Origin of the sequence: Hydrogenophaga sp. UC242_50, from assembly GCF_042697355.1 — a bacterium.
In the GTDB taxonomy this organism is placed as follows: Bacteria; Pseudomonadota; Gammaproteobacteria; order Burkholderiales; family Burkholderiaceae_C; genus Hydrogenophaga.
In genome coordinates this window covers 2875692-2989125 of the sequence record NZ_CP170553.1, presented here as the reverse complement: position 1 = coordinate 2989125, position 113434 = coordinate 2875692, and the positions used below count along the sequence as shown (strand labels likewise).

Sequence of the window (113434 nt, the reverse complement as noted above, 5' to 3'; positions counted from 1 at the left end):
CGGCCTGCACCGGCGGCAGTTCGAAGCGCGGCGCGCGCGCGCCGGCATCGGCCGTGGTGCTGCCCTGCCCGGCCGGTGCGGCCGCCGGCAACGGCGCCGAGGCATCGGACACGGCGGGGTCGGCGGGCACGGGCACCGCCGCAAGGGACGTCGGGGGTGCCGGGCTGGTATGGAACAGGGCCACGGGCGCGGCGCCCGGCGGCGGCGCGGCGGGCGCGGCCTGCGAGGAGCGCAGCGCCAGCTGCAGCGCGCGCTCCACACCCACCGTCCACTGCACCGTCGCCAGGGCGGCGGACAGCATCGCCTCCGTGGGTTCGGCCGGGCCGTCGTCGCGCGCCTGTTCACCGTCGTCATCGGCCGCCGGCTCTTCATCGAGCAGGCCGATCTCGGTGGGGAGCGTGGGGTCGGCGGCGTCGATGGGTTCCGCGCCTTCGCCCACGGCCAACAGGTCGGCGAAATCGCCCGGCGGCGCGGCCTGTCCATCGGCCGGCGGCGCGATCGGCGCGGCACCGATCGGTGCGGACGCGGCGGGGGCGAGGTCGAGGACGGGGGATGCGGCGTTCATGGCAAGACCTCCTGCAGGTCGGTGCTCAGGGCGTAGGCGGTCCAGCCGGTGCGCTGGTCGCACAGCGCCTGAAGGCGCTCGTGGGCCTGGGCATGGGCCTGCGCGCAGGCGGTGCGCGCGGCCTCGTGCGCCTGGCGCAGCGCGTGGTGCGCGGCCTGCTCCGGCGCGCTCAGGGCCGCCACGGCGGGCAGGCGGGCGAGCAGCGCGGCGAGCTGTTGATCGGTGCGGGCCAGCGCGGCCCAGTCGGCGGCCTGCGTCTCGTGGCGCAGGCGCGCCGCCAGGTCCAGGAACGCTTGGCGCTTATCCATGGTGGGCCTGCATGCCTTCCCAGCCTTCCTGCAGCGTGCGCAGCAGCCGGCCCACTTCGTCGACCATGCCCACGTCGAGCCGCACCCCGGCCTCGTGCAGGCGGCGGGCGCAGTAGTCGTAGACCTCCGCGACCTGCGCGACCACCTCGCCACCGGCGTCCGTGTCCAGCGAGCTGGACAGGCCATTGAGCATGCCGACGCATTTGTCGAGGCTGCGCGCCTTGGCCTCGAAGCGGCTGCCTTCGATGTGCGCGCGCGCGCGCGCCAGCTCGTCCTGCAGGCCGTTCATCAGGATGAGCACCAGCTGCACGGACGAGGCCTGTGCGGTCTGGGCGCCCAGGTCGACCTGGGCGTAGCTCTCGTATGCGTCGTATGTCAAGGAAGTCCTCGTCGGGGGTGATGACGGGCGGTGCGGTCGGTCCTCAGGCGGTGGCCGAGGTGGACGATCCGAACATGCCCGAGGTCTGGTTGAGCTGGCCCATCAGGGATTGAAGTTGGGTGAACTGCAGCAGGTAGCGCTCGTAGGACATCGCGAACTGCTCGTCCAGGCGCGCCTGGCGGTTGGTGATGTCGCGCTGCAGGGTCTGCACCGAGTCCTGGCGGCGCTTGATCTGGCCGTTGCCCGAGTCGAGCCAGGTCTTGAGGTAGGTGTTCATCGAGCCCAGCAAGCCCGAGGGCGCGGACAGGCTGGACGAGCCGAAGGCCTTGTCCAGCGCGTCGGGCTTGACGTCCAGCGTCTTCTTCAGCTTGGCCGCGTCGAAGGTCAGCGCGCCCTGGCGGTCGGTGGAGACGCCCAGCTCGGACAGGCGCACACCGCCGAAGTCCTGGCGCACGATGTCGTTGAGGCGGGTGCGCAGCGCGCGAACGCTGCTGTCGCTGGCGAAGACGCCGCGCGAGGCCGCGTTGATGTCGGTCTTGGTGAGGTCGTTGATGATGCCTTGCAAGGTGTTGAAGGCGGTCACGAAGCTGCGCACGTTGTCGGCGGTGCCGGCCTCGTCGGCGGCCACGGTCAGCGTGGCGGGGGCGTCGCCCGTGGACATGGCGCGGGTGAGGCTGAGGGTCACACCGTCGATGGCGGTCACGGTGTTGCTGGCCTGCTGGATGCGCACGCCCGTGCCCTGGTCGCCCAGCCACACCACCGCGTCGCGCGCCTGCGCCAGCTCGTTGGGCGTGGCGCTCAGGGCGTCCTTGAGGGCCCCGGCGGGCAGGCCGCTGGCGTCGACGGTGATCGCACCGTCCTCGCCGCTGGCGCCGGACGAGAGGATCAGCTGGGACCCGTTGCCGGTGTTGACCACCTGGGCCGTCACCTTGCCCGCGTTGCCCGAGGCCTGGTTGATGGCGCGCGCGATCTCGGTCTGCGAGATGGTGCCGTTGCCATCGGCGTCGGCCATCAGCAGGTTGACGTTGAAGCTGCTGCCGTCGGCCTGCTGGATCACCAGCGGTCCGCCGGTGCGCACCGGCACGGCGGGCAGGTCGGCGAAGGCGATCTGGTGGTTGGAGGCCACGGCCTCCACGAAGAAGCTGTAGGTGCCGGGCTGGGCCGTGGCGGAGGCGGTGCCCGTGGCGCCGGAACTGCCGGCGACGGTCGCGCTGTTCTTGACCAGGCCCTTCTTGCCCGAGAGCGCGTCCATCGCGGTGTTGAACGCCGCGAGGGCCGAGCGCAGGCGGGTGTAGCCCGCGTTGGTGGCATCGGCGCTCTTGCTGTCGCGCGTGATGATGTCCTGCGTGCCCTGCGTGTAGATGGTGGCGAGCTGGGTCGCCATCTGGGTCGGGTTGATGTCCATGGTTGCTCCTGATCAGGCAGGAAAAGCCCCGCCCATGCCCGGTAAGGCGACCGGGAGCAGCGGTTTTTGAAGGAGGGGCTGGATTTTTTTCATCGCTCAGTGCGGCGCCAGACGGTCAGGGCCACGTCGTCCAGCTGTTTTCGCGCCCGCACTTCACCGGCCAGGCGCCATTCGCGCTCGCGCTTGTGCAGCACCTGGGCCACACCTTCGCGCTGGCGAAAGGCGGCGTGCAGGGCCACGCGGGTGGCCTCCACCTCGGCGCTGTGGCGCTCCAGGCTGCGCTGCTGCTCCTGCGCCAGACCCATCACCGACTGCTTGTAGGCCGCGCAGTTGGCGGCCAGCAGGAAGGGCTGGGCGCCCGAAGGCCCGGCGGCGTCGCAGATGGCGTGCAGCCGATCCACGCTGCGCTGCATGCGCTCGCGCACCGACTGCTGGCGGCTCAGCTCGGCGCCGATGCGCTCCTGCTCGCGCTCGCGCGCGGTGACCAGGTGGCCGAGGGTAACGAGGTGGGTGGGCGGGTTCATGCCATCAGCTCGCTCAGGTCGCGCAGGCAGTCCGTCAGGGGGGCGCTCTCCTTCACCCCCTGGTGCAGGTAGGCCTCGATGCGCGGGTACAGGCTCACGGCGCGGTCCGCCTGCGGGTCGGCGCCGGGCACGTAGGCGCCCATGGGCAGCAGGTCGCGCACCTGCTGGTAGCTGGAGAGCAGCGCCTTCATGGTGCGCGCGGCGGCGCTGTGCGCCGGCTCGGCCACCAGCGACATGCAGCGGCTGATGGACTGGCCGATGTCGATCGCCGGGTAGTGGCCGCGCTCGGCCAGGGCGCGCGAGAGCACGATGTGGCCGTCCAGGATGGCGCGCGCGGTGTCCACCACCGGGTCCTGCTGGTCGTCGCCCTCGGCGAGCACGGTGTAGATGGCGGACATGCTGCCCTCGCCTTCGCCGTTGCCCGCGCTCTCCACCAGCTGCGGCAGCGCGCTGAACACGGAAGGCGGGTAACCGCGCGTGGCCGGCGGCTCACCGAGCGAGAGCGCCACCTCGCGCTGCGCCATGGCGTAGCGGGTGAGCGAGTCCAGCAGCAGCAGCACATTCTGGCCCCGGTCGCGGTAGTGCGCGGCGATGGAGTGGCACAGCTCGGTGGCGCGCAGGCGCATCAGCGGCGACTCGTCGGCCGGCGCCACCACGACCACCGCGCGGCGCAGGCCGGCGGGGCCGAGGGAGAGGTCGATGAACTCGCGCACCTCGCGGCCGCGTTCACCGATGAGGCCGACCACCACCACGTCGGCCACGGTCTGGCGCGTGATGAGGCCCAGCAGCACGCTCTTGCCCACGCCGCTGCCGGCCATCAAGCCCACGCGCTGGCCCCGGCCGAGCGTGAGCAGGCCGTTGATGGCGCGCACGCCCACGTCCAGCGGCTCGTGCACGGGCCGCTTGCGCAGCGGGTCCACGCGCGGCGGCTGGCTGCCCAGCCGGTGCTCGCCACCGAGGCGGCCCAGGCCGTCCATGGGTTCGCCCAGGCCGTTGACGATGCGGCCCAGCCAGGACGGGCCGATCAGCAGTTCGCTGTCCGACGCCATCGGCAGCACGCGCGCGCCGGCGCTCAGGCCATCGGTTTTCTTGAAGGGCATGACCGAGGTCATCTCGTCGCGAAAGCCCACCACCTGCGCCTCGACCCAGTCGCCCGGCCCCACCTCGATGCGGCAGCGCTGGCCGATGCGCAGCTGGCAGCCCTTGACGTGCAGCAGCATGCCCGCCGCGCCCACCAGCCGCCCCGTGGGCACGGAGACCGGCACCTCGGTGAGTTCGACGGACTTCAGGCGCTCGGCGATCATGCGGCGAGCTCCGTGGCGGGCGCCGGCTCGGCGGCGAGGGGTTCGGTGTCGAGCAGCTGCGCGCCGATCTGCTCCATGCAGGCCTGCAGCCGGTGGCGGCAGCCCGCGTCGGCCTCCTGGCCGCCGCAGTGCACGCGGCACTCGCCGGCGTCGAGGCGGCTGTCGGCCATGAGCTTCCAGGCGCGGGCGCGCACGGGGTCGAGATCGCGGATGCGCTCCAGGTCTTCCGGGTTGAGGAACACCTCGATCTCGCCGGTGGCCGGCGGCATGGTCTTGAGCGACTCTTCCACCAGCGCCAGCAACTGCGTGGGCTGCAGCGTGAGCTCGGCGCGGATCACCTGGCGGGCCACCTTGCCCACGAGATCGACGACCTCGCTGCGCAAGGCCTTCTGGTAGTCGTCCTGGGCCTGGTGCAGGGCCGCGAGCGCGGCGTCCACCGGCGCGGCATAGGCCTGCCAGCGGGCCAGCACGGCCGCGCGGGCCTCGGCCTGTCCTTCGTCGCGGCCCTCGCGCAGGCCCTGCAGGCGGCCTTCGGCCACGCCGCGCTCCACCCCGCTGTCATGGCCCTCGCGGTAGCCCCGGTCCATGCCCTGCTGGAAGCCTTCGGCCAATGCCGCCTGCGCGCTCTCGGCGTCGCCGGGCGACACCGCCTGGGCCGGTGTGAAGCGGCTCAGCGGCGGGAACCGGTGCGGCCGGTAGGTCTTCATGCGACCACCGCCTCCGCGAACAGCTGGATCTGGATCTCGTCGCTGTCCACCAGCGCCTTGACCTCGCGCATGATCTCGGCGCGCGCCTGCTCGACGCGGCTGAGCGGCACCGGCCCGGTGCGGCGCAGCGTGTCTTCGAAGGCCTGCGCCTGGCGCCGCGGCATGGCCTGCAGCACCTTGCGGCGCACCTCGGGGTCCGCGCCCTTGAGCGCCACGGCCCACAGGTCCAGCGGCGAGGCTTCGATGATGCGGGTGATGACGTCCTCGGTCTGGCGCGAGAGGATGAAGAAGTCGTACATGCTGACCTCGATCTGCGCCACCACGGCCGGGTCGCGCGCCCGCATCTGCTCGACCACCTTCTGGCGGTTGCCGGGCATGCGGTTGATGATCTCGGCGGCCTGGCGCACGCCCTCCACCGTGGCGCTCTGGGTTTCCAGGCTCGCCAGGTAGGCGTCGACCAGCACCTCGAGCTCGCGCAGGATGTCGTGCTCCACGTGGCCGAGCTGGGCGATCTGCATCAGCACCAGGTCGCGGTTGTCCTCGGGCAGGCGCTCGATGACCTCGCTGCGCCAGGGCCGAGGGCAGGAAGGCGAGGAAGACCGCCTGCATGTGTTCGTGCTCGGCCGCGATGCGGTCGGCGATCCAGCGCGACGAGGCCCACTGCAGCCGCGCCATCTTCGGCCGGATGGCGTCGCCATAGATGCGGGTGAGCACGCTGCTGGCGATGTTCGCGCCCAGCGCCATGTCGAGCGAACTCTTGAGGTAGGCGCGCGAGGCGCCGTGCACGCCGCTTTGTTCGCGGTAGTCGTCGAAGAAGTGCTGCAGCGCGGTGCGCGCCATGTCCACCTTGATCCCGCTCATGCGCGACATGACCTGGGTGACATCCAGCAGCTCCTCGCGCGAGAGGTGCTGCAACACGGCCGCGGCCGGTTGCTCGCCCATGCTCAGGAGCACGATGGCGGCCTGTTCGGTGGACGAGAGCGAGCCGGCATCGGCCCCTTCGAGATCAGGTGATGGCGGCATTTTTCTGAACCCACTGTTTGACAACTTCGGCGACGCGCTCCGGCTCCTTCTGGGCCAGCACCTTCAAGTGATTGACCAGCACCTCCACCGGCGAGCCGGGCGGTGGCAGGTCGTAGTCGGCGAGCAGCGGCACCATCGCGCCCGAGTTCGCCGCCTGGGCCTTGTGGGACAGCGCCGCGACGGCCGGCGCCGGGTTCGCGAGCGCGGGCGACTCGGCGGCGGCGGCACCGGCCCCGCCCTCCAGCGCGATCAGGTCGGTCATGCCGACTTCGGCCGGCGGCTTGTGGCGCTCGCGCAGGATGCGCAGCAGCGGGCGCGCCAGCAGGAAGTAGCACAGCAGCGCGCCCAGCACGTACAGGCCCCAGGTCACGAACTCGAACACGGTCTCGCGTTCCTCGTACCAGGGCACGGCGGGCGCGGCGCCTGGGAACGCGAGCGAGGAGACCACGAGCTGGTCGCCCCGCTCGGCGTTGATGCCCAGGCCGCCGCGCAGCAGGCCCTCCATGCGCGCGATGTCCTGCGGGGTCCAGCCGGTGGCCGCCGCGCCGGGCGCGGCGCCGTCGTTGAGCACGACGGCCACGCTGAGTTTCTTGAGCTGCGCAGCGCGCGCGCTGGATGGTGGTGACGCTGCGGTCGTAGGCGAACTGCCGGGTGACAGCGCTGCGCTCGGCGGTGTTGGGCGCCGCGTTCGCGTCGGGCGCCGGCGTAGCCGGGCGGTTGCTGAGCGAGCCCGGCACACCGAGGGCCACGCGGTCGCGGTTGCTCTCCTCGCGCGAGGCCTCGTTGGTGACCTTGGGCGCGTCGCCGTAGCGCTCCTGGGTTTCCTGCACGCGATCCTGACCGAGTTCGACCGCCACGCTCACGTTGTAGTTGCCCGCGCCCAGCAGCGGCTGCAGCAGCTGGTGCGCGTTCTGCAGGATGTCGTTCTGTGCCTTGCGCACCGCCTCGTCGGCGAAGCTGCCCTGGTCGATGCCGTCCTTCACATCGACGCGCGCGGAGAGCAGGCGGCCGGCCTGATCGACCACGCTCACGCGGGACGGGTCCAGGTTGGACACGCTGCCGGCCACCAGCTGGATGATGGAGGCGATCTGTTCGTTGCCCAGCGTGCGCCCCGGGTGCAGGCTCAACACCACCGAGGCGGTGCTCTTGTCCTGGGCGTTGAGCACGAAGGTCGAGGAGCGCGCCACGGACAGGTGGACGCGGGCCGAGCGCACGGCGTCCATCGAGGTGATGCTCTGCACCAGCTCGCCTTCCAGGCCGCGGCGAAAGCGGATGTCCTGCACGAACTGCGTGACGCCCAGCGGGTCGTTCTTGTCCATCAGTTCCAGCCCTTCGGGCAGGCGCGCGGTGACGCCCTTGGCCGCCAGCAGCATGCGGGCGCGGCCGAGGTCGGAGGACGAGACCAGCACCTGGCCCGACTCGGGGTGCAGCCGGTAGGCGATGCCCTCGGCATCCAGCGCGGCCATCATGTCCGACACCGGCACCTGCTCGCGCGCACCGAACACCGGCTTGTAGCTGGCCTGGTCGTTCCACAGGAACATCATCACCAGGGCCGTGATGCCGATCGCCAGCAGCACGACCGGCAGCAGGCGGGACACCAGTTCAGGACGCAAGGCGCCGCCCAAGGCTTTCCCCGAGGGCAGCTTGTCGCGCATGAGCCTGAGTGCATTCATTCGATGGGTCCTGTTGGGGTACCGGTGGATTCTTGGCTCTCGCCCCCCCTCGACCACTTCGCTCTTTGAGTCCAAATCCCCCCGTAGGTCCGGCCTCGCGCGGCGCGACATCGGCAAACGACTGCTTTCGAACTAAAGCGCGGCGCCATGCCACACATGCCCGGCCCTGTGTGGATGGCGCCCTCCATTGGGGGCCGCCCAAGCGTGTCAATTTGCTCGGAATGGGCGGAAAAATTTGAGGACGTTTGACGCGGGACGCAACGCCGAGTCGCACAGCCGCCACAGGCTGCTGGTATGGTTGACGCCGCACGCGCCGCCCCATCTCCGGGCGTTGGCTGGTGTGCAAGGCTGCGCACGGCAGCGCCACCGACAGAAAGCACCTCTCCCCATGCCCACCCTTGAACCGTCCGCGCCCCCCTCGACCCAGGCCGCAGAAAAGGCCTCCCGCGCCCTGACGATCGAGCGGTTGCAGGAACAGGCGGCGCTGGCGCGTTCGATTGCCGACCGCTTGCCATGGCAACTCGCGCACTTCGATCTCGATCTGCGCTGCCGCTTTGGCAACCAGGCCTTCTGCGACGGCCTGCGCATCGACCCTTCGGCGCTGGAAGGCCGGCCGTTCCAGGACTGTTTTCCCCAGGATGCCCTGCCCGCCCTGCTGCCGCGCTTCATGCAGGCCCTGGGTGGCGAGAAACAGCTGCGGCTCACGGAGCAGTCCACACCGGGAGGTGCCCACACCTTCACCGAGACCTCGTTCACGCCCGACGTGCACGACGGCGTGGTCCGGGGGGTCTTCGTCGAAACGAAGGAGGTCGCCGGGCGAGCGCGCGTGGACGACCTCGCGCAGAACAAGCGCCGCTTCGACCTCATGGCCGATGCGCTGCAGGACTCCTGCATCTACTTCCTCGACCCGGTGGGGCGCATCACCGAATGGAGCGAGAGCGCGCACCGCCTGCACGGCTTTTCCCGGGAACAGGTGGGGAACATGCACCTGGCCGACATGGCCGCGCCGCGCGTCGGTGAAGAGGCGGAGATCGGCATCGACGACACCATCCGGCTGCGCCATCGATCGCGGCCAATGGGAAACCCGTGGCTGGCTCAAGCGCGCCGGTGCGGAGGCGTTCTGGGGCCAGACCCTGATCACAGCCCTGCGCGGCGACAACGGCGAGCTGGAAGGGTTGTCCTGCATCACGCGCGACATGACCGCGATGAAAGACCTGGACCGGGTCATGAACGACCTCAACGCCGAACTGGACCGGCGCGTGACCCAGCGGGTGCGCCAGCACACCGTGCCGAACAAGGACCTGGACATCTTCACCCACTCCATCACGCACGATCTGCGTGGGCCGGTGCGGCACATCAACACCTTCGCCGGCCTCATCGCCGAGGAACTGGGCGAGAACGCCAGCGAAGAGATCCGGCATTTCCGCGATGCCATGAAGCGGGCCTCGCAGCGCCTGAACGCGATGATCGAGAACCTGCTGACCTACTCGCGCATCGGCCGCATCGACCTGCACCCCGAGCGGCTGGCGATGACGAACGTGCTCGAAGGTGTGGTCTCGCGCCTGCGGCAGGCCGCCCCCGATCGCCAGATCCAGTGGGAGATCCAGCCCGATCTGCCGATGGTGGTGGCCGACGCGGCGATGGTGAACGACCTGTTCACGCGGCTGCTGGACAACGCCATGAAGTTCACGCGCAAGGTCGAGCCGGCCGAGATCCAGATCGGCTGCCGCACGGAGAGCGACGGCACCTGCCTGTTCTTCATCGTGGACAACGGAGCCGGCTTCGACGTCGCCAAGGCCAGCAACCTGTTCCTCATGTTCCAGCGCCAGCACCACTCGCTGGACTTCGAGGGCTACGGCGCGGGCCTGGCCCTGTGCCAGCGCATCGTGCAGCGCCACAACGGCCGCATCTGGCTCGACAGCACGCCGGGCCACGGCTGCGCGGTCTACTTCACGCTGCCCGTGGAAACGGCGATGGCGGCGTCCGGCCTGGCCGCGCTCGGGTGCTGATCGCGCGGGCGGCGCTCAGCCGCCCGACAGGCGCGCCAGCCAGCGGCGCAGCAGGTGCGCCCTGCGCTGGCGCCGGCGGCCGATGTCGAGCAGGCGGATGGCGGCGGCCCGGCATTCGGCCAGGTAGCGCTCGCGCTGCGGAATCTCCCAGTCCGGCTCGTTGAGGGCCTTGTTGCGCACGGCCGCGAGATAACGCAGCCGCCGGTCCAGCCGGGCCGGCACCGGGTGGCGCACGCTGTCGAGCTTGGAGTGGATGCCCCGGCCCTTGCCACCGAAGTCGCGCGCCAGCACCGAGTCGATCACCGCGGTGATGTCCAGCACGTCCTGCATGGCTTTCATGTGCGGGGTCTTGACCGTGTGCTGGTACATGGGGATGACGTCGCCAGCGCGGTCATCCGGATGAATGTCGCCCCGCGGGCGAAAACCGGGTGTGGCGGAAGACACGAGGGATGGGTTCATGGTGCACAGACTCCAGCAAACGGTTCCACGGTTCGGGCATCGGGGGCGGCAGGCTCGCGGCCCATGGCGTTCTCCTCCGCCAGAACCGCCAGGCACTTCACACAGGACACCGGCTCGCCCGAGCGGGCTTGCCATCGATGGAAGATGCCGCTGGGCCGCGCACCACACAGCGCCTTGCCATCGGGCGGGGAGTGCTCGGACCACAGATGAACGACCACCCCCAGATCGACACCGGGACCGGCCCCGACGGCGCTGAGCCTGGCGGGCACGGCGGTGGCCGCGGGCGCCGATGCCCGATCGGCGGCACTGCGCGGGCAAGGGATGTTCAGGGGGTACAACAAGGTTCGCTCCCGGGTGTTCGGCTCACAACCACACGCTCCTGCGCCCGCTCTCCATCGCCTCCTGGTTCTGCAGCTCTCTCACGGCGGCCCGCACGAGGATGTGATCGAAGGCCTTGAGAATCTCGCTGGTGCTGGTGAAGGCCTCGCTGGAGGGCATGGCGGTGGGCACATCGCGGGCTTGCCGCGGGTTGCCAGACTGGGAGGGGCCCTTGCCCGTGATGTGCGCATGCCGCAATGCGGCCCGCACGACCTCTTCGCCGGAGACACGTTGCCAGCGGTCCGACCGGCGCAGGTGGGTCACGCCCTGCCCCGCCGCGTTGCAACTGTGAACGACCAGGGGATCGTCCGGCAGGCGCGGTGCGAACGCGAGGTGCACGATGCTGTTGTGCGCGACCTCCTCGTCGGTGAGGCTGGCGGTCTGGGCCCATGGAACGGGCGCCAGCCGAAAGAGCATGTCGGCCAGTGAGCCGCCCAGACCCGCGGTGCTCAGGGTGTCGAACACCGACAGGGCGAACGGCCGAGGCTCGTGGGGGTCTCCGGAGCGCAGTTCGCCCCAGGCGCTGGTTTCGGTGAAATCGAGCGAGCCAGGGCCCGAGTCGGCATCGAGCTGCGAATGCGCGTGGACCACGCGAAGCATCACGGCAGGCCCCTGCCGTGGCGCATGCTCGCGCTCCTGCAGCACCTGGATGATGCTGGAGAGCAGGTACTTGTGGCACGCGAAACAGGACGCCGGGTTGTGCCGCGGCGCGCGCCGTGCGCTCAGTCCGTACAGGTGGGCGTGGTCATCGCTGTGCATGGGCAACCGGTGCTCGCCATCACCCCTGGGCCGCGTGTTTCATGAGGTAGCCGGTGTCGATGGGGTCCGACACCCGAACGACCATGTGCGTGCGGATGCCCACGATGGTGACCTCGGCGGGCAAGGGATCGGACACCTCGGCGACCAGTGTGTCGATGCCATGGCGCACCGCCCAGGCCTGCAGCGGCTCCGAAAAATGCCGCCAGCGCTGGACCATGCCGAACCGGTCCACACCGGAGATGGAGACGCGCGCCACATCCTTCGCGTGCATGGTCAGGCCGTAGAGGTAGACCCCCACGAAGCGGCCGGTGAAGGTCTCGCCGTTGCCGACGGCCACCTCGGAGCGTTTGACCGCTTCCCCGATGGCACGCACCAGAAGGGAGGAGCCGTCCTCGGACGGCCAACAGGGTGTGATGAAGGACGCCAGCCTGAGCGTGGCCTCCTTGAGGTTGGGTTGCTGCGCCCAGCAGGAAAGGCCGAACCCCTCGTAAGGCTGGCCGGCCAGCGCATCGTGGATCCACTGCTCGGGCCCACCCGACTCCAGGACCTGCAAGGGCCAGTAGGCGGTGCCTCCACCGCCCTGGACCGCCTTGCCCTGGCGGGTGCGCGCCGCGTTGAGCGAAAAGATCTGCGTCATGTCGAGCCGCGCGCGCGGGAAGGCGCGGACGCGTCATGCGCTGAGCGGATCGGCCAGGACCGCGACGGGAGGGATGAGAGCCACGTTTCAAGCATCCGGGTATTTTTCTACCCAATGCCTCGGCGACCGCCCGGTCTACGGTGCCGTTTTGCCCCGTAGAGGGAAGGTGTCAGCCAAACTTCGGCATCTGGTTGCGCGATTGGCGGTACGCGGCGATGCGGGCCTGCACCTCGGCGCGCGCTTCGTCCATGCGAAGGTCCTGCGTGGCGCAGGCGGGGCAATGCGCGGGGCCCTGGTGCTGCTTGACCACCGGGTGCTTGGTGTTGCAGGCGCCGCACTGCCGGACTTCGATCTCGCGGCTTTGCAGTCCCTCGACCAGCAACGCATAGGTCTCGAACGTGATGCGCTGGCTGTCGCCCACGGGCGGCACCGTCCGGCGGTACTTGTTGTAGACCTCGATCATCTTGTCCAGCGCCTTGCCGAAATTCGTCTCGACCACGGCGTACTCGCCAATGCCGCGCGATCCGAAATGCAGGGCCATCAGGTACGAGGCCTCGAAGCGCTCCGCCGCGCTGTCGAGGAAGGTCTTGGCCGTAGTGGTTTGTCCCAGGCCTCTGGGCCGCTTGACCTTGATACCGTACTGCCCAAGGCGGCGGTCCATCTCCTCTTTGATCCGCTGCTCGCTCACGTCGGTGCCCAGCAGCTTGACGATCAGCTTGGTGCGCGAGGTCAACTCGATCAGGGCCTCGAATCGCTCGTCCGATACCTGGTCCTCGAAGAGGACGCGTTTGTGTCCAGAAGAAGCAAGGGCTCGGCCTGCGGTGTTGATCATGGTGATGTCCCTGGTTTCAGTGAATGCGGTTCTTCGAACGCCGGCTCATGACCATGAACTGCGTTTTCTGCGAAGAGGTCAGGTCGCGCGTGGCGGCGGCCTCGAAGTAGTGGTCACTGGCCACCGGAAACATCACCAGGCCCGGGTTGGCCGAGATGTCCCAGAGTTCGTGCGGTCCGAAGCGGCGGACGTGCACGGCTTCGCTCATCGAAAGATCGAACAGCACGCAGGCCTCGTCGAACGAAGTCTTGATGCTGTCGACGCGCACCGCCAGCGCCATGAAGGCCTCCTGGCGATTGGCGGCCTCGAATTCACCCGGCTGCACCAGCGACGCCGATGTCGTGGGCAGCAGCCCCGTGTGGATCATCATGGAAAACAGCGGATGCGAGCAGTCCGCCAGCTTGATGACTTCATCCTCGCTCAGCAGGGCCAGCAGCTCCAGCAGGTTGCGCTGCCCCGGGAACCAGCGTGCGATGACACGTGGGTCGACCAGCTCGGAACTGCGCGCGATGTGCCAACGCCGGGCCAGCGCCTTGAGGTTTTCGGCGCGAATGGCCCTTTCATAGGTGGGCAGGTGCAGATTGCCTTGAATCCGCGAGTCCATCAGCGCTGTCATCATCTGTGTACATTCCCCTGTCTGTTCTCGAGCTGCGTCGCCAACGCGCCCGAAAGGCGCATTGTGTTACTCCCAGCCAGCCGGTTGGCGTCTACCATGGCACCAGGCCATTTGCGACGCCCACACCCCAACGCCCAGCCCTCATGCCAAGTCTTGAACCTCTGTCTATCGGCGATCTTTCCGCGCGCTTTAGGGCTCGATTGAGAATGAGCCTGGATCGCCTGGGCTTTCCGGGCGCCATGCGTGAAAAAAGTCGCGAACTGGCCTTCAGGCTCGGGGTGGACGAAAGCCTGGCCTCGGCCTTCCTCACAGGCGATGTGCTCCCGGACTACGAGGCCCTGCTCACCCTTTGCGCGCTGACCCAGCAGCCACCCGGCTACTTCCTCGACCCCAGCGCCGACGCGCTGCCCCAGGGCACCCGGGTCGTCCCGGCCATCGGCCCGGGCGAGGACCTGGCCATCTGCCTGCCCGAAGACATGGCCGGTGGGCGCGCCACCCAGGATGCCGAGCTTTGCTATTACCGCGCCCGCAGGGACATGGGCTTCGGCGTGAGGGCCGGCGACTGCATCCTGGCGGTGTTCGTGCCGATGGAGCCGGCCTCGATGCAGAAGGACCGCATCTACCTCATCGGCTGCGAGACCGGCTTCGATCTGCGCCGCTGCGTCGTGCAAACGCCCGTGCGGGCGGCCTTCACCAGCTTTGACGGCAAGTCCGCCCAGACCATCAAGCCGCACGTCGCGGCGGTGGGGCAGGAACGGCCGAGCTTCCGCGCCGAAGGCCTGGGTGACGAGGTGCATGCCTTCGCGGAAGTGATCGGCCTGCTGCGAGGTGCGCAGAACCTGCCGCTCGAACCCAACGCCCTGGACTTCCAGGGCTGAGCCGCGGCGAGCAGACGAAAAAAAGCTCGCCATGGGCGAGCTGGATGTTTCGATCAGGTATTTTTGGAGGCGCGATCCGGAGTCGAACCGGACTAACCGGATTTGCAATCCGGGGCATAACCGCTTTGCTATCGCGCCGTCAGGACCGGCATCAAAGACACCGATCTCAAACTCCGACAAAAAAGGGAAGCAGAGCTTCCCTTTTGAATTTGGAGCGGGAAACGAGATTCGAACTCGCGACCTCAACCTTGGCAAGGTTGCGCTCTACCAACTGAGCTATTCCCGCATTTCTTACCACCTGCTGCTGCATCTGCTATTGCGTTTGCCGCTGCATTTCGGTAAGCCATGATTCTAACCCGAAAAAAGGGGCTCTTTCAAGTCCCCCGAAATTTTTTGATCAATGTTTCACCGCGTCGGGAGACGCCGTCGGCTTGCTCACGCTGGCCGCCGCGATCTGGGCCGCGACCTCTTCTTCGGTGAGTGGCACGGGCTGGCGTTCGAGCGCGATGGCGAGGACCTTGTCGATCCATTTCACCGGCACGATCTCCAGGCCCTGCTTCACGTTGTCGGGAATCTCGGCGAGGTCCTTCACGTTCTCTTCCGGGATGATCACGGTCTTGATGCCGCCACGCAAAGCGGCCAGCAGCTTTTCCTTCAGGCCACCGATCGCCGTGACTTCACCGCGCAGCGTGATCTCACCCGTCATCGCCACATCGGCGCGCACGGGAATGCCCGTGAGCGACGAGACCAGCGCGGTCGTCATGGCCGCACCGGCGCTCGGGCCGTCCTTGGGCGTGGCGCCATCGGGCACGTGGATGTGGATGTCGCGCTTGTCGAACTGCTCGTCCTTGATGCCCAGCATGCGGGCGCGGCTGCGCACCACGGTGCGGGCCGCTTCCACCGATTCCTTCATCACATCGCCGAGCGAACCCGTGCGCGTGATCACGCCCTTGCCCGGCATGATCGCCACTTCGATGGTCAGCAGATCGCCGCCCACTTCCGTCCACGCCAGACCGACCACCTGGCCCACTTGGTTCTGCGCCTCGGCACGGCCGTAGCTGTACTTGCGCACGCCCAGGAATTCGCTGAGGTTGTCGGCGCTCACCACCACGGTGGGCGTGTACTTCTTGAGCAGCAGGCCCTTGACCACCTTGCGGCAGATCTTGGAGAGCTCGCGTTCGAGCGAACGCACACCGGCTTCGCGGGTGTAGTAGCGCACGATGTCGCGCACGGCGTCGTCGCGCACGTCCAGCTCGCCTTCGCGGATGCCGTTGTTCTTGAGTTGCTTGGGCAACAGGTAGCGGATCGCGATGTTGGTCTTCTCGTCTTCCGTGTAGCCCGAGAGGCGGATCACCTCCATGCGGTCCAGCAGGGCCGGGGGAATGTTCATCGAGTTCGATGTGGCGACGAACATTACGTCGGACAGGTCGAAGTCGACTTCGATGTAGTGGTCACCGAAGGTGTGGTTCTGCTCGGGGTCCAGCACCTCCAGCAGCGCGCTCGAAGGATCGCCGCGGAAGTCCGTGCCCAGCTTGTCGATCTCGTCGAGCAGGAACAGCGGGTTGCGCGTGCCGACCTTGTTCAGGCTCTGCAGCACCTTGCCCGGCATGGCACCGATGTAGGTGCGACGGTGGCCGCGGATCTCGGCTTCGTCGCGCATGCCGCCCAGCGCCATGCGCACGTACTTGCGGCCCGTGGCCTTGGCCGACCGACTGCCCCAGCGAGGTCTTGCCGACACCGGGTGGGCCGACCAGGCACAGGATGGGCGCCTTGACCTTGTCCACGCGCTGTTGCACCGCGAGGTACTCGAGGATGCGGTCCTTGACCTTCTCCAGGCCGTAGTGGTCTTCGTTCAGCACCGCCTCGGCATGCGCGAGGTCGTGCTTGATCTTGGTCTTCTTGCTCCAGGGCAGGCCGACCAGCGCATCGATGTAGTTGCGCACCACGGTGGCCTCGGCCGACATGGGCGACATCAGCTTGAGCTTCTTGAACTCGGCATCGGCCTTCTTGCGCGCTTCCGCGGGCATCTTGGCGGCCTTGATCTTCTTCTCGATCTCTTCGATGTCGGCGCCCTCTTCGCCTTCGCCGAGTTCCTTCTGGATCGCCTTGACCTGCTCGTTCAGGTAAAAGTCGCGCTGGTTCTTTTCCATCTGGCGCTTCACGCGCCCGCGGATCTTCTTGTCGACGTTGAGGATGTCGACCTCGCGCTCGAGCTGTTCGAACAGGTTCTCCAGCCGCTTGTTGACCGGATCGAGGTCCAGCACCACCTGCTTGGACTCGAGCTTGAGCGGCAGGTGCGCGGCGATCGTGTCGGCCAGGCGGCCCGGGTCGTCGATGCTGGAGATCGAGGTGAGGATCTCCGAAGGGATCTTCTTGTTGAGCTTGACGTACTGGTCGAACTGCTGCATCACGGCGCGGCGCAGTGCTTCGAGTTCGTTGGACTGGGTGTCGGCCCGCTCCACGGCCGGGTCGACCGGGCTCACGCTGGCGATGAAATGGCTTTCTCCATCGCGGATGGTCAGCACCTTGGCGCGCTGCACACCTTCGACCAGCACCTTGACGGTGCCGTCAGGCAGCTTGAGCATCTGCAGGATGGTGGCGACGCAGCCCATTTCGAACATGTCGTCGGTCGACGGCTCGTCCTTGGCGGCGGCCTTCTGGGCCACGAGCATGATGCGGCGCTCGGCCTCCATCGCGGACTCCAGCGCCTTGATGCTCTTGGGCCGGCCCACGAACAGCGGGATGACCATGTGCGGGAACACCACCACATCGCGCAAAGGCAGGAGTGGCAGTTCGACCGGCGTGCTGGGAAGGGGGGTCTGTCCGGACATTTCAACCTCGACTAAAACGGGTAAATGGGGTCGGTGCGAGCGATCTCAACCGGACGCATCCGTGACGGGGTTGGTCGAAGCCGGCGCGTCAAGCCTGCTTGGCCGCCTCGCGGTACACCAGCAAGGGCGGCTTGTTTTCCTCGATGGTCGACTCGTCGACCACCACCTTCTCCACATTGCTCATGCCAGGCAGATCGAACATGGTGTCGATCAGCGCGTTTTCCAGGATCGAGCGCAGGCCGCGCGCGCCCGTCTTGCGGGCCAGGGCCTTGCGGGCGATCGCCTTGAGCGCGGCGGGCCGCACTTCGAGCTCGGCACCTTCCATCGCCAGCAGGCGGGAGAACTGCTTGACGACCGCGTTCTTGGGCTCGGTGAGAATTTCGACCAGCGCGTCTTCACTGAGTTCCGACAGCGCGGCGATCACCGGCACACGGCCCACCAGCTCGGGGATGAGGCCGAACTTGATCAGGTCTTCCGGCTCGATTTCCTTGAAGGATTCCGTGATGCTGCGCTGCTTCTTGCTCTTGACCACGGCGCCGAAGCCGATGCCGGAGGCCTCGGTGCGGTTCTCGATGATCTTCTCCAGGCCGGCAAACGCGCCGCCGCAGATGAACAGGATGTTGGTGGTGTCGACCTGCAGGAAGTCCTGGTTGGGGTGCTTGCGCCCGCCCTGCGGCGGCACCGAGGCCATCGTGCCTTCGATCAGCTTGAGCAAGGCCTGCTGCACACCCTCACCCGATACGTCGCGGGTGATGGAGGGGTTGTCGGACTTGCGCGTGATCTTGTCGATCTCGTCGATGTAGACGATGCCCTGCTGGGCGCGCTCGACGTCGTAGTTGCAGCTCTGCAGCAGCTTGGCGACGATGTTTTCCACGTCTTCGCCCACGTAACCGGCTTCGGTCAGCGTGGTGGCGTCGGCCATCACGAACGGCACGTTGAGCATGCGCGCCATGGTCTGGGCCAGCAGCGTCTTGCCCGAGCCGGTGGGTCCGATCAGGAGAATGTTGCTCTTGGCCAGCTCGACGTCGTCCTTGCGGGCGGCGACCTTGTGGCGCAGGCGCTTGTAGTGGTTGTAGACGGCCACGGCCAGCGCGCGCTTGGCGTTCTGCTGCCCGATGACGTAGTTGTCCAGGTTGGCCTTGAGCTGGGCCGGCGTGGGCACGTCGTCGCCCGAGGCCTTGACGGATTCGAGGCCGGGCAACTCGTCACGGATGATGTCGTTGCACAGGTCGATGCATTCGTCGCAGATGAACACCGAGGGGCCGGCGATCAGCTTCTTGACCTCGTGCTGGCTCTTGCCGCAGAACGAGCAGTAGAGCGCTTTTTCACTGGAGGCGGCTTTTTTGTCGGCCATAGGTCTGGGGGCTCGGATGAAGCGGTAACAACAATGATAGTTCAAGCCCCATAGGGGCCAAACGGGGGAAAAGCGCCGGTTTTGGCACCGTCTCCCGGGTTTGGCGGCCCATGGGTGGCGATGGCCTGGACGGGGTCAGACCGCGCCGGGGCGCTTGTCGATGACCTTGTCGATCAGGCCGTACTCGGCCGATTCGGCGGCCGAGAGGTAGTAATCGCGCTCGGTGTCGCGTTCGATCTTCTCCAGCGGCTGGCCGGTGCGCTCCGCGAGGATCTTGTTGAGCTGCTCGCGCGTCTTGAGGATTTCGCGGGCGTGGATCTCGATTTCCGTGGCCTGGCCCTGGGTGCCGCCCAGCGGCTGGTGGATCATGACCTTGGAGTTCGGCAGCGCGAAGCGTTTGCCCTTGGCGCCGGCGGCCAGCAGGAACGCGCCCATGCTCGCGGCCATGCCGATGCACAGCGTGGACACGTCGGACTTGATGAAATTCATGGTGTCGAAGATCGCCATGCCCGCGCTCACCGAGCCGCCCGGGGAGTTGATGTAGAACGAGATGTCCTTGTCGGGGTTTTCGCTTTCCAGGAACAGCAGCTGCGCCACCACCAGGTTGGCCGACTGGTCATTGACCGGGCCCACCAGGAAGATCACGCGCTCCTTGAGCAGGCGCGAATAGATGTCGTACGCACGCTCGCCGCGGCCCGACTGCTCGATGACCATGGGCACCATGCCCAAACCTTGAATGTCCATTGCGCTCATGCGTTACTCCGTGTGTTGATGCTTGCCATATCACTACTGTAACCAACCCCATGTGGCCCCACGGCGACCGGTGGCTTGACCGGGACGACCGCAGGACAGGCGGAGGGAGGTACCTCCAGATGGGGGGCAAACCCGAAAAAGAAAGGGCGGATCGCTCCGCCCTGTTCCAGCATCCCGCCGCGAAGGAAATCAGGCCTGGGCCATCAGTTCGTCGAAGCTGACCGACTTTTCGGTGATCTGTGCCTTGGACAGCACGAACTCCGTGACGTTGTTCTCGATCACGATGGCTTCCACCTCGGCCATGCGCTGGTTGTCGCCCTGGTACCAGCGCACCACGTCGGCCGGCTTCTCGTAGGAGGCCGCCAGCTCTTCGATGTGGGCCTTGATCTGCTCGGGCTTGGCGTGCAGCTCGTTGGCGCGCACCAGCTCGGCCACCACCAGACCCAGGCGCACGCGGCGCTCGGCCTGCGGGCGGAACAGCTCTTCGGGGATCGGTGCCTTGTCGGCATCTTTCACGCCGCGCTGCTTCAGGTCGGCGCGGGCGCCTTCCACCAGGCGCTCCAGCTCGGACTGCACGACCGCGTTGGGCAGGTCCAGCTCGGCCTTGGCCACCAGGGCGTCCATCACGGCCTGCTTGTTGCGGGCCTGCAGGCGGAACTTGACTTCGCGCTCCAGGTTCTTGCGGATGTCGGCGCGCAGGCCTTCCACCGTGCCGTCGGCGATGCCCAGGGACTTGGCGAAGGCTTCATCCACGGCCGGCAGGTTGGCGGCTTCGATCTTGTTGACCGTGACCAGGAAGTCGGCGGTCTTGCCGGCCACGTCCTTGCCGTGGTAGTCGGCGGGGAAGGCCAGCGGGAAGGTCTTGGACTCGCCCGTCTTCATGCCACGCACGGCGTCTTCGAATTCCTTGAGCATCTGGCCGTCGCCGACGATGAACTGGAAGGCCTCGGCCTTGCCGCCCTCGAAGGGCTCACCGTCGATCTTGCCGGCGAAGTCGATGGTGACGCGGTCGCCGTCCTGGGCGGCCTGGTCCTGCGCGCGCTGCGCGAAGGTGCGGCGCTGCTTGCGCAGGATCTCGAGCGTGCGGTCGATGGCGGCGTCGTCCACTTCGGCAGCCACTTTTTCCACGGCGGCGGTGGTCAGGTCGTCGATCTTGACTTGCGGATACACCTCGAAGACGGCGTCGAAGGTCAGCTGGCCCTCGGGGGCGCCTTCCTTCTCGGTGATCTTGGGCTGGCCGGCCACGCGCAGCTGGGCTTCGTTGGCGGCGGTGGCGAAGGCTTCACCGACCTTGTCGTTCATGACCTCGTAGTGCACCGAATAGCCATAGCGCTGGGCCACGACGTTCATCGGCACCTTGCCGGGACGGAAACCGTCCATCTTCACGTCGCGCGCGATGCGCTTGAGGCGGTTGGACACTTCTTTCTGGATCACATCGGCCGGCAGCGTCAGCGTGATCTTGCGCTCGAGCTTTTCCAGGGTTTCAACGTTCACGGTCATGGCTTTCTCCAAAAGGGTGTCGGTCAACCAGCCTGTCTGGCCGACCCGGGGGGTCTGTCTGTTCGTCTGTGGTGTGGTGCGCGGGGGGGACTCGAACCCCCACACCATTGCTGGCGTCAGGACCTAAACCTGGTGCGTCTACCAATTTCGCCACCCGCGCGCCTCGTAGGGGGTTTTCCGGTGCAGCGCAAAAGCAGCGCTGGACGGCCGGTTGTCCACTTCACGGCAACCTTAGATTGTAGCTGCAGCGCCCACCCTGGCCGGACGGCCTCAGGCCCCCAGGCGGTGCCGCAGGGCCCGGACCGCGCTGCCGGGCGTGGTGAGCACCGGCATGCCCACCGCCTTGTGCACGGCCAGCTGCGCGCGCGCCATGCTGAATTGGGACAGCGCGATCACGTCGCAGCCCTGCCCCACCAGCCAGCGCGCGGCCTCGACGACGCGCGCGTCGTGGCCGGCGTCGTCGCCCCGGTTGAGGGCGTCCATGGCGCCTTCGGCCAGGCAGGTGACCAGTTCGGTGCCGGCCGGGAACTCCGGCGGCATGGAAGTCAGGGTGGGCGCGAAGGACGCCACCAGCCCGATGCGGCCGCCGCGCGCCACGGCCACGGCTTCGGCCACCATGGCTTCGTTGGGCTTGAGCACCGGCATGTGCGGGCGCCGCGCCGCCACCGCCTCGATGCACGAACCGAATGCCGAGCAGGTGAACAGGATGGCATTGGCCCCCGTGCCTTCGGCGTAGGCCGCCAGCGACTCGAAGCGCTGGTGCATGGCCGCGTCCAGTCCCTTGCCATCGCGCGCCAGGTCGGCCGACAGGCTGTCGTCGAGCAGGTTCATGCGCTCGGCCTCGGGCCAGGCGCGGGCGAGCTCCTCGTTGATGGGCGCGACCGAGTGGGCCAGCGCATGGATCAGGGCGATGCGCATGTCAGGCCACCTTCAAGGTGCGTGGCACGGCCATGCGCCGGCCCTGGCTCCACCAGACCAGCGCCACCAGCAGCAGCGCGGGCAGGTAGAACCAGTGCGGCGTGGCCCGGCCCGAGGGCATCTTCACCGCCACCACGTCCCAGCCCTGCTCGAAGCCCGACTTGGCCGCGCGCGAACCGAACTTGACCTGCGCCACCTGCAACTGGTCGCCCAGCCCGACCAGGCGCAGTCCGGCTTCGTCCAGGCGCTTGCGCCCGTCCTCGCCCTTGGCGCCCAGCTGCACGGCCACGGTCTTGGTCAGGTCGCGCCCTTCCAGCGTGGTGCCCTGCAGCACGAAGACCATGCGGCCATCCTCGGGTTTGTCGCGCGCGATGTCGAACACTTCGGCCGGCGGCGCGTCGCGGTACGGGGGTGCGAGGCGGTCCATGAACACGTCCGGGCGGAACAGCAGCACCACGGCGATGCCGAGCAGCACGTTCTCCCACCAGCGGCTCTTGATGCGGAACCAGTTCATGGTGATCGCCGCGAACAGCAGCATCGCGACGATGCTGGCGGCGATCACGCGCAGCGTCTCCGCCAGGTCCTCCACGTTGATCAGCAGCAGCTGCGGGTTGAAGATCCAGATGAAGGGCAGGATCAGCGTGCGGGCGGCGTAGATGAACCCCTGGATGCCGGTCTGCAGCGAATCCTCGCCCGAGATCGCCGAGGCCGCGAAGGTCGCCAGCCCCACCGGCGGCGTGATGTCCGCCATGATCCCGTAATAGAAGACGAACATGTGCACCGCGATCAGCGGAATGATCAGGCCCGACTGCGCGCCCAGTTCCACCACCACCGGCGCCATCAGCGTGGCCACCAGCACGTAGTTGGCCGTGGTCGGCACGCCCAGGCCGATGACGAGGCAGGAGATCGCGACGAACAGCAGCATCAGGATCACGCTGCCCTGCGAGACCAGCTCAACGAACTCGGTCATGCGCAGGCCCAGGCCGGTGAGCGTGATGCCGCCGACCACGATGCCCGCCGTGGCGGTGGCGACGCCGATGCCGATCATGTTGCGCGCGCCGTTGTGGAAACCGTCGAGCACCGAGCGCCAGCTCTCCTGCCAGGCGTTGCCCATGGGCAGGCGGCGGAACAGCGCGATCAGCGGGTGCTGCGTGGCCATGAGCACCGCCAGCGAGGTGACGGCCCAGAAGGCCGCGAGCGCGGGCGACATCTCCTCCACCATCAGGCACCAGATCAGGATGCCGATGGGCATGATGAAGTGCAGGCCGGCGCGCACCGTGGGCCAGGTCTGCAGCGGTTTGGGGTTGTCGATGTCGATGTCGGTCGCCAGGTCCGGGCAGCTGGCCGCCTGCCACACGGCCACGAGGTAGAGCGCCAGCACCAGCGCACCCACGGCATACGGGGCCGCCGGGCCCAGCACGGCCTTGAAGCCGAGGATCAGGTAGTACAGCGCGCAGACCAGCACCACGGTACCGGTCACACCGAGTGCGTTGCGCATGACGCGGTCGCGCAACGGCGTGGGCGTGCGCTTGACGATGGGCTGCATGCCCAGCTTGAGCGCCTCCAGGTGCACGATGTAGAACAGGCCGATGTACGAGAGGATGGCCGGCAGGAAGGCGTGCTTGACGATGTCCGAGTACGGGATGCCCACGTACTCCACCATCAGGAAGGCCGCGGCGCCCATCACGGGCGGCATGATCTGGCCGTCCACCGAGGACATGGTTTCGATCGCGCCGGCCTTGACGCCGCCATAACCCGCCTTCTTCATGAGCGGGATGGTGAAGATGCCGCCGGAGACCACGTTCGCCACCGACGAACCCGAGATGGTGCCGTTGAGCGCCGACGACACCACCGCCACCTTGGCCGGGCCGCCGCGCAGGTGCCCCAGCGCCGCGAAGCTCACCTGCATCATGTAGTTGCCGCCGCCGCCCCGGTCGAGCAGCGCGCCGAACAGCACGTAGACGAAGATGGTGCCGGCCGACACCCCCAGCGCGATGCCGTACACGCCTTCGGTGGTGAGCCACATGTGCGAGATCAGGCGGTTGAGCGAGGCGCCCCGGTGGGCGATCACCTCGGGCAGCCAAGGGCCGAGCATGCAGTAGGCCAGGAAGATCACGGCCAGCACGGCCATGGGCCAGCCCACCGCGCGACGCGTGGCCTCCAGCAACAGCAGCAGGCCCACCACCGACACCGCCACATCCACCGTGGTGGGCGTGCCGGGCCGGGTGGCGAGCTCGGCATAGAAGAGCATCACGTAGGCACCGGCAAAGGCCGCCACGCCGGCCAGCAGCCAGTCCACCCACGGGACCCGGTTGCGCGGCGAGCGCTTGAACGCCGGCCAGGCGAGGAACGCCAGGAACAGCGCGAACGCGAGGTGGATGGCGCGCGCCTCGGTGTCGTTGAGGATGCCGATGCCGAATTCGAACGGCAGGGGCGAGGCGTACCAGTACTGGAACAGCGCCCAGAGCAGGCACACGGTGAACACCACACCGGCCGTCCACCCGGTGGGCTTGCGTCCGCCGGTGTCGCTGTCCGCCACAAGTTGCTGCAGGGCTTCGGGGGCTTTTTCGATGTCGGTGCTCATGGGCGCTCCGGGCCTGGACGGCGGTGGGGAGGGTCAAAAGAAACGGCGAAGCACCTTCGCCCTTCATGGCAAGGCGGGCCGCTCACGCGGCCCGGCGCGTCACCTCACTTGACCCAGCCCTTTTCCTTGTAGAACTTCAGCGCGCCTTCGTGCAGCGGCGCGCTCAGGCCGTCCTTGACCATGCCCTCGGGCGTCAGGTTCGGCCAGCGCGGGGTGCAGCTTCTTGAACTCGTCGAAGTTGTCGAACACCGCCTTGACCACCTGGTACACGGTCTCGGGCGAGGTCTTGCTCGAGGCCACCACGGTGGCGGACACGCCATAGGTCTGGGTAGGCTGCGGGTTGTTCGGGTAGAGGCCACCGGGCAGCGTGACCTTGGCGTAATACGGCTTCTCGGCCACCAGCTTGTCCACGGCCGGGCCGGTGATGGACACCAGCTTGGCACCGCACGAGGTGGTGGGATCCTGGATGTTGGCGCTCGGGTGGCCCACGGCGTAATAGAAGCCGTCGATCTTGCCGTCGCACAGCGCCGGGCCGTGTTCGTCGGCCTTGAGTTCGGAGGCCAGCGAGAAGTCGCTCAGCTTCCAGCCCATGCCGGCCAGCAGCTCTTCCATGGAGGAGCGCGTGCCCGAGCCCGGGTTGCCGACGTTGAAGCGCTTGCCCTTGAAGTCCTCGAACTTGGTGATGTTGGCTTCCTTGCGGGCCACCACCGTGAAGGGCTCGGGGTGCACGGCGAACACCGCTCGCAGGTCGCCGTAGGCGCCCGCGTCCTTGAACTGGCCCACGCCCTTGAGCGCATTGAACTGCACGTCGGACTGGGTGAAGCCCAGGTCCAACTCACCGGCCTTGATGGTGTTGACGTTGAACACCGAGCCGCCGGTGGACTCCACCGAGCAGCGGATGCCATGCTTGGCGCGGTCCTTGTTCACCAGCCGGCAGATCGCGCCGCCCGCCGCGTAATACACCCCCGTCACGCCGCCGGTGCCGATGGTCATGAACTTCTGCTGCGCCTGGGCCGGTGCCATGGGCGTCATCAGGGCGGCTGCGGCGGCCAGGGTGCTCAGGCTGAGGGGGATCTTTTTCATGCGGATGGCTCCTGAAGGTTTCGACGGGGTGGAACAAACTGGGTGCGGGCACGAAGGCTTTTCACGAGCAAGCAAGCTTCGTGCAGACCCGCTGCGACGGCGACGGGGTTTTCCCCCATCAGGCGGCCACCGCGCGGTCGATGGCGCCGGCGAGCCGCGCCACGATCTGCTCGAGCTCGGCGGGCGTGCTGATGAAGGGCGGCGCGAGCAACACGTGGTCGCCGCAGCGCCCATCCACCGTGCCCCCCATCGGGTAGACCATCAGGCCGCCGGCCATGGCCTCGCTCTTGATGCGGGCGTGCAGCTTGCGCGCGGGATCGAACCACTGCCGGCTGCCGCGGTCGGCCACCAGCTCGAGCCCCCAGAACAGCCCGCGCCCCCGGATGTCGCCCACGCGCGGGTGCTCACCGAAGGCCTGTTGCAACAGCGCGTGCAGCAATTGCCCGCGCTCGCGCACCTGCGCCAGCAGGCCATCGCGCTGGATCACGCGCTGCACCGCGAGCGCGGCCGCGCAGGCGATCGCATGGCCCAGGTAGGTGTGGCCGTGCTGGAACAGGCCGCTGCCCTGCCGGAAGGCGTCCACCACCCTGCCCTGCGCCAGCACCGCGCCGATGGGCTGGTAGCCACCGCCCAGGCCCTTCGCCACCGTCATCAGATCCGGCACTACACCCTCCTGCTCGCAGGCATGCAGGGTGCCGGTGCGCCCCATGCCGCACATCACCTCGTCCAGGATCAGCAGGATGCCGTGGCGGTCGCACAGCTCGCGCACGCCCTTGAAGTAGCCGGGCACGGCGGTGAGCACACCCGCCGTGGCGCCGCCCACCGTCTCGGCCACGAAGGCCATCACGTTCTCGCCACCCAGGCGGTCGATGGCCTCGGACAGCTCGGCCACCAGCCGCTGGCCGTACTGCTCGGCGGTTTCGTCGGCCCGGCGGTCGCGGTACTCGTAGCACGGCGAGACGTGCGTCACGTCGATCAGCAGCGGCTTGAACTGCTCGCGCCGCCAGGCGTTGCCGCCCACGGCCAGCGCTCCCAGCGTGTTGCCGTGGTAACTCTGGTGGCGGGCGATGAAGTGCCGCCGCTGCGGCTGGCCGATCTCCACGAAATACTGGCGCGCCATCTTCAGCGCGGCCTCCACCGCCTCGGAACCGCCGCTCACGAAATACACGTGGCTCATGCCCGCCGGCGCCGAATCGATCAGCACGTTCGCCAGTTCCTCGGCCACCTCGGTGGTGAAGAAACTGGTGTGCGCGTAGGCCAGCTGGTCGATCTGCGCGTGCATCGCGGCCAGCACATCCGGGTGCCCATGGCCCAGGCAGGACACGGCCGCGCCGCCCGAGGCGTCGAGGTAGGTCTTGCCGGCCTGGTCGGTCAGGGTGATGCCCTGGCCGCTCACGGCAAAGGGCATGGGGCGGTGCAACTGGCGGTGGAAGACGCGGGTGGAACTCATGCAGGAAGGACGGGGTGGGGACAGCAATTCAGGCGCAGTGTAGGCAGCGTCGGCGCCCTGGGAAAAATGCCTTTTTCACCCCGTTCCATGCCTTTCGGTTATGGCCTGTCCATGAGTTCGCGGCATGGGCCTTGTCGCGATTGGCATTTTTCGCTCTGGCGCGGCTTGCCTACAGTTCGCCCCATGAACGCTTCCTCCCAACGGCGCCCCCACGTGTGCGTGCTCGGTGCCGGCATCGTCGGGCTGGCGGCGGCCTGGCAGTTGCGGCGCGAGGGCTTCGAGGTCACCGTGGTCGACCGGGCGCAGGCCGGCACCGGCGCGAGCGCGGCCAACGGCGCGCAGCTGAGCTACGCCTACGTGCAACCGCTGGCCGACCCGGGCATCTGGCGCCAGTTGCCCAAGCTGCTGTTCGCGGCCGATTCACCGCTGAAGCTGCGCCTGCAGCCCGACCCGCACCAATGGGCCTGGGGCCTGCAGTTCCTGGCCGCCTGCCGCGCTGGCGTGTCTCGGCGCACCACGGCCAGCCTGCTGGCCCTGGCGGCCGAGAGCCGCGCCGGCTTCGAACGCCTGATGGCCGAGGAACGCATCGCCTGCGACTTCTCCGCCACCGGCAAGCTGGTGCTGTGCGCCGACGAGGCCAGCTTCGCCGCCGCGCGCCGCCAGATGGCCTTGCAGCGCGAACTCGGCAGCCCAACGCAGCACGCGCTCTCGCCCGCCGAATGCGTGGCGATCGAACCCGCGCTGGCGGGCTACGCGCCGCGCTTCGCGGGCGCCATCCACACACCCAGCGAGTGCGCGGCCGACTGCCACCAGGTCTGCCTGGAGCTGCTGCGCCTGTTGCTCGCGCAGGGCGTGCGCTTCGCGTTCGACACGCCGGTCACCCGGCTCACCCGCTCGGCCGATCGCATCGTGGCGGCCGACACCCCGCGCGGCCCGATCGAGGCCGACGCCTTCGTGGTCGCGCTCGGCACCGCCTCGCACCCGCTGGCGCGCACGCTGGGCCTGCGCGTGCCGGTATACCCGCTCAAGGGCTACAGCCTCACGCTGGACGTGAGCGAGGCACCTGGCGCGGCGCCGCGTGTGAACGTGACCGATGCCGCGCGCAAGGTGGTGTTCGCGCGCCTGGGTTCGCGCCTGCGCGTGGCCGGCATGGCCGAACTGGTGGGTGAGAACACGCACATCCCCGTCGACCGCATCGACTCGCTGGTGGCCAGCGCCCAGGCCCTGTTCCCCGACGCGCGCTGCAGCGACGATCTGCGGCCCTGGGCCGGCCTGCGACCGGCCACGCCCACCGGCCTGCCGGTGCTGGGGCGGCTGCGCGGCGGGCCCGACAACCTGTGGTTCAACACCGGACACGGTGCCCTGGGCTTCACCCTGGCCTTCGGCAGCGCGCAGCGGCTCGCGGCGCAACTGCGCCAGAGCGGCCTCTGAAACTCAGCCCGCCGTCTCCAGCAGCGCCTGTTGCATGCAGCGCGTGAAGGCGCGCGTGGTCAGCGAATTCGGCCGCGCGGTGGGCCGCAGCATGCGCACCGTGGTGGGCACGGTGGGTTCGAGCTTGAGCACGTCGACCTTGGTGAGATCGGCCGAGGCGGCGGTGCAGCTCTCCACCATCGCCACGCCCACGCCGTGGTGCGCGAGCGCCAGCGCCACGTGGTAGGTCTGCACGGTCATCACTTCCTTGAGCCCGGCGCCGCTGTCGCGCACGGTGTGGGCCAGCAGCAGGCCCAGCGGGTCCTGGCCGTCGAGGGCGATCACGGGCAGCCTGGAGAGTTGCGTCAGCGTGATGGTGCCGGCCTTGACCTGGCGCGCGGTCAGCAGGCCCTTGGGCACCACGCACACGACGTGGCGGTCGGCCAGTTGTTCCTGCACGAGCGCGGGGTGCGACACGGCGCTGAAGACGTAGCCCACGTCGGCTTCCTGCAGCACGAGGGAGGAGATGATCTGGGGCGAATGCAGCGCTTCGTGGTGCACGCGCACGGAGGGGTGTTTTTCGCGGAACAGGCGCATGGCGCGCGGGAAGACTTCGTAGCTCAGGGCGAGCACGGTGAGCACGCGCAGCTCGCCTTTGCCGCGGCCGGCCTTGAGGCTGGCGGAGAGGCGTTGCACTTCGTCGAGCTGGGCGAACAGGCGTTCGATGTGGGGGTACAGGGTTTGCGCTTCGGCGGTGGGCCGCAGGCGCCCGCCGACGCGCTGGAACAGCTGGAAACCGAGCTGGATCTCGGCGTGCTGCAGCGTGCGGCTCACGGCGGGTTGCGTGACGTTGATCATGCGGGCGGCGGCGCTCACGCTGCCGGTGAGCATCACCGCGTTGAAAACTTCGATGTGTCTTAGGCGCATGCGGCCTATTGTTGTCGATGTTTTTCTCCGGCTGGAGCGGTCATCGGCGAGGGCGGGTTGAGGGCTCCGCTCATGTCCCCCGGGTCGGCTTCGCCGCCCCTCCTCCTTTACTTCGCTGCGCCCTCACCCCGCCCTCGCCGATGACCTATGGGCATGCGAAGCGTTGGTGTGCCATGACCTCTTGTAGCCCGGAGGTGGGTGGCGTTCTGCGCAGCGGGGTAAAGGAGGAGGCGGCACCAGCCGCCGGGGGACACCCGCGGAGCAGAGCGCCGCCCGCCTCCGAGCCCGCGAGGTCTCAGAGAGAGAGAAACGAAACTCAGACAGGCCGTCGAACCCGGAACCAGGCCGCGTACATCGCCGGCAAAGCCAGCAAGGTCAGCACCGTCGCCACAATCAGCCCCCCCATGATCGCGACAGCCATCGGTCCCCAGAACACACTGCGAGACAGCGGAATCATCGCCAGCACCGCCGCCGCCGCCGTCAACACGATGGGCCGCATCCGCCGAACAGCCGCTTCCACGATCGCGTCCCAGGCCGGCACACCGCGCGCCCTATCCTGCTCGATCTGATCGATCAGGATCACCGAGTTGCGCTGGATCATCCCCATCAAGGCAATCACCCCCAGCAAAGCCACGAAACCAAACGGCCGGTTCAGCAACAGCAAAGCCCCCGCCACCCCCGCCATGCCCAACGGCCCGGTCAGGAACACCAGCATCGACCGGCTGAAACTCTGCAACTGCAGCATCAGCAACGTGAACACGATGAACAACATCAAAGGCACGCCCACCACGATCGAAGCCGAGCCCTTGCTGCTCTCCTCCACCGCGCCCGCCACCTCGATGTGGTACGCGCTCAGACCCCGCGCGGCCCAGCCGTCGCTGATCGCCTTGAGCTTCGGCTGCAGCTCGGCCGTCACCGTCGCGCCCTGCAAGCCCTCGACCACGTCACCCTGCACCGTGATCGCATAGTCGCGGTTCTCGCGCCACAACACACCCGGCTCCCAGTCGAACACCGGCTTGGCGATCTGCAACAGCGGAATCGCCTGGCCACTCGCCGTGGGCAGATACGCATTGGCCAGGCTGGTGATCGCGTCGCGCTCGTCCAGCGGCTGGCGAAGCACGATGTCGATCAGCTTGTCGCCCTCGCGGTACTGGCCCACCGTGGTGCCCGAAAGCAAGGTGCGCGAGGCCTGCGCGATCGACTGGCTCGACACGCCCAGCGCGCGCGCCTTGGCCTGGTCCACCTCCAGCCGCAGCTTCTTCACCGACTCGTTCCAGTTGTCGTTCACGCCGCGCATGTTCGGGTTCTCGCGCATCGCCTGCTTCACCTCGTCGGCCAGGCCGCGCAGCACCTGCGGGTCGGTGCCCACCACGCGGAACTGCACCGGGTACGGCACGGGCGGGCCGTTGGGCAGCAGCTTCACGCGGCCGCGCACCTCGGGGAATTCGGTCGCCAGCAAGGCCGGCAAGGCCTTGCGCAGGTGCTCGCGCGTCTTCAGGTCCTGGGGCAGCACGATCATCTGCGACACGTTGGTCTGCGGGAAGATCTGGTCCAGCGGCAGGTAGAAGCGTGGCACGCCCGAGCCCACCCAGGTGGTCACGCTGCGCACGCCCTCTTCCTTGGCGAACCGGCCTTCCACGCGGCGCGTCACCTCGTCCATGGCGGGCATGCTGCTGCCCTCGGGCAGCCAGATGTCCACCAGGATCTCGGGCCGGCTCGAATCGGGGAAGAACTGCTGCTGCACCGAGCCCATGCCGACGATGCCGAGCACGAAGGTCAGGATGGTCGCGCCAATGGTCAGCCAGCGGTGCTGCACGCACCAGTCCACCACGGCGCGGAAACGCACGTAGAACGGTCCGTCGAAGACCTCGTGCGGCTCGCCCTCGGCGTGCGGCTTCACCTTGAGCAGCACCACGCCCAGGTAGGGCACGAACAGCACCGCCACCACCCAGGAGATCACCAGCGCCAGCACCGTCACCGCGAAGATCGCGAAGGTGTACTCACCGGTGGTGGAATTGGCCAGGCCGATCGGCAGAAAGCCCGCGGCCGTGATCAGCGTGCCCGTCAGCATGGGCATGGCCGTGGCGTCCCAGGTGAAGGTGGCCGCGCGCATCATGTCGTAGCCCTCTTCGAGCTTTCGCACCATCATCTCCACCGCGATGATGGCGTCGTCCACCAGCAGGCCCAGCGCGATGATGAGCGAGCCCAGCGAAATCTTGTGCAGGCCGATGCCCCAGTAGTTCATGGCCAGGAAGGTGATGGCCAGCACCAGCGGGATGGTGATGAACACCACCAGGCCGGGCCGCATGTCCAGCACGTAGCGCTTGAGCCCCCGGCCGCCCGGGCGCCGGTGCAGGCCCAGCGCCAGGAAACTCACCGCGAGCACGATCACCACCGCCTCGATCAGCACCTTCACGAACTCGTTGACCGAATTGGTCACCGCGCTGGGCTGGTCCTGCACCTGGGCCAGCGTCATGCCCGCGGGCAGCGTGGCCTCGATGCCGGCCACGGTGGTCTTGAGCGCCCTGCCCAGGGCGATGATGTCGCCACCCTTGGCCATGGAGATGCCCAGCGCGATGCTGTCCTGCCCTTCGTGGCGCACCAGCACCTGCGGCGGGTCCACGTAACCCAGGCCGATCTTGGCGATGTCGCCCAGGCGGATCTGCGTGCCGTTGGCCGCGCGGATCGGCATGGCGCGCAACTGCTCCACCGAGTTGAAGGCACCGGCCACGCGCACCTGCACCACGTCCTGCGGCGTCTGCACCGTGCCGGCCGATTCCACCGCGTTCTGCTGCCCCAGCGCGTCCAGCACCTGCTGCAGGTTCAGGCCCAGCGTGGCCAGGCGCTTCTGCGAGATCTCGATGTAGAGCTTCTCGTCCTGCACGCCGAACAGCTCGACCTTGCTCACGTCTTTCACGCGCAGCAGGCGCTGGCGCACGTCGTCGGCCACCTGCTTCTTGTCGGCCGGCGAAAAACCTTCGCCCTGCAGCGCGTAGATCACGCCGTACACGTCGCCGAATTCGTCGTTGAAGAACGGGCCCACCACACCCTGTGGCAAGGTGGCGCGCATGTCGCCCACCTTCTTGCGCGCCGTGTACCAGATCTGCGGCACCTCCTGCGGCGGCGAGGAGTCCTTGAGCTGGAAGATGATCAGCGTCTCGCCCGGCTTGGAGTAGCTGCGGATCTTGTCCGCGTAGGGCACTTCCTGCAGCGTCTTCTCGATGCGGTCGGCAACTTGCTCGGCGACCTGCTCGGCGGTGGCGCCAGGCCAGTAGGCGCGCACCACCATGGCGCGGAAGGTGAACGGCGGGTCCTCGTCCTGGCCGAGCTGGAAGTAGGCCGCCACGCCCAGCACCATCAGCACGATCATCAGGTAGCGGGTGAAGGCCTGGTGGTCCAGCGCCCATTGCGACAGGTTGAAGCGCGAGACCCAGGAGCCGGCGGGTTCGCCGGCGTTGTTCGTCGTCGGTGAGGCGTCGTTCATGCCGGGCCTCACTGCGTGGCGGCGGCGGTGAAACGCGTGACCTTCTGCCCCGGCGAGAGCACATGCACCCCGGTGCGCACCACTTCCTCACCGGGCTTGAGCCCGGCCACGATGACCATCTCGTTGCCATCGGCGCCAGCCACTTGCACCGGGCGCGGCTGCACCGTGCTGGCGGCGGCGTCGAACACCCACACGGCCGAGCCCTGGCGGTCGCCCTGGTCGGAACGCGCCAACGCGCTGGTGGGCAGCTTGATCACGGCGGGCGCGTCGCTCGCGCCGCCCAGCGTCACATAGGCCGTGGCGCCCAGCGGCACGGCCGCTCCATCGGGCAGCGAGAGCTTGACCTGGTAGGTGCGCGTTGCGCACGTCGGCACTGGCCGCCACTTCGCGCACCGTCGCCTCCAGCGGCGCCGCGGCACCGGGGGCCGCGCCCGCGCCGGCCCACAGCCGCACCTGCGCCGTGGCACCGGGCCGCATCTGGGCCACCCGGTCTTCGGGCACGGCAATGACCACGTCGCGCGCGCCATCGCGCGCCACCCGCACCACCGGCGTGCCGGCGGCCACCACCTGCCCCACTTCGGCGTCCACCGACAGCACCACACCCGCGCCATCGGCCAGCAGGCGCGCGTAGCCGGCCTGGTTGCCCTGCACCGCGCCCTGGGCCTTGGCCTGGCGCAGCGTGGCCTCGGCCGACTGCAGCGTGGCCTGGCGGCGCTCGATCTCGGCGCCGCTCACGAAGCCCTGGGCCTGCAGGTCCTGGTAACGCTTGAGGTCGGCGGCGGCGAGGTCGCGCTGGGTCTGCGCGGCGCTCACCTGGGCCTGCGCGGCCTGGCTGGAGAGCGCGAGGTCCTGCGCGTCCAGTTGCGCCAGCAACTGGCCCGGCTTCACCCGCTGCCCCACCTCGGCCGGGCGCTGCACCAGCTTGCCCCCCACCCGGAAGCCCAGGCGCGACTCGGTGCGCGCCCTGACCTCACCGGCGTACTCGCTGCGCGCCACCACATTGCCCGTGCCCACGGTGAGCAGCTTGACCGAGCGGATCGGCTCCTGCGGCGCGGGCGGGCGGGAGCAGGCGGACAGCACCAGGGCGGCGGTCACGATCAGGACAAAATGCGGTGTTTTCATGGTGTTGCAGGCGGGTGCGGGGGTGGAAACACAGAGAGCGTGAAAGAGCGCTCATGGCGCCCTACACTAATGACTGACCGGTTAGTAATCAAAATTGTAGATCAAATCCATGAACCTTCTTCATGACAAAAACGTCATCCAACGGGGCTGACGCGACGCCGCTGGGCTCGGGTGTCGGGCACTACGAGAACTTCCCCGTCGCCTCCTGGCTGTGCCCGCCGGCGCTGCGTCCGGCCGTGGGCGCCATCTACCACTTCGCCCGCACGGCCGACGACATTGCCGACGAAGGCGATGCCCAAGCGGCGCAGCGCCTGGCCGACCTGGCCGCCTACCGCGCCGAACTGCACCGCTGCCTGCAACCCACCTCGCGCTCCACGCTGGACATGCCCGAAGCGCGCTGGCCCGGCATCTTCCGCGCGCTGGGCAAGGCCGCGCGCCGCCATGCCCTGCCCGCCCCGTGCCTGCACGACCTGCTCAGCGCCTTCGAGCAAGACGTGCGCCACACCGCGAGCGGTCACCGCTACGCCGACACCCCCGAGCTGCTGGCCTACTGCCGGCTGTCGGCCAACCCGGTGGGCCGCCTGCTGCTGCACCTGTATGGGGTGCGCGACGAGGCTTCGCTGCGCCAGAGCGACCAGATCTGCAGCGCCTTGCAACTCATCAACTTCTGGCAGGACATCAGCGTGGACCTGCCGCGCGGGCGCTGCTACCTGCCGGCCGACACCTTGCGGCGCCAGGGCGTGGCCGTGGCCGACTTCGAATCGAACCATGGCAGCAAGGAACAGGCCATGCAGGCCGTGGTGGCCGAGCTCTGCGCCTACGCGCGTGGCCTCATGCAGCAGGGCGCGCCCCTGGTGCACCGCGTGCCGGGCCGCGCCGGCTGGGAGCTGCGCCTGGTGGTGCAAGGCGGCCTGCGCATCCTCGACGGCATTGCCGCCCAGCACCACCGCAGCTGGCAGACCCGCGTGACGCTGCACAAGAGCGACCTGCCCCGGCTGGCCTGGCGAGCGCTCTGGATGTAGGCCTGTTCAGGCGCTTTTCAGGCGCTGCGGCCCACGGGCGGCGCGTCCTCGGGCCGCCCGTGGGCCTCGTCGGGGGCGTCCGGCGCCACCGTCAAGGGCAGGAACACATGGAAACTGGCCCCCTGGTCGGGGCAGGCGTCGGCCCAGATGCGCCCGCCGTGGTACTCCACGATGCGGCGCACCAGCGCCAGCCCGATGCCCGCGCCCTCGAAGCGCGGGTCGCTGTGCAGGCGCTGGAACATGCCGAACAGCCGCTCCGCCTGCCCCGGCTCGAAACCCACGCCGTTGTCGCTTACGTGGAACTCGGTGCCATCGGGCAGCGCGCGCCAGCCCACCTCGATCTCGATCACCTCGCGGTGGGACGCGTACTTCACCGCGTTGTCCAGCAGGTTGACCCACACCTCGCGCAGCAGCACCGGGTCGCCCTGCACCGTGGGCAGGCCGGGCTGGATGCGCCAGCGCAGTTTCTTCATGCCGGCGTCGATCGCCAGCGCCGCCACGGTCTCGTCCACCAGCGCGGCCATGTCGACCGTCCCCACTTTCATGCCCTTGCGACCCAGGCGCGCGAACGACAGCATGCCGTCGATGAGGTGCCTCATCTGCACCGCGGCGCGGATGATCTTGTCGCAGTACGGCAGGCCGCCCTGCACGTCGCCCGCGCTCACCTCTTCCTTGAGCAGCTCGGCGAACCCGGCGATGTGGCGCAGCGGCGTGCGCAGGTCGTGCGAAAGCGCGTACGAGAACTCCTCCAGCGAGCCGTAGGCCTCCTCCAGCTGGCGCGTGCGCATCAGCACCTGCTGGTTCAGGTCTTCGTTGCGGCGGTGGCGCTGCTCGATCAGGTTCTTGTACAGCGTGACGTCCTGCACCGAGAACGTGAGCGGCAGCTCGACCGCGTTCGACCCCACGTGCGGCACGCCCCGGCAGCGCACCCAGCGGCAGGCGCCGGTGGCGGTGACCACGCGGAACTCCACGTCGATCTCGTCGCCCGAACGCAGGGCCGCGTCCAGCGCGGCCTGCAGCATCGGCCGGTCCTGCTCGTGGGCGTGCGCCATGAACGCCTGCACGCCGCGCGCCTCCTCGTCGCGTTCGCAACCGAGGATGCGGTAGATCTCGGAGGTCCAGCGCGAGCGGCCGGTGTCCTCGTCGTGTTCGATGCGGCCCAGCCGCGCCAGCCGCTGCGCCAGCTCCAGCCGGTGCTGCAGGTCGGCGGTGAGCAGCTCGCGCTTCTTGCGCTCGGTGATGTCGGTCTGGATCGACACGTAGCTCGTCAGCCGGCCCGCCGCGTCCCGGATCGGCTCGATGTTGAGCGACACCCAGTACGGCTCGCCCGAGCGCTTGTAGTTCAGCAACTCGAAGTCCCGCACCGCCTGCCCCTGCCGCACCATCGCACCCAGGCGGGAGAGCGACAGGGCGCTGGTCTGCGGCCCGTGCAGCAGTTCGGCCGGGCGGCGGCCCACGCATTCGTCCAACCGCCAACCGGTGATGCGCGAATACGCGGCGTTGACCCAGGTGATGCGGCGCTCCTCGTCGGTCACCACCACCATGTTGGAGGTGTTCTCCACGATCATCTCCAGCATCTGGAAGCGCCGCATCACATCTTCGGCGGCGGGCATGGGCGTCGGGGACATGGTCTGCTCCTCAGGCAAAGATGCCCACCGCGCTCTTCATGCTCTGCGACTGGTGGTTCAGGGCGTTGGCCGCGGCGGCGCTCTGCTCCACCAGCGCCGCGTTCTGCTGTGTCATTTCGTCGAGCCGCCCCACGGCGGTGTTGAGCTGCTCCATCTCGCGGGTCTGCTGCACCGAGGCCGCGTTGACGGTGGTGATCAGCCGCGTGAGGTCGCTCACCTGCGCCACGATCTCGTTCATGCGCGCCCCCGTGGCCTCGACCTGGGTGGCGCCCTCGCGGATGCCGGCCAGGCTGCCGTCGATCAGTTCGCGGATCTCCCTGGCCGCGTTCGCGCTGCGCTGCGCCAGCGTGCGCACCTCGGTGGAGACCACCGCGAAACCCCGCCCCTGCTCGCCCGCGCGCGCGGCCTCCACGGCGGCGTTGAGCGCCAGGATGTTGGTCTGGAAGGCGATGCCGTCCACGATGTCCACGAACTCGGCGATGCGGTGGCTCGAGCGCGTGATCTGCTCCATGGTGCGCGCCATCGCCCGCATGGCCTCGCCGCCCGAACTCGCCACCTCGCTGGTCTGGCGCGCCAGCGTGGCCGCGTCCTGGGCCGCGCTCGCGTTCTGCCGCATGGTCGCCACCAGCTGCTCCATGGACGACGCGGTCTGCTGCAGGTTGGCGGCGGTCTGTTCGGTGCGGCTGCTCAGGTCGTCGTTGCCGTGGGCGATCTCGCCGCTGGCCGACCGAGACCCCGGTGGCCTGGGTCGACATGTCGGCCAGCAGCGAGCGCAGGTTCAGCGCCGACTGGTTCACGGTCAACAACAGCATGCCGATCTCGTCCACCCGGTTCAGGCTGGCCAGCCCGCCAGCGTGCCCGCTGGCCACGCGCTGGGCCTGCCGCAGCACCAGCTTGAGCGGCGCGGCCAGTTGCCGCTGCAACCACAGCGCGCTCCCCGCCAGCAGCAGCACCAGCAGGCCCACGGTCCACGCGGCGCGCCCGGCCGGCAGGCCCGAGAACGCCAGGGCGGCGGCCATGCCCAGGCCGGGCAGCAGCAGCGCCAGGCGGATGCGCCCGCTCACGCCCAGCCAGCCGTTCCAGGACAGCCAGGCCAGCGGGCCGCTGCGCACCACCAGCCCGCGAAAGAAGCGCCAGCCCTGCGCCCGGCCTTCGCGAAAGCGCCGGTACAGCGCCTCGGCGCCCTGCACCTCCTCGCGGCCCGGCTTGGTGCGCACCGAGAGGTAACCCGTGAGCACGCCGTTGCGCATCACCGGCGCGGCGTTGGCGCGCACCCAGTAGTGGTCGCCGTTCTTGCGCCGGTTCTTCACCAGGGCCGACCAGGGCATGCCCTGGCGCAGCGTGGCCCACATGTCGGCAAAGGCCTGGGCCGGCATGTCGGGGTGGCGCACCAGGTTGTGGGGCTGGCCGATGAGCTCTTCGGCGGTGAAGCCGCTGACCTCCACGAACGCCGCGTTGGCATGAACGATGTGGCTCTGCGTGTCCGTGGTCGACAGCAGGGTGCTGCGTTCATCGAACTCGTATTCCTGCTGCGTCACGGGCTGGTTGTTTCGCATGGGCAAGTGTCTCGCTCTCAATGAGGTGGGGGTCTCGCACCACGGTCCGCAGAGGACCGCATGTGACCCCATTTCGGCACACAAGCGCCTTGAGGCATCTCAAAAAACGCAGCAGAAAACCGGGAATCTGCAACGGATGTGACGCAGCACGCGTTTCCAGGCCCCTGTTTCGCGTCTACTGGGGAGGAACCCTTGTTTAAATCCCGGGGCCCCTATGAAACAGCCGACCGCGCCCACCGATGCCACGCCTGTCCCGCCGCCCCGCTGCCGGACGCGTTGCGGCCATTGCGCCACGCTGCAGGTCTGCCTCATGGGCGGTCTGCCGGACGCCTCGCGCGAGCTGCTGGCCTCGTGCATCGAGGAATCGGCCTTCGGCAAGGGCGATGCGCTCCAGCTCGAAGGCGTGGTGGCGCAGCGCATCTCCATCATCAAGATCGGCGCCGTGATCGCCGACCCGACAGGGCGAGGACGGGCAGCCGCACCCGGTGGCCCTGCTCGGCCGGGGCAAGACCCTCGGGGGCTACGCGGTCTATGGGCACCAGGAGCAGATCGGCGCCCAGGCCCTCTCCACCGGGCGGGTCTGCAGCGTGGACGTGCCCGACTTCTACCGCCTGGGCGTGGTGGACCGCCAGTTCCACGCCTGCATCCAGGCGCACATCGTGGACGCGCACGGCCAGCTGGCCGACTGGTCGCGCGTCATGCGCATCAAGGGCTTGCAGCAGAAACTGCTCGCCACGCTGCAGCTGTACGCGCGCGAGCAGCGCAGTCAGGCGATCCGCCTGCCCAGCCACGTGGCGCTGGCCGCCCTGCTCTCCACCACGCGCGAGACCATCGCGCGTTCGCTGCGCCAGCTGGAGGCGGCCGGCCACATCCTGCGGCACGACCGCTGGCACTGCGAAGTGGTCAGGCCGCGCGGCACCGGAGAGGCCACGGCCAGCCCCTGACCCCGCGCCGCCTCAGGGCTCGCCGATGTCCTCGTTCCAGAGCCCGGGCTCGGCGGCGATGAAGTCCCGCATCAGGTGCACGCAGCTCGGTTCCTGCAGCACCTGCACCTCCACGCCCCGGCCGCGCAGCCAGTCTTCCTCGCCCAGGAAGGTCTGGTTCTCGCCCACCACCACCTTCGGGATGCCGTAGAGCGCGATCGCGCCGCTGCACATCGGGCACGGCGAGAGCGTGGTGTAGATCACCGATTCCTGGTAGACCCGCGCGGGCTGCCGGCCTGCGTTTTCCAGCGCGTCCATCTCGCCGTGCAGGATGGCGCTGCCCTGCTGCACCCGCCGGTTGTGGCCGCGTCCGATGATGCGGCCCTGGTGCACGAGCACCGAGCCGATCGGGATGCCCCCTTCCTCGCGGCCCAGCCGGGCTTCGTCGATGGCGGCTTGCATGAACGGGTCCATGGGGTTTCCTTTCAAAAAAATCGTGTTCAGCCACGGCCCGGTGGCGGGCTGGGCGTGCTGGGCGTCTCCATTTCGGCCGCGCCACCCTCCACCGGCGGCGGTCCGTTGACCACGGGGCCCGATGCCGCCGGCTCGGGCGGGTCGAGCTCGGCCCGGTGGCGCGGCAGATAGCCCGGGTACTCGCGCTGGATGAAGTCGATCAGGTGCTCGCGCACATGGCAGCGCAGGTCCCACGCCGCGGGGGCCGAGGCGGCCGTGACGAGGCAGCGCAGCTGCATCGCCTTCTCGCCCGCTTCGGTCACCTGCAGCAGCGCGAAGCGCCTGTCCCAGTGGGGCGACTTCTCGCAGGCCGCCTGCAAGGCCTCGCGCAGAGGCGCCAGCGGCATGCGGTAGTCCACCCAGAGAAACACCGTGCCGATGAGCTCCGAGGTGCGGCGCGTCCAGTTCTGGAACGGTTTTTCGATCCAGTACTGCAGCGGCACCACCAGGCGCCGCTGATCCCAGATGCGCACCACCACGTAGGTGCCGGTGATCTCCTCGATCACGCCCCACTCGTTCTCCACGATCACCACGTCGTCGATGCGGATCGGCTGGCTCAGGCCGATCTGCAGGCCCGCGATCAGGTTGCCCAGCACCGGCCGCGCCGCGAAACCCGCCACGATGCCCACCACGCCCGCCGAAGCCAGCAGGCTGGTGCCGATCTGGCGCACGGCCGGGAAGGTCATGAGCATCAGCGACACGCCGATCAGCACCACCAGCCCCTGCACGGTGCGCGAGAGCACCATGGTCTGGGTCTGGATGCGGCGCGCCGAGAGGTTGTCCGACACCGCCAGCGGGTTGGCCTCGTTCACGCCCCGCGCCACGCCCTGCACCACGCGCGCCAGCAGCCAGGTGAACACGCCGATGAGCAGCAGCGTGAGCAGGCGATCCACCCCCGGCAGGCCTTCAGGGCCCTGCTGCCAGGCCAGATTGAGGGCCAGCAGCTGCAGCGCCAGGTGCGCCGGCGCCTCGATGGCGCGCCCCACGCTGCGCCACCATGGGGGCGCGCTGCGCGGCGCGCCGCACCACGCGGCGGCCGACCCGGAACAGTAGCTCGGCCAGCAGGCACAGCGGCAGCACGAGCACCAGGGTGGGCAGCCAGGCGGCGAGAAACGGGGGGAAACCTTCGGGGAGCCAGTCAACCATGTTCATGGCCCATCGTAGCCAGAACCGCGCCCGGCGGAAAACCGCGCCGATCAGGTCGGTTCGGTCAACTCCTCCTGCGCCGCGCGCCGGCGCCGCCAGGTGGCCGGTGGCACGCCGTACTCGCGCCGGAACGCGCGGATGAACGCCGTGTCGGTCTGGTAGCCCACGTCCTCGGCGATGCGCGAGAGCGGTGCCTTGCTGCGGCACAGCAGGTTGGCCGCGAGCATCATGCGCCACTGGATCAGGTACTGCATGGGCGAGCTGCCCACCAGGTGCTGGAAGCGTTCGGCCAGCACCGAGCGCGAAGTGCCCGCCTCGCGCGCGAGTTCCTCCAGCGTCCAGGCGTGCGCCGGGCGCTGGTGCAGCGCGTTGAGCGCGGCGCCCACCACGCGGTCGCCCAGGCCCGCGAGCCAGCCGGTGCGGCCCGCGCTCTGCTCGTTGATGTAGAGCCGCAGCACCTCGATGAACAGCACCTCGGCCAGCTTGGACAACACGCCCGCACCGCCCGGCCGGGGCGAGCGCGCCTCGGCCAGCGCGTAGCGCACCGAGGCTTCCAGCCAGGTGCCCGCGTTCGATCCGCGCACGTTCACCCGCACCAGCGGCGGCAGCCCGGCCAGCAGCAGGCGGGCCAGCCCCGCGTCGCAGGCCAGATAGCCGCACAGCAGCCGGGTCGGCGCACCGCCCCCGCCGTACATCAGCTGCCGGGGCCGGCGCTGCAGCAACTCCTTCAACGGCGTGGCGGGCGCGGGCGTGAGGCCGGGGGCCGATCCCATGCGGTGCGCATCGCCCTGCGAGAACACGATCACATCCCCCGCACCCAGCCGCACCGGCGGCTGGTGGTCCAGCTCCACGAAACACTCGCCCTCGGTGACCAGGTGAAAGATCACCACCCGTTCGGCGTCCGGCTCCAGCAGCGGCGCGGCCGCGTCGGCGCGCGGCGACTGGTAACACCAGGGCGCAGTGAAGCGGCCCTGGAGAAAGATGGCGCCCACCAGTTGCACCACGCGCAGGGTTTCGGACAGGGCGTCCATGCCTTCTCAGCCAGCATCGATGCGCAAGGCCAGCGGCGTCGCGGCCTGCAACGCGTTGGGAATCGGCGAGCGGCCCACCGCCGACTGCACCAGCGCGCGCAGGCGTTCGGGCGGCACGCCGTTCGCCTGCACGCGCACGGCCAACTGCACATCCCCTGGCCCGGCGTTCACCGCCTGCCCGTCGGCATCGCGCATGCCGAGCAGGCCGCGCGTGTCGGAGCGGCTGGTCGCTTTCACCTCCAGGCTGGTGAGTTCGACACCCTCGGCCGCCGCCGCCATCACGATGGAGGTGGTCGCGCAGGACGCCAGCCCCGCGCGGAACAGCCAGCCCGGCGTCACCAGATCGCCGGTGCCGCCGAGTTCGTTCGGCATGTCGGAAGGCACCTGCGTGCCGTTGGCGTGGCTGCGCCACCACGCGCGTGCCACCGGTCCAGCGCGCGGTGGCCGGGCCGTCCTCGTGCAAGCCGGTCTCGGGCCGGCGCTGCAGCACGGCTTGCACGCGCTGCAGGGCCTCTGCGATGTGTTGTTGCGTCACGGTGCACCTCCGAGCCGAGGCATTATGGGCGCCCTCCCCCCAGGCACCAAGGCAGCACGTCGGCTCATGCACCCGGGCCGGACGCTGGGACAGCATTTCCGGACGCGCGGTCAGCCGCGCCAGCGCCCCGGGCCAGATCCGGACGATCGGGCAGCCCTGAGCGCGCCTCGGGCAGGACACCGCACCCCCCTCGCGTTCCACTGCATGCCGGGCCATCGATCACCGCGGCCCGCACGCCAGCCACCCTTCAGCGAGACAAACACCATGAACGCACCGACCGACTTCCTTGCCCTGAAAACCCGCCAGCAGGCCGCCTGGGCCAGCGGCGACTACGCCGTCATCGGCACCACCCTGCAGCTCGTCGGCGAATCGCTCGCCGAGGCCTGCGACCTGCGCTGGGACGAGCGCGTGCTCGACGTGGCCGCCGGCAACGGCAACGCCACCCTGGCCGCGGCGCGCCGGGGCGCACGCGTCACCTCCACCGACTACGTGCCCACCCTGCTCGAACGCGGCGCCGAACGCGCGCAGGCCGAGCGGCTGGACGTGCAATTCCAGGTCGCCGACGTGGAAGAACTACCCTTCGACGATGCCAGCTTCGACGTGGTGCTCTCCACCTTCGGCGTGATGTTCGCGCCCGACCACGCCCGCAGCGCGGCCGAGATGGCGCGCGTCTGCCGCCCCGGCGGGCGCATCGGCCTGGCCAACTGGACGCCCGAAGGCTTCATCGGCCAGCTGTTCAAGACCCTGGGGCGCCAGCTGCCACCACCGGCCGGCGTGCAGCCGCCCTCGCTCTGGGGCACGGAGGCACATCTGCGCGAGCTCTTCGGGTCCACCGCCGCGAAGATCGACGCCACGCCCCGGCTGTTCAATTTCCGTTACCGCTCGGCCGCGCACTTCATCGACGTGTTCCGCACCTGGTACGGCCCGGTGCACAAGGCCTTCGCCGCGCTGCCACCCGACAAGGCCCAGGCGCTGGAGAGCGACCTCACCGAACTGCTCAACCGCCTCAACCGGGGCGGGCCCACCGCGCTGGTGGTGCCCAGCGAGTACCTCGAAATCGTCATCACCCGCCGCTGACGAAAGGGCCCACCATGGACGCGCGCCTTCAACGCCGCGTGCAGCGCTACGGCTGGGACCTGGCCGCGGACGACTACGAGGCGCTGTGGCAGGCCCAGTTGGCGCCCGCCCAGGCCCGCCTGCTGGAGCGCATGGCGCTGCAAACCGGTGAACACGTGCTCGATGTGGCCTGCGGCACCGGCCTGGTCACCCTGCGCGCCGCGCACAGCGTGGGGCCGCAGGGCCAGGCGATCGGGGTCGACCTCTCGGAACGCATGGTGCAGGCCGCCGAGCGCCGCGCGCGGGCCAGCGGGCAGCGCCACATGCGCTGGGAGCGCATGGACGCCGAACAGCTGGCGCTGGCCGATGCCAGCCTCGACGCCGCGCTGTGCGCCTTCGGACTCATGTACCTGCCCGAACCCGAGCAGGCCCTGAAAGAACTGGTGCGCGTGCTGCGCCCGGGGGGCCGCCTGGGATTGGCGGTGTGGGGCGAGCGAGCGCGCTGCGGCTGGTCGGCGCTGTTTCCCATCGTCGATGCCGAAGTGACCACCGAAGTCTGCCCGCTGTTCTTCCGCCTCGGCCAGGGCGACGCGCTGGCGCGGCTGTGCGGCCAGGCTGGCGCGACCGGGCTGCGGACCGAACGCCTGAACACCAGCCTTCACTACGCCAGCGGCGACGAAGCCTGCCGCGCCGCCTTCGCCGGCGGCCCGGTGGCACTCGCCTGGTCGCGCTTTGGCGACGAGGCGCGCGCGCGGGCCTGCGCCCGCTACCTCGACGCGCTCGCGCCCTGGCGCAGCGGCGCCGGCTACGCGGTGCCGGCCGAGTTCGTGCTCGTGACCGGCCACAAGCCCGAGCGAAGCTGAGGGAGGGCCGCGTCGTCTACAGTGGAAGCCGATCTTCCACTGGGACGAAAAGAATGCACACAAGAATCGTGATCGTGGGCGGCGGCGCGGGCGGCCTGGAACTGGCCTGCAAACTCGGGCGCAAGCTCGGCGCGGAGCAGGTCACCCTGGTCGACCAGCAGCTCTTCCACATCTGGAAACCCTCGCTGCACGAAGTCGCCGCCGGCACGCTGGACATCCACCAGGAAGGCCTGTCGTACGAAATGCTCGCGCACGACAACCGCTTCACCTTCTGCTTCGGCGCCATGACCGCGCTCGATGCCACCGGCAAGACCCTCACCGTGGCGCCCATCACCGACGAAACCGGCGATGAACTCATCCCCGAGCGCACCCTGCCCTTCGACCAGCTGGTGATCGCGGTCGGCAGCACGGCCAACCACTTCAACGTGCCCGGCGCGGCCGAACACACGCTCTCGCTCAACCGCCCGGCCGACGCCGAACACTTCCGCCTGCGCATGCTCAAGCTGCTCACCGCGGCCGAACTGCGCAAGAGCGCGGGCTCGCAAGCCCAGGTGCGCGTGGTCATCATCGGCGGCGGCGCCACCGGCGTGGAACTCGCGGCCGAGCTGCGCGAAGCCAGCGTGGTGCACTCGCGCTACGGCTTTCGCCGGCTCGACCCGCACCGCGACGTGCAGATCACCCTGCTCGAAGGCGCGGCCCGCATCCTCGCGCCGCTGCCCGAAAAGTGTCCACCGCCGCCGCGCAGCTGCTGCGCGAACGCCACGTCACCATCGAAACCAACTGCCGCGTCGCGCGCATCACGCCCGAGCAGGTGGAAGACGCCACCGGCCGCGTGTTCGCGGCCGACATCGTGGTCTGGGCCGCCGGCATCAAGGCCCCCGACGTGCTGGGCACGCTCGGCCTGCCCACCACCCGCGCCGGCCTGCTGGAGGTGGAAGGCAACCTGCTGGTGAAAGGCCAGACCGACCTCTACGCGCTGGGCGACTGCGCCGCCTGCCCCACGGCCGATGGCGGCTTCGTGCCCCCACGCGCGCAGGCCGCGCACCAGCAGGCCAGCTACCTCGTTGACGCGCTGCTGCGCCGCGCCAACGACCGGCCCGCGAGCACCCGGCCCTACGTCTACAAGGACCACGGCTCGCTGGTTTCGCTGGGCACGCAGACCTCGGTCGGCAACCTCATGGGCAACCTGTTCCGCTCCACCTGGTACGTGCAAGGCATGTTCGCCCGCATGATGTACGTGAGCCTGCACCTGATGCACCACCAGGCCGTGCTCGGCACACTGCGCACCGGCGTGCTGGCGGTGGCGCGTTTCCTGGTGAAGCGGGCGACACCGCTGGTGAAGCTGCATTGAGGCAGAGAAAGGACACCACCATGACCCAATACTGGCTGATGAAATCCGAGCCCGACGAGTGCTCGATCGACGACGCGCTCGCCGCCCCGAAAGCCACCGTGCCCTGGACCGGTGTGCGCAACTACCAGGCCCGCAACTTCATGCGCGACGGCATGCAGGTCGGCGATGGCGTGCTGTTCTACCACTCCAGCTGCCCCGAACCGGGCATCGTCGGCATCGCGCGCGTGGCCTCCACCACGCGGCCGGATCCCACGCAGTTCGACGCGAAGTCGCCCTATTTCGACGCCGCGTCGAAACCCGACGCGCCGCGCTGGCTGCTGCTGGACGTGCAGGCCCTGCGCAAGACGCGGCTGATCGGACTGCCCGAATTGCGCGACACGCCCGAACTGGCCGACATGGTGGTGCTCAAGCGCGGCAACCGGCTCTCGATCACACCGGTGAGCGTTGAGCACTGGAGGCTCATCACCGACCAGCTGGCCGGCGATCGAAAGTAGCGCCGCTCAACGAGCGGCTTCGCGCACCAGCCGGATGCCCACCAGCGTGTAGCGCGTCTGCACCGTGTTCCAGTTGCGGAACGCGCACCGCGTGTACAAGGGCCAGGTGTGCCAGGAGCCGCCCCGGCGCACTTTCACCACACCATCGGCCGGGCCCGTCGGGTCGTCCACGGGCGACTGCGCGTAGTAGTCGTCCCCGTGCCAGTCCGACACCCACTCCCACACATTGCCATGCATGTCGTGCAAGCCAAAGGCGTTCGCGGTGTAAGAGCCCACGGGCGCCGTGAACGCATGGCCATCGCGACCGGGCACCGCCCGATCGCGCCAGGCCGGCCAGTTCGCGGCAGCGTCTTCGTCGAACGTGTTGCCCACCCCGATCAGCCCCGCCGGGTCGTCGCCATGCTGGTAGCGGCCCGTGCCGCCGGCACGGCACGCGTACTCCCACTCGGCCTCCGTCGGCAGGCGGTAGGCGCGGCCCTCCTGCTGTGACAGCCAGCGGGCCAGCGCGACCGCGTCGTTCCAGGTGACGTTCACCACCGGGTGGTCTTCGCCCTGCGCGAAGCCGGGGTTCTGCCAGGAGTAGCGCGGGGACCGCCCCTCGAACGCATCGCGCCGGGGGCTGGTGGCGGGGTCGTAGGCCGGGTTGTAGCCATAGCCCCCGGTGCCGTCCGCGATCGATTCGGGCACATGGCCCGAGCGCCGCAGGAACGCCCGGAACTGACCCACCGTGATCTCGTGCCGGCTCATCTCGAAGGGCTTGGTGATGCGCACGCGGTGCACCGGGGCTTCGTCCGACAAGCCCTCGAAGCGGGACCGCTCCAAGGCGGATAGGCCGCCGCCAGCGCCTGCACCGATTCGTCGCTGCCCATCAGGAACTCGCCCGCCGGCACTCGAACGAACGAAATGCCGAGGGAATCGACGGTGGTGGTGCGCGGTGTGGCGCACGCCGCGAGAAGCGCCACCAGGGCCAGCGATGCCCAGGTGAACACAGCAGCGCCTCTGGGACCCATCGTCGTTTACGCGGTCAAGCGCGCGTACCCTCGAAATGCCAAGGCCTTCAAGGAATCCATGCGATGGCTCTGGCCCACCGCCATGGGCGAGGTCCCCCATTTCTTCCGCACCCGGTGGTTGAACCTCATCGCGTTGAGCTGCTTGAGCGTTCGGGTGTCGTTGAAGAAAATTGACAAGGTCACCGACACCTCGGGACCATTTTTCACGTGATGCCCGGCCAGGAAAGGGATATGAAGCGCGTCCCCCGGTGCGCAGTGGTACGACACCCCCAGGCCCTCGCAATCGGGCTTCCATTTGAGGGCGCCCACCTCGCGCTCCATGTGCGACTCGTACTCGGGCTGCGTGATGACGCGCTTGTCCAAGGGCGGAAAAACGGTGACCTCTTTCGAGCCCGCGATCTGCAGCAGGAAATTCGATGCCCGATCGAAATGGAAGGGCGTGATGCTGTGGGGCGACGAGAGAAAGATGTAGGAGCGGGGCTCGATGGGCACGCCATGGCCGCGCGCTTTCACGGTCCGGGCGATGTCCTTCACCAGGTCGTCGTGAAGCCCGCGGAAGGCGGGGTGGCTTTCCGGCTCCCGGATCATGATGTACGAGTTCGACGTCGGGAGGTTCTCGACGATCTTTTCGATCGGCAAGGCTTTGCGCCCCTCGGTGATGGCCGTCTCGAAGTCCTCGTCCTTGCTCATCTTGTGGCCCGAAAAATAGATGAGATCCTTGTTGATTTCGGGGATGGCGCGCTGGATGTTTTCCAGGTTCAACGCGGGGTGTTCGAACAGTTTCTGTTTGAACTGGAAGGACACCTTGTCGATCATGGAAGACATCTCCATGTCCGTGTCGAATACCTGGTACATCGAATCTCCTGTGGAACGCGGTCGGGCCGTGGCATTGTGCGGTGCCTTCGCCGCGCTTCCTGGATGGCCAGCGGCATATCAGGGCAAAAATCACGAAGGATGGAAAGACCGCGCCGGGCCAGCGTTGCTGCTTCTCCTACATGGCTCGGCGCGCTTTTCCTACGGAGGGCATGCAGCCGCAGGGCGAAGATGAAGTTTCTCGAAACCCTCAGGAGATTAAAACCATGTACATCAAGACACTCACCGCCATCACCCTGTGCGCCGCCTCTGCCATCGCATCGGCCCAGGCCATGACCAAGGCCGAATACGACGCGGCTAAAGACCGCGTCGAGATGAACTACAAGACCGCCAAGAAGTCCTGCGATGCCCTCAAGGACAACGCCAAGGACATTTGCGAAGTCGAAGCCAAGGGCAAGGAAAAGGTCGAGAAGGCCGAGCTGGAGCACAAGTACAAGGCCACGCTGGGCAACGCCCGCAAGCTCGAGGAAGTCAAGGCGGACACCACCTACGACCTCGCCAAGGAAAAATGCGAAGACCAGGCCGGTGACGCCCAGAAGGTGTGCAAGGCGGACGCCAAGGCGGTTCACGACCGTGCTGTGAAGGCCGCCAAGGAAAAGGCTTAAACAGCTTCTCCCATCGCGCGAACCGCCCTTCGGGGCGGTTTTTTTGAGCCGCCCCCTCAGCCGCGCAGTGGCAGCGCCAGGCCAATGGCCACGAAGATGCCGCCGCAGACCTGGTTGAAGCGCTTGCCCACGCGGCGCAGCCAGGGGCTGATGCGCGCGGCCATGCCGGCGATGAACAGCTCGGTGATGGCCTCGACCAGAGCGAAGGTGCCGGCCATGATCAGGAACTGCAGCAGCAGGCTGCGGTGCGGGTCGATGAACTGCGGCAGGAAGGCCGCGAAGAACAGGATGCCCTTGGGGTTGGTGACGGCGGACAGGGCCCCCTGCCGGAACAGCGAGCCGCCTGAGCGCGCCGGCCCGGCCCGGTCGCCTTCGGTGAGCTGCACGCCCACGGGCGGCGAGCGCCAGACCTGAATGCCCAGCCACACGAGGTAGGCGCCGCCGAGCCACTTCAGCGCGGTGAGCCACACCAGCGAGGTCTGCAGCAGCGCGCCGATGCCGAACATGGACAGCGCGATGACCGCCACGAAGCCCAGCGTGCCGCCGAAGATGGTGAACAGCGTCTTGCGCTGGCCGTGCAGCACCCCATGCGTGAGCGCGAGCAGTCCGTTGGGGCCGGGCGAGAGGGACAGGCCGGCGGCGGCCAGCAGGTAGATGAGCCAGGTGTCGAGGTTCATGGGGGCGATGCTAGCGCCGATGGGCCTCAATGGAAATCCCGACTCACGGTGGACAGGCCGTTGAGCAGGGGCGTGAGGTCTTCGAGGTGGCCGGCGATGAGGTTGCGCGCCTCGCCCTCGCGCTGCCACACGCCACGCACGGCCAGCAGGCGCGCGCCGGTGAGCACGGCGCGCTGGCGTTCGCGGATGCGTTGCCACACGATGACCTGCACCACGCCGGTTTCGTCTTCCAGGCTCACGAACACCACGCCCGAGGAGGTGCCGGGCTGCTGGCGCAGGGTGACGATGCCGCAGTGGCGCACGAGGCGGCCGTTGGGCGCGTCCTTGAGTTGTTCGGCGGTCATGAGCCGGCGTTGCGCGAGTTCTTCGCGCAGCAGGGCGAGCGGGTGGCGGCGCAGGGTGAGGCCCAGGCTGGCGTAGTCCCACACGATGGCTTCGCCTTCGGGTGCGGGCGGCAGGGCCAGCGGGGCTTCGTCCACCGGCGCGCCCTTGAGCAAGGCCGGTGGCGGGCGCAGCGCGGCGGCGTCCCACACCTGCTGGCGGCGGTGGCCGCTCAGGCCCATGAGGGCGTCGGCGGCGGCGAGCGCTTTCATCTGCGGCTGGTCCAGGCCGGCGCGGCGCGCGAGGTCTTGCGCGTTGCGGAAGGCTTGTTGCGCGCGCGCCTGCACGATGCGCTCGGCCGCTTCCTGGCCGATGCCACTGACCAGGCGCATGCCCAGGCGCACCGCGCCATCGGCGTCGAGGATGCTGTCGCGGTCGCTGTGCAGCACGTCCACCGGCCGCACGACCACGCCGTGGCGTTTCGCGTCCTGCACCAGCTGGCTGGGCGTGTAGAAACCCAGCGGCTGGCTGTTGAGCAGCGCGGTGAGGAACTCGGCCGGGTGGTGGCATTTGATCCACGCGCTCACATAGACCAGCAGCGCGAAGCTGGCGGCGTGGCTTTCGGGAAAGCCGTAGCTGGAGAAACCTTTGATCTGCTCGAAGATGCTTTTGGCGAACTCGGGCTCGTAGTCACGATCGGTCATGCCCTTGATCAGCCGCTGCTCGTATTTCTGCACGTTGCCGTGGCGTTTCCAGGCGGCCATGGCGCGGCGCAATTCGTCGGCCTCGCCGGGTGTGAAGCCGGCCGCGAGCACGGCGATCTGCATGCACTGCTCCTGAAAGATGGGCACGCCCATCGTGCGGCCCAACGCCGCCCTCAAGGCCCTTCCGCCCTCCGGCCCGGGAAAGCTCACCGGTACCTTGCCCTGCCGCCGGTTCAGATAAGGATGCACCGCCCCACCCTGGATGGGCCCGGGCCGCACCAGCGCGACCTCGATCACGAGGTCGTAATAAGAACGTGGCCTCAAGCGCGGCAGCATGCTCATCTGCGCGCGGCTCTCGATCTGGAACACGCCCACGGTGTCGGCGGCGCAAATCATGTCGTAGGTCGGGCCGTCGTTGTCCGGGATGTCCTGCATGCAGAACGCCCGCCCGTCTTTGTCACCGAGCAGGGCCATCGCCTTGCGCAGCGCGGTGAGCATGCCCAGCGCGAGCACGTCCACCTTGAGCAGGCCGACGGCGTCGAGGTCGTCCTTGTCCCACTCGATCACGGTGCGGTCTTTCATGGTGGCGTTCTCGATCGGCACCAGGCGCGAGAGCGGCAACTGCGTGAGCACGAAGCCGCCGGTGTGCTGCGAGAGGTGGCGCGGAAAGCCCATGAGGGTGGAGGTGAGTTCCAGCAGCTGGCGCACCTTCAGCTGCCCGGTGTCGAGGCCGGCCTCCTGGAGCCGTTCGGGCGCGATCGCGTGCCCGTCCCACCAGCGCGACTGTTTGGCCAGCACATCGAGCGAGCCTTCCGCAAAGCCCAGGGCCTTGCCCACGTCGCGCAGCGCGCTGCGCGGGCGGTAGCTGATGACGGTGGCGGTGAGCGCGGCGCGCTCGCGGCCGTATTTCCCGTACAGGTACTGGATGACTTCCTCGCGCCGCTCGTGCTCGAAGTCCACGTCGATGTCGGGCGGTTCGTCGCGTTCGCGCGAGATGAAGCGCTCGAACAGCAGGCCCGTGCGCCCCGGGTCCACTTCGGTGATGCCCAGGCAGTAACACACCACGCTGTTGGCCGCCGAGCCCCGGCCCTGGCACAGGATGGCTTTCGAGCGGGCGAAGGCCACGATGTCGTGCACCGTCAGAAAGTAATGCTCGTACCGCTTGTAGGCGATGAGTTCCAGCTCGTGCTCGATCTGTTTCGCAAACGCCTCGGGCGTGCCCTGCGGCCACCGCCTGCGGGCACCTTCTTCGGTCAGCTGGCGCAGGTGGCTCTGCGGCGTTTCTCCCTCGGGAATCACCTCGCTCGGGTACTGGTAGCGCAGTTCGTCCAGCGAAAAATCGCAGCGCGCGGCCACCGCCAGGGTTTCGGCCAGCAGGTCGGCGGGGTAGAGCTGACCCAGCGTGAGGCGCGCGCGCAGGCGCTGCTCGGCGCTGGGCTCCAGCGCGAAGCCGCATTCGGTGAGCGGCTTGCCGATGCGCGTGGCGGTGAGCACGTCGTGCAGGGGTTTGCGCGAGCGCACGTGCATGCGCACGTCGCCCACGGCCACCAGCGGCACGGCGGTGAGCGCGCTGCTCTGGCGCAGCTGGTGCAGGCGCATTTCGTCGTCGAAACGGCAGAGCTGTTCCACGCCGAGCCAGCAGCGGCCCATGAAGTGCTGCAGCAGCCAACGCGCGATGGTGTCCATCGGATCCTGGTCGCTGTGGCGGTCGGGCACGGCGATCACCACGCAGTCGGCCAGGGCCGCGGCATCGATGTCGCCGACCGTCAACCGGTAGGTGCCCTTGGGGGCGCTGCGGCGCAGGCGGGTGATGAATTCGCACAGGTTGCCGTAGCCGTTGAGGTTGCAGGCCAGCACGACCAGGGTGAAGGGCGCGTCGCACCGCACCTGGAACTGGCTGCCGATCAGCAGCTTGAAGCCGTGCTTTTTCGCGGCGACGTGGGCGCGCACCACGCCGGCCAGGGAACACTCGTCCACCAGGGCCAGGGCGCGGTAGCCCAGGGCTTGCGCGCGCTCGACCAGTTCCTCGGGGTGGCTGGCGCCGCGCAGGAAGCTGAAGTTCGAGAGGCAGCGCAGCTCGGCGTAATCGGGAAGGGCATCGGCGTTCATGGCGGTGCCTTCAGGCGAAGTGCCCATGCAGGTACCAGGCGGGCGCGCCGTCCAGCCGGGTCTGGAACACCCACAGCACGCCGGCCTGCGGGGACAGGGCCACCCAGTAGTCGCGCACCACGTTGCGCATGCGCTCGGCGCCTTCGACGCGGTCCCACCAGCCGCCCTCCACGCGCTGCGGCCCGAGCAGCATGACCAGTTCGCTGTCGTGGTGGACCGGCCGGTGGTCGCGCACGGCCAACCGCAAGGGCATGGGCAGCACGAAGCCGGGCTGTGGCAGTTCGGTGCCGGGCGCGCCCTGGCGCGGCAGGGGCAGCGTGGCCGGCTGCCAGCGGCACATCCATTCGGGGCGGTGGTCTTCGCACAGCACCGGGCGCAGCACGCGCTGCGGCCCCAGGCGGGCGGAGAGCCGCTCCAGCACCAGGCCCAGTTGCTCGCCCTGGCGCACGGTGTCGGGCAACAGCGAGGCGCTCACGTCATGCAGCGGCCGCACCTCGGTTGCGCACCATCACCAGGTCGCCCACGGGCGCGAGCAGTTTCACGCGCGCCAGGTGCTCACCCAGCAGGCGGCAGAGGTGTTCGATGTCGCGCGTGGGCTCGGCGGTGCGGATGGTGATCTCGCCGCCCTCGCCCGCCGCGCGCGCGCGCATCGCGTCGTGTGCCCAGCGCAGCGTGAAGGCGGTGACGCCCGCGCGCCGCGCGGCCAGCCAGCCGCTGAGCACGCGCAGCAGGCGCCGCGCGCCGAACAGCAGGGCCGGCGCCTGCTCCACGCGGGCCATGAGTTCGAGCCGCTCTTCAAAATGCTCGGGCAGCGCCACCCAGTCGTGCGCCTCGGGCGCGGTCCCGTAGGCCTGGTCGAGCGCCTGCAACAGGAGCTGGTCGAAGCGGCGGCCCAGGCCGCTGCGCGGCAGCGCGCGCACGTCGCCCAGCGTGCGGCAGCCGATGTGTTCGAGCGTGAGCCGGTGCGGCCGCACGGCGCTCAGCGTGTCCATGGGCAGGGTGTCGAGCAGCGCGGCCAGCGGGCGTTGGAAACCGTTCTCGATGCCGGCGCGCGCCAGCGCGAGCGCGGCCAGGCCGTTGGGCGCCCAGGCCAGCTGCGCCACGCCGAGTTCGCGGGCTTCGCCCCACACGCGCTCGCGCAAGGCACGGCGGCCACCGAACAGGCGCGCGCTGGCCGCCACCTCCATGAGCACGGCTTCGTCGGCCAGGGCTACGCGGGGCGTGAACTGCAAGGCCCAGGTCGCCAGCGCGCGCTGCGGCGCGGCCTCAGTGGGCGGGGCTGTGCCGGCGCTCGGGCTGGGCAGCAGGGCGGACCACAACATGCTCGTTCTCTTCGGTTCGGGGCATCCACCGGCTGGGCTCACGCAGCCGGGGTGGGAGGATGGTGGCCAGGCCACCCGGCACCGAGGGCAGGTGCAGGGTGGCCTCCAGCGGCGGGCCCTTGCGCTTGGCGATGCGCAACTGCAGCTCCCAGTCCACCCCCACGCAGGCCTGCACGCGCAGCGGCGCGGCCGACGACTCGCCCAGGGCGTGCATGGGCCGGCACACGAACACCGGCGACTCGAAGCCGGTGGCGAGCACCTGCAGCCGGCGGATCTGCGCTGCCCTCGCCCGCGGCAGCCAGGCGACGATCGCGCCGCCGGCCTGGGCCTTGATGAGCTGCTCGGCCGACCACAGGCGCTCGGCCGCCGTGTCGGCCTGCACCCAGACCAGCTGGCGCTCGTCGAGGCCTTCGAAGCGCAGGCCGGGCAGGTGCGGCGACAGCGGCGGGCCGATCACCACCACCGCCTGCCCGGCGGCACAGACTTGGCGCAGCGCCGGCCCGAGCAGGCGCCATTCCAGCGTGCCGCTGTGCGGGGTGAGGATTTCGGTCAGCCCGTGGCCGGGCCAGCCACCGCCAGGCAACTGCGCGTCCAGCGCGGCGAAGCCGCTGGGCCACACCGCCGAGACCGGCGCGCCGAGCTGGTCACCCCGCCACAGCGCCGCGGCCACGGCCGCCGACAGGCCACCAGCGGGCGGCGGCACCGGGCGAACGGGTGTGGGGGCCGGGGACGGATCGTCCTCCTGCCAGAAAACGGCGGGCAGCATGGCGGGATGGATGCGCGGGGAAAATGGGCAGCTTCAAAATACTGTATCTCCGTACAGTATATGAAAGCCCAAGTCCTGTCCATCTGAAGGGCAAGCGGCGGTTCATTAAATATTGTGGGGGTCTACGTTTTTTGTAGAATGCGCCATGGTTCCCGTTCACTCCGCTCGACGCTCTGCCCGGCCTTCTTCCGGGGGATCGGGTGCGCCCGTCTCCCTGCTTTCGCCTGCGGAATACGCCAAGGCCTATGGGATCAGCGCGGAACGGGTGCGGCAGTTGTGCCGCACCGGTCGAATCCCGGGCGCCGCCCAGCACAGCCTGGGGCCGCTGACCCTGTGGCTCATCCCCTCGGATGTGGCCGACCCGAGGCTGCCCCGGGGCAGGCCCGCCAAACCAAGGGCACCTGAACCCCCAATGCACGTGCAGACGCGGGCCCACCCCAGGCTCTCGCTCCACCAACCTGATGCCGGCACACAGCGGCAGGCCGAAGCGCGTCTGCGCCTGGGTCGGCAAGAGGCGCGCGCAATCATCGCGGCCATGAAGAAAAAAGGCGTGACGGTCCGGCTCTTCGGCTCGATGAAAACAGGCCAGACCACGCCCCACTCCGACATCGATCTGCTGATCACCGACCCCGGGCCGCTGGGGGCCATGCGCGCGGTCTCCGAAACGCTGGCCGAGCGCCTCACCATCCCGGTGGATGTCGTGGCCGAAGAGACCATCGGACCCGACGCCTTTGCCCGCATACAGGACAGCCTGAATGCATAGAAGAGACTTCGAGGCCGAGATGGCCAAGCTCGACAAAGAGCTGGAGGAGTTCGGGCGCTGGGAAGCTCAGAACCCCGCCGCAGGGGACTGGGCTTACGGCAAGCTGGCCGGCGCCACGGTCAACAGCGTCTATACCGGCATGGAGACCATTCTGGAAGCGATCCTCAAGCGGACGGACCCGCCCATGGCGCAAGACCCGGCCTACCACGCCAGGTTGATCAAGACCGCCGCGGCCGCCACCGGGACACGCGATGCCTTGATCAGCGAAGCGCTGCAGCAACTGCTGGATGATCTGCGCGGCTTTCGCCACGTGGGCCGCAGGCGCTACGGCAGCGAGATCGACCCGGAGCGCGCCAGGCACGTGCTGCACAACGCCAGGCAAGCAGCGCCGCTCTTTCGCCAGGAAATGGCCTTGGCCATCACGGCACTGGAAGAAGTGCTGGCCGTGGCCGAGGCGGAGCGGCTGGAATCCCGCAAGGCCGAGAGCCGCACCAAGAAGCGCTCTGGCTGACGACGCCGCTCAGACCGCCTGGCCCAGGCGCCCGATCCCTTCCTCGATCTTCTCCAGCCCCACGGTGGCGAAGGACAGGCGCAGCGTCGCGTGGTCGGGGTTGCGCGCGAAGAACGGCGCGCCAGGCACGAAGGCCACGCCTTTTTCGATCGCGCGCTTGGCCAGCTCACCGCCGTCCTTCACCTTGCCACCAGCACCCGTGAGGCTGGCCCAGACGAACAGGCCGCCCTGGGGTTGCACGAAGTCGATCGCGTCGCCCAGCTCGCGGCGCAGGGCGTTGCCCATGGTGGTGGCGCGCTCGGCGTAGACCTTGCGCACCTTGTCCAGCGTAGCGGGCATGCGGCCGGCCTTGAGGTACTGCGCGGCGGTGGCCTGGGCGAAGGTGCTGGTGTGGGCGTCGCTGAACTGCTTGCACATGGTGGCCTTGGCCAGCAGCTCGGCCGGGCCCACCATCCAGCCCACGCGCAGACCGGGGCTGAGCACCTTGCTCAAGGATCCGCAGTGCACCAGGCGCTCGCGGCTGCCGGGCACGCTGGGGCTGAGCGCGAGCAGGCTGGGCGGCGGGGCCGCGCCGAAGTAGAGGTCGCCGTATGGATCGTCTTCGACGATCAGCGTGTCGTGCTTCACCGCCATCTCCAGCACCCGCTTGCGCCGCTCCAGGCTGAGCAGGCCGCCGCTGGGGTTGCCGAAGGTGGGGATGAGGTAGACGAACTTGGGCTTGTGTTCGGCGATGAGCTTTTCCAGCTCGTCGGTCTTCACGCCGTCGCCGTCCACCGGCGCGCTGATGAGCTCGGCGCCGTAGAGGCGGAAACACTGGATGGTGGCGAGGAAGGTCGGGCCTTCGACGATGACCTTGTCACCGGGCGAGACCAGGGTCTTGCCCAGCAGGTCCAGGCCCTGCTGGCTGCCGGTGGTGACGATGAGGTCGTTCGCGCCCACGTCCTTCGCGCCCTTGCTGGCCATGAAGGCGGCCAGCTGTTCGCGCAGGGGCTGGTAGCCCTCGGTGGCGCCGTATTGCAGCGCGCCTCCGGCCTCTTCGGTCAGCGCGGCGTTCACCGCTTCACGGATCCCGTCCACGTCGAACATCGCGCTGTCGGGAAAGCCGCCGGCAAAACTGATGATGCCGGGCTTGCCCAGCAGCTTGAAGAGTTCGCGGATGGCGGAGGTTTCGACGTTGTTGAGGCGGTCGGCGAAGGGGATGGTGAAGGGCATGGTGGCGGTTTCCGTGAGGTCGTGATGGACAACGGCCTCCATTCTCGCGCACCGGCGTGGGGCGCCCTCAGGCGGTTGCGCAGACCGCGCGCGCGGCGCCGGGGCAGCCAGTTCCAGCGCGAGGCGGTGGCGCGCCGCGCGCAGGGCAGCGGCTCCAGCCGCAGCACGGCGGTCTGCAGGGCGTAGGCGATCACGCGGTGGTGCGGTTGGGCGACGAAATGCTCGCCCGCGTTGAGGATCACGTCCTGCTGGTCGTGGTCCAGCGTGATCCAGACGCTGCCTTCGCGGCAGACCAGGCGCAAGGCGCCCGAGGGGATGGCCTTCACGGCCCGGTGGGGCATGTTCAGGTCCACGGTCAAGGTGTCGGTTGTCATGGAACACTCCTTTCGCATCAGGGATGTGCATGACTGTACGGAGCCGTCCTATACTGGACAAACGTTCATTTCGAATGCTTCGCATGCCATTCAAGAATGTGAAAACCGGCGCCGAACTGCTCCCGCTGCCGCGCTCGCAGATGCTGCGGCTGGACCTGCTGCCCTGCTTCGACGCGGCGGCGCGCACGCTGAGCTTCACGCTGGCCGCGCAGGAGCTCAACCTCACGCAGTCGGCCGTGAGCCGGCAGATCCAGCTGCTGGAAGACAGCCTGGGCACGCCGCTGTTCGAGCGGCGGCACCGCGCGCTGGTCTTGACCGAAGCCGGCGAGGTGATGCAACGGGCCACGCGCGATGCGCTGGAGCGGCTGCGCGACGCCTCGGCGCGCGTGCGCCCCGGCCCGCGCCTGCGCCAGGTCGCCATGACCTGCACACAGGGTTTCGCTTCGCTCTGGCTGATTCCCCGCCTGGCCCGCTTCGCCGCCGACCATCCCCTGGTGGACGTGCGCATCTCCGCCACGATGGACATGATGGACCTGGAGCGCCATCGGCTGGATGTGGCGGTGCGCTTCGTGCCGTCCAGCGCTGGCCGCGGGCGGGCGCTGTTCGAAGAAGTGGTGCAGCCCCTGTGCGCGCCGGCCCTGCTGCGCCAGCCGGGCGCGCCGCTGCGCCAGCCCGCCGACCTGGCCCACCACACGCTGCTGACCGTGGAAAGACCCGCCGGCCACGCCATCACCTCGGACTGGGACCCCTGGTTCCAGGTGATGGGCCTGCAGGACATGCGCATGAAGAACGCCATGCACTTCACCCAGTACGCCGACGCGGTGGCCGCCGCCGTGGCCGGCCAAGGGGTGGTGATCGGCCGGTTGCCGCTGCTGCAGTCGCTGCTGGACAAGAAGCAACTGGTCGCGCCCTTCCGCAGCGGCGGCGCGGCCACGCGCCGGGGGTATTACGTGGAAGTGGCGGAGCACGCGCACGACAACCCCGACGCGCTGGACTTCGCGAACTGGCTGCGCGCCGAGGCCGAGCGCGGCTGAGCTGAGCGAGAATCCCAGCCCATGACGCCCACCCAGATCGAAGCTTTTTTCGCCACGCTCCAGGCCGCCAACCCCACCCCGCAGACCGAGCTGGAGTACACCAGCGTGTTCGAGCTGCTCGCCGCCGTGCTGCTCTCGGCGCAGGCGACCGACGTGGGCGTCAACAAGGCCACGCGCAAGCTGTTTCCGGTGGCGAACACGCCGCAGGCCATCCTCGACCTGGGGCTGGAAGGGCTGGAGGGCTACATCAAGACCATCGGCCTGTACCGCAGCAAGGCCAAACACCTGATGCAAACCTGCCGCATGCTGGTGGAACAGCACGGCGGCGAGGTGCCCGGCACGCGCGAGGCGCTCGAGGCCCTGCCCGGCGTGGGCCGCAAGACGGCCAACGTGGTGCTCAACGTGGCCTTCGGCGAACCCACCATGGCGGTGGACACGCACATCTTCCGCGTGAGCAACCGCACCGGCCTGGCGCCGGGCAAGACGCCGCTGGCGGTGGAACTGCAGCTGATGAAGCGCGTGCCGCCCGCCTACGCGGTGGACTCGCACCACTGGCTGATCCTTCACGGGCGCTACGTGTGCCAGGCGCGCAAGCCGCTGTGCCCGCGCTGCGCGGTGATCGCCTGTTGCGATTTCAAGGACAAAACCACGTCGCTCTGAGCCGCCCCGGGCGCCACCTCCAGGCGCTTGGAAAGCCACGTTCGTCGCCGCACCGGGACGCACGCCTTTGGTGCATCTAGGATGGCAACCTTCCATCCGGGGGAATATCAGAATGAAAGCATTGTTTGTGCGCACCGCGCTGGCCCTGTCGTTTTGCGTGGGCACAGCGGCCCATGCCAAAGACCTGATCCTGGCCATCAGCGAAGGCACGTCCGGCGGCACCGACCACGCGCGCGTGATCGCCAAGTACCAGGGCCTGGCCGATGTCATCGGCAAGAGCATCAACCAGAAGGTGAACGTGGTGTTCATCCGCGAGTTCTCCTCGCTCGAGGAAGGCATGAAGGAGCGGCGCTTCGCCCTGGCGATGGCGCGCCCGAGCGATTTCCCGGCGCGTGGCATGCGCGACTACGGCTACCAGTACGTGGCCTCGGCCAAGCCCGATGGGCAGTGCCTGATCGTCGTGCCCAAGGAGTCGGCCTACAAGACGGTGGCGGACATCAAGGGCAAGCGCTTGGTGCTGCCCGAGCCGGCGGCCTACATGGCCAAGTTCTGCGCCTCGGCCCTGCGCGACGCGGGTATCGACATCGCCAAGGAGAACGTGCAGCGCGTGCGCGAACAGGGCGCGGTGCCGTTCTACCTCACCAACAAGTTCGCCGACGTGGGCGGCGTGGCCTCGTACTCGGGCGTGGCCAAGTCGCTGGACAAGACGGGCCACCGCGTGCTGCACACCAGCGTGTCGCAGCCCTACTTTCCGCTGATCGTGGACCGCGAGTTCACCCCGGCCCAGATCGATGCCATGCAGAAGGCCCTGCGCGCCCTGCCCGACTCCGAGGCCGGCCAGGCCGTGCTCAAGAGCGTGGGCATCCAGGCCTTCGACACCAGCGCCGAGAAGAAGCTGCGCGAGCTGCTGGGCTGGCTGGGGTTGTAAGCGGGAAGCCCACCATTCACACCTGCGGCCCGTACTGGAACAGGCGCCGCTCCTCGGGCGTAATCTCCTCGGTCTTGTTGCCCGGCCAGTGGGTGAACGGCTCCAACTCGAAGTGCTGCGTCTTGCCCACCGGCAGCGGCAGGCGCACGTCGCCCTTGACCAGGGTTGCCGTGAACCGCCGGAAATCGTCACTCACGTGCACCTCCACCCGCGCCATGTCGGCTTCGCCCGGCAGGTAGTCGTTGTCCTCCAGCGTGCGCTTCGGGAACAGCTCGTCGAACGCCGCTCGCACTTCGCTCAGGTCGGATTCGCTCACCGCCCGCTCGCGCAGGGAGAAGCTCAACCACAAATGGTGCCGCTTGCCCTGCAGATCGTGAAACCAGAACTTGGCCGTGTCAGGAATGCCGCGCATACGGTTGATCTGGGTGTAGGTGGCGATCTCCCATTGGCCCACCGTCTCGGCCTCGGCATTGCCCTGGTAACTCTCCAGCTCGGTCACGCGCGACACATTGCCCGTCATCACGTGCCGCCACGGGAACTTCACGCGGATGTGCCGCATGTACCACATGGCATCGGGCCGCCAGCCGGCCTTCACGCGCTCGTGCGTTTTCGCGCTCATGCGGCCCAGGCCGATCCAGCGGTCTTCGGCCAGTGTGAAAGTGCCGCCCGGCAAGCTGTTGTTGTAGCTCTGACGGGTCATGTCCGGCAACACCACGGCCCGGTACTGCGCTAGCTCCACCTGACTGCCCAGGCCAGCGGCCCAGAGCATCACATGGCCGTCTGGGGCGATGCCAATGCGCACGTCGTCGTAGCGCGGCCGGACCTTGCCATAGGTGACGTCTTTGTCGATGATCTGAGGTGCCTGGACGAACAAATCGAACAGGCGGCGCAACGGCAGCTCGGCATCCAGCTGATAGAAGCGGTCATCCAGGTAGTCGTAGTACTTGAGCCGCAGGGTCTTGGGCAGGCGTGCGCCCTCAGAGTTGGTGCCCCCCATGCCGGTACCCCCAGCCCCCCAGGCCGCGCCAAAACCGCTGTAGAACTCGCCACCAACTGCCCCTCCGCATCCTTCATCCAGTTGTCGTTCCATAGCGTCCTGATGGTTCCACTCTCCCTGGGAGCGATGTCAATGCCATAGCGGCAAAACGAGATATCCCATTTCATGGTGGCGGTCTCGGGGGTAGCGTTTCGCATGAAGAGCACTTTGAAGAATTGGGCTTGAGCGGAGCCGGTGGTCAGGCCCACGCCGAGCGCGCCGGCCTGGGTCAGCCAGCGTCGGCGAGTGAGGGCGAGCGAGAGAACGGGCGAGGGATCAACCGAAGACATGGCGGCGCTCCAGTTCGTTGCCGTTGGTGTAGCGAGGCGCCATGCCGATGCGGTCGCTGAACGAGAGGTGTAGATACCGGCGCCGGAAGGCCCTGGCCTGCTCGGTACCCAGGTTCGCCTCCAGCCCCCAGCTCTGCTGCGCCGGCTTGCACGGCACAAAGGCGTTGTCTTTGGTGAAAGCGCGCAGCTGTTGCTGCACCTGGGCCACCTCGGGGGTGTGCGCCTGCATGTCGGTTTTGAGCTTGTCCGGGTACTGCGTGGTGGTGTGCCGCTCGGCCATGTCCACCATGAGCGAGAGGCCCACCTTGTAATAGTCGCCCTGCACCTGGCGCGCATGGCGATGAGGCCTCCCCGCGTGGGGCTGACGGTCCTGCTCGGTGTACCAGCCCTGGGCGTACACGAAGGCCCGTGGCCCGGGCAAGGTGGTGGTGCCCTCGTGGTCGTGAACGCTGCGCAGGGGCGGCAGGTGGCGCACTGGCTCCGGGCTCCAGCCCGGGCTGCACCGCCTGGAACGCGCCGTTGTGGTCGCTCCAGATCAGCCGGTGCACCCCGCCACTGTGCTCGAAGTGGTGGTTGATGCCCCATTCCTGCATCAGGCGGCTGACGAATTCGTAGTCGCTCTCGTTGTACTGCACCGTGTAGTCGCGCCGGGGGTAGCGCTCGATCAGGCGCTTGTCCGCCGCGAACGGGTACTCCCCCAGCACCGCCTCGATGATCTCCACCGGGCTCTGGTCCTGGAAGACCTTGCAGTCGGTGCTCAGCGTGGCCAGGTGCAGCCAGGGCCGAAGGGTGAACTCCACCAAGGCGTGGCGCCCGGACTCGCCGATGTACCGGGCTTCGGTGATCAGGCCCGAGATCTCCCGCACCCCCGCGCCCTGGTTGGCCCCGGCGCCCCCGGGCACCCCGGGCACGAAGCTGCCCTGGCCTTCGAGTTCGAGGCAGCAGGTCAGCTCTCGGCCGATGAAGCGGTTGAGGTCGAGATGATTCCCACCACCGCCTTCCGCGCTCTGCAGCACCAGCCGGTACTCGAACAGCGTGTTGAGGCCCTCCTCGCCTTCGAGCTTCAGGGGCTCCAGCAAGGGAACACCGTTCACCTCGGGAATCGCCGCGCTTCGGATCGTCAGCCCACGCCGGGGGGTCGATGGGGTCATGGCAGTCCTCCTGAATGTTCTCGTTGAGATGGCGACGCATGCTCGGCCACCCTCAACGATTCATCCAAGGTCGGACTTCACTGGATTGACATCCACAGCGCAGTCGTATCTCTCGCGGAATGCGCAACCCGTTCCTTCAAACCAGAAACTCGACGCCAAAAAACATCAACCTGCAGCAACGCGTGAATGGGCATGCGTCGTGGGAGTCTCTGCAGACGGGGCTGCGGCGTCAGAAGGACGCAACACATTCAAACACCGAGAACGGCACACGGGGACGCTCAGAGCTCGACCGTCACCCACCCGCCCGGCTCGGGCGCGTCCTTGGGCCACTCGGCCGCTTCGCGGATGTGCACACCGCCACTGTCGAGGATGTGCCGCACCGCGCGGATCACGCCGGCGTGCGTGATCCAGAGCACGTCGGTGCTGGTGGCGGGTCGCAGTTCGCCCAGCGCGGCGGCCACGCGGTAGAGCAGCATCTGCGTGCTCTCGACACCGCCGAAGCGGTGGTGCGCGAAGTCGGCCATCCAGGCGTCGAAGGCCTCGGGTGGCACGGCGTCCCAGCGCTGCAGCTCCCAGACACCGAAGTCCATTTCGTTGAGCCGTGTGTCGATGCGCGCGGCGCCCAGGTCGCTGCGCTCGGCCTGCAGCGCGGCCGCGAGCTGTTGCGCGCGCAACAGGCCCGACACCCACACCGGCGTGCCCGGCGGCAGCAGGGGCGAGACCGCCATGGCCGCTTCGCGCGTGAGCGCGGCATGGGCCGGCACGTCGCTCGACCCGTAGCACAAGCCCGGGCCCAGCATCACCGGGGCGTGCCGCAGCAGCCAGAGCTTCATGCGAGCACCGGCAGCGCCAAAGCCAGCCCCAGGTAGAACAGCAGCTCGCACACCTGCTGCGTGGCGCCCAGGCCGTCGCCGGTGAACCCCTGCAGGCGGCGCTGCAGCAGGCGCCACATCCAGGCCAGGCCGACCAAGGCCCCCAGCACCGGCAGGCCCCCAGGGCGCGCCCGGCAGCAGCCACCCCGCCAGCGCCATCGCCAGCGCCCACCAGAGCAGGCCGGCGAACAGGCCGGCGTTGGACAGGCTCTCGGCCAGCGGCTTGCTCTTGGACTGCGGCGTGTCCCCCACGTGCGGCAGCGTTCGGATGACCAGCAAGGGCATGGTGCGCGAGGTGACGTGCGCCGCGAACAGCGCCACCACCGCCAGCCAGCCGCTGCCTTGGGCCAGCAGCGCGAGCAGCGCCACCTTGGTGAGCAGCACCAGCACCAGCGCGATGGCGCCGTAGCTGCCGATGCGCGAGTCTTTCATGATCTCCAGCGCGCGTTCGCGCTGCGCGCTGCCGCCCAGGCCGTCGGCCAGGTCCGCCAGGCCGTCCTCGTGGAAGGCGCCGGTGAGCATCACGCTGAACACGGTGCTGAGCACCACCGCCACCCACAGCGCGGCAGGCACCGGCGGCAGCAGCGCGAGCAGGCCCCAGAGCACCCCCGCCGTGAGCCCGCCCACCACCCAGCCCACGCCGGGGAAATGCGCCGCGCTGGCGCGCAACATGGCCGGGCTGAAGCCCACCCAGGCGGCCAGCCGCCCCGTGACCGGGATGCGGGTGAAGAACTGCAAGGCGAGCAGGAAGTGGCGCGCGAAAGCGGTCATGTCAATGGCGCGCGGGCGTGGTTTCGTCCTGGCGCGAGACGCCGGCCGATTCGAAGCTGGCCATCTCGCGCAGCAGCGCGCAGGCGCTCACGAGCAGCGGCCAGGCCAGCGCGGCGCCCGAGCCTTCGCCCAGGCGCAGGCCCAGGTCGAGCAGCGGCACGGCCTTGAGGTGCGCGAGCATCAGCGCGTGGCCGCGCTCGCCCGAGCAGTGCGCGAACACGCAGCGCTGCAGCACGTTCGGCTGCAGGTGCGCGGCCACCAGCACGGCGGCGGTGGCGATGAAACCGTCGACCAGGATCACGCGCCGTTCTTCGGCCGCCTGCAGCACCGCGCCGGTGAGCGTGGCGATCTCGAAACCGCCGAAGGCGGCCAGCGCGTCCAGCGGCGCGGTGGCCTCGGCATGGCGCGCCAGCACCTCGCGCAGGATGCCGATCTTGCGCTGCACCGCCGCCGCGTCCAGGCCGGTGCCCGCGCCGGTGACGTCGGCCACGTCCAGCCTGGCCAGGCGCGCGAGCAGCATCGACGCCGCCGAGGTGTTGCCGATGCCCATCTCGCCGAGCAGCAGCGCGTTGCCCGGCAGGCCGCGCAGCACCTCGCGCCCGTTCTCGATGGCTTGCGCGCATTGGGCCGCGCTCATGGCCGGGCCTTCGAGCGCGTCGGCCGTGCCGGGCGCGACCTTGCGGATGAACAGACCCTCGCGCGCCGCGAAGTCGTGCCGCACGCCGCAGTCCACCACGTTCAGGCCGATGCCGTGCTGGCGCGCGAGCACGCTCACCGCCGCGCCACCGGCCAGGAAGTTCTCCACCATCTGCCAGGTCACGTCGCTCGGAAAAGCCGAGACGCCGCGCGCGGCCAGGCCGTGGTCGGCCGCGCACACCAGCATCTGCGGCGCGCGCAGCTCGGGCCGCTCGGTGCCGAGGATCAGGCCGATGCGCTGCGCCAGGGCTTCGAGGCGGCCCAGCGAGCCCATGGGCTTGGTCTTGTTGTCCAGCGCGCGCTGCAGCGCTAGGGCGAGGTCGGGTTGGGTGATGTCGGTGAGGGGGTTCATGTCAGTTCCCGATGAGTTGGTCGAGCACGCGAGGCTCGATGTGGGTGGCAAGGAAATCGGCTAGGCCGTCGAACACGGTCTCCAGCGTGGGCGCGGTGGCGCCAAACAGCGCGTGCAGCACGCGCGGGTCTTCGAACAGGCCGTGCAGGTAGACGCCGAGCACGTTGCCCTGCGCGTTCTGCCAGCCCAGGCCAGCGGGCAGCGCTTCGCGCGCCAGGTCGCCGGCGGCGGCCATGGCCGCGTGCGGCAGCGTCTGGCCGTGGTGGATCTCGTAACCCGCCGCGTCCACGCCCGAGAGCGCGGCCCACGCGCCGGTGAGGCGGCCGAAGCGGGTCCGGGTGTGGCGCACGGTCTTCTGCGGCTCGAACTGCGTCACCAGCGGCAGCAGGCCCAGGCCGGGTGCGTTGCCGTCGATGCCGTGCGTGTCGATCAGCGCCTCGCCCAGCATCTGCAAACCGCCGCACACGCCCAGCACCGCCCCGCCCTGCGCGGCATGCGCGGCAATGGCGCGGTCCAGCCCCTGCGACCGCAGCCACGCGAGATCGGATGCGGTGGCCTTGCTGCCCGGCAGCACGATCCAGTCGGCCCCGGCGCAATCGGCCGGCGCGCGCGCCCACACCAGCCGCACGCCGGGCACGTTCTTGAGCGGCTGGAATTCGTCGAGGTTGCTGATGCGCGGGTAGGCGATCACCGCCACGGTCCGGCTCACGGCGCCCGAGGCGCGCGTGCGGTCGTCGAACACACCGTCTTCCTCCGGCAGGCCGTGCTGCCACCACATGGGCAGCACCGCCACCGTGGGCACGCCGGTGAGCTCCTGCAGCTGTTGCGGCGCGGGAGCGAGCAGGCTGGCGTCGCCGCGGAACTTGTTGAGCACGAAGCCGTGGATGAGCGCGCGCTCCTCGGGCGGCAGCAAGGCCCAGGTGCCGTAGAGGTGGGCGAAGGCGCCGCCCCGGTCGATGTCGGTCACGAGCAGGCAGCGCGCCTGCGCGTGCAGGGCCACGCGCATGTTCACGATGTCGCTGGCGTGCAGGTTGATCTCGGCCGGCGAGCCCGCGCCTTCGATCACCACCACGTCGTTCTCCTCGCGCAGCTCATCGAGCGCGGCGGCGATCTGCGGCCACACGTGCAGGCTGCGCCCGCGCCAGGGCATGCCGGACAGGGCTTCGTTCACCTGCCCCATCAGCACCACCTGGCTGCGCGTGTCGGCTTCGGGCTTGAGCAGCAGCGGGTTCATGCGCACCTCGGGCTCGGCGCGCGCGGCGAGCGACTGGAAGTACTGCGCTGAACCGATCTCCCCGCCTTCAACCACCCGGGCGTTGTTGCTCATGTTCTGCGCCTTGAACGGAGCGACCTTGAGCCCCATACGCGCGTAGTGCCGGCACAGCGCCGTGGTGAGCCAGCTCTTACCCGCGCCGCTGGTCGTGCCCAGCACCATCACGCAACGCGCCGTCATGCCACGCGCTCCTCTTGCGCCGCCAGGGCCGCGCGCAAGGCCGCCTGCGCCTCGGGTGGCTGGGCACTCAGGCGCCATTGGCCGGGCAGGCCGAACGAGCTGGCGTCGCGCAGCTTGATGCCTTGCGAGCGCAGGGCCGGTGCGTCCAGTGCCTGCGGTGGCGTGGCACAGAAATAAGGTGCGTCGCTGGCTTGCACGGCCCACCCCAGGCCGGCCAGCAAGGCCCGCAGGTCGCCCGTCCAACGGGCCAGCGTGGGCCGGGTCTGCGCCACCCAGGCCTGCGCGTCGGGCGATGTCCAGGCCTCGAGCAGGGCCACGGCGTGCGCGCCGAGCGGCCACGAAGGCGCGAGCCGATCGAGCGCGCGCGCCCTGCTTTCCCCGCCCACCGGGGCGATGGCGTAGCTGCCGCGCACGCCCGTGAGGCCCAGCGCCTTGTTGGGGGTCCAGAGCTGCCAGACCCGGTCCAGGACCTCCGGGTCGAGGCTGCCCTGCCCGCTCAGGCGCAGGGGTTCGTAGGCGCGGTCCAGCACGACCGTGGCAGCGCCCGACGCGGCCACGGCGCGCGCCCGGGGCTCGGCCTGGCCCAGCGGGCTGGCCGGCTCGCACAGCCAGGCCAGATCGGCCTGGGCCGGGTCCGGCGTGCGCTCCAGCCGCCAGGCACTGGCCGCGCGGGCGTAATCGCCGTAGGCCAGCGCGGGCAGCCAGACGCGCCGGCCGCCTTCGCGCGCCGCCCAGGCGGTGATGCGGCCGATGAATTCGCTGGCGCTGCCGGCGATCACGATGCGCTCGACCGCCACCGCGTGGAAGGCCGCGAGCGATGCGCGCAAGGCGGTGTAGGCCGGGTCGGGGTAGTGCCGCGCATCGGCCCGCAGCACCTTGGCCTGCGCGGGAGGACAGGGCCCGCAGGCGTTGGCGTTGGTGGAGAAGTCCCAGGTCGGCACGCCCAGCGCGTCGGGGCCTCCGTGGAAAGTCGACTGTGCGTGCGTCATGCGGTGTTCCCCCAGGCGAACGCGGCCCACAACACGGCCCCGCCCGCCAAGGCTTGTACCACCCCGCCCGCCAGTTGCAGGGCCCGCGCGGGTATCGGTGGCCTCAGGGCTGCGACCCTCGGCGTTCAACGCATAGACACCCGGTTTGCCCAGGCGCACATTCAGCGCGAGCGCCATCGCGGCCATGGGCCAGCCGCTGTTGGGCGACGGTGTGCGTCGCGCCTGCGCCGGCAGCGCGCGCCAGCCCCGGAAAGCGCCCAGAAAGCCCAGCAGGACCCCGGTGAGGCGCGCGGGCAACCACGAGAGCACGTCGTCGGCGCGCGCCGCCCATTTGCCGGCCCAGGTCCAGTCGCGGCCCTGGCGCTCACCCCGGTAGCCCCACATGGCGTCGGCGGTGTTGGCGAAGCGGTAGAGCGCCGCGCCCGGCAGGCCGGCGATGGCGAACCAGAACAGCGGCGCCACCACCGAGTCGTTGAGGTTTTCAGCCAGCGATTCGATGGCGCTCTCGCGCACCTGCGCCTCGTCCAGCGCGGCCACGTCGCGGCTCACCAGCCAGCCCAGGCGCTCGCGCCCGGCCACCAGGGACTCGCCCAGCGCCGCCTCGACCGCGACCACTTCCTGACGCAGCATGCGCCACGCCAGCAGGGGCTTGAGCAGCAGACCCGTGACGAGGACTTGCAACCACACCGGCCCACCGCTCACCAACCGCATCAGCGCGAAGGCGATGGCGACCACCAGCAGCGCTCCGGCCATCCAGGCCAAGGCCCCGAGCACGAATGGCCGCACCGTGCCGGCGGGCGCGCCCCAGGCCGGCGCGATGCGCGGGCCCAGCGCCCCGAGGTAGCGCCCCATCCCCACCACCGGGTGCCAGCGCGCGGGCGGCTCGCCCCAGCAACGGTCCACCAGCAGGGCCACCAGAATGGACGCCGGGGCCAGACAAGGAGGGAGGTCCATCGGGAAGCTCATGCCGGCAGCGCCACCGTGGTGGCGGCGGCGATCCGCAGGGCGCGCAGCAGCGCGTCAATGTCCGCCGGCTGGTGCGCGGCCGAGAGCGCGATGCGCAACCTCGCGGTGCCCGCCGGCACGGTGGGCGGGCGGATCGCGGGCACCCACAGCCCTTGTTCGCGCAGCACGGCCATCACGGCCAGCGCGGCGGCGTTGTCGCCGATCACCAGCGGCTGGATCGCGGTGGCCGAGGGCATCAGGGTCCAGCCGGCCGCGTCGAGCGCGGCATCGGACCCCGGTGCCAGGCCTTCGCGCAGTTGCGCGATGCGCGCCTGCAGATGCCGCCGGCGGCGGTCGCCATCGGGGCCGAGCACGCAGCGCAGGCCGGCGCGCACCGCCTCGGCCAGCAGCGCGGGCGCGGCCGTGGCGTAGGTGTAGCTGCGGGTTTTCTGCAGCAGCCACTCCACCAGGCGATCGGGGCCGGCCACGAAGGCGCCGGCCACGCCCAGGGCCTTGCCCAGCGTCGGCGGTGTAGAGCACGCGCGGCGAGGCCTGCGGGCCGGTCAGGCCGGCGGCGGCCAGGGCGCCGCGCCCCTGCGGCCCGAGCACGCCGAAGCCGTGCGCGTCGTCCAGCAGCAGCAAGGCGTCGTGCCGTTCGCACAGCGCGTGCAGCGCCGCGATGTCGGCGACGTCGCCGTCCATGCTGAACACCGCGTCGCTGATCACCAGCTTGCGCCGCGCCGGGCTGGCCGCCAGCAGCGCGTCGAGCCGCGCCAGGTCGGCATGGGGGTAGCGGTGCACCGTGGCGCGCGAGAGGCGCGCGCCGTCGATCAGGCAGGCGTGGTTCAGCGCGTCGGAGAACAGCGCATCGCCCTCGCCCACCAGGGCCGGCACGATGCTGGCGTTGGTGGCGTAGCCCGCGTAGAAATAGAGCGCGCGCGGCAGGCCCACGGCCTGGGCGAGCTCGCGCTCCAGCGCCGCGTTGGCCGCGCTGTGGCCGCTGACCATGGGCGAGGCGCCGGACCCCACGCCGTAGCGGTCCACGGCGGCGTGCACCGCTTCGCGCAACAGCGGGTCCTGCGCCAGGCCGAGGTAGTCGTTGCTGCAGAAGGCCAGCAGCGACTCCCCGTCGACACACAACCGCGCGCCCTGCGCCGGCACCACCTCGCGGCGGCGGCGGCGCAGCGACTGCGCGTCCAGCGCGGCCAGGCGCTCATCGAATTCATCCAACCAGGTCATGGGGCAGCTCCAGCGCAATGTCATGGGCCTTCGGGGCGGCGGCCTGCCAGGGCACGCGGCCCAGCAGCGGTGCCGGCAGCCAGCGGCGCAGCGTGTCGATGTTCTCTTCGCGGCAAGGCATGTCGGGGTCGATGGCGTTGCGCACCCAGCCTGCCAGCGTGAGGCCGTCGGCGCGGATCGCCTCGGCCGTGAGCAGCGCGTGGTTCAGGCAGCCCAGGCGCAGGCCCACCACGAGCACCACCGGCGCGCCGATCGCGCGCGCGAGGTCGGCCAGGGTTTCGTCGTCGTTGACCGGCACGCGCCAGCCGCCCGCGCCTTCGACCACCACCACGTCGGCCTGCGCACGCAGCGCGCGGTGCGCGGCCAGCAGTTCGGCCACGGTCACGGTGCGGCCCGCGCGCTCGGCCGCGAGGTGGGGCGCGATGGCATCGGGCAGGGCCACCGGGTTGTCGAGTTCGGCTGGCACCACCACCGTGGACGCCGCGCGCAAGGCCAGCACGTCTTCACTGACCCATTGCCCCTGGTGCTCGATCAGGCCCGCCGCCACCGGCTTCATGCCGACCACGCGGCGGTGGTGCCGCGCGAGCGTGTGCAGCAGGGCCGCGCTGACCAGGGTCTTGCCCACGCCGGTGTCGGTGCCGGTGACGAAGCAGCCGTCAAACGCCATCGCGCACCTCCGCGATGCCAGCGAGGCTTGCGCCGGTTGCCTCTTCCGCCAGCGTGGCTTCCAACGCGGCCAGCGCGCCCCGCGCCAGCCAGTCGCCTTCGGCTTCGTCGATCACGTAGGGCGGCATGGCGTACAGCGTGGAGCCGATGGGCCGCAGCACCAGCCCCCGGTCCAGCGCGTGGCGGGCGTAGCGGCGGCCGAAGTCGGGCAGGCTGCTGCGCCACGTCCCACGCGAAGACCATGCCCTGGCGGCGCGCGTGGCGCACGCGCGGGTGCGCCGAGAGGGGCGCGAACTGCGCGGCCAGCCGCTCGGCGGTGGTCACGTTGCGCCGCAGCGCGTCGGTCTGTTCGAACAGGTCGAGCGTGGCCAGCGCGGCGCGGCAGGCCAGCGGGTTGCCGGTGTAGCTGTGCGAGTGCAGGAAACCGCGCGCGACCTGGTCGTCGTAGAAGGCGGCGTAGACCTCGTCGGTGGTGAGCACCACCGACAGCGGCAGCGTGCCCCCGGTCAGTCCTTTGGAGAGGCACAGGAAGTCGGCCCGGATGCCGGCCTGCTGGTGCGCGAACAGCGTGCCGGTGCGGCCGAAGCCGACGGCGATCTCGTCCAGCACCAGGTGCACCTCGTAGCGGTCGCACAGCTCGCGCGCGCGCCGCAGGTAGTGGGGATCGTGCATCGCCATGCCGGCGGCGCACTGGATCAGCGGCTCGACGATCAGCGCCGCCGTGTCCTCATGGTGTTCGGCCAGCCAGTCGGCCAGCGCCTTGGCGGCGCGCTCGGCCACCTCGGCGGCGGACTCGCCGGGTGCCGCCGCGCGGGCATCGGGGCTGGGCACCGTGGCCGCCAGGCGCACCAGCGGCGCATAGGCCTCGCGAAAGAGCGCGATGTCGGTCACGGCCAGCGCGCCCACGGTCTCGCCGTGGTAACCGCCCGCCAGCCCGACGAAGCGGCTCTTGCCGGGCCGCCCCGCGTTGCGCCAGTGGTGCGCGCTCATCTTGAGCGCGATCTCGGTGGCGCTGGCGCCGTCGCTGCCGTAGAAGGCGTGGCCCAGCCCGGTGGCCGAGGACAGGCGCTCGGACAGCTCCACCACCGGCGCGTGGGTGAAGCCGGCCAGCATCACATGGTCCAGCCGATTCAACTGATCCACCAGCGCCGCGCGGATGGCCGGGTGGTTGTGCCCGAACAGGTTGACCCACCAGGAGCTGATCGCGTCCAGGTAGCGCCGGCCCTCGTGGTCGTGCAGCCAGACCCCTTCGGCCCGCGCCACCGGCACCAGCGGCAAGGCCGCGCCCTCGGGCGCGTGCAGCTTCATCTGGGTGCAGGGGTGCCACACCGCCGCGAGGCTGCGTTGGCGCCAGGTCTCGTTGAGCGAGGGCATGCGCGGTGGCTTCAGTCGGCCGACACGTGGCGCGGCCGCAGGCCCAGCTTGGCCAGCAGGCCCATGTCGGCCGCCACGTCGGGGTTGCCGGTGGTGAGCAGCTTCTCGCCGTAGAAGATGGAGTTGGCGCCGGCCAGGAAACACAGGGCCTGCACCGCCTCGCTCATCTGCTGGCGCCCGGCCGACAGGCGCACCCGCGCGCGCGGCATGGTGATGCGCGCCACCGCGATGGTGCGTACGAATTCCAGCGGGTCCAGGTCGGGCTGATCGGCCAGCGGCGTGCCCTGCACTTTCACGAGGTGGTTGATCGGCACCGACTCGGGGTAGTCGGGCGCGAGGTTGGCGAGCTGGGCCACCAGCGCGGCGCGCTGCAGGCGCGACTCGCCCATGCCCACGATGCCGCCGCAGCAGACCTTCACGCCCGCGCCGCGCACGCGCGCCAGCGTGTCCAGGCGGTCCTGGTAGTCGCGCGTGGTGATGATCTCGCCGTAGAAGTCGGGCGCGCTGTCGAGGTTGTGGTTGTAGTAGTCCAAGCCCGCGTCGCGCAGGATCTCGGCATGGCCGTCGGACAGCATGCCCAGCGTGGCACAGGCCTCCAGGCCCTCGGCCTTGACGGTGCGCACGAGTTCGGCCACGGCATCGACGTCGCGGTCTTTCGGCGCGCGCCAGGCCGCGCCCATGCAGAAGCGCGTGGCGCCGGCCTGCTTGGCGCGCTGCGCGGCCTCGCGCACGGCGTCCAAGCCCATGAGCTTGCCGGCGGTGAGGCCGGTGTCGAAATGCACCGACTGCGGGCAGTAACCGCAGTCTTCCGGACAGCCGCCGGTCTTCACCGACAGCAGCGTCGCGAGCTCGACCTCGGCGGGGTCGAAGTGTTCGCGGTGCACGGTCTGCGCGCGGTGCAGCAGATCGGAGAACGGCAGGTCGAACAGCGCCTGCACGTCTTCCACGCGCCAGGCGTCCGTGCCGGCGTCGGTGGCGGGCTGGGGCGCGGGTTTGGCGTGGAAATGCAGGGGCTGCGCGGCGCTGGCGGCCTGCGGCGGGGCGGTGTCGGTGATGGTCGTCATGTTCATAGTCCTTTCGACTTAGGGGAGCGGTATTCTGCCTGTCCTCGCGGGCAGGCAGACCACCGCCCTGTCAGGCCGCTTGCGGCAGCTTGCCGGCTTCGCCGAAGGTGGCGCGCAGGATCGGTTGCACCCAGCGCTGGAACGCCAGGCCGGTGGCCAGGCCCATGCAGAGCCAGAACGTCAGCGAGACCCAGGTGGTCGCCCAGACGAACTGGGTGCCGAGGTCGCGCAGCACGGCCTGGGCTTCGCCCTGGAAACCGGCCAGCGGGTCGGCGGTGATGTGCGGCGCACCGACCACGTAGGGCAAGGCCAGCAGCGCAGCCGCCAGCAGCCAGCGCAGAGGGCTCTTGAGGCCCGCCACGGAGGCACAGGCCAGTGCCGCGCTCACGGCGGCCAGGATCCACCAGCCCTGGCGCGAACCCAGGCGGGCGGCGTCCATGCCGGGGATCTCGGCGTGCAGGCCGATCGAGGGCCAGAAGTGGAACACCAGCCAGCCGGCGGCGGCGGTCACCAGGGCCAGCGGCAGCGCGCGCAGCGTGGTGCCGCGCCACAGGGCCACGCCCATCACGGCGAACACCAGCAGCGCCATGCTGAAGGCGTGCAGCACGTTGGCGGCGAAGGTCCAGGCGGTGCGCTCGAAGCCGTCGGCCGGGGCCCATTCCTCGGCTTCCTCGGCCATGGCATGGCCCTCATGACCGGCGTGGCCGGCCGGTGCGGCCTCGGTGGTGGTGGCCGGCGCTTCGATCTTCTGGTCTTCATAGACCTCGGCGGCCAGGATGATGGGCACGGCCTGGAGCTGCTGCACACCGGTCTGTACGATGCCCACGGCCAAAGCCACAGCCAGGCTGGCCCAGATCAGTCTTTGAAAAATCATGATGGCGGCTCCTTCAGTGGCAGGGTTTGACCGTCACGTGGCGCACGTCGTGCGCCGCGTTGTGCGCGACCGGGCTCTCGGCGAACGCCACGCCGTAGAGAACCACCAGCCCGAGGGCGGCGGCGGCGGCCAGTTGCAGCAGCAGGCTGCGCACGGCGGACGTGACGCCCGAGGGCGCCGTGGTGCTGGTTCCATTCATGTGGTGCTCCATTTCAAGAAGGGTTGAGGCGTGCGAACAAGGAAGCCGGGGCGCCGCGCCTTTCGGCGCTCCGGCAGGAAACGAGGGCTCATGCGTCGGACACCATGAGGTTGGGCGGCAGGCGCGCGAGGATGCCGCTGCGCAGGCGCGCGGGCCGCTCGTTGCGCAGCAGGTTGCCGTCGCTCGCGGCCGCGTGCATGCCGGCGCAGACGAGCACGTGCTCGGCCGTCTCGGCATCGGGCACCAGATCGCCGAACAGGTAGGTGTGTTTGCCCGGCGCCTGAAAGGCCACCGAGCAGGCGCGCGAGCAGCTGCTGAGGCAGGCCATGCCGCGCACGCGCACCAGGGGTTCGGCGTCGCGCCCTTGCGCGGCCAGCACGGCCTCGAACAGCAGCGCGCCGGCCGCGGGCTCGTCGCGCGAGGCGCCGGGTGGGCGGCAGGTGGTGCAGACGATCACTTCGGTGAGGGGTGTCAGGGACATGGTGTGGACAGCGTGGTCAGGCCGGCAGGCGGTGTTCGGCGTGCCAGCGCCCGGCCCAGGCCGCGCACCGGCCCAGGGGCCGCAGGGGGTCGTCGAAATCCACGACGACGATGTGGCCCGCCGAGCGCGGGGCCGTGGGTTGTTCGAGCGTGCGGCCGTCGGTGAGTAGCCACAGGCAATCACCGCCCGCCGCGCCGCGCTGCCGCTGGGCCTTGCGCAGCAGGCGATCGGCCTCCTGCAGGCAGGCCGACAGCGGCGTGCCGCCGCCCCCGCCCACCGGCCGCACGCGCGCGCTGCCGGCCGCACGGGCCGGGCCGGGTGGCAGCAGCAGCTGCACGCCCTGGCCGCCGAAACACAGCAGCGCCACGTGATCGCCCGCGCGCGCGGCCTGCTCGATCAGGCGCGCGGCAAAACCCTTGGCCCAGGCCAGCCGCCCGCCCCGGCGCATCGAGCCCGAGGTGTCGAGCGCGATCAGGTGCAGCGGGGGCACGCGCTGGCTCACGGTCTGGTGGCGCAGGTGCGCGGGCACCAGGCGCTGCGGGCCCTTGGCACCAGCGTGCGCAACCAGTGAATGCCGGCGCCCACCGTTTCGGCAGGACGCGCCGCGTGCCGGGCCAAGCTCGGTTTCGGGGAGAGGTTCGGGGTGGGCCACCGCCGACCGTCGGGCGCCGTGGGCGCGCGCGGGCCGGGGTGGCTCATGCTTTTTTTGGGGGCCAGGCCCCCGTGTGTTTCACCCGCGCCATGGCCTCGGGCTGCGGTGGCAACGCGCCCCAGTCGCCTTCGGGGGCGCTCCCGTTCGACGGAGCAGCACCCTGCCCACCCGCTGGCGGGCTGGATGCGCGAGGGGCCGGCGGGGCGGCGCTGTCGGGCGAGCGGCGGTGCGCCAGTGCGAGTTCGGCCACGGCGTCCACGTCGTCCACGCTGACCGCATCGCGCTGCTCCAGCGCGGCCAGGGCGCGCGCGGCGCGCAGCATGACGAGGTCGGCGCGAATGCCGTCGACACCGGCGGCCAGCGCGAGGTTCGCGGCGTGCTGCACCACGGCGTCGGTCCACGGCAACCCGTTCAGGGCGGCGCGCGCGCTGGCCAGGCGCGCCACGAGTGCCGCCTGTGCCTCGGCGTGCCGCGCCAGCAGCGCCTGCGGGTCGGCATCGAAGGCCAGGCGCGCGCGCACGATGGCCTGGCGCTGCGCGGCATCGTCCGGGTTGGTGAGCGACACCGAGAGGCCGAAGCGGTCCAGCAGTTGCGGGCGCAGCTCGCCCTCTTCCGGGTTCATGGTGCCCACCAGCACGAATTGCGCGGCGTGCTGGCGCGAGACGCCGTCGCGCTCGACGGTGTTCACGCCGCTGGCGGCCACGTCGAGCAGCGCGTCCACCAGCGCATCGGGCAGCAGGTTGACTTCATCGACGTACAGCACGCCGCCGTGCGCGCGCGCCACCAGGCCGGGCGCCAGGCGCACCTGGCCGTCGCGCAGCACGTCTTCGAGGTTGAGCGTGCCCACCAGCTGTTCCAGGCTGGCGGCCAGCGGCAGCGTGACGAAGGGCGCCTGCGGCAGCAGCGCGGCCAGCGCGCGCGCCGAGGTGGACTTGGCCGTGCCGCGCGGGCCGCTGATGAGCACCCCGCCCATGCCGGGGTCGATGGCGGCGAGCAGCAGCGCGCGCTGCAGGTCGCCATGCCCCACCAGGGCGGTGAAGGGAAAGGCCGCCGGGGACGCGGCCTGCAGTTCGGGAACGGCGGTGTTCATCATGCTCAGGGTCCTTGGTCTTCCAGCGTCTGTTCCAGCGCCAGCAGGTGCTGTTCGATGCGTTCGCGGTGCTCGCCCGGCTCGGCCCACAGGCCGCGCTGCATGGCTTCGAGCAGGCGCTCGCCGATGCCGCGCAGGGCCAGCGGGTTGTGTTGCTGCAGGAAGGCGCGCGTGGCGTCGTCGTGCAGGTAGGCCTCGGCCACCAGCGCGTACTGGTGGTCGCCGACCACGCCGGTGGTGGCGTCGAAGGCGAACAGGTAGTCCACGGTGGCGGCGATCTCGAACGCGCCCTTGTAGCCGTGGCGCTTCACGCCGTCGATCCACTTGGGGTTGACGGCGCGCGCGCGCACCACGCGGGCCACTTCCTCGCCGAGCGTGCGCACGCGCGGCGCGCCGGGCGTGCTGAAGTCGCCGTGGTACAGCGCGGCGGGGGCGCCGGCCAGGTGCTGCACGGCCGAGGCCATGCCGCCCTGGAACTGGTAGTAGTCGTCCGAGTCGAGGATGTCGTGCTCGCGGTTGTCCTGGTTGTGCAGTACCGCGTCCACGCGCGCCAGGCGCTGCTCGAAGGCGTCGCGCGCGGCCGTGCCGTGCCCGTCCTGCCCGTAGGCGAAGGCGCCGGCGCGCAGGTAGGCCTGCGCGAGGTCGGCGTTGTCGCTCCAGCGCCGGCTGTCGATCAGCTCCTGCAGCCCGGCGCCGTAGCCGCCGGGGCGCGGGCCGAACACGCGCCAGGTGGCCCGACGCTGCGCGTCCTCGTCCGCCGCGCCGGCCGCCACCGCTTCGGCGGCCTCGCGCCGCACCCGCGCGCGGATGGGGTTCACCTCGTCCGGCTCGTCGTCTTCCGGGATCGCGGCAACGGCGCGCACCGCCGTGTCGAACAGGTCGATCACGTTGGGAAAAGCGTCGCGGAAGAAGCCGGAGACGCGCAGCGTCACGTCGATGCGCGGCCGGTTCTTGATGGCCATGGGCAGCACCTCGATGTCCACCACCCGGTTGCTGCCGGGCGCCCACTTGGGCCGCACACCGAGCAGCGCGAAGGCCTGGCCGATGTCCTCGCCGCCGGTGCGCATGGTGCTGGTGCCCCACACCGACAGGCCGACCGCCGTGGGGAAGCTGCCGTGGTCCTGCAGGTGGCGCTCGATCACGCGGTCGGCCGCGAGCGCGCCCATGGCGTAGGCCGTGGGCGTGGGCACGGCGCGCGTGTCCACCGAATAGAAGTTGCGCCCGGTGGGCAGCACGTCGGGCCGGCCGCGCGAGGGCGCGCCGCTCGGGCCGGCGGGCACGAACCGGCCCGCGAGGCCGCGCATCAGCTGGCCGATCTCGTTCGGGCCGCAGGCGTCGAGCCGGGGCGCGAGCGTCTGCCTCAGGCGCTGGATCACCGGGGCGGTGTGGGGCCAGGCCTGCGCATCGAGTGGGGCTTCGTCCGCACCCAGGTGCTGGTCCACCAGCGCGGCGGCCAGCAGCTCCAGCCGCTCGCGCGTGTGGCCGGCGTGCCGCCAGGGCTCGTCGCTCAGGCTTTGCAGCGCCTCGGGGCGGGGGCCGGCCCATGCCTCGGCCCATTCAGGGCTGAGCGGGTCGAAGCCGTCCAGGCCCAGGTCGTTCGCCAGCGCCACCAGCAGGCTGCCCTGCCCTGCCGCCTGGCCGCCGGGGAAACGCGCGAGCGCCACCAGGGTGTCGGTGCGCTGGCGGCCCTGCGGCGACTGGCCGAGGATGTGCAGGCCGTCGCGGATCTGCGATTCCTTGATCTCGCACAGGTAGGCGTCGAGCTTCGCGAGCAGCTGTTCGCGCTGCGCCTCGTCGGCCGGCGGCTGGAAGCCCAGCTCGCGGTGCAGCTGGTGCTTCAGCACCTGCGCCAGGATGCCCTCGCGCAGCAGCCTGGCGCGGCGCGGGTCGAGCGAGAGCGCCTCGTAGAACTCGTCCATCTGGCGCTCGAGTTCCTGCAGCGGTCCGTAGGTCTCGGCGCGCGTGAGCGCGGGCATGAGGTGGTCGATGATGACCGCCTGCGTGCGGCGCTTGGCCTGGCTGCCCTCGCCCGGGTCGTTGACGATGAAGGGGTACAGGTGCGGCAGCGGCCCCAGCAGGGCATCGGGCCAGCAGGCCGCGCCCAGGGCCACGCTCTTGCCGGGCAGCCACTCGAGGTTGCCGTGTTTGCCCACGTGCACCACGGCGTCCACCGCGAAGGCGCGCCGCAGCCAGAAATAGAAGGCGAGGTAGCCGTGCGTGGGCACGAGGTCGGCGTCGTGGTAGCTGCGCACGAGATCGAGGTCGCGCCCGCGCGCGGGCTGGATGCCCACGAAGACCTGACCCAGGCGCAGGCCGGGCACCATGAAGCGGCCGCCGCGTTGCATCGGGTCCTGCTCGGGCGCGCCCCAGAGCGCGTTCACCGCGGCCTGGCTTTCGGGCGGCAAGGTCTGGAAGTCGCGCAGGTAGTCGGCCATCGCCAGGCTCTGGCCGGCCGGCCGGTGGTGGTTGGCGTCGGTGTCGTTGGTGACGCCCTGCACCAGCCGCGCCATGAGCGCGTCGCCGTCCTCGGGCAGTTCGCCGGTGGCGTACCCCGCGTCGCGCAGGGCGCGCAGGATGAGCGCGGTGGAAGCCGGCGTGTCCAGGCCCACGCCGTTGCGCCAGCCGCGCGTCGTCGTTGGGGTAGTTGGCGAGGATGAGCGCGAGGCGCTTGTCGGCATGGGGCTTGTCGCGCAGCGCGCACCAGCGGCGCGCGAGTTCGGCCACGAAGCGGATGCGCTCGGGCTCGGGCTGGTAGCGCACCACGTCCACCTCGGTGCGCTCGCAGCGCCAGGCCAGGCCCTTGAAGCTGATGGCGCGCGTGCCGATGCGGCCGTCCACCTCGGGCAGCACCACCTGCATGGCGAGGTCGCGTGGCGCCAGGCCGTGCGGGTCGGCCTGCCATTGTTCCTGCGAGCAACCGGCGGTGATGAGCTGCAGCACCGGGGCGTCGCCGGCCAGCGCCACCGCCTCGGTGCTCTCACCGTCGAGCGAGGCCACCGCGAAACTGGTGGCGTTGAGCACCACACCCACGCCGCGCTCGGCGGCCAGGGCCTGCAGCGTGGCCAGGCTGTCCGGGTTCTTCAGCGAGTCCACGGCCACCGCGAGGGCGTTGAGCCCTTCCTCGGCCAGGGCGGCGAGCACGGCGTCGAACACGGCCGTGTTGCCGGCCTGCAGGTGCGCGCGGTAGAACACCAGCAGCGCCACCGGCGCGCCCGCGCGCCAGGGTACGGCGGCCTGCGGGGTGTAGGGCATCACCGGCGGCAGGGGCCGGGGTGGTGGCGGCCGGGGACCCGGCCGAAGGCCGCGTGGCCGATGAGCGAGAAGAAGGCCAACGCGTTGTCGCGCCCGCCTTCGCGCAGGCAGCGCCAGAGCCGGTCGCAGTCCTCGGGCGCGGCGGTGCTGCGCATCAGCAGTTGCGGGTCCTGCGCGTTGTCGCCCGAGAACAGGGCCAGCCACTGGCCGTGTTTCGCCGCCAGCGAGACCGCCTGCTCCACCACGTAGGCCCAGTCGCTCGGTGCGCCCAGGTGGTCGATGACGACCACGCGCGCGTGGCGCAGCACGTCGTCCACGTACATGTCGGTGGACGCGGGCTGGCGCAGCCACATCAGGTTGCAGAGCCGCACGCTGGGGAAGTCGTCGCCCAGGCCGGCGGCCGCGTCGGCCAGCAGCGAGAGCGTGGTGTCGGCCGCGCTGAGCACCACGATGTCGCCGGGGGTCTGTTCCACGCGCACGATGCCCTGCCCGCCGTCTTCGACATGGCCGCCCGGGCGCGTGGACAACAGGTGCATGTCAGGCCAGGCTGGTGTCGGCGCTCAGGGCCGACTGGAGTTCGCTCTGCAGCGTGTCGCGGTCGAGGTGGTCGCCGATGAACACCAGCCGCGTCGCGCGCGCTTCGTCGGCGCGCCAGGGGCGGTCGAAGTGGCTGTCGAAACGCTGGCCCACGCCCTGCACCACCAGGCGCATGGCCGCACCGGGCAAGGCCACGAAGCCCTTGACGCGGTAGATCTCGTGGCGCTGCACCAGGGCCACGAGCGCGTCCAGCAGGCGCTGGCGGTCGGGCACGTCCAGCGTGAGCGAGACCGAATCGAACTCGTCGTGGTCGTGGTCCTCTTCCTCGTCGTGGTGGGTCTTGCGCTGGTCGATCACGTCTTCCACCGCGCGCTCCAGACCGAGCAGCACGCCCAGGTCCAGCTTGCCGTGCTGCGCGTGCACCAGCTTCACACCGGCGGGGGTTTCGGCGCGGATGATGGCCTCCACCTCGGCCAGCGTGGCGGCGTCCAGGCCGTCGGTCTTGTGCACCACCACCAGGTCGGCGGTGGCGAGCTGGTCCTCGAACAGCTCGGCCAGCGGCGAGTCGTGGTCCAGGTTCTCGTCGGCACGGCGTTGCGCGTCCACCGCCACCGGGTCTTCGGCGAAGCGGCCGGCGGCCACGGCCGGGGCGTCCACCACGGTCACCACGGCGTCCACCGTGAAGGCGTTGCGCAGCGCGGGCCACTGGAAGGCCTGCACCAGCGGCTTGGGCAGGGCCAGGCCGGAGGTTTCGATGACGAGGTGGTCGATCTGGTCGCGGCGCGCGGCGAGCTGCTCCATCACGGGAGCGAACTCTTCCTGCACCGTGCAACACAGGCAGCCGTTGGCGAGCTCGAACAGCTGGCCATTCTCTTCGCCGTTCTCGTCGCAGCCGATGCCGCAGCCGCGCAGCAGCTCGCCGTCGATGCCGAGTTCACCGAACTCGTTGACGATGACGGCGATGCGCCGGCCCTGCGCGTTCGTGAGCAGGTGGCGCAGCAGCGTGGTCTTGCCGGCGCCGAGGAAGCCGGTGACGATGGTGGCGGGGATCTTGCGGGTTTGCATCAGAGGTCTCCTATTCAGGGGCGAAGGGTGGGCAAGGCGAGCAGGCAGTCGACCAGCATCTGCGCAGCCTCACCCAGGCGGGGTCCGGGGCGCGAGAGCAGGTCCATGCGGTCGGCGTCGAGCTGGCAGACCTGCTGGCGGCGCAGCGCCTGCAGGCCGGCCCAGCCGGGGCGGTCGGTCATGCCCGAGAGCGTGGACTGGGGGCCGATGATCAGATCGGGCGAGCGGCGCACCACCATCTCGGGGTTCACGCGCGGGAACAGGCCGGCGTCGCCGCTCACGATGTTGACCAGGCCGAGCCGAGCGACGGTTTCGCCGATGAAGCTCTTGGCGCTGGCGGCGGTGGGGCCGATGCCGACCTCCACGTACACCGTGCGACCGCGCAGGGAAGCCGGCACGCGGCGCGCGGCGGCCTCGAGTTCCTGGTCGATGCGCCGCACGAGTTCGTGGGCGCGCGCCGTCTCGCCCAGCGACTGGCCGAGCGCGAGCAGCATGCGTTTGAGGTCGGCGTGGGTGCGCGCGTCGAAGGTCTGCACCGGCACGCCGAGTTCGGTCAGGCGCTCACCGGCGCGGCTGCGCGGCCCGAGCAGCACCATGTCGGGCCGCAGTGCCACGATGTGCTCGATCTGCGCGTCGGCCAGGCCGCCGACCTTGGGCAGCTTCGCCACCGTGCCCGGCCAGCTCGAATAGCGGTCGGTGCCGACCAGCTCGGTGCAGTGGCCGAGCGCGCACACGGCCTCGGTGAGCGACGGCGAGAGCGTGACGATGCGGTGCTGGGCGAGCGCGGGCACGGCCATGCCGCCGAGCAGCCCCAGCATCGCCAGCGTCGGCACGGGCGGCATCGCGCCCATCAGTCTTCAATGCCTCGCTGTGCGGGAACGCCGGCCTTGAAATGGTGCTTGATCAGCGTCATCTCGGTCACCGTGTCGGCCAGCTCGATGAGTTCGGCCGGCGCACCGCGCCCGGTGAGCACCACGTGAACGTGCGGCGGGCGCTCGCGCAGGCAGGTCAGCACGGCCTCCAGCGGCACCCAGCCGTAGCGCAGCGGGTACATGATTTCGTCCAGCACCACCATGAAGTGTTCACCGGCGCGGATGGTGGCCTCGGCCTTGGCCCAGCCCTCGCGCGCCAGCTCGGCGGAGTGGTCCAGGTCGCGGCTCTTCCAGCTGAAGCCGTCGCCCAGGCCTTCGATGGGAATGCCCAATTGTTCGAACAGCCGGTGCTCGCCGAAGCGCGCCGAGGGCACCTTCATGAATTGGTAGACCTTGACCGACTTGCCCCGGCCATGGGCGCGCAGCGCCAGGCCGAAGGCGGCCGTGCTCTTGCCTTTGCCGGTGCCGGTGTGCACCAGCACCAGGCCGCGCCGTTCGCCTTGGGGTTTGGGGGTGTCTCGCAGGACGGGAGGGGCTTCGATCTGCATGGTTCGGGCTCCGTGAAAAGAGGGTCAGCGGGGCAAGGCGACCCACTGGTCGCCCAGCGGATGGATCGCGATGCGGTGGTCAAAGACCTGTTCGAGGGCCTGGTGGGTGGCCGCGTCGTCGCAGGCGCCCTGGTGGTGCACGCGGCCCTGGGCCATCACCACCATCTGGTCGGCGTGCAGCGCCATGCCGATTTCGTGCAGCACACTGACGACGGTCTTGCCCCGGGCCACCAGCTCGCGCACCAGCAGCAGCCAGTCGGCCTGGTGCGGCGGGTCGAGGTTGGCGAGCGGCTCGTCCATCAGCATCACCTCGGCCTGCACCGCCAGCAGGCGCGCCAGCAGCACGCGCTGGCGTTCGCCGCCGGAGAGCGCACCCAGCGGGCGCTCGCGCCAGTCCCAGGCCTGGGTGGCGCGCAGGGCCTGCTCGACCGCGGCGCGGTCGGCCTCGGACGGTGGGGCCAGCCAGGGCTGGTGCGGCAGGCGGCCGAGCATCGCCACGTCCCACACGCTGAGGTCGTCCGCGCCCTGCTCGCCCTGCCCCAGCCAGGCCAGTCGGCGCGCGCGCTCGCGGCCGCGCCATTGCGCGAGCGGGCGGTTCAGCAGCTGCACCTGGCCGCTGTGCGGCAGCAGGCCGGCCAGGGTTTTCAACAGGGTGGACTTGCCCGCGCCGTTGGGACCGACGACGCTGGTCCAGCGCGCGGCAGGCAAGGCCACGTCGATGCCGTGCAGCACCGGCGTGCCGCCCAGCGCCACGCCGATGCCCTGGGCCTGCAGCGCGGCCGTCACAAGCCACTCCCCGGTCGGCGCCGCCGATGCATCAGCCACAGCAGGTAGCTGCCGCCCAACACGGCGGTGAGCACGCCCACCGGCAGTTCCTGCGGCGCGATGATCCAGCGCGCGAGCACATCGGCGGCCATCAACAGCAGGCCGCCCATCAAGGCGCTCAGCACGATCAGGCGGCCGTGCGTGGTCTTCACGATGGAGCGCACCAGGTGCGGCGAGGCCAGGCCCACGAAGGCGATCAGGCCAGTCTGTGCCACGGCCGCGCCGGTGGCCAGCGCCAGCACCGCCACCAGCACGGCGCGCACGGCCACCAGCGGCAGGCCCAGGCTGATCGCGGTGGCCTCACCCAGTGCCAGGCCGTCGAGCACGCGGCCGAGCGAGGCGGCCACCAGCAGCGCGGCGAGCCCCATGGCGGCCATCACGCCGCAGGCGGCCCAGCCCACGAAGCCGGTGCTGCCCAGCATGAAACCCTGCATGGCCTGCAAGGTGTCGGGCGAGGCGATGGTGACGAGGTCGCGCGCGGCGCCCAGCACCACGCCCACGATCACACCAGCCAGCAGCAGGCGCAGGGTGTGCTGCACGCCCTTGGCCAGCGCCAGCGTGAGCACCACGCCGATCACCGCGCCGGTGAAGGCCGCGCCGGTCAGGCCCAGGCGCACGGCCCATTGCGTGGCGAACGGCGTGGTGCCGAACAGGGCCAGCGCCAGGGCCACGCCGAGCGCCGCGCCCGAGGCGCTGCCCAGCAGATAGGGGTCGGCCAATGGGTTGCGGAACAGGCCTTGCGCCACCGCGCCGGCCAGGCCGAGCAGGCCGCCGGCCACCCAGGCGCCGAGCGTGCGCGGCAGGCGGATGTCCCACAGGATCTGCCAGGCCACCGGGTCGTGCCGGGCGTTGAGCACGCTGTCGAAGCCGGTGCTGCCCACGCCCGCGCCCAGCAGCAGCACGGCCGCCGCCGCGATCAGCAGCGCGCTGCCGAGCCAGAGGCTGTGGCGGGCGCCGCTCACTTCAAGCCCTTTTCGGTGATGCAGCGCGCCATGAGGCGCGCGGCCTCGGCCATGCGCGGGCCCGGGCGCACCAGCACGTCGGACTCCTCGGCCGTGAAGACGCAGAGGCGGCGCTCGCGCAGGGCGCGGATGCCGCGCCAGCCCGGCCGGGTTTCCAGGCCCTGCACGTTGCGCGCGCCGATCATGATGAGGTCGGGGTTGGCGCGCACCACGTACTCGGGGTTGACGCGCGGGAAAGGCCCCAGCGAGGGCGCGACGATGTTCTGCACGCCCAGGCGCGCCATCAGCTCGCCGATGAAGGAGCCGGTGCCGGCGGCATAGCCCCCGGTGCTCACCTCGTAGTACACGCGCAGCTGGCGCGCGCCCGGCGGCAGCGACTGCGCCACCGCCGACACGCTGGCGTCGATCGCGCGCCAGATGCGCTGCGCATCGGGCACCTCCAGCAGCTGGCCGAGCTTGCCCATGACGCGCTGCGCGTCGGCCGAGCTCTTGGGCTCCATCGCCAGCACCTTCACGCCCAGCGACTCCAGCCGCTGCACGCCGCGCGACGAGGTGGCCATGAGCACCACGTCGGGTTTCAGGGCCACGATGGCCTCGATGTTGGGGTCGATGCCGCCGCCGGTCTGCGGCAGGGTGCGCACGAAGGCCGGGTGGTTGGAGTACCGGTCCACGCCGACCAGCCGTTCGCACTGGCCCAGCTCGCACACGGTTTCGGTCAACGAAGGCAGCAGGGAGACGATGCGCTGCGGCGATTGCGCCAGCGTCACGGTCACGCCGCGGTCGTCGGTCACTTCCACCCCGGCGGCGTGCGCCGCGCCGCCGATCAGCAGGCCGAGTGAGAGAAGGCGCCAGAAGCGGGTCATGGATCGGGCTTTCATTTCAGGGTCAGGGGCAGGCCCGCCGCCATCAGCGTGACGCGCTCGCAGGCGGCGGCCACGGCCTGGTTCAGGCCACCGAGCGCGTCCACGAAGGCGCGCACCTCGCGGCCCATGGGGATCACGCCCAGGCCGATCTCGTTGCCCACCAGCACCACCGGACCGCGCGCGGCACGGATGGCCTGGCACAGCTGGCGCGTGGGCCCGGCGGCATCGGCCGCCGCGCCCTCGGCGGGCATCAGCAGGTTGGTCAGCCACAGCGTGAGGCAGTCCACCACCACCAGGGTGTGCGGCGCGCTGTGTTCGCGCAGGGCCTCGGGCAGGGCCAGCGGTTCTTCCACGGTGACCATGCCGGGCACGCGCTCGGCGCGGTCGCGCTGGTGGCGCACGATGCGCTCGCGCATTTCCTCGTCCCAGGGCTGGCCGGTGGCGATCATCACCGCGCGGTGGGCGGTGTCCGTCGCCAGCCACTGGCGCGCGAGCAACTCCGCGCGGCGCGACTTGCCGCTGCGCTGGCCGCCGAGGATGAATTCGCTGCGCGCGATCTCAGCCATGCTGCGCCATCCATTGGGTGACGATGCGGTGCAGCTGCGCCACCCCATCGGTGAGCGCGGCGGGCCCGGGCTGCAGGATGTCGGCCGACTTGATCTCGAACAGCTGGCCGTGCTTCACCGCGTTCACGTCCTGCCAGCCGGCGCGCGCGGCCACCTTCTCGGGTCGGAATTTCTTGCCGCACCAGGAGCCGATCACAATGTCGGGGTTGCGGCGCACGATCTCGGCGCCGTCGGCAATGATGCGGTCCTTGCCCAGCGGCATGCGCGCGAGTTCGGGGAACACGTCGTCGCCCCCCGCGATGCCCATCAGCTCGGAGACCCAGCGGATGCCGCTGATGTGCGGCTCGTCCCATTCCTCGAAGAACACGCGCGGGCGGCGCTTGCCGCCGGCCTGCAGGGCCTGCACGGCGGCGCGGATGCCATCGAGCCGGGCCCGCGTGGCCTCGATCCAGGCCAGGCCTTCGTCGGCACAGCCCACGATCGCCGCCACCTGGTACAGCATGGACAAAATCTCTTCCACGCTGCGCTGGTTGAACACCGTCACCTGCACGCCCGCGCGGATGAGTTCGGCGGCGATGTCGGCCTGCAGGTCGGAGAAGCCGAACACGCAGTCGGGTTGCAGCGCGAGGATCTTGTCGATCTTCGCGTTCAGGAAGGCGCTGACCTTGGGCTTCTCGTCGCGCGCCCGGCGCGGCCGCACGGTGTAGCCGGAAATGCCGACGATGCGGTGCTCCTGCCCGAGCAGGTACAGCCACTCGGTGGTTTCTTCGGTCAGGCAGACGATGCGCTGCGGGCCAAGGGTCGGCGGGTTCATGCGGCACCTCCTGCAAGGAACAGCGAGGCCGCCGCCGCCGGGCTGGACGGGAACCAGGCGTGGAAGTAACTCGCCTGCACCGGGCCCACGCGGTACACGGCTTCGCCGGCACCACCGCGCGCCCGTTCGGCGTGGCGCACCGGCTGCAGCGGGGTCTCGCAGCGCGAGTAGTGAAAGGTGTGGCCGCGCAAGGTGCCCGCGGGCAGCGGCAGTTGCTGCGGCCCCAGGGCCGCCAGCCGCTTCTGCATGAGCACCTGGCCCGGCAAGAGGCCCCAGGTGGCGGCGGCATGGCCGTCGCTGGACATCATTTGATCGAACAGCGGCATCATGCCGCCGCATTCTGCCCACACCGGCCGCCCGGCCTGGGCATGCGCGCGCAGGCCGTCTCGGGTGCGGGTGGCCGCCGCCAGTGCGTCGGTGTGCAGTTCGGGATAACCGCCGGGCAACCAGACCGCGTCGCACGGCGGCAGCGGCTCGTTGGCCAGCGGCGAGAAGAAAACCAGCTCGGCGCCGAGCGCGCACAGCACATCCAGGTTGGCCGGGTAGATGAAACAGAAAGCCGCGTCGCGCGCGATGGCGATGGTCTTGCCCGTGAGCAAATGCGCGTCGACCGGCACCTCGGCGGGCACGTCGAACGCCACCGACCAGCGCCCCAGCGCGTCACCCTCCATCCGGCCCAGCGGCGTGCGCGACAGCGCGTCGGCGGCGGCGTCGAGCCGGGCCAGCGCGTCGGGCAGCTCGGCGGCCACGGTCAGGCCCAGGTGGCGCTCGGGCAGCGAGAACGCCGCGTCGCGCATGACCGCACCCAGGAACTGGGCCTCGTCACCGGCCAGCGCCTCGCGCAGCATCTGCGCATGGCGCTCGCTGCCCACGCGGTTCGCCAGCACGCCGGCCCAGGGCAGGCCGGGGCGGAAATGGCGCAGGCCAAATGCCAGCGCACCGAAGGTGCCCGCCATGGCCGAGGCATCGATCACCGCGAGCACCGGCAGGCCGAAGCGCTGCGCCAGGTCGGCCGCGCTGGGTTCGCCGTCGAACAGGCCCATCACCCCTTCGACCACGATCAGGTCGGCCTGCCCGGCGGCTTCGTGCAGGCGGGCGCGGGCATCGTCTTCGCCCGTCATCCACAGATCGAGGTTGTGCACCGGGTGCCCGGTGGCCAGCGCGAGCCAGTGCGGGTCCAAGAAATCGGGCCCGCATTTGAAGGCCCGCACACGCCGACCGGCGCGCGTGTGCAGGCGCGCCAGTGCCGCGGCCACGGTGGTCTTGCCCTGGCCTGAAGCCGGGGCAGCCACCAGGATGGCCGGGCAATGCCGCGTCACCGCTGCGGCGCCCAGTTGAGGGTGACGAAGGCCGCGCGGCCCGGCTGGTTGTAGCCGTACGCGGTCTCATAGAACTTGTCACCCACGTTGTTCAGGCGCAGGGCGACGGACCAGTCCTTGTTCACGGCGTAGCGGGCGTGCAGGTCCAGCGTGCCGAAGCCCGGCAGGCGGCGCGTGTTGGCGGCGTCGTCGAAACGCTCCGCCACGAGCTGCATCGACGCACCCCAGTTCCAGGCACCGATGCGGTGGTCCAGGCTGGCGGTCAGCACCTCGTCGGCGCGGCGTTGCAGCTTGCGTTGGTTGATCTCGTTGCGCGCGTCCAGCAACTCCAGGTTGGTGAACCAGCTCCAGGCACCGGCCGAGCCGGTGTAGGCCAGCGACCAGCCTTCGAGGCGCGCGCGAGGCACGTTGCGCCACCGCCGGCTGCAGCGTGATGAAGCCGCGCACCCGGTTGTCGAAGCGGATGAGCTTCACTTCGTGCAATCCCTGGGTGTAGGTCAGCCCTGCTTCGCGGTTCTTGCCCCGCTCGGGTTGCGTGGTGGGATTGCCGTTGAAGAACGCTGAGACGTAGTACAGCGTGTTGAACGACGGCATCTTGAACGAGGTGCCGTAGGCCACGTGCGGGCGCCAGTTCGGCGTGAGCTGGAAGCCGTAGCTGGCGAAACCGGTGGTGGCGCCGCCGAACTGCGAGTTGTCGTCGCGCCGCAGGTTGGCCTGCCAGAGGTGCTGGCCGGCCTGGCCGGTCAGGCCCACGAAGGCCGCGTCCGTGGTGCGCGAGTTCACCGCGTAGGCCTGCGTGCCCGACACCTCTTCCTTGATCGACTCCAGGCCCACCAGCAGGTTGCCCAGCGCGGTGTTCCAGTCGTGCTGCAGCGTGGCCTGAGTCTGCGCGGTGTTGAACACCGAGGGCGTGGGCGAAGTCTCGAAACTGTCGGACCGGTCCTCGCTGCGCGAGAGGCGCAGCTGGGTGCGCGAATCGGCCGACCACTTGCGCTCCAGGCCCCAGCCCGTCACGCGGGTGGTGGTTTCCGAGCGCACGTTGAAGGTGCCCGGCCCCTGGTCGAACTGGCTGACGCCGTCGGCCTGGGTGAAGTTGACATCGGTCGTCCAGCCCGGCGCGATGGCCCAGCGCAGCGAGGCTGACAGGCTGTCCTGGTCGAAGCCGTCCTTGTCGGGGTTGTGGTTGCCGAAGGCCACGTTTCGGTTGGTCGACGAGAAGCCGTCCTCGCGCAAGGAACCCAGGCTGAGGTTGTAGGTGATCGTGTCGTTGCCACCGCTGATGCCGGCGGTGATTTCACGGTGCCCGAAGCTGCCGAGCGTGACGCTGGCCTGCGGATGGAAACCCTTCACGCCGCGCTTGGTGAAAACCTGCACCACGCCGCCCACCGCATCGCTGCCATAGAGGCCCGAGGCCGGGCCCTTGAGCACTTCGATGCGATCGATCGCGCTCAGCGGAATGTTGTCCAGCACGGCCGCACCGGAGGTGCTGGAGCCGTAGCGCACGCCGTCGATCAGCAGCAGCACGTGGCGGGTTTCGGTGCCGCGGATGAACAGGCCCGACTGCTTGCCCAGGCCGCCGTTGGACGACATCTGCAGGCCCGCGTTGCGCGACAGCACTTCGGACAGCGAGCGGCCCGCGGACTGCTGGATCACGTCGGCGTCGATCACGACGACGTCGCTGAGCACGGCATCGGTGCGGGTTTCGACCCGGGTGGCCGTGACCACCGTTTCCCTCAGGGTGGTGTCAGCGGAGGAAGAAGAGGAGGACTGAGCGTGGGCGACCGACGTGCCAAAGCCCGCCAGCAACGCCAGCGGTAGCGCGGCCAGGGGCGCGCGCAGGGTGCGATTTTTCATGATGAAGAAACAGACAGGAGACCCTCGCCATCTTCCCCGACGGCGCATGGGCATCACGGTGGAGCGTCTGTCGCCAGACGCACCACCACCTTGTTGGCCGGTATCCGGGCTGACAGACCGACCTCCATCGCCTTCCCAGATGACACGGCGTGTCGTCCAGTGGCTGTCGGATGGAGGCTGAGAGACCGTTCGCGCATGCGCTCATCGCGCTCGTCTGCTTACCGTTGCGGGGGCAGCGCAGGTTAGGTCCCATCCCTGGGGTGTGACCCTCCTGCTTCCCGTTGAACTGCGGCATGTGAACCACACCGCGAGCACCAACAACCGGCATTCTACGGCGCGCACACCCGGGGCAACCCTACAATGTGAAAACTTCGAGTCCCACCATGGCCGATCCCAAGCACTTTGATCAGATCACCGAACGTGTCGAGCGCCTGTTGCTGCGACACGAAGAACTGCAGCGCACCAACAGCCTGCTGGTGGAACAGGTGCATGCGCTGCAGGCCGAGCGCGACTCGCTCAAGTCCCGGCTGATGGCCGCCCGCGCCCGCATTGATGCCTTGCTCGATCGCCTGCCCCCCGGCATGACCGATGTCACCCCCGACACCCGCAAGGAACGGTCATGAGCGCCGCGTCGGGCCGCCCCAAGCCAGCTCGCACCGCAGTGCGAAGCACGGAGGTATTCCAATGAGCAAACCCGGCAGCAAACAGATTGAAGTGCAGATCATGGGCCAGAGCTACCTGCTCTCGTGCCCACCGGGTGGCGAGGCCTCGCTGCTCGACGCGGTGGAGCGCGTGGACACCGCCATGTGCCGCATCCGCGATGCGGGCAAGGTGAAGGCGCGCGACCGCATCGCGGTGCTGGCCTCGCTCAACCTCGCGTTCGAACTCTCGCAGAAGGAAGCCGAGAGCTTCCAGGCCTCGTCGTTCGGCCAGCCCGAGCAGAGCGCGTTCGCCGAAGCCGGTGGTGGCTTCGACAGCGAGCCGCTCGACCCCCAGACGCAGGCCCGCGTGGAAGAGCTGATGCGCCGCCTGGACCAGACGCTCGACAAGGACGGGCGCCTGCTCTGACGCGCCGCTGGTCACTGCGCGAGAATTTATCGACCGATGGTCCTCGTGGGCCGCATGCAGCGCCTACAATTTGAACCGTCTGCAGTGCGCGTCGGGCTTTATATTTCCTTGAACCAATGCTCATAGAGCCCGGGCTTGGTACATTGCGTGGCTGGTGCGAGCGTCTCGCGTCAGACGAACCCGAAGCCCCGCTGCCCTCGCCCACCTGAACCCCGGTTCAGGATGCCGGTCCGGCGGCACTTGCAGACACCTTTCATGCCTTTAGACCCCCTCCTGATTCTCGAGTTGGCCGCGCTCGGCCTGGGCACCGGTTTCCTGGCCGGCTTGTTGGGCATCGGTGGAGGCATGCTGATGGTGCCCTTCATCACCTTCATCCTCGCGGGGCGCGGTGTGGAAGCGGATCTCGCGGTCAAGATGGCCATCGCCACCTCCATGCGCCACCATCATCTTCACGTCCATCTCCAGCGTGCGTGCGCACCACAAACGCGGCGCCGTGCGCTGGGACATCGTCAAGGGCCTCGCCCCCGGCATCGTGCTGGGCTCCGCCATTGCCAGCCTGGGCATCTTCGCCTTGCTCAAGGGCTCGTGGCTCGCGCTGTTCTTCGCGGCCTTCGTCGGCTTCTCAGCCACGCAGATGCTGCTCGACAAGAAACCCAAGCCCACGCGCACCCTGCCCGGCACCCCGGGCCTGGTGGGTGCCGGCGGCGTCATCGGCATGCTCTCCGGGCTGGTCGGCGCGGGCGGCGGTTTTGTCAGCGTGCCCTTCATGACCTGGTGCAACGTGAGCATCCACAACGCCGTGCGCACCAGCGCGGCGCTCGGTTTTCCCATCGCGCTGGCCAACGCCGTCGGCTACGTGATCGCGGGCCAGGGCCTGAAGGATCTGCCGGCCGGCTCGTTCGGCTACATCTACCTGCCCGCGCTGGTGGTGATCGCGCTCTTCAGCGTGTTGATGGCGCCGGTGGGCGTGAAGGCGGCGCATGCGCTGCCGGTGAAATCGCTCAAGCGCGTGTTCGCCGGCCTGCTGTACATGCTCGCCACCTACATGCTCTACAAGGGCATCACCGCCTGATCGAGACACGAAGCCAGCCGCCGTGGAGCCGTGCAAAAACGCCCTCCCGCCAAGGCACTGAGCGGCCTCCTCGCGAGGAAGTGTTGTTTTCCCCCGCCAAAAACCCGCGTCTCCCCTGCGCAAAGCTTGAAAAAAGCGCGTTCTCCACCTTGGATTGCGGGTGCATCTCCATTAGCATCCGAGACACCAGTGAGAAAGCGCGTTTTCCGCTGGCGAATCGTCAACTTCTAGAAGGAAATTCAATCATGGCAACTGCGAAAAAAGCGCCCGCTAAAAAGGCGGCACCGGCCAAGAAGGCCGCTCCTGCGAAGAAGGCCGCTCCGGCCAAGAAGGCAGCCCCTGCGAAGAAGGCCGCTCCGGCCAAGAAGGCAGCCCCTGCGAAGAAGGCCGCTCCGGCCAAGAAGGCAGCTCCTGCGAAGAAGGCCGCTCCGGCCAAGAAGCGCACCCCCAACGCCGCGTTCATGAAAGCGCTGACCCCCAGCGCCGCTCTGGCCGCCATCGTGGGCAGCTCGCCCCTGCCGCGCACCGAAGTCACCAAGAAGATCTGGGACTACATCAAGAAGAACAAGCTGCAGGACTCGGTCAACCGCCGCATGATCAACGCCGACGCCAAGCTGAAGGAAATCTTCAAGAAGGCCCAGGCGTCCATGTTCGAAATGACCAAGCTGGTCAACGACCACCTGAAGTAAGCCTTCCTTCTTCACCTTCACGGGTGCAATGAAGATCAGCAAAGCCGGCGCAAGCCGGCTTTGCTGTTTTTGCGCCTTCGCGTCTCAGCATCGCGCGCGACATGTGAGAAACTGCAACAAAATTTTGACAATCCCTCAGGCATGACCGCCCGCCAGCCCGTGACCGCTTCGAAATTTCAAGAAGGCCAGGACCCACCATCGACGACCATGCCTCCGTTGCCACAGCAACGGCACAAGGTCGTGCTGGTGATCGACCTGGTGGAGTCGGTGCGGCTCATGGCGGCCAACGAAGCCGCGGTGGTGAACCAATGGCGCGGGTTCATGCACCACGCCACCTCTCAGGTGCTGCCCGCGTGCCGGGGTCGCCTGGTCAAGAGCCTGGGCGACGGCATGCTGGTCGAGTTCGACCAACCCACCGACGGCGTGCGGGCAGCCCTCGCCCTGCACCAATACTTCGCGCCACTGAACCAGACGCTGCCGCCCGCCCAACAACTGCACCTGCGCGCCGGCCTCAACGCCACCAATCTGTATGTGGACGAGAACGACGTGTACGGCCACGGCGTGAACCTGGCCGCGCGCGTGGCCGACCTCGCCTCGCCCGGTGAAACCCTGGTGACCACCAGCGTGTTCGACGGCATCGTGGTCGGCGTGGACGCCGAGGTCGAAGACCGCGGGGGAGAGTTACCTCAAGCACTGGCCCGAGCCGGTGCGCACCTGGCAGCTGTACCCGGTCTCCAGCACGTCGGCGGCCGTGCGCCCGCGCGTGCCCGAAGGCGCCGCCACCGACTTCCGCCCCTCCATCGCCGTCGTGCCCTTCGAGACGCGCAGCCACGCGGCCGAGCAGTTCGTGATCGGCGAGCTGATCGCCGACGGCGTGATCGCGCAACTCGCGCGCAGCCAGAACCTGCGCGTGATCTCCCGCATGTCCACCACCGCCTTCCGTGGCCGCCAGAGCAGCACGGACGAGATCGGCCAGCGCCTGGACGCGGCCTTCGTGCTCGGCGGCAGCTACGTGACCTACGGCGACAAGGTTGTCATCATGGCCGAGCTCTCCGACCGCAAGCGCGGCGAAGTGATCTGGGCCGACCGGCTCACCGGCGATACGCGCGACCTGCTCGAAGCCCAGAGCCAGTTGCTCGACGCCCTGTGCGCCGCCTGCGCCAAGGCCTTGCTCAACGACGTGGTGCAGCGCACGCTGGTGCTGCCCGTGCCACAGCTCGACAGCAATGCCCTGATGCTCGGCGGCATCACGCTCATGCACCGCTCCACGCCGCGCGACCTGCAGCGCAGCCTGCAGCTGATCGAGGCCGTGGTGGAGCGCCACAAACGCGTGCGCACGCCCTGGGCCTGGCTGGCCAAGTGGCACATCATGCAGGTGGTGCAAGGCCTCTCGAGTGAGCCGGCGCGCGACTTCCAGCGCGCCATCGACACCGCCGACCGCGCGCTCGACCTCGAACCCAGCAGCTCGCTGGCCATGGCGATCAAGGGCCATGCGCTGTGCCACCTCGGCGAAGACGTGGACGCCTCGCACCGGCTGCTGCAGGAGGCCACGCAGAGCAACCCGAACGATCCCATGGCCTGGCTGTACAACAGCGTGTGGTCAACGATGTGGGGCACGCCCGAGGATTCGATGACAGAGGCGGAGAAGGCATTGCACCTGTCTCCGCTGGATCCTCAGAAATACTATTTTGAGATGATGCTGGCGACGAGTTGCGCGTCCCTGGAGCAATGGGAAAGAGCCATCGAACTCTGTCGCTCTTCGCTCCAGAAAAACCGTTACCACCTACCGACCATACGCACGCTTCTGATCGCTCAACATGAATTGGGTTTCGAGAACGAGGCAAAGGAAACCTTCTCTCTGTTGATGCAGCTGCAACCGCATTTGACGGTGCAGCAGTATTTGGCTGCTGGCGGCGAAAGCCCGCTTCGACAGCGTGTCGCCAAAGCACTCACCCATCTCGGTCTTCGATTGCATTAACCAACCAACAAGGGGAATACATATGAGCGGAGGTATCAGCGGCGGTATCAGCGGCGGTATCAGTGGGGGAATCAGCGGCGGCATCAGCGGAGGTATCAGCGGTGGCGCCATGGTGTCGGCCGACGCCCTGATCCTCAGCCGCGCCGCCATCGTGGGCCCCTTCAACGGGGCGGTGCTGCACGTCAACGAGCCGGCGTTCGACAGCCCGCCCAACCTCGCGCTGTGGGCCGAAGGCCCGCGCCACGAGGCCGTCTTCTCCCAGCTCGTCGAGGGCTTGCTGTTCAAGACCCGAAGCGGCCCCAAGGACGCCACGCTCGAGTTCGCCAACCTCCAGGCGAGCACCATCCAGCGCAAGCCGCTCGTGCGCATGCGCGCACCCACCAAGGCGCAGTTCAAGAAGCAGCTCGATCTGGTGGCCTCGTACGCGGACCTGCGGGCCGACCGCGCGATCGAGATCGTGGACCAGCGCACCCCGCCGATCCTGTTCTGGTCGTCCGTGGTCGGGCTCACGGCACACCGCCACAAGAAAACCCTGCAGCTGATCGACCTGGTGTTCTCCCTGGCCGTGCTGGTCGAGATGCGCTTCAAGCAGATCTTCGCCAGCATCCGGCCGGTGGCGTTTTCGCCGCAGATCCAGCCCATGATCGAGACGCCGGGGCATGGCAGCTGGCCCAGCGGCCATGCCACGGAGGCTTTTGCCGTGGCCGCGCTTCTTGAGGCCTTGTTGGATGCTGTACCGGGTACAGGTTCGCCGCCCAACGGCACGCTGAACCGCGAGCAGATGCAGCGGCTGGCCGCGCGCATCGCGACCAACCGCGTGGTGGCCGGCGTGCACTACCCCGTGGACAGCGCGGGCGGGCGCCTGCTCGGCACGGCGCTGGCCGAGTTCCTGGTGGCGCGCGCCACCGGCACGCGTGTGCACGAACGCGGTTTTGACGGCCGCCTGTTCGAAGGCCCCAACGGCGAGCCGCTGGACTTCAGCCTGAACCAGTCGATGGACCACACCAGCGGCAACGCCTACACGCGCTCGGCCACGTCCACCGCCGTGGGCAACGCGCCACTGCTGGCCTGGCTTTGGGGGGAAGCGCTCAAGGAGTGGGCATGAGCGGCCCCACTTGGCAACCGCTGCCCACCGGTGAGTTCACCGGCATCGACTGGAACGCGCCGGGCGCCATCGACGGTGAAGACCCCTACCTGATCTGGGCGGAAGCCGACCAGTTCGCGGGCTACCACCTCGGCCGCGGCAAGAGGCCACCCAAGTGGTTGCCGATCGTGATCGAGCTCACCAGCGAGGCCGATGTGCCGGCGCTGGTGGCGGCCTCCTCCACCGCCTGGCTGCAGATTCCGCGCGTGTACCTCAATGTGTCCGGACTGCGCTTCTGCACCGCGCGGGTGAAGAAGCGCTTCTTCGACCAGTTACGCAGCAACCCGCACCTGCGCAGTCTCATCCTGCGCTTCGAGCTCGGGTTGCCGGTGGGCCACCACACGCATCCCCTGATCGACCCCTGCACGCCCGAGAGCCAACCGGTCTCCGCGCCCGGCCTGCTCGACGGCAAGGTGCTGGGCTTGATCGACGGCGGCCTGGCTTTCGCCAACGACCAGTTCCTCGACGCCCTCGGCCACACGCGCGTGAAGCACTTCTGGCGCCAGGACGACACGGTGAATGGCAACTGGCCCGGCAACCAGCCGCACCACTGCGTGCCGCTGGACCCGGCCCGCGCCGGCCCGACACCAGATGACATGGGCTACGGCCACGAACTCTCGGGCGCGGACATCGACGCGGCCATCGCCACTTACACGCGCCACGGCCAGCTGGACGAGGACGCGCTCTACGCCCACCTGCAGCTCTGGGACCTGACCCGCCCGGTCAACCACGGCACGCACGTGATGAGCCTGGCCTGCGGCAAAGGCAACCTGCTGCATCCGATGGACGACGAGGCCAGCCGCTGCGACCTGGTCGCGGTGCAGCTCGACTGGTCGAACGTGCTCGACACCTCGGGCGGCGCGATGAACGTGAGCGTGCTCGACGGGCTCATGTACATCCTCGCGCGTTGCGCGCCCAGCGCCCAGCTGGTGGTCAACATCAGCTGGGGCACGCTGGCCGGTCCGCACGACGGCACTTCGGTGCTGGAAGCGGCGATGGACCAACTGGTCGCGCTGCTCGGCGGCCGCCTGCAGATCGCCGTGCCCGCCGGCAACGCCTACCAGAGCCGCACCCATGCCAACGCCACACTGCCCCCAGGCGGTTCGGTGGCGCTGCACTGGCGCGTGCAACCCGACGACCGCACCGAGAGCTACCTGGAAATCTGGCTGCCCGCGGGCGCGCAGAACGTGCGCATCAGCGTGACGCCACCGGGCCACACCCAGCCCCTGCCGCCCATCGCCATGGGCCACGGTGGCACCTGGGTGGACGCGCAGGGCGCACCGCTGTGCGGCCTGATCTACCCCACCACCTCGGCCCTGGGCAGCCACGGCACATGCGCCCTGCTGGCGCTGGCGCCCACGTTCAGCCGCCGGCGATCGGTGGTCACCGGGCCTTTCGGCACCTGGAAGGTGGTGTTGAGCAACACCGGCCTGACGGAGACCCTGTTCGACGCCTACATCGAACGCGACGACGTGGCCATCGGCCAGAACACGGGTGCGCGCCAGTCCTACCTGGAAGACGTGTTCTACGACACCAGCGGCAACCTGGGCTCTTTCGTGGACCATGCCGACAACCCGACGCCCGTGCGCCGCAGCGGCACCTTCAACAGTCTCTCGACCGGCCAGAACACGGTGAGCGTGGGGGGTCTGCGCGCGCAGTCCTCGGCGGGTGGGCATTTCGCGCTGTATTCCCCGCGCAAGCCCGACCCCGACGCGGGCCGACCGCAACGCCCGGGCGTGAAGAAGGTGCCCGAAACGCTGAAGCCCTGCGACGACAACCCGGCCCTCTGGGGTGTGCTCGGCGCGGGCAGCCGCAGCGGCAGCGTGGTGCGGTTGGCGGGCACCAGCTCGGCCACGCCCCTGCAGGCGAGGGACATGGTCAACGGCCTCTGAGGCGGTTTACCAGCGCGCGGGCAAGGGTTTGCGCAGCACGATCCAGCGCTCGCGCACCGCGATGTAGCCACCGGTCTCCAGGTCCTTGAGCAGGCGGCTCACCATCTCGCGCGAGCAGGCGAGGTGCTGCGACATCTGCTGGTGGGTCAGGCGCTCCTTCAGGGGGCGCTCGCCGTTCCCGTCGGGCTTGCTGCTGGCCAGCTCGTTGAGCAGGCGCACCAGGCGGCCGTAGACGTCGATCAGCGCCACGCTGCGCGCGCTGTCCGTCGCCAGGCGCGCGCGCCGGATCAGGCGGGCCATGAGCTCCAGCGCGAACTCGGGGTGGGCCGCGATGTACTCGAGCAAGGTGGCGCGCGACACCACCGCGCAGGTGCTGGCCTCGGCGGCCTCCACGTTCGCGGAGCGCGGCCCGCCGTCGAGCGACATCTCGCCCACGTACTCGAGCGGGCCGTACATGCCCAGCGTGAGCTCGCGTCCCTGGTTGTCGGCCACAAAGGCCCGCAACCGCCCCTGCAGGACGATGTACAGCGTGTCGCCGGTTTCGCCTTCCTGGATCAGCAGCGCGCCACGCCGATAGCGCCGCGCGACCCCGAGGGTCGCGAGCGCTTCAATGTGGGGGGAGTTGGGAGGGGTTACGAAGGAAACGGCAGGGGCAGGCATCCAGGCTCACGTCACGGGTGGGAAAACTCCGTGGCATTGTGAGGCATGGGCGTGATGATGCGCAAGGCAGGGACCACCGGCGGCAGGCTGTTGACCCGGTGCAGCAGGCGGCGGATGCTGGGGGCGCCGGCTTTCTCGCGCAGCGTCTTGATCTGGCTGCGCACGGTGGACTCGGCCACGCCGTGCTGCGTGGCGATCTCGGTGATCTGCAGGCCCCGGCACAGGCCCATGAGCACCGACTCCTCGCTCGGGCTCAGGTTGAGCGAGCGGGCGAACATGCGCACCGCAAGGTTGTCGCAGGTGTTCTGGCGCGACAGCAGCACCAGCACCGAGGGCGCGTCGGCCTCCAGTGGGTGGCTCAGCGGCGTGAACGCCAGCGAAAGCTCTTTCTCGCCCGAGACCAGCATGAGCAGCTTGCGCTGACCGCGGAACGAGGACTCCATCGGCCAGCTGGATCTGCGAGGTGAATTCGGCGCTGCTGCCCAGCAGGCTGTTGCCGTACGACATGATGACCCGCCCATTGCGCAGCTCGTGCCGCGCCAGGTGGTTGGCGTGCAGGATGTGCCCTTGCGCATCGATGATCAGCATGCCGTAGTCGATCTCGTCGAACACCCGCATGAGGTGCTGCGCGCCCAGGCCCGAACGCAGGCCCATGCCGCCGGCGACATCCGCGCCGCCATTCCAAACCGTGTCCGTTGCTTGCCACATGACCAACCCCCGTTGATGGATGGGCCAGTCTAGGCAGGGGCGCTACCGACGGGGTGTGTGAAGCTGCCCCGGACTTTGTGACGTATTCACATGGCCGTGCGCTGGGCGGCCTGGCGGATCGCGCCGAGCGTGCCGCGCGTGGTGATCACATCCACGTCCAGCAGCACCTCGATCACCGTGCCCACCGGCGCGGCCAGGGCGCGCTGCAGCGCGGGCTCGAACTCGGCGGTGTGGGTGATGCGCTCGGCCGCGTAGCCATAGGCCCGGGCGAGCGCGCAGAAATCGGGGTTCGCCAGGCCGGATCCGCTCACGTGCGCCGGGTACTCGCGCTCCTGATGCATGCGGATGGTCCCGAAGCTGCCGTTGTTGAGCAGCAGCACGATGCTCTTGGCGCCATGCTGCGTGGCGGTGGCAGGCTCCTGCCCGTTCATGAGGAAGTCGCCGTCGCCCGCGATGGTGAACGCGGTGCGCCCGCTGACGATGGCCGCGCCGATGCCGGCCGGCACGCCATAACCCATGGCGCCATTGGTGGGCGCCAGCTGCGTCTTGTGGCCCTTGGCCAGGCCGTGGTGGCGGAAGAAGCGGTGCAGCCAGCTCGCGAAGTTGCCCGCGCCGTTGGTGAGCACGGCTTCGGCCGGCAGGTGCCGCTGCAGGGTGTGGATGATCGCCGGCATGTCGATGGTGCCGGGCAGCGTGATGCCGCCGTTGCGCCACGTCGATGTTGGCGAGGTAGTCGGCATGGCAGGCCTGCGCCCAGGCGCTCCAGGGCACGCAGGGCGGCGCGGTGAGCACCTCCAGGCTGCGCGCGGCGGCGTTCATGGTGGCGTGGATGGCGAGCGTGGGCTGGTACACCCGGCCCAGCTCCTCGGCGCTGGCGTGGATGTGCACCAGCTTCTGCGCCGGCACCGGCGCTTCGACCAGCGTGTAGCCGCCGGTGGTGGCCTCGCCCAAGCGCGGACCCAGGGCGATCAGCAGGTCGCTCTCGCGCACGCGGCGCGCCAGCGCGGGGTTGATGCCCAGCCCCACGTCGCCCGCGTACAGCGCGTGGTGGTTGTCGAAGGTGTCCTGGAAGCGGAAGGCGTTCGCCACCGGCAGCTGCCAGTTCTCGGCGAAACGCTGCAGCGCGGCGGCGGACTGCGGCGTCCAGCCGCCGCCGCCGGCGATCACCAGCGGCCGTTCGCTCGCCAGCAGCAGCGTGCGCAACTCGCGCAGCGCGCCCGGGTCGCTCCAGGCCTGCACCGGCTCCACGCGCGGCAGCGGTTCGGCGTCCACCGCCTGCGTGAGCATGTCCTCGGGCAGCACCAGCACCACCGGGCCGGGACGGCCGTTCATGGCGGTGGCGAAGGCGCGCGCCACGTACTCGGGGATGCGGCGCGGATCGTCGATGCGCTCCACCCGCTTGGCCATGCCCTTGGTGGACGGGCCGAAGAAGGCCGCGTAGTCCACCTCCTGAAAGGCCTCGCGGTCGCGCGCCTCGCTCGCCACGTCGCCCACGAACAGCACCATGGGCGTGGAATCCTGGAACGCGGTGTGCAAGCCGATGGAGGCGTTGGTGGCGCCGGGCCCGCGCGTCACGAAACACACGCCGGGCCGACCGCTGAGCTTGCCGTGGGCCTCGGCCATGAAGGCCGCGCCGCCTTCCTGCCGGTTGGTGATGAAGCGGATGCGATCGGCGTGGGCGTGAAAACCATCGAGCACCGCGAGATAACTTTCGCCCGGCACACCGAAGGCATGGGTCACACCCTGGACAATGAGGCATTCCACGAGCAGATGGCCAGCAATCCGGGTCATTTGACTTTATTAACCAATTAGAGAATTATCTGGGCATGAGCATCCCACCCACACCGGTCGCGGAAGAGCGTCTGAGAGACGCGGACCGATCGCAGAATACCATTCTGAACGCGGCGCGAGACGAGTTCTCCGAGCACGGGCTGGGCGGTGCGCGCATGGACCGCATCGCCGAGCGCGCCGGCCTCAACAAGCGCCTGATCTACTACTACTTCGAGGACAAGGAGCGCCTGTTCCAGGCCGTGCTGGAGCAGGCCTACCGCGACATCCGCGAAGAGGAACGCCAGCTCAACCTGCTGCACCTCAAGCCCGAGACCGCGCTGCGCCGGCTGGTGGAGTTCACCTGGAACTATTACCTGGAGCACCCCGAGTTCCTCACGCTGCTCAACAGCGCCAACCTGCACCGCGCGCGGCACCTCGCGCAGTCCGAGCGAGCGCGCCAGCTCAACTCGCCGCTGATCGCCACGCTCACCGAAGTCATCGAGCGCGGCCGCGCCGACGGCACCTTCCGCGGCGGTGTCGATCCGCTGCAGCTCTACGTGTCGATCGCCGGCCTGTCCTACTTCTACCTCTCGAACAACCACACGCTCTCGGCGATCTTCGGGCGAGACCTCATGACGCCCAAGGCGCACAGCGAGCGGCTCTCCCACATGTGCGACGTGATCCTAGGGTATGTCCTGATGAGCTGAGGCGGCTGGCGGCTTGACGTCGCAGGGGGCGGTTTCTAGTATTAACTGCTCGGTGAATTAAACCCCTGGAGACAACGATGAAGACCGCCCTGCCCCTTCGCCACCTGTTGATCACCTCCCTGCTGGCCGTTGTCTCGGCCAGCGCCATGGCCCAGTGGAAACCCGACCGACCGATCACCCTGATCGTGCCCTGGGCGCCCGGTGGCTCCACCGACCAGGTCACGCGCGTCACCGCCGCCGAGCTGGAAAAACACCTGGGCCAGAAGATCGTGGTCATGAACCAGCCCGGCGCCTCGGGTTCGGTGGGCACCAAGAACGCCATGGCCGCGCCGGCCGACGGCTACACCTGGACGGCCGGCGGCGCCAAGGACCTGGGCACCTACAAGGTGCTGGGCATGCTCGACACCTCCGCCACCGACTGGAACCTGTACCTCAACGTGGCGCACATCGCGGTGGTCGGCGTCAACGCCGATGCGCCCTACAAGACCATGACCGAGCTGCTGGCCGCCATGAAGGCCAAGCCCGGTGCGGTCTCGGTCGCCACGGCGGGCGTGAACTCCAGCGGCCACTCGGCCATCGAAGCCATCGCGCGCGCCGCCGGCGTCACCTACAAGCACGTCACCTACGACGGGGGCGCACCGGCCGCCGTGGCCGCCGCCTCGGGCGAAACCGAAGTGACCACGCAGCTCGCGGCCGAGCAGACCGACATGATCCGCGCCAAGAAGATCCGCCCGCTGGCGGTGGTGGGCGACAAGTCGATCGAGATCGAGGGCTTCGGCACCATCCCGCCGCTGTCGCAATTCATCCCGGGCTTCAAGGACCCGATCAACTACTTCGGCATCTTCGTGCCCAAGGCCGCGCCGCCGGTGGTGGCTCAGACGCTGGACAAGATCTGGGCCACCGAGATGGTCAAGAGCGAAGCCCTGCGCAAGTACGCGCAGGCGCGCGGCGCCATGTTCGCGCCGATGGCGGGTGAAGAGGCGCAGAAGGCCGTGTTCCCGGCCATCCAGTCCTACGCCTGGACGCAGCAGGCCGCCGGCAAGGCCAAGGTGTCGCCCGACACCGTCGGCATACCCAAGCCCTGATCCCCCACACGGAACACAACATGAGCGAGGGTGGAAAAACCGCCCGCTCCGACCTCTGGGGCGGTGCGGGCTGGGTGGTGTTCGGTTTGGTGATCGTGATCGGCTCCATTCGCATGGAGCGCTTCGAGTCCATGGGCGCACAGCTCTACACCATGCCCGGCTTCGTGCCCGGCATGATCGGCGGCGTGGTGGCCCTGCTCGGCCTCGTGCTGATGCTGCGCGGCTGGACGCGCCGGGCCCATGAGGCCGCCACGGACGCGGCGACACCGGTCGAACCGCTGCTCAACCGGCGCATCGGCATCACCATGGCGCTCACGCTGGTGTACGCCGGCCTGCTGATCGGGCGCGCACCGTTCTGGCTGGTCACGGCCCTGTTCGTCGCGGCCTTCGTGGCCGTGTTCACCCCCACCGACACGACCCCCACGCGCCGCGCCACGGTGGCGCTGCTGGCCGGCGTGCTCACCTCGGCCGTCGTCACCCTGGTGTTCGAGCAGGTCTTCCTCGTCCGTCTGCCTTAGGGACCCACCATGTTTGACGGACTGATCATGTTCGGGCAGTCGATCGCGCGCTTCAGCGGGCCCGAGACGATTGCCTACGCCCTGCTGGCCTCGCTGGTCGGTGTGGTCATGGGCGCCCTGCCCGGCCTCACCGCCACCATGTCGCTGGCGCTGATGACCACGCTCACGCTCAAGCTGCCGCCCAGCCAGGCGCTGCTGATCCTGATCTGCACTTACGTGGGCTGCATCTACGGCGGCTCGCGCTCGGCCATCCTGCTCAACATCCCGGGCACGCCGGCCTCGGCCGCGTCCTGCCTCGATGGCTACGCGCTCGCGCGCCAGGGCATGGCCGGCCGCGCCATGGGCATCGCCACCACTGGCTCGGTCATGGGCACGCTGATCGGCATGTTCTTCTTGGCCACGCTCACGCCCGTGCTCGGCGGCCTGGCGCTGAAGTTCGGCGCCTACGAGTTCTTCTGGCTGGCGTTCTTCGGCGTCATCATCGCCGGCACGCTCACCGGCGACGACCCGCTCAAGGGCTGGATCGCCGGCATCGCGGGCCTGTTCATCGCCACCGTCGGCCAGGAGCCGCAGTACGGCTACGAGCGCTTCGCCTGGGGCCTGCGCGACCTCGCCGGCGGCATCCAGCTGGTGCCCGCGCTGGTCGGCGCCTTCGGCTTCGCCGAGTTGCTGACGGCCATGCGCGAACGGCAGGCACCCGTGAAGATCAGCCCCTTCGACACCGTGATCCCCAAGGTGCGCGACGTGCTGCAGTACTGGCGCACCATCCTGCGCTCGGGCCTGATCGGCACCGGCGTGGGCATCGTGCCCGGCGTGGGCGAGGACGTGGCGGCCTGGTCGTCCTACGCCGCCGCCAAGCGCGCGAGCAAGGAAAAGGAGAAGTTCGGCAAGGGCTCGATCGAAGGCCTGATGGCCGCCGAGACCGGCGACAACGCCTGCGTGCCCGGCGCGGTGATCCCCGTGCTCACCCTGGCCATTCCCGGCTCGGCGCCGGCCGCCGTGCTGATGGCCGCGATGATCATCCACGGCGTCAAGCCGGGGCCGCTGATCATGGTGGAGAACCCCGAGTTCGTGTACGACGTGGTGACCATGATGCTGTTCGCCACCATCGGCATCCTGATCTTCGGCCTGGTGCTCACCAAGGCGCTGGTGCAGGTGCTGCGCGTGCCCCAGCACCTGATCGTGCCCATCGTCTTCGTGCTGTGCACCGTGGGCAGTTTCGCCATCGCCGGGCGCCTGTTCGACGTCTACGTGATGCTGGCTTTCGGCCTGATCGGTTTCTTCCTGCGCCACTACGGCTACCCCATGGCGCCGCTGGTGCTGGGCATCGTGCTGGGCGACCTGATGGAGAAGAACCTGCGCCGCGCGCTGATCCTGTCCGACGGCGACCTCTCGCCCTTCTTCACGCGCCCCATCGCCGGCACCGTCGCCGCCATGATCTTCGCCACCATCGCCTGGAAGCTGTGGACGCTGTACGGCCGCCAGGCCCGGCCCAAGGCAACGGCATGAAACTGGCCCTGTGCAACGAGGTGCTGCAGCCCCTGCCGCTGGCGGCCCAGTGCGAGGCCGCCGAGCGCATGGGCTACGACGCGCTGGAAATCGCGCCCTTCACGCTGACCGACGAACCCGAGGCGCTCGACAGTACCGCCGCCCACCGCGTGCGGTCCACCGCGCACAGCCACGGCCTGGCCGTCTCCAGCCTGCACTGGCTGCTGGTCAAGCCCGCCGGCCTTTCGCTGGTGAGCGACGACAAAGCCTTGCACCGCCGCACGCTGGACCTGCTGCGCCGCCTGATCGACTTCACCGCCGCCTGCGGCGCGCGCGCGCTCGTGCACGGCTCGCCCAAACAGCGCTCGCCCGGCCCCGGCCAGAGCGTGGCGGACGCTGCCGCGCGCTTCGAGGCCGCCATGGCCGAACTCGCGCCACACGCCGCGGACGCGGGCGTGGTGTATTGCATCGAACCGCTGGGCCGCTTCGAAACCCCGGTGATCAACACCGTGGCCCAGGCCGCCGCGATGGTCGACCGCATCGGCTCGCCCGCCATCCGCACCATGCTCGACGTGAGCGCCGCCTCGCACAACGAAACCGAGCCCGTGCACGAGGTGCTGCGCCGCTTTCTCGCCAGCGGCCACATCGCGCACGTGCAGCTGAACGACAGGAACCGCCGCGGCCCCGGCCAGGGCGAGACCGACCAGCGCCCCGTGCTGCAGGCGCTCAAAGACGGGCGCTACGCCGGCTGGGTGGCGGTGGAACCCTTTGAATACGTGCCCGATGGCCTGGGTTGCGCCCAAGCGTCGGCACAGCATGTGCGTGAGATCTGGAGGACCCTGTCATGAGCGCTGTGACCTTGCGCGTGCACGAGGTGCAGCTGTACGAGCGCCACGTCACGCTGCGCCTGCCCTTCCGTTTCGGCGCCGCCACCGTCACGCAATGCCCGCAGGCCTTCGTGCGCGTGCTCGCCGAGGTGAATGGCCGGCGCGTGGAAGGCGCGAGCGCCGAACTGATGGTGCCCAAGTGGTTCGACAAATCGCCCACGCTCACCCACGAACAGAATTTCGAACAGCTGCGCGAATCGCTGCGCAACGCGCGCGAGGCCGTGCAGGCGACCCGCGAGGCGCTCAGCCCCCATGCGCTGTCGCACGAGGCGGGTGAGGCGGCCATCGCCACCTCGGTGGTGCGGCGGCTGCCGCGCCTGGCCGCGCAGTTCGGCCCCGCCCTGCTCGACAAGGCCGTGGCCGACGCGGCGCTGCGCGCGGCCGGCCGCTCGTGGGTCGATGGCGTGCACGCCGGCGTGCTCGGCGACCCCTGGGGCCCGCGGCTCGACCTGGTGCGCCCCACGCACGTGGTGCTGCGCCACACCGTGGGCCTGGCCGATCGGCTGGTGGAGGGCGACGAAGGCGCCGACCCGCAGGACGGCCTGCCCGCCACGCTGGAGGCGGCGATCCGGCGCCACGGCCTGCACCACTTCAAACTCAAGCTCTGCGGCCAGATCGGCGCCGACGTGGAGCGCCTCACCCGCATCGCCGAGGTGCTGCAGCGCGTGGGCGGGGACTACCGCGTCACGCTCGACGGCAACGAAACCTTCACCGACGCCACCAGCCTGGGCAAGTTCTGGCAGGCGCTGCGCACCACGCCCGCGCTGGCCGATCTGCTGCGCCGCACCCTGCTGCTGGAGCAGCCCCTGGCGCGCGCGGTGGCGCTGCGCGAATCGATCGCCTCGCTGGGCATCGGCGTGCCGGTGATCCTGGACGAGTCCGACGACCACGCGGCCGCGCTCGACGAGGGCCTGGCGCTGGGTTACCACGGCATCTCCAGCAAGGCCTGCAAGGGCATCTACCGCTCGCTGCGCAACGCGCACCGCATCGCGCAGGACCCGCGCCTGCTGCTCTCGGGCGAAGACCTCACCTGCCAGGCCGGCCTGGCGGTGCAGCAGGACACCCTGCTCGCGGCCAGCCTGGGCGTGCGCCACATCGAGCGCAACGGCCACCACTACGTGGACGGCTTCGGCACCGCGCCCGCCGACGAAGCGTTGGCCTTCGCCCGCGCCCACCCCGGCTTCTACGAAATCACGGCGGGCCGCCCCCACCTGGCGGTGCGCCAGGGCCAGCTCGACCTGCACGCCCTGCACGCGCCGGGCTTCGCGACCGCGGCGACGCCGCAATGGCGCAGCCTGCAGGCCATCGCCTGAAATTTCACTGAATGGTTAATTGAAAACGGTCTGCGGCTCACCGCAGACCGCCGTGGCTGTGGGGGCCGAGCCGCGGCCGGGCGCGCCGACGCCCGTAGAACCAAGGGAAAACCCTGAATGCGATGCCCACAATCTTCGCTTGCGCATCTTTCGCGACCGCTTCTATAATTTCCGCTATTCACTGATTGGTGAATTAAACCAACAACCAGCCCTTTTTCACTGGAGACAAGCATGAAACTGATTCACGCCACCGCCCTGGCCGCGTTCGCTCTCGCCACCAGCCTGCCCGCCGCCGCGCAGCAGGCCTACCCGAACAAGGCCATCCGCGTGATCGTGCCGTTCGCCGCGGGCAGCACCACGGACATCATTGCGCGCGCGATCACGGACAAGATGAGCCAGAGCATGGGCCAGCCCATCGTGGTGGACAACCGCGGCGGCGCCAGCGGCACCATCGGCCAGGCGGCGGTGGCGCACGGCCGCGCCCGATGGCTACACCATCATGATCCACTCGTCTTCGCACACGGTGAGCCCCTCCACCTTCGCCAAGCTGTCCTTCGACACGGTGAACGATTTCGCTGGCGTCACCCCGATCTCCTCCACCCCCAACGTGCTGGTGATCGCGCCAAGCCGAAACCTCAAGACGCTGCCGCAGCTGGTGGCCAACGCCAAGGCCAACCCCGGCAAGATGAACTTCGCCTCCGCCGGCCAGGGCAGCGCCACCCACCTCAACGCCGAGAAGTTCAAGATGGCCGCGCAGATCGATGCGGTGAACATCCCCTTCAAGGGCTCCGCCGAGGCCGTCACCGAAGTGCTCGCCGGCCGCGTGGACTACTACTTCTCGCCCATCGCCCCGGTGATCGGCCAGATCAAGGAAGGCCAGCTGCTGGCCCTGGCCGTGGGCTCGCCGCGCCGCGCCAGCGCCCTGCCCGATGTGCCCACCACCGCCGAAGCCGGCGTGCCCGGCTCCGAATTCAACTTCTGGATCGGGATGATGGCCCCGGCCAAGACGCCGCGCGACGTCGTCAACCGCTTGCACGACGAAGTCGTCAAGGCCCTGGCCACGCCCGAAGTGAAGGAACGTTTCCTCAAGCTGGGCGCCGATGCCTGGACGCTCAAGCCCGAGCAGTTCGATGCCTACATCAAGGAAGAAATCAAGAGCAACGCCGTGCTGGTGAAAGCCGCCGGCCTGCAAGTGACCAACTGACCCCGGCCCCGGGGTTTTCAAAGCGAAGAGAAGGAACTCGACAATGGCCGTTCAACAACTCGGGATCATCATGCACGGCGTGACCGGACGCATGGGCATGAACCAGCATCTGATCCGCTCCATCTGCGCGATCCGCGCGCAAGGCGGTGTGACGCTCTCCAACGGCGACCGGGTCATGCCCGACCCCATCCTGGTCGGCCGCAACGCCGAGAAGATGGAAGCGCTGGCCAAGGCCCACAACATCCCGCGCTGGGGCACCGACCTCGATGCCGCGCTGGCCAACAAGAGCGACACCATCTTCTTCGACGCCGGTACCACGCAGATGCGCCCCACCCTGCTGCGCCAAGGCCATCCGCGCCGGCAAGCACGTGTACTGCGAGAAGCCGATCGCCACCAACCTCAACGAGGCGGTGGAGATCGCGCGCCTGGCGCAGAGCTCGGGCCTCAAGCACGGCGCCGTGCAGGACAAGCTGTTCCTGCCCGGGCTGCGCAAGCTCGACATGCTGCGCCGCGCCGGCTTCTTCGGCCGCATGCTCAGCGTGCGCCTGGAGTTCGGCTACTGGGTGTTCGAAGGCGACCTGCAGCCCATCCAGCGCCCGAGCTGGAACTACCGCAAGGAAGACGGCGGCGGCATGATCCTGGACATGATGTGCCACTGGCGCTACGTGCTGGACAACCTGTTCGGTGAAGTGAAATCGGTCTCGTGCATCGGCACCACGCACATCCCCACGCGCTGGGACGAAGCCGGCAAACCCTACGAGTGCACCGCCGACGACGCGGCCTACGCCACCGCCGAACTCACCGGCCACAACGGCGAAAACGTGATCGCGCAGCTCAACATGAGCTGGGCCACCCGCGTGAACCGCGACGACCTCGTGACCTTCCACGTCGACGGCACGCACGGCTCCGCCGTCGCCACGCTGACCGGCTGCAAGGCGCAAAGCCGCGTGAACACGCCGCGCCCGGTGTGGAACCCGGATGTGAAGCAGACCATGAACTTCTCCGAGCAATGGCAGGACGTGCCGGACACGCAGGTGTACGACAACGGCTTCAAGATCCAGTGGGAACACTTCATCCGCCACGTGGTGGAGAACGAGCCCTACAAGTGGACGCTGCCCGAAGGCGCCAAGGGCGTGCAGCTGGTGGAAGCCGCGCTGGACAGCTGGGAACAGCGCCGCTGGGTGGATGTCCCCGCGTTGAAGGTCTGAGGCCATGGCACTCTCTCTGCAACTGCCCGACGCCTCGGGCAAGGTCGAGGCCTACACCCTGCGCGGCACCACCCCGGTGAAGCCCGCGCCGGGCGTGAAGTTCAACCGCATCGCCTACTCCGCCGCCCACGTGGTGGCCGACCCGCTCGCCGCCATCGATCCCTGGCTGCAGTGCGCGGTGGACTGGGACGCGACCATCGCCTACCGCCAGCGTCTCTGGTCGCTCGGCCTGGGCGTGGCCGAGGCCATGGACACCGCGCAGCGCGGCATGGGCCTGGACTGGCCCACCTCGCTGGAGCTGATCCGCCGCTCGCTCGACGCCGCCAAGGACGTGCCCGGCGCGCTGGTGGCCTCGGGCTGCGGCACCGACCACCTCGTGCTGGAGAACGTGAAGACGGTCGATGAAGTCATCGCCGGCTACGAAGAGCAGATGGCCGCCATCGAGAAGCTCGGCGGCAAGCTGATCGTGATGGCCAGCCGCGCCCTGGCGCGCGTCGCCAAAGCCCGGCCGACTACGAGCGCGTGTACGACCGCATCCTGAGCCAGGCCAAGCAGCCCGTGGTGCTGCACTGGCTGGGCGACATGTTCGACCCCGCGCTCAAGGGCTACTGGGGCGACAACGACCCCGACAAGGCCATGGACACCGCGCTGGCCGTGATCGCCGCGCACCCGGACAAGGTGGACGGCATCAAGATCTCCCTGCTCGACAAGGACAAGGAAGTCGCGATGCGCCGCCGCCTGCCCCCGGGCGTGCGCATGTACACCGGCGACGACTTCAACTACGCCGAGCTCATCGCCGGTGACGGCTTCGGCGCCGAGAAGACGCACGGCCAGAGCGACGCGCTGCTGGGCATCTTCGACGCCATCGCCCCCGCCGCCAGCGCCGCGCTGGGCGAACTCGCGCAAGGCAACCTGCAGAAGTTCCACGACATCCTCGGCCCCACGGTGCCGCTGTCGCGCCACATCTTCGCCGCGCCCACGCGCTTCTACAAGACCGGTGTGGTCTTCATGGCCTGGCTCAACGGCCACCAGTCGCACTTCACCATGGTCGGTGGCCAGCAGAGCACGCGCTCGCTGCAGCACTTCGCCGAGCTGTTCCGCCTGGCCGATGCGGCCAACCTGCTGGAGCAGCCCGAGCTGGCCGTGCGCCGCATGGGCACGCTGCTGGCCCTGCATGGCGTGGAGGCCTGATCGATGCGCGACTTCTCCCATGACCACCGCTGGCTCTCGCTCAACACCGCCACGGTGCGCAAGAGCCGGGGGCAGGACCTGCCGCTCGATCAGATCCTGGACGCCTGCGCGCGCCACGGCATCCCGGCCATCTCACCGTGGCGGGACCAGGTCGCCGCCGTCGGGCTGAAAACCATCTCGGCCCAGGTGAAGTCGCTCGGCCTGAAGCTCTCGGGCTACTGCCGGGGCGGCATGTTCCCGGCGGTGGACGCCGCCGGGCTGCAGGCTGCGCGCGACGACAACCGCCGCGCGGTGGACGAGGCCTGTGAACTGAACGCACCTTGCCTGGTGCTGGTGGTCGGCGCCTTGCCCGGCGCGCTGGCTGGTCAAGCCGCGCACAAGGACATCGGCCGCTCGCGCCAACAGGTGAGCGAAGGCATTGCCGAGCTGCTCGAGTACGCCAAGGCCAACGGCATGCCGCTGGCATCGAGCCCCTGCACCCCATGTACGCGGCCGACCGCGCCTGCATCAACACCATGGAGCAGGCGCTGGACGTGTGCGACGCGCTCGACCCGGGCCAGACCGGCGCGATCGGCGTGGCGGTGGACGTGTACCACGTGTGGTGGGACCCCAAGCTGCAGGCGCAGATCGAACGCGCGGGCAAGAACCGCCTGCTGGCTTTCCACGTGTGCGACTGGCTCACGCCCACCACCGACCTGCTCAACGACCGGGGCATGATGGGCGACGGCGTGATCGACATCCCGCGCATCCGGGGCTGGGTGGAAGCGCAGGGCTTCGCCGGCTTCAGCGAGGTGGAGATCTTCTCCACCGGCAACTGGTGGAAGCGCGATCACGACGAGGTCTTGAAGACCTGCATCGAGAGGCACCGCAGCGCGGTGTGACGAAACAAGGGCCCGCATGTCGGGCCCTTGTTTTTTGGACGGCGAGGTTTCAGCGCAGGGTGGAGGCCTCGGTGCTTGCCGTCAGCACGGCGGCCACGGGCCGGCTCCGACGCTCGGCCTCGTCGGCCAGGATCAGCGAGCCTGTGGTGCGCTGTTGCAGGCGGCGCTGTTCGCCACGCTGCGTGACGTCGTTCAACACCGAGACAAACCACATGAGCAACAAGCCGGCGGCCGCAAACAGCAGCCAGATCAGCGCGTTGGAGAAGAAACCGAACCAGGAGTCGTCACGGTTGCCGGGCAGGTAGGCGGCGTTGCGGTTCATGGAAGTCTCCTCGATGCGTTGTTGGCTTGAACGCATGATCCCAGCGGCGGCCAGCCCGGCCTGTCGGCACAACCCGCCGCCCGCTGTAGGAGCCAGCCGACAAGGGCAGGCTTGACCCTCAAGCGGCTCCAGGGTTTCAAATCAGCCCATGAGCGACAAAACCCTGACACCGAGCCCCGCCGAATCCACCGTGCTGCACGTGCCCAGCATGTGTTGCGCGGCCGAGTTCAACCTGGTGGAAAAGGAACTGCGGCGCGTGGACGGCGTGCACGACGTGGCGCCCGACTTCATCCGCCGATCGGTGCGCATCCAGCACAACGCGATTCCCGAGCCCGAGCTGCTGGCGGCGGCAGCCCGCTCGGGCTTCGAGGTGCGCCCGGGCCGAGCGGCGCCCCAGGGCAAGGGCCTGGCGTCGATCGGCATCCGCACGGTGGATGCGGCGCCCCCCGCGCCCACCAGCCATGCGGCGCATGACCACGACCATGAACACGACCACAAGGACGGCCATGACCACGAGGAAGGGCCTCGCCACACGCACGCCAACGACACCTCGCCCTGGAAGCTCGCCGTGGGTGGCGTGCTGGCGCTGGCGGCGGAGGTGGTGGCGCTGGCCTATGGCGATGCCTCGTTCGGGGCGGTAGCCTTCGCGCTGGGCGCCATTGCCCTGGCTGGTCTGGACACCTACCGCAAGGGCCTCGTCGCCCTGCGCCGCTTCAACCTGAACATCAACGCCCTGATGACGGTGGCGGTCACGGGCGCCGCCATCCTGGGCCAGTGGCCCGAAGCGGCGATGGTCATGGTGCTGTTCGCCATCGCGGAAATGATCGAAGAGAAATCGCTGGACCGCGCGCGCCGCGCCATCGAAGGCCTGATGGCGATGGCGCCCGAGATGCGCAGCGGTGCAGCAGGGCTCGGCCTGGCAGGAGGTGCCGGCGGCCACGGTGGCGCTGGGGGCGACCGTTCGCGTGCGCCCGGGGGAACGCATCGCGCTCGACGGCACCGTCACCTCCGGCTCCTCGGCGGTGGACCAGGCCGCCATCACGGGCGAGAGCGTGCCGGTGGACAAGCAGGCCGGCGACAAGCTGTTCGCCGGCACCATCAACCAGAACGGCGAGTTGCTCTACCAGGTGACGGCCAAGGCCGACGACTCGACGTTGGCCCGCATCATCCGCGCGGTGCAGGAGGCCCAGGCCAGCCGCGCGCCGACCCAGCGTTTCGTGGACACCTTCGCGCGCTATTACACGCCGGCCGTGTTCGCGGTGGCCATCGCCATCGCGGTGCTACCGCCGCTGCTGACGGGCGCGGACTGGCTCACCTGGGTCTACCGGGCGCTGGTGCTGCTGGTCATCGCCTGCCCCTGCGCGCTGGTGCTGTCCACGCCGATCTCCGTCGTGTCCGGGCTGACCGCCGCCGCCCGGCGCGGCATCCTGGTCAAGGGCGGCCTGTACCTGGAGCAAGGCCACCGGCTGAAGGTGCTGGCCCTGGACAAGACCGGCACGCTGACGCAGGGCCGACCGGTGGTGATCGACGTGCAGGCGCTGCAGGGCAGCGAAGACGAGGTGCTGGCGCTGGCGGTGTCGCTGTCCGGGCGCAGCGACCACCCGGTGTCCAAGGCGATTGCCGCGCGCGGCACCGGCACCCTGCGGGAGGTCACCGGTTTCCAGGCGCTGCAGGGACGCGGCATCGAAGGCAGCATCGCGAACGAGCGCTACCGCCTGGGCAACCACCGCCTGGTCGAAGAATCGGCAGCGTGTTCGCCCGAGCTGGAGGCGAAGCTGGACGCGCTGGAGGCGCAGGGCAAGACGGCGGTGGTGCTGGTGCGCGGCAAGGTGCCCATCGCCATCTTCGCGATCGCCGACCAGGTGCGCCCGGAAAGCGTGGAGGCCGTCGCGCAGCTGAAGCAACTGGGCGTTCGCCCGGTGATGTTGACCGGCGACAACCGGCACACGGCCGAGGCGATCGCGCGGCAGGTCGGCATCGAGGACGTGCGCAGCGAGCTGCTGCCGCAAGACAAGCTCAAGGCGATTCAGGAACTCTCGGCCGGCGACACGGTGGTGGGCATGGTGGGCGACGGCATCAACGACGCACCGGCGCTCGCCCAGGCCCACATCGGCTTTGC

General features: G+C 69.5%; 88 protein-coding genes, 3 tRNA genes, 1 other RNA gene, 21 pseudogenes and 1 riboswitch (2 of these 114 only partly in view). Of the genes and pseudogenes, 35 read left to right on the top strand and 78 right to left on the bottom strand.

Features of this window, described 5'->3' with window-relative positions; all coding sequences use genetic code 11:
- From ACFJGX_RS15355 to ACFJGX_RS15310, 10 genes and pseudogenes are all read right to left on the bottom strand, one after another.
- A protein-coding gene (locus ACFJGX_RS15355; RefSeq protein ID WP_382326496.1) for a flagellar hook-length control protein FliK crosses the window boundary here: on the bottom strand, positions 1–565 show its 5' portion. 479 nt of this gene lie to the left of the window's left edge; only the first 565 of its 1044 coding nucleotides appear in the window; it begins with the start codon at positions 563–565; its stop codon lies beyond the left edge, outside the window.
- The gene (locus ACFJGX_RS15350; RefSeq protein ID WP_382325358.1) at positions 562–873 is read right to left on the bottom strand and encodes a hypothetical protein; all 312 of its coding nucleotides are present in this window, start codon (positions 871–873) and stop codon (positions 562–564) included. The genes ACFJGX_RS15355 and ACFJGX_RS15350 overlap by 4 nt, the downstream gene beginning before the upstream one ends.
- Complete coding sequence (gene fliS / locus ACFJGX_RS15345; RefSeq protein ID WP_382157173.1) at positions 866–1252, bottom strand: flagellar export chaperone FliS; 387 nt, start codon at positions 1250–1252, stop codon at positions 866–868. The genes ACFJGX_RS15350 and fliS overlap by 8 nt, the downstream gene beginning before the upstream one ends.
- A gap of 43 nt (positions 1253–1295) precedes the next feature.
- Complete coding sequence (gene fliD / locus ACFJGX_RS15340; protein ID WP_382325360.1) at positions 1296–2657, bottom strand: flagellar filament capping protein FliD; 1362 nt, start codon at positions 2655–2657, stop codon at positions 1296–1298.
- Positions 2658–2746: 89 nt separating this feature from the next.
- Positions 2747–3181 (bottom strand): flagellar FliJ family protein, encoded by a 435-nt coding sequence (locus ACFJGX_RS15335; protein ID WP_382157169.1) that lies wholly within the window; start codon positions 3179–3181, stop codon positions 2747–2749.
- Positions 3178–4485: a flagellar protein export ATPase FliI gene (gene fliI / locus ACFJGX_RS15330; RefSeq protein WP_382325362.1), complete on the bottom strand. Its 1308-nt coding sequence runs from the start codon at positions 4483–4485 to the stop codon at positions 3178–3180. The genes ACFJGX_RS15335 and fliI overlap by 4 nt, the downstream gene beginning before the upstream one ends.
- The gene (gene fliH / locus ACFJGX_RS15325; protein WP_382325364.1) at positions 4482–5192 is read right to left on the bottom strand and encodes a flagellar assembly protein FliH; all 711 of its coding nucleotides are present in this window, start codon (positions 5190–5192) and stop codon (positions 4482–4484) included. The genes fliI and fliH overlap by 4 nt, the downstream gene beginning before the upstream one ends.
- Positions 5189–6215, bottom strand: a pseudogene (locus tag ACFJGX_RS15320) (FliG C-terminal domain-containing protein). Before ACFJGX_RS15320 ends, fliH begins: the two are co-directional and overlap by 4 nt.
- Positions 6199–6786: a hypothetical protein gene (locus tag ACFJGX_RS15315; RefSeq protein WP_382328722.1), complete on the bottom strand. Its 588-nt coding sequence runs from the start codon at positions 6784–6786 to the stop codon at positions 6199–6201. The pseudogene ACFJGX_RS15320 and the gene ACFJGX_RS15315 overlap by 17 nt, the downstream one beginning before the upstream one ends.
- A 94-nt stretch (positions 6787–6880) precedes the next feature.
- A pseudogene (locus ACFJGX_RS15310) lies at positions 6881–7756 on the bottom strand (flagellar M-ring protein FliF); the annotation flags it as partial.
- Between the two features lie 520 nt (positions 7757–8276).
- Between ACFJGX_RS15310 and ACFJGX_RS15305 the strand changes: the two are divergent.
- Positions 8277–8651, top strand: a pseudogene (locus ACFJGX_RS15305) (PAS domain-containing protein); the annotation flags it as partial.
- Positions 8652–8904: 253 nt separating this feature from the next.
- Entirely contained in the window at positions 8905–9897 is a 993-nt protein-coding gene (locus tag ACFJGX_RS15300) for an ATP-binding protein (RefSeq protein ID WP_382326494.1), read from the top strand.
- A gap of 15 nt (positions 9898–9912) precedes the next feature.
- On the opposite strand, the gene ACFJGX_RS15295 is transcribed toward ACFJGX_RS15300, so the two are convergent.
- The 5 genes from ACFJGX_RS15295 to ACFJGX_RS15275 all read right to left on the bottom strand — a co-directional run bounded on the left by ACFJGX_RS15295 (position 9913) and on the right by ACFJGX_RS15275 (position 13566).
- Positions 9913–10356 carry a hypothetical protein gene (locus ACFJGX_RS15295; RefSeq protein WP_382157157.1) on the bottom strand — a complete coding sequence of 148 codons (444 nt, stop codon included), beginning with the start codon at positions 10354–10356 and terminating at the stop codon, positions 9913–9915.
- 363 nt (positions 10357–10719) lie between these two features.
- Positions 10720–11493 (bottom strand): hypothetical protein, encoded by a 774-nt coding sequence (locus ACFJGX_RS15290; protein WP_382325372.1) that lies wholly within the window; start codon positions 11491–11493, stop codon positions 10720–10722.
- A 19-nt stretch (positions 11494–11512) separates the two neighbouring features.
- The gene (locus ACFJGX_RS15285; protein ID WP_382325374.1) at positions 11513–12130 is read right to left on the bottom strand and encodes a hypothetical protein; all 618 of its coding nucleotides are present in this window, start codon (positions 12128–12130) and stop codon (positions 11513–11515) included.
- Positions 12131–12299: 169 nt separating this feature from the next.
- Positions 12300–12962, bottom strand: coding sequence for a hypothetical protein (locus ACFJGX_RS15280; protein WP_382157151.1), 663 nt, complete (start codon positions 12960–12962; stop codon positions 12300–12302).
- A 16-nt stretch (positions 12963–12978) separates the two neighbouring features.
- The gene (locus tag ACFJGX_RS15275; RefSeq protein WP_291112465.1) at positions 12979–13566 is read right to left on the bottom strand and encodes a hypothetical protein; all 588 of its coding nucleotides are present in this window, start codon (positions 13564–13566) and stop codon (positions 12979–12981) included.
- A gap of 218 nt (positions 13567–13784) precedes the next feature.
- Here ACFJGX_RS15275 and ACFJGX_RS15270 point away from each other — a divergent pair, with 218 nt between their 5' ends.
- Entirely contained in the window at positions 13785–14456 is a 672-nt protein-coding gene (locus ACFJGX_RS15270) for a hypothetical protein (RefSeq protein WP_382325376.1), read from the top strand.
- 64 nt (positions 14457–14520) lie between these two features.
- On the opposite strand, the gene ACFJGX_RS15265 is transcribed toward ACFJGX_RS15270, so the two are convergent.
- From ACFJGX_RS15265 to ACFJGX_RS15215, 11 genes and pseudogenes are all read right to left on the bottom strand, one after another.
- Positions 14521–14594 (bottom strand) — tRNA-Cys (locus ACFJGX_RS15265).
- A gap of 72 nt (positions 14595–14666) precedes the next feature.
- Positions 14667–14742: transfer RNA gene (locus tag ACFJGX_RS15260), tRNA-Gly, on the bottom strand.
- Positions 14743–14853: 111 nt separating this feature from the next.
- Positions 14854–17287 (bottom strand): annotated as a pseudogene (lon, locus tag ACFJGX_RS15255) (endopeptidase La).
- A gap of 88 nt (positions 17288–17375) precedes the next feature.
- Positions 17376–18641, bottom strand: a complete 1266-nt coding sequence (gene clpX / locus ACFJGX_RS15250) for an ATP-dependent Clp protease ATP-binding subunit ClpX (protein WP_382157145.1) — start codon at positions 18639–18641, stop codon at positions 17376–17378.
- A 135-nt stretch (positions 18642–18776) separates the two neighbouring features.
- A complete protein-coding gene (clpP, locus tag ACFJGX_RS15245) occupies positions 18777–19394 on the bottom strand; it encodes an ATP-dependent Clp endopeptidase proteolytic subunit ClpP (protein WP_137916933.1) in 618 nt (205 codons plus the stop codon).
- A gap of 189 nt (positions 19395–19583) precedes the next feature.
- Positions 19584–20894 carry a trigger factor gene (gene tig / locus ACFJGX_RS15240; RefSeq protein ID WP_382157143.1) on the bottom strand — a complete coding sequence of 437 codons (1311 nt, stop codon included), beginning with the start codon at positions 20892–20894 and terminating at the stop codon, positions 19584–19586.
- A 74-nt stretch (positions 20895–20968) separates the two neighbouring features.
- Positions 20969–21054: transfer RNA gene (locus tag ACFJGX_RS15235), tRNA-Leu, on the bottom strand.
- A gap of 110 nt (positions 21055–21164) precedes the next feature.
- Positions 21165–21812, bottom strand: a complete 648-nt coding sequence (locus tag ACFJGX_RS15230; RefSeq protein WP_382325378.1) for an aspartate/glutamate racemase family protein — start codon at positions 21810–21812, stop codon at positions 21165–21167.
- Between the two features lies 1 nt (position 21813).
- Positions 21814–24396 (bottom strand): TRAP transporter permease, encoded by a 2583-nt coding sequence (locus tag ACFJGX_RS15225; RefSeq protein WP_382326492.1) that lies wholly within the window; start codon positions 24394–24396, stop codon positions 21814–21816.
- Between the two features lie 104 nt (positions 24397–24500).
- Positions 24501–25428 (bottom strand): annotated as a pseudogene (locus ACFJGX_RS15220) (TAXI family TRAP transporter solute-binding subunit).
- 169 nt (positions 25429–25597) lie between these two features.
- The gene (locus tag ACFJGX_RS15215; protein ID WP_382325384.1) at positions 25598–26929 is read right to left on the bottom strand and encodes an aspartate aminotransferase family protein; all 1332 of its coding nucleotides are present in this window, start codon (positions 26927–26929) and stop codon (positions 25598–25600) included.
- A gap of 183 nt (positions 26930–27112) precedes the next feature.
- Here ACFJGX_RS15215 and ACFJGX_RS15210 point away from each other — a divergent pair, with 183 nt between their 5' ends.
- The gene (locus ACFJGX_RS15210; protein ID WP_382326490.1) at positions 27113–28360 is read left to right on the top strand and encodes a D-amino acid dehydrogenase; all 1248 of its coding nucleotides are present in this window, start codon (positions 27113–27115) and stop codon (positions 28358–28360) included.
- A gap of 3 nt (positions 28361–28363) precedes the next feature.
- Here ACFJGX_RS15210 and ACFJGX_RS15205 read toward each other — a convergent pair whose 3' ends face one another.
- The 3 genes and pseudogenes from ACFJGX_RS15205 to ACFJGX_RS15195 all read right to left on the bottom strand — a co-directional run bounded on the left by ACFJGX_RS15205 (position 28364) and on the right by ACFJGX_RS15195 (position 33872).
- Positions 28364–29266 carry a LysR family transcriptional regulator gene (locus ACFJGX_RS15205; RefSeq protein ID WP_382325386.1) on the bottom strand — a complete coding sequence of 301 codons (903 nt, stop codon included), beginning with the start codon at positions 29264–29266 and terminating at the stop codon, positions 28364–28366.
- 316 nt (positions 29267–29582) lie between these two features.
- Positions 29583–32750 (bottom strand): efflux RND transporter permease subunit, encoded by a 3168-nt coding sequence (locus ACFJGX_RS15200; protein ID WP_382326488.1) that lies wholly within the window; start codon positions 32748–32750, stop codon positions 29583–29585.
- Between the two features lie 8 nt (positions 32751–32758).
- Positions 32759–33872 (bottom strand): annotated as a pseudogene (locus ACFJGX_RS15195) (efflux RND transporter periplasmic adaptor subunit).
- Positions 33873–33994: 122 nt separating this feature from the next.
- Here ACFJGX_RS15195 and hpnC point away from each other — a divergent pair.
- Positions 33995–34894, top strand: coding sequence for a squalene synthase HpnC (gene hpnC / locus ACFJGX_RS15190; protein WP_382325388.1), 900 nt, complete (start codon positions 33995–33997; stop codon positions 34892–34894).
- A gap of 17 nt (positions 34895–34911) precedes the next feature.
- Here hpnC and ACFJGX_RS15185 read toward each other — a convergent pair whose 3' ends face one another.
- Both ACFJGX_RS15185 and ACFJGX_RS15180 read right to left on the bottom strand, forming a co-directional pair.
- The gene (locus tag ACFJGX_RS15185; protein WP_382325390.1) at positions 34912–36522 is read right to left on the bottom strand and encodes an ATP-binding protein; all 1611 of its coding nucleotides are present in this window, start codon (positions 36520–36522) and stop codon (positions 34912–34914) included.
- 10 nt (positions 36523–36532) lie between these two features.
- Positions 36533–38078, bottom strand: a pseudogene (locus ACFJGX_RS15180) (methyl-accepting chemotaxis protein).
- A gap of 485 nt (positions 38079–38563) precedes the next feature.
- Between ACFJGX_RS15180 and ACFJGX_RS15175 the strand changes: the two are divergent.
- The gene (locus ACFJGX_RS15175; protein ID WP_382326486.1) at positions 38564–39022 is read left to right on the top strand and encodes a Crp/Fnr family transcriptional regulator; all 459 of its coding nucleotides are present in this window, start codon (positions 38564–38566) and stop codon (positions 39020–39022) included.
- Between the two features lie 12 nt (positions 39023–39034).
- Here ACFJGX_RS15175 and ACFJGX_RS15170 read toward each other — a convergent pair whose 3' ends face one another.
- From ACFJGX_RS15170 to ACFJGX_RS15155, 4 genes and pseudogenes are all read right to left on the bottom strand, one after another.
- Positions 39035–39475, bottom strand: a complete 441-nt coding sequence (locus tag ACFJGX_RS15170) for a nucleoside deaminase (RefSeq protein WP_382325394.1) — start codon at positions 39473–39475, stop codon at positions 39035–39037.
- Between the two features lie 26 nt (positions 39476–39501).
- Positions 39502–40666 (bottom strand): annotated as a pseudogene (locus ACFJGX_RS15165) (mechanosensitive ion channel family protein).
- Positions 40667–40710: 44 nt separating this feature from the next.
- Positions 40711–41691 (bottom strand): AraC family transcriptional regulator, encoded by a 981-nt coding sequence (locus ACFJGX_RS15160; protein WP_382325398.1) that lies wholly within the window; start codon positions 41689–41691, stop codon positions 40711–40713.
- A gap of 6 nt (positions 41692–41697) precedes the next feature.
- The gene (locus ACFJGX_RS15155; RefSeq protein WP_382325400.1) at positions 41698–42117 is read right to left on the bottom strand and encodes an OsmC family protein; all 420 of its coding nucleotides are present in this window, start codon (positions 42115–42117) and stop codon (positions 41698–41700) included.
- Positions 42118–42490: 373 nt separating this feature from the next.
- On the opposite strand from ACFJGX_RS15155, the gene ACFJGX_RS15150 reads away from it, so the two are divergent.
- From ACFJGX_RS15150 to ACFJGX_RS15135, 4 genes and pseudogenes are all read left to right on the top strand, one after another.
- Complete coding sequence (locus tag ACFJGX_RS15150) at positions 42491–43303, top strand: class I SAM-dependent methyltransferase (protein ID WP_382325402.1); 813 nt, start codon at positions 42491–42493, stop codon at positions 43301–43303.
- 14 nt (positions 43304–43317) lie between these two features.
- Positions 43318–44145, top strand: a complete 828-nt coding sequence (locus tag ACFJGX_RS15145) for a class I SAM-dependent methyltransferase (RefSeq protein ID WP_382325404.1) — start codon at positions 43318–43320, stop codon at positions 44143–44145.
- A 53-nt stretch (positions 44146–44198) separates the two neighbouring features.
- Positions 44199–45496: pseudogene (locus ACFJGX_RS15140) on the top strand (NAD(P)/FAD-dependent oxidoreductase).
- 20 nt (positions 45497–45516) lie between these two features.
- Positions 45517–45990, top strand: a complete 474-nt coding sequence (locus tag ACFJGX_RS15135) for an EVE domain-containing protein (protein ID WP_382325407.1) — start codon at positions 45517–45519, stop codon at positions 45988–45990.
- 6 nt (positions 45991–45996) lie between these two features.
- Here the strand turns inward: ACFJGX_RS15135 and ACFJGX_RS15130 are convergent.
- A pseudogene (locus tag ACFJGX_RS15130) lies at positions 45997–47000 on the bottom strand (formylglycine-generating enzyme family protein).
- 6 nt (positions 47001–47006) lie between these two features.
- A complete protein-coding gene (locus ACFJGX_RS15125) occupies positions 47007–47855 on the bottom strand; it encodes a cupin-like domain-containing protein (RefSeq protein WP_382325411.1) in 849 nt (282 codons plus the stop codon).
- 224 nt (positions 47856–48079) lie between these two features.
- On the opposite strand from ACFJGX_RS15125, the gene ACFJGX_RS15120 reads away from it, so the two are divergent.
- Positions 48080–48478, top strand: coding sequence for a hypothetical protein (locus ACFJGX_RS15120; protein ID WP_382157099.1), 399 nt, complete (start codon positions 48080–48082; stop codon positions 48476–48478).
- A 56-nt stretch (positions 48479–48534) separates the two neighbouring features.
- Here ACFJGX_RS15120 and ACFJGX_RS15115 read toward each other — a convergent pair whose 3' ends face one another.
- The 5 genes from ACFJGX_RS15115 to imuA are packed head-to-tail and all read right to left on the bottom strand — an operon-like array spanning position 48535 to position 54377.
- Positions 48535–49155 carry a LysE family translocator gene (locus ACFJGX_RS15115; protein ID WP_382325413.1) on the bottom strand — a complete coding sequence of 207 codons (621 nt, stop codon included), beginning with the start codon at positions 49153–49155 and terminating at the stop codon, positions 48535–48537.
- Positions 49156–49181: 26 nt separating this feature from the next.
- Complete coding sequence (locus ACFJGX_RS15110) at positions 49182–52289, bottom strand: error-prone DNA polymerase (RefSeq protein WP_382326484.1); 3108 nt, start codon at positions 52287–52289, stop codon at positions 49182–49184.
- 10 nt (positions 52290–52299) lie between these two features.
- Positions 52300–52764: a hypothetical protein gene (locus ACFJGX_RS15105; protein ID WP_382326482.1), complete on the bottom strand. Its 465-nt coding sequence runs from the start codon at positions 52762–52764 to the stop codon at positions 52300–52302.
- A 1-nt stretch (position 52765) separates the two neighbouring features.
- Complete coding sequence (locus tag ACFJGX_RS15100) at positions 52766–53611, bottom strand: Y-family DNA polymerase (protein WP_382326480.1); 846 nt, start codon at positions 53609–53611, stop codon at positions 52766–52768.
- Positions 53556–54377, bottom strand: a complete 822-nt coding sequence (gene imuA, locus ACFJGX_RS15095) for a translesion DNA synthesis-associated protein ImuA (protein ID WP_382325421.1) — start codon at positions 54375–54377, stop codon at positions 53556–53558. The genes ACFJGX_RS15100 and imuA overlap by 56 nt, the downstream gene beginning before the upstream one ends.
- A gap of 412 nt (positions 54378–54789) precedes the next feature.
- Here imuA and ACFJGX_RS15090 point away from each other — a divergent pair, with 412 nt between their 5' ends.
- Positions 54790–55140, top strand: a complete 351-nt coding sequence (locus tag ACFJGX_RS15090) for a nucleotidyltransferase domain-containing protein (RefSeq protein WP_382157089.1) — start codon at positions 54790–54792, stop codon at positions 55138–55140.
- A gap of 19 nt (positions 55141–55159) precedes the next feature.
- The gene (locus ACFJGX_RS15085) at positions 55160–55651 is read left to right on the top strand and encodes a hypothetical protein (protein ID WP_382325423.1); all 492 of its coding nucleotides are present in this window, start codon (positions 55160–55162) and stop codon (positions 55649–55651) included.
- A 9-nt stretch (positions 55652–55660) separates the two neighbouring features.
- Here the strand turns inward: ACFJGX_RS15085 and ACFJGX_RS15080 are convergent, their stop codons facing one another.
- Both ACFJGX_RS15080 and ACFJGX_RS15075 read right to left on the bottom strand, forming a co-directional pair.
- Complete coding sequence (locus tag ACFJGX_RS15080; RefSeq protein WP_382328720.1) at positions 55661–56791, bottom strand: PLP-dependent aminotransferase family protein; 1131 nt, start codon at positions 56789–56791, stop codon at positions 55661–55663.
- Positions 56704–57204 carry a DUF2917 domain-containing protein gene (locus tag ACFJGX_RS15075; RefSeq protein ID WP_382328718.1) on the bottom strand — a complete coding sequence of 167 codons (501 nt, stop codon included), beginning with the start codon at positions 57202–57204 and terminating at the stop codon, positions 56704–56706. The genes ACFJGX_RS15080 and ACFJGX_RS15075 overlap by 88 nt, the downstream gene beginning before the upstream one ends.
- Positions 57205–57320: 116 nt before the next feature.
- Between ACFJGX_RS15075 and ACFJGX_RS15070 the strand changes: the two genes are divergently transcribed.
- From ACFJGX_RS15070 to ACFJGX_RS15060, 3 genes are all read left to right on the top strand, one after another.
- Positions 57321–58271, top strand: coding sequence for a LysR substrate-binding domain-containing protein (locus tag ACFJGX_RS15070; protein ID WP_382157084.1), 951 nt, complete (start codon positions 57321–57323; stop codon positions 58269–58271).
- 21 nt (positions 58272–58292) lie between these two features.
- The gene (nth, locus tag ACFJGX_RS15065; protein WP_382157082.1) at positions 58293–58931 is read left to right on the top strand and encodes an endonuclease III; all 639 of its coding nucleotides are present in this window, start codon (positions 58293–58295) and stop codon (positions 58929–58931) included.
- Between the two features lie 112 nt (positions 58932–59043).
- Entirely contained in the window at positions 59044–59859 is an 816-nt protein-coding gene (locus ACFJGX_RS15060) for a phosphate/phosphite/phosphonate ABC transporter substrate-binding protein (protein ID WP_382325426.1), read from the top strand.
- Between the two features lie 16 nt (positions 59860–59875).
- Here ACFJGX_RS15060 and ACFJGX_RS15055 read toward each other — a convergent pair whose 3' ends face one another.
- The 28 genes and pseudogenes from ACFJGX_RS15055 to ACFJGX_RS14920 form a co-directional block, all read right to left on the bottom strand.
- Positions 59876–60949, bottom strand: a complete 1074-nt coding sequence (locus ACFJGX_RS15055; RefSeq protein ID WP_382326478.1) for a DUF2931 family protein — start codon at positions 60947–60949, stop codon at positions 59876–59878.
- A gap of 175 nt (positions 60950–61124) precedes the next feature.
- Complete coding sequence (locus tag ACFJGX_RS15050; RefSeq protein ID WP_382325432.1) at positions 61125–62336, bottom strand: contractile injection system protein, VgrG/Pvc8 family; 1212 nt, start codon at positions 62334–62336, stop codon at positions 61125–61127.
- Between the two features lie 278 nt (positions 62337–62614).
- Positions 62615–63136, bottom strand: coding sequence for a histidine phosphatase family protein (locus tag ACFJGX_RS15045; protein ID WP_382328716.1), 522 nt, complete (start codon positions 63134–63136; stop codon positions 62615–62617).
- 29 nt (positions 63137–63165) lie between these two features.
- Positions 63166–63979 (bottom strand): annotated as a pseudogene (locus tag ACFJGX_RS15040) (adenosylcobinamide-GDP ribazoletransferase).
- 1 nt (position 63980) lies between these two features.
- Positions 63981–65027: a nicotinate-nucleotide--dimethylbenzimidazole phosphoribosyltransferase gene (cobT, locus tag ACFJGX_RS15035; protein ID WP_382325438.1), complete on the bottom strand. Its 1047-nt coding sequence runs from the start codon at positions 65025–65027 to the stop codon at positions 63981–63983.
- A 1-nt stretch (position 65028) separates the two neighbouring features.
- On the bottom strand, positions 65029–66480 hold the full coding sequence (locus ACFJGX_RS15030; protein ID WP_382325440.1) for a cobyric acid synthase: 1452 nt from the start codon (positions 66478–66480) through the stop codon (positions 65029–65031).
- The gene (cbiB, locus tag ACFJGX_RS15025) at positions 66477–68423 is read right to left on the bottom strand and encodes an adenosylcobinamide-phosphate synthase CbiB (protein ID WP_382326476.1); all 1947 of its coding nucleotides are present in this window, start codon (positions 68421–68423) and stop codon (positions 66477–66479) included. Before cbiB ends, ACFJGX_RS15030 begins: the two co-directional genes overlap by 4 nt.
- Before the next feature lie 8 nt (positions 68424–68431).
- A pseudogene (locus ACFJGX_RS15020) lies at positions 68432–69653 on the bottom strand (aminotransferase class I/II-fold pyridoxal phosphate-dependent enzyme).
- Positions 69637–70320, bottom strand: coding sequence for a dethiobiotin synthase (bioD, locus tag ACFJGX_RS15015; protein WP_382325446.1), 684 nt, complete (start codon positions 70318–70320; stop codon positions 69637–69639). Before bioD ends, ACFJGX_RS15020 begins: the two are co-directional and overlap by 17 nt.
- Positions 70310–71693: pseudogene (bioA, locus tag ACFJGX_RS15010) on the bottom strand (adenosylmethionine--8-amino-7-oxononanoate transaminase). The gene bioD and the pseudogene bioA overlap by 11 nt, the downstream one beginning before the upstream one ends.
- Before the next feature lie 11 nt (positions 71694–71704).
- A complete protein-coding gene (bioB, locus tag ACFJGX_RS15005) occupies positions 71705–72757 on the bottom strand; it encodes a biotin synthase BioB (protein ID WP_382325448.1) in 1053 nt (350 codons plus the stop codon).
- Positions 72758–72827: 70 nt separating this feature from the next.
- On the bottom strand, positions 72828–73631 hold the full coding sequence (locus tag ACFJGX_RS15000) for a CbtA family protein (RefSeq protein ID WP_382325450.1): 804 nt from the start codon (positions 73629–73631) through the stop codon (positions 72828–72830).
- A 13-nt stretch (positions 73632–73644) separates the two neighbouring features.
- Positions 73645–73830, bottom strand: a complete 186-nt coding sequence (locus tag ACFJGX_RS14995; protein WP_382157056.1) for a CbtB domain-containing protein — start codon at positions 73828–73830, stop codon at positions 73645–73647.
- Positions 73831–73918: 88 nt separating this feature from the next.
- Positions 73919–74311, bottom strand: coding sequence for a DUF1636 domain-containing protein (locus ACFJGX_RS14990; protein WP_382325452.1), 393 nt, complete (start codon positions 74309–74311; stop codon positions 73919–73921).
- 16 nt (positions 74312–74327) lie between these two features.
- A complete protein-coding gene (locus ACFJGX_RS14985; protein ID WP_382326474.1) occupies positions 74328–74840 on the bottom strand; it encodes a VWA domain-containing protein in 513 nt (170 codons plus the stop codon).
- Positions 74841–75006: 166 nt separating this feature from the next.
- Positions 75007–76053, bottom strand: coding sequence for an ATP-binding protein (locus ACFJGX_RS14980; protein ID WP_382325637.1), 1047 nt, complete (start codon positions 76051–76053; stop codon positions 75007–75009).
- A 5-nt stretch (positions 76054–76058) separates the two neighbouring features.
- Positions 76059–79841 (bottom strand): annotated as a pseudogene (gene cobN, locus ACFJGX_RS14975) (cobaltochelatase subunit CobN).
- A 1-nt stretch (position 79842) separates the two neighbouring features.
- Positions 79843–80907 (bottom strand): cobalamin biosynthesis protein CobW, encoded by a 1065-nt coding sequence (gene cobW, locus ACFJGX_RS14970; protein ID WP_382157050.1) that lies wholly within the window; start codon positions 80905–80907, stop codon positions 79843–79845.
- Between the two features lie 14 nt (positions 80908–80921).
- Positions 80922–81749, bottom strand: a complete 828-nt coding sequence (locus tag ACFJGX_RS14965; protein WP_382325456.1) for an ABC transporter substrate-binding protein — start codon at positions 81747–81749, stop codon at positions 80922–80924.
- 8 nt (positions 81750–81757) lie between these two features.
- Complete coding sequence (cobO, locus tag ACFJGX_RS14960) at positions 81758–82327, bottom strand: cob(I)yrinic acid a,c-diamide adenosyltransferase (RefSeq protein WP_382325458.1); 570 nt, start codon at positions 82325–82327, stop codon at positions 81758–81760.
- Positions 82328–82351: 24 nt separating this feature from the next.
- A complete protein-coding gene (locus ACFJGX_RS14955) occupies positions 82352–83113 on the bottom strand; it encodes an ABC transporter ATP-binding protein (protein WP_382325460.1) in 762 nt (253 codons plus the stop codon).
- A complete protein-coding gene (locus ACFJGX_RS14950) occupies positions 83110–84114 on the bottom strand; it encodes a FecCD family ABC transporter permease (RefSeq protein ID WP_382325462.1) in 1005 nt (334 codons plus the stop codon). The genes ACFJGX_RS14955 and ACFJGX_RS14950 overlap by 4 nt, the downstream gene beginning before the upstream one ends.
- The gene (locus tag ACFJGX_RS14945) at positions 84111–84977 is read right to left on the bottom strand and encodes an ABC transporter substrate-binding protein (protein WP_382325639.1); all 867 of its coding nucleotides are present in this window, start codon (positions 84975–84977) and stop codon (positions 84111–84113) included. Before ACFJGX_RS14945 ends, ACFJGX_RS14950 begins: the two co-directional genes overlap by 4 nt.
- A gap of 11 nt (positions 84978–84988) precedes the next feature.
- Positions 84989–85543: a bifunctional adenosylcobinamide kinase/adenosylcobinamide-phosphate guanylyltransferase gene (locus tag ACFJGX_RS14940; protein ID WP_382325464.1), complete on the bottom strand. Its 555-nt coding sequence runs from the start codon at positions 85541–85543 to the stop codon at positions 84989–84991.
- Positions 85536–86357 carry a cobalamin-binding protein gene (locus ACFJGX_RS14935; protein WP_382325466.1) on the bottom strand — a complete coding sequence of 274 codons (822 nt, stop codon included), beginning with the start codon at positions 86355–86357 and terminating at the stop codon, positions 85536–85538. Before ACFJGX_RS14935 ends, ACFJGX_RS14940 begins: the two co-directional genes overlap by 8 nt.
- Positions 86354–87676 (bottom strand): cobyrinate a,c-diamide synthase, encoded by a 1323-nt coding sequence (locus tag ACFJGX_RS14930; RefSeq protein ID WP_382325468.1) that lies wholly within the window; start codon positions 87674–87676, stop codon positions 86354–86356. Before ACFJGX_RS14930 ends, ACFJGX_RS14935 begins: the two co-directional genes overlap by 4 nt.
- Positions 87673–87801 carry a hypothetical protein gene (locus ACFJGX_RS14925; protein ID WP_382328846.1) on the bottom strand — a complete coding sequence of 43 codons (129 nt, stop codon included), beginning with the start codon at positions 87799–87801 and terminating at the stop codon, positions 87673–87675. Before ACFJGX_RS14925 ends, ACFJGX_RS14930 begins: the two co-directional genes overlap by 4 nt.
- 18 nt (positions 87802–87819) lie before the next feature.
- A pseudogene (locus ACFJGX_RS14920) lies at positions 87820–89530 on the bottom strand (TonB-dependent receptor domain-containing protein); the annotation flags it as partial.
- Between the two features lie 77 nt (positions 89531–89607).
- Positions 89608–89864: riboswitch (cobalamin riboswitch) on the bottom strand.
- 49 nt (positions 89865–89913) lie between these two features.
- On the opposite strand from ACFJGX_RS14920, the gene ACFJGX_RS14915 reads away from it, so the two are divergent.
- The 5 genes and pseudogenes from ACFJGX_RS14915 to ACFJGX_RS14895 all read left to right on the top strand — a co-directional run bounded on the left by ACFJGX_RS14915 (position 89914) and on the right by ACFJGX_RS14895 (position 92359).
- Entirely contained in the window at positions 89914–90153 is a 240-nt protein-coding gene (locus tag ACFJGX_RS14915; RefSeq protein WP_382325470.1) for a DUF904 domain-containing protein, read from the top strand.
- Between the two features lie 61 nt (positions 90154–90214).
- Positions 90215–90598, top strand: a complete 384-nt coding sequence (locus tag ACFJGX_RS14910; protein WP_297401080.1) for a cell division protein ZapA — start codon at positions 90215–90217, stop codon at positions 90596–90598.
- 73 nt (positions 90599–90671) lie between these two features.
- Positions 90672–90851, top strand: a non-coding RNA gene (ssrS, locus tag ACFJGX_RS14905) — 6S RNA.
- A gap of 2 nt (positions 90852–90853) precedes the next feature.
- Positions 90854–91670, top strand: a pseudogene (locus tag ACFJGX_RS14900) (sulfite exporter TauE/SafE family protein).
- A 245-nt stretch (positions 91671–91915) separates the two neighbouring features.
- Complete coding sequence (locus tag ACFJGX_RS14895) at positions 91916–92359, top strand: SWIB/MDM2 domain-containing protein (protein WP_291111314.1); 444 nt, start codon at positions 91916–91918, stop codon at positions 92357–92359.
- Between the two features lie 135 nt (positions 92360–92494).
- On the opposite strand, the gene ACFJGX_RS14890 is transcribed toward ACFJGX_RS14895, so the two are convergent.
- Positions 92495–92917 (bottom strand): hypothetical protein, encoded by a 423-nt coding sequence (locus tag ACFJGX_RS14890; RefSeq protein WP_382326472.1) that lies wholly within the window; start codon positions 92915–92917, stop codon positions 92495–92497.
- 148 nt (positions 92918–93065) lie between these two features.
- Between ACFJGX_RS14890 and ACFJGX_RS14885 the strand changes: the two genes are divergently transcribed.
- The 3 genes from ACFJGX_RS14885 to ACFJGX_RS14875 all read left to right on the top strand — a co-directional run bounded on the left by ACFJGX_RS14885 (position 93066) and on the right by ACFJGX_RS14875 (position 97373).
- Positions 93066–94337 (top strand): hypothetical protein, encoded by a 1272-nt coding sequence (locus ACFJGX_RS14885; RefSeq protein ID WP_382326470.1) that lies wholly within the window; start codon positions 93066–93068, stop codon positions 94335–94337.
- Between the two features lie 109 nt (positions 94338–94446).
- A complete protein-coding gene (locus tag ACFJGX_RS14880) occupies positions 94447–95442 on the top strand; it encodes a phosphatase PAP2 family protein (protein WP_382326468.1) in 996 nt (331 codons plus the stop codon).
- Entirely contained in the window at positions 95439–97373 is a 1935-nt protein-coding gene (locus tag ACFJGX_RS14875) for a hypothetical protein (protein WP_382326466.1), read from the top strand. Before ACFJGX_RS14880 ends, ACFJGX_RS14875 begins: the two co-directional genes overlap by 4 nt.
- Before the next feature lie 6 nt (positions 97374–97379).
- Here ACFJGX_RS14875 and ACFJGX_RS14870 read toward each other — a convergent pair whose 3' ends face one another.
- The 3 genes and pseudogenes from ACFJGX_RS14870 to ACFJGX_RS14860 all read right to left on the bottom strand — a co-directional run bounded on the left by ACFJGX_RS14870 (position 97380) and on the right by ACFJGX_RS14860 (position 100532).
- Positions 97380–98033, bottom strand: a complete 654-nt coding sequence (locus ACFJGX_RS14870) for a Crp/Fnr family transcriptional regulator (protein WP_291111322.1) — start codon at positions 98031–98033, stop codon at positions 97380–97382.
- An 11-nt stretch (positions 98034–98044) separates the two neighbouring features.
- Positions 98045–98476: a helix-turn-helix transcriptional regulator gene (locus tag ACFJGX_RS14865; protein ID WP_382326464.1), complete on the bottom strand. Its 432-nt coding sequence runs from the start codon at positions 98474–98476 to the stop codon at positions 98045–98047.
- A 351-nt stretch (positions 98477–98827) separates the two neighbouring features.
- Positions 98828–100532 (bottom strand): annotated as a pseudogene (locus tag ACFJGX_RS14860) (thiamine pyrophosphate-binding protein).
- Between the two features lie 35 nt (positions 100533–100567).
- Between ACFJGX_RS14860 and ACFJGX_RS14855 the strand changes: the two are divergent.
- The 10 genes and pseudogenes from ACFJGX_RS14855 (at position 100568) to ACFJGX_RS14810 (ending at position 110993) form a co-directional block, all read left to right on the top strand.
- Positions 100568–101218 carry a TetR/AcrR family transcriptional regulator gene (locus ACFJGX_RS14855; RefSeq protein ID WP_382157020.1) on the top strand — a complete coding sequence of 217 codons (651 nt, stop codon included), beginning with the start codon at positions 100568–100570 and terminating at the stop codon, positions 101216–101218.
- A gap of 77 nt (positions 101219–101295) precedes the next feature.
- Positions 101296–102303, top strand: coding sequence for a Bug family tripartite tricarboxylate transporter substrate binding protein (locus tag ACFJGX_RS14850; RefSeq protein ID WP_382320354.1), 1008 nt, complete (start codon positions 101296–101298; stop codon positions 102301–102303).
- Positions 102304–102323: 20 nt separating this feature from the next.
- On the top strand, positions 102324–102821 hold the full coding sequence (locus ACFJGX_RS14845; RefSeq protein WP_382320357.1) for a tripartite tricarboxylate transporter TctB family protein: 498 nt from the start codon (positions 102324–102326) through the stop codon (positions 102819–102821).
- A 9-nt stretch (positions 102822–102830) separates the two neighbouring features.
- Positions 102831–104330: a tripartite tricarboxylate transporter permease gene (locus ACFJGX_RS14840; protein WP_382326462.1), complete on the top strand. Its 1500-nt coding sequence runs from the start codon at positions 102831–102833 to the stop codon at positions 104328–104330.
- Positions 104327–105157, top strand: coding sequence for a sugar phosphate isomerase/epimerase family protein (locus ACFJGX_RS14835; RefSeq protein ID WP_382325640.1), 831 nt, complete (start codon positions 104327–104329; stop codon positions 105155–105157). Before ACFJGX_RS14840 ends, ACFJGX_RS14835 begins: the two co-directional genes overlap by 4 nt.
- Positions 105154–106509 carry an enolase C-terminal domain-like protein gene (locus ACFJGX_RS14830; RefSeq protein WP_382320361.1) on the top strand — a complete coding sequence of 452 codons (1356 nt, stop codon included), beginning with the start codon at positions 105154–105156 and terminating at the stop codon, positions 106507–106509. The genes ACFJGX_RS14835 and ACFJGX_RS14830 overlap by 4 nt, the downstream gene beginning before the upstream one ends.
- Positions 106510–106740: 231 nt before the next feature.
- Positions 106741–107713 (top strand): annotated as a pseudogene (locus tag ACFJGX_RS14825) (tripartite tricarboxylate transporter substrate binding protein).
- Between the two features lie 43 nt (positions 107714–107756).
- Positions 107757–108921, top strand: a pseudogene (locus ACFJGX_RS14820) (Gfo/Idh/MocA family protein).
- 4 nt (positions 108922–108925) lie between these two features.
- Positions 108926–110112: pseudogene (locus tag ACFJGX_RS14815) on the top strand (dihydrodipicolinate synthase family protein).
- Between the two features lie 3 nt (positions 110113–110115).
- Positions 110116–110993, top strand: a pseudogene (locus ACFJGX_RS14810) (sugar phosphate isomerase/epimerase family protein).
- 49 nt (positions 110994–111042) lie between these two features.
- Here the strand turns inward: ACFJGX_RS14810 and ACFJGX_RS14805 are convergent.
- A complete protein-coding gene (locus tag ACFJGX_RS14805) occupies positions 111043–111315 on the bottom strand; it encodes a hypothetical protein (protein WP_382320369.1) in 273 nt (90 codons plus the stop codon).
- Between the two features lie 136 nt (positions 111316–111451).
- Complete coding sequence (locus ACFJGX_RS14800; RefSeq protein WP_382326461.1) at positions 111452–112255, bottom strand: hypothetical protein; 804 nt, start codon at positions 112253–112255, stop codon at positions 111452–111454.
- On the opposite strand from ACFJGX_RS14800, the gene ACFJGX_RS14795 reads away from it, so the two are divergent.
- Positions 112215–113434, top strand: the 5' portion of a protein-coding gene (locus ACFJGX_RS14795) for a heavy metal translocating P-type ATPase (protein ID WP_382320374.1). 277 nt of this gene lie beyond the right edge of the window; 1220 of the gene's 1497 nt are visible here — the first part of the coding sequence; the start codon lies at positions 112215–112217; its stop codon lies beyond the right edge, outside the window. The genes ACFJGX_RS14800 and ACFJGX_RS14795 overlap by 41 nt on opposite strands.

Bases quoted from the DNA above. Each gene is read 5' to 3' on its own strand.
- ACFJGX_RS15350 (WP_382325358.1), bottom strand. From the start codon at position 873: ATGGATAAGCGCCAAGCGTTCCTGGACCTGGCGGCGCGCCTGCGCCAC.
- fliD (WP_382325360.1), bottom strand. From the start codon at position 2,657: ATGGACATCAACCCGACCCAGATGGCGACCCAGCTCGCCACCATCTAC.
- ACFJGX_RS15335 (WP_382157169.1), bottom strand. From the start codon at position 3,181: ATGAACCCGCCCACCCACCTCGTTACCCTCGGCCACCTGGTCACCGCG.
- fliI (WP_382325362.1), bottom strand. From the start codon at position 4,485: ATGATCGCCGAGCGCCTGAAGTCCGTCGAACTCACCGAGGTGCCGGTC.
- fliH (WP_382325364.1), bottom strand. From the start codon at position 5,192: ATGAAGACCTACCGGCCGCACCGGTTCCCGCCGCTGAGCCGCTTCACA.
- ACFJGX_RS15295 (WP_382157157.1), bottom strand. From the start codon at position 10,356: ATGAACCCATCCCTCGTGTCTTCCGCCACACCCGGTTTTCGCCCGCGG.
- ACFJGX_RS15290 (WP_382325372.1), bottom strand. From the start codon at position 11,493: ATGCACAGCGATGACCACGCCCACCTGTACGGACTGAGCGCACGGCGC.
- ACFJGX_RS15285 (WP_382325374.1), bottom strand. From the start codon at position 12,130: ATGACGCAGATCTTTTCGCTCAACGCGGCGCGCACCCGCCAGGGCAAG.
- ACFJGX_RS15280 (WP_382157151.1), bottom strand. From the start codon at position 12,962: ATGATCAACACCGCAGGCCGAGCCCTTGCTTCTTCTGGACACAAACGC.
- ACFJGX_RS15275 (WP_291112465.1), bottom strand. From the start codon at position 13,566: ATGGACTCGCGGATTCAAGGCAATCTGCACCTGCCCACCTATGAAAGG.
- ACFJGX_RS15270 (WP_382325376.1), top strand. From the start codon at position 13,785: ATGAGCCTGGATCGCCTGGGCTTTCCGGGCGCCATGCGTGAAAAAAGT.
- clpX (WP_382157145.1), bottom strand. From the start codon at position 18,641: ATGGCCGACAAAAAAGCCGCCTCCAGTGAAAAAGCGCTCTACTGCTCG.
- clpP (WP_137916933.1), bottom strand. From the start codon at position 19,394: ATGAGCGCAATGGACATTCAAGGTTTGGGCATGGTGCCCATGGTCATC.
- tig (WP_382157143.1), bottom strand. From the start codon at position 20,894: ATGACCGTGAACGTTGAAACCCTGGAAAAGCTCGAGCGCAAGATCACG.
- ACFJGX_RS15230 (WP_382325378.1), bottom strand. From the start codon at position 21,812: ATGCGCATCGCCCTGATCCATGCGCTGGCCCACTCGGTCGCGCCCATC.
- ACFJGX_RS15225 (WP_382326492.1), bottom strand. From the start codon at position 24,396: ATGAGCACCGACATCGAAAAAGCCCCCGAAGCCCTGCAGCAACTTGTG.
- ACFJGX_RS15215 (WP_382325384.1), bottom strand. From the start codon at position 26,929: ATGAGTTCCACCCGCGTCTTCCACCGCCAGTTGCACCGCCCCATGCCC.
- ACFJGX_RS15210 (WP_382326490.1), top strand. From the start codon at position 27,113: ATGAACGCTTCCTCCCAACGGCGCCCCCACGTGTGCGTGCTCGGTGCC.
- ACFJGX_RS15205 (WP_382325386.1), bottom strand. From the start codon at position 29,266: ATGCGCCTAAGACACATCGAAGTTTTCAACGCGGTGATGCTCACCGGC.
- ACFJGX_RS15200 (WP_382326488.1), bottom strand. From the start codon at position 32,750: ATGAACGACGCCTCACCGACGACGAACAACGCCGGCGAACCCGCCGGC.
- hpnC (WP_382325388.1), top strand. From the start codon at position 33,995: ATGACAAAAACGTCATCCAACGGGGCTGACGCGACGCCGCTGGGCTCG.
- ACFJGX_RS15185 (WP_382325390.1), bottom strand. From the start codon at position 36,522: ATGTCCCCGACGCCCATGCCCGCCGCCGAAGATGTGATGCGGCGCTTC.
- ACFJGX_RS15170 (WP_382325394.1), bottom strand. From the start codon at position 39,475: ATGGACCCGTTCATGCAAGCCGCCATCGACGAAGCCCGGCTGGGCCGC.
- ACFJGX_RS15160 (WP_382325398.1), bottom strand. From the start codon at position 41,691: ATGGACGCCCTGTCCGAAACCCTGCGCGTGGTGCAACTGGTGGGCGCC.
- ACFJGX_RS15150 (WP_382325402.1), top strand. From the start codon at position 42,491: ATGAACGCACCGACCGACTTCCTTGCCCTGAAAACCCGCCAGCAGGCC.
- ACFJGX_RS15145 (WP_382325404.1), top strand. From the start codon at position 43,318: ATGGACGCGCGCCTTCAACGCCGCGTGCAGCGCTACGGCTGGGACCTG.
- ACFJGX_RS15135 (WP_382325407.1), top strand. From the start codon at position 45,517: ATGACCCAATACTGGCTGATGAAATCCGAGCCCGACGAGTGCTCGATC.
- ACFJGX_RS15125 (WP_382325411.1), bottom strand. From the start codon at position 47,855: ATGTACCAGGTATTCGACACGGACATGGAGATGTCTTCCATGATCGAC.
- ACFJGX_RS15120 (WP_382157099.1), top strand. From the start codon at position 48,080: ATGTACATCAAGACACTCACCGCCATCACCCTGTGCGCCGCCTCTGCC.
- ACFJGX_RS15115 (WP_382325413.1), bottom strand. From the start codon at position 49,155: ATGAACCTCGACACCTGGCTCATCTACCTGCTGGCCGCCGCCGGCCTG.
- ACFJGX_RS15110 (WP_382326484.1), bottom strand. From the start codon at position 52,289: ATGAACGCCGATGCCCTTCCCGATTACGCCGAGCTGCGCTGCCTCTCG.
- ACFJGX_RS15100 (WP_382326480.1), bottom strand. From the start codon at position 53,611: ATGTTGTGGTCCGCCCTGCTGCCCAGCCCGAGCGCCGGCACAGCCCCG.
- imuA (WP_382325421.1), bottom strand. From the start codon at position 54,377: ATGCTGCCCGCCGTTTTCTGGCAGGAGGACGATCCGTCCCCGGCCCCC.
- ACFJGX_RS15090 (WP_382157089.1), top strand. From the start codon at position 54,790: ATGCACGTGCAGACGCGGGCCCACCCCAGGCTCTCGCTCCACCAACCT.
- ACFJGX_RS15085 (WP_382325423.1), top strand. From the start codon at position 55,160: ATGGCCAAGCTCGACAAAGAGCTGGAGGAGTTCGGGCGCTGGGAAGCT.
- ACFJGX_RS15075 (WP_382328718.1), bottom strand. From the start codon at position 57,204: ATGCCCCACCGGGCCGTGAAGGCCATCCCCTCGGGCGCCTTGCGCCTG.
- ACFJGX_RS15070 (WP_382157084.1), top strand. From the start codon at position 57,321: ATGCCATTCAAGAATGTGAAAACCGGCGCCGAACTGCTCCCGCTGCCG.
- nth (WP_382157082.1), top strand. From the start codon at position 58,293: ATGACGCCCACCCAGATCGAAGCTTTTTTCGCCACGCTCCAGGCCGCC.
- ACFJGX_RS15060 (WP_382325426.1), top strand. From the start codon at position 59,044: ATGAAAGCATTGTTTGTGCGCACCGCGCTGGCCCTGTCGTTTTGCGTG.
- ACFJGX_RS15055 (WP_382326478.1), bottom strand. From the start codon at position 60,949: ATGGAACGACAACTGGATGAAGGATGCGGAGGGGCAGTTGGTGGCGAG.
- ACFJGX_RS15050 (WP_382325432.1), bottom strand. From the start codon at position 62,336: ATGACCCCATCGACCCCCCGGCGTGGGCTGACGATCCGAAGCGCGGCG.
- ACFJGX_RS15045 (WP_382328716.1), bottom strand. From the start codon at position 63,136: ATGCTGGGCCCGGGCTTGTGCTACGGGTCGAGCGACGTGCCGGCCCAT.
- cobT (WP_382325438.1), bottom strand. From the start codon at position 65,027: ATGAACCCCCTCACCGACATCACCCAACCCGACCTCGCCCTAGCGCTG.
- ACFJGX_RS15030 (WP_382325440.1), bottom strand. From the start codon at position 66,480: ATGACGGCGCGTTGCGTGATGGTGCTGGGCACGACCAGCGGCGCGGGT.
- cbiB (WP_382326476.1), bottom strand. From the start codon at position 68,423: ATGGACCTCCCTCCTTGTCTGGCCCCGGCGTCCATTCTGGTGGCCCTG.
- bioD (WP_382325446.1), bottom strand. From the start codon at position 70,320: ATGGCGTTTGACGGCTGCTTCGTCACCGGCACCGACACCGGCGTGGGC.
- bioB (WP_382325448.1), bottom strand. From the start codon at position 72,757: ATGACGACCATCACCGACACCGCCCCGCCGCAGGCCGCCAGCGCCGCG.
- ACFJGX_RS15000 (WP_382325450.1), bottom strand. From the start codon at position 73,631: ATGATTTTTCAAAGACTGATCTGGGCCAGCCTGGCTGTGGCTTTGGCC.
- ACFJGX_RS14995 (WP_382157056.1), bottom strand. From the start codon at position 73,830: ATGAATGGAACCAGCACCACGGCGCCCTCGGGCGTCACGTCCGCCGTG.
- ACFJGX_RS14990 (WP_382325452.1), bottom strand. From the start codon at position 74,311: ATGTCCCTGACACCCCTCACCGAAGTGATCGTCTGCACCACCTGCCGC.
- ACFJGX_RS14980 (WP_382325637.1), bottom strand. From the start codon at position 76,053: ATGAACACCGCCGTTCCCGAACTGCAGGCCGCGTCCCCGGCGGCCTTT.
- cobW (WP_382157050.1), bottom strand. From the start codon at position 80,907: ATGCAAACCCGCAAGATCCCCGCCACCATCGTCACCGGCTTCCTCGGC.
- ACFJGX_RS14965 (WP_382325456.1), bottom strand. From the start codon at position 81,749: ATGCCGCCCGTGCCGACGCTGGCGATGCTGGGGCTGCTCGGCGGCATG.
- cobO (WP_382325458.1), bottom strand. From the start codon at position 82,327: ATGCAGATCGAAGCCCCTCCCGTCCTGCGAGACACCCCCAAACCCCAA.
- ACFJGX_RS14945 (WP_382325639.1), bottom strand. From the start codon at position 84,977: ATGACCCGCTTCTGGCGCCTTCTCTCACTCGGCCTGCTGATCGGCGGC.
- ACFJGX_RS14940 (WP_382325464.1), bottom strand. From the start codon at position 85,543: ATGGCTGAGATCGCGCGCAGCGAATTCATCCTCGGCGGCCAGCGCAGC.
- ACFJGX_RS14935 (WP_382325466.1), bottom strand. From the start codon at position 86,357: ATGAACCCGCCGACCCTTGGCCCGCAGCGCATCGTCTGCCTGACCGAA.
- ACFJGX_RS14915 (WP_382325470.1), top strand. From the start codon at position 89,914: ATGGCCGATCCCAAGCACTTTGATCAGATCACCGAACGTGTCGAGCGC.
- ACFJGX_RS14910 (WP_297401080.1), top strand. From the start codon at position 90,215: ATGAGCAAACCCGGCAGCAAACAGATTGAAGTGCAGATCATGGGCCAG.
- ACFJGX_RS14895 (WP_291111314.1), top strand. From the start codon at position 91,916: ATGGCAACTGCGAAAAAAGCGCCCGCTAAAAAGGCGGCACCGGCCAAG.
- ACFJGX_RS14880 (WP_382326468.1), top strand. From the start codon at position 94,447: ATGGTGTCGGCCGACGCCCTGATCCTCAGCCGCGCCGCCATCGTGGGC.
- ACFJGX_RS14875 (WP_382326466.1), top strand. From the start codon at position 95,439: ATGAGCGGCCCCACTTGGCAACCGCTGCCCACCGGTGAGTTCACCGGC.
- ACFJGX_RS14870 (WP_291111322.1), bottom strand. From the start codon at position 98,033: ATGCCTGCCCCTGCCGTTTCCTTCGTAACCCCTCCCAACTCCCCCCAC.
- ACFJGX_RS14865 (WP_382326464.1), bottom strand. From the start codon at position 98,476: ATGGAGTCCTCGTTCCGCGGTCAGCGCAAGCTGCTCATGCTGGTCTCG.
- ACFJGX_RS14855 (WP_382157020.1), top strand. From the start codon at position 100,568: ATGAGCATCCCACCCACACCGGTCGCGGAAGAGCGTCTGAGAGACGCG.
- ACFJGX_RS14850 (WP_382320354.1), top strand. From the start codon at position 101,296: ATGAAGACCGCCCTGCCCCTTCGCCACCTGTTGATCACCTCCCTGCTG.
- ACFJGX_RS14845 (WP_382320357.1), top strand. From the start codon at position 102,324: ATGAGCGAGGGTGGAAAAACCGCCCGCTCCGACCTCTGGGGCGGTGCG.
- ACFJGX_RS14840 (WP_382326462.1), top strand. From the start codon at position 102,831: ATGTTTGACGGACTGATCATGTTCGGGCAGTCGATCGCGCGCTTCAGC.
- ACFJGX_RS14835 (WP_382325640.1), top strand. From the start codon at position 104,327: ATGAAACTGGCCCTGTGCAACGAGGTGCTGCAGCCCCTGCCGCTGGCG.
- ACFJGX_RS14830 (WP_382320361.1), top strand. From the start codon at position 105,154: ATGAGCGCTGTGACCTTGCGCGTGCACGAGGTGCAGCTGTACGAGCGC.
- ACFJGX_RS14805 (WP_382320369.1), bottom strand. From the start codon at position 111,315: ATGAACCGCAACGCCGCCTACCTGCCCGGCAACCGTGACGACTCCTGG.